General features: G+C 63.1%; 103 protein-coding genes and 2 pseudogenes (1 of these 105 cut by a window edge). 55 read left to right on the top strand and 50 right to left on the bottom strand.

Annotated elements, in window-relative coordinates; genetic code table 11:
• The 7 genes from rseP to lpxB all read left to right on the top strand — a co-directional run.
• Positions 1 to 1,094, top strand: the 3' portion of a protein-coding gene (gene rseP, locus ABLE71_RS12770) for an RIP metalloprotease RseP (RefSeq protein ID WP_348783829.1). The gene continues 46 nt to the left of window position 1, outside the view; only the last 1,094 of its 1,140 coding nucleotides appear in the window; its start codon lies off the left edge, out of view; its stop codon occupies positions 1,092 to 1,094.
• 221 nt (positions 1,095 to 1,315) lie between these two features.
• A complete protein-coding gene (gene bamA / locus ABLE71_RS12765; protein ID WP_348783828.1) occupies positions 1,316 to 3,673 on the top strand; it encodes an outer membrane protein assembly factor BamA in 2,358 nt (785 codons plus the stop codon).
• Between the two features lie 60 nt (positions 3,674 to 3,733).
• Positions 3,734 to 4,792 carry a UDP-3-O-(3-hydroxymyristoyl)glucosamine N-acyltransferase gene (lpxD, locus tag ABLE71_RS12760; protein ID WP_348783827.1) on the top strand — a complete coding sequence of 353 codons (1,059 nt, stop codon included), beginning with the start codon at positions 3,734 to 3,736 and terminating at the stop codon, positions 4,790 to 4,792.
• Entirely contained in the window at positions 4,785 to 5,246 is a 462-nt protein-coding gene (fabZ, locus tag ABLE71_RS12755; RefSeq protein ID WP_348783826.1) for a 3-hydroxyacyl-ACP dehydratase FabZ, read from the top strand. The genes lpxD and fabZ overlap by 8 nt, the downstream gene beginning before the upstream one ends.
• A 12-nt stretch (positions 5,247 to 5,258) precedes the next feature.
• On the top strand, positions 5,259 to 6,089 hold the full coding sequence (lpxA, locus tag ABLE71_RS12750; RefSeq protein WP_348783825.1) for an acyl-ACP--UDP-N-acetylglucosamine O-acyltransferase: 831 nt from the start codon (positions 5,259 to 5,261) through the stop codon (positions 6,087 to 6,089).
• Positions 6,076 to 6,960: a UDP-2,3-diacylglucosamine diphosphatase LpxI gene (lpxI, locus tag ABLE71_RS12745; RefSeq protein WP_348783824.1), complete on the top strand. Its 885-nt coding sequence runs from the start codon at positions 6,076 to 6,078 to the stop codon at positions 6,958 to 6,960. The genes lpxA and lpxI overlap by 14 nt, the downstream gene beginning before the upstream one ends.
• Positions 6,957 to 8,141, top strand: coding sequence for a lipid-A-disaccharide synthase (lpxB, locus tag ABLE71_RS12740; RefSeq protein ID WP_348783823.1), 1,185 nt, complete (start codon positions 6,957 to 6,959; stop codon positions 8,139 to 8,141). The genes lpxI and lpxB overlap by 4 nt, the downstream gene beginning before the upstream one ends.
• A gap of 49 nt (positions 8,142 to 8,190) precedes the next feature.
• On the opposite strand, the gene gltA is transcribed toward lpxB, so the two are convergent.
• The gene (gltA, locus tag ABLE71_RS12735; protein ID WP_348783822.1) at positions 8,191 to 9,474 is read right to left on the bottom strand and encodes a citrate synthase; all 1,284 of its coding nucleotides are present in this window, start codon (positions 9,472 to 9,474) and stop codon (positions 8,191 to 8,193) included.
• 167 nt (positions 9,475 to 9,641) lie between these two features.
• The gene (gltX, locus tag ABLE71_RS12730; protein WP_348783821.1) at positions 9,642 to 11,066 is read right to left on the bottom strand and encodes a glutamate--tRNA ligase; all 1,425 of its coding nucleotides are present in this window, start codon (positions 11,064 to 11,066) and stop codon (positions 9,642 to 9,644) included.
• Positions 11,067 to 11,519: 453 nt separating this feature from the next.
• Between gltX and ABLE71_RS12725 the strand changes: the two genes are divergently transcribed.
• A complete protein-coding gene (locus ABLE71_RS12725; protein WP_348783820.1) occupies positions 11,520 to 14,051 on the top strand; it encodes a ComEC/Rec2 family competence protein in 2,532 nt (843 codons plus the stop codon).
• Here the strand turns inward: ABLE71_RS12725 and lexA are convergent.
• The 6 genes from lexA to ABLE71_RS12695 all read right to left on the bottom strand — a co-directional run bounded on the left by lexA (position 14,045) and on the right by ABLE71_RS12695 (position 20,340).
• Positions 14,045 to 14,761 (bottom strand): transcriptional repressor LexA, encoded by a 717-nt coding sequence (gene lexA, locus ABLE71_RS12720; RefSeq protein WP_348783819.1) that lies wholly within the window; start codon positions 14,759 to 14,761, stop codon positions 14,045 to 14,047. The genes ABLE71_RS12725 and lexA overlap by 7 nt on opposite strands.
• Before the next feature lie 118 nt (positions 14,762 to 14,879).
• Entirely contained in the window at positions 14,880 to 16,088 is a 1,209-nt protein-coding gene (glp, locus tag ABLE71_RS12715; RefSeq protein WP_348783818.1) for a gephyrin-like molybdotransferase Glp, read from the bottom strand.
• Positions 16,085 to 16,600: a cyclic pyranopterin monophosphate synthase MoaC gene (gene moaC / locus ABLE71_RS12710; RefSeq protein ID WP_348783817.1), complete on the bottom strand. Its 516-nt coding sequence runs from the start codon at positions 16,598 to 16,600 to the stop codon at positions 16,085 to 16,087. The genes glp and moaC overlap by 4 nt, the downstream gene beginning before the upstream one ends.
• 3 nt (positions 16,601 to 16,603) lie before the next feature.
• Entirely contained in the window at positions 16,604 to 17,416 is an 813-nt protein-coding gene (trpC, locus tag ABLE71_RS12705; RefSeq protein ID WP_348783816.1) for an indole-3-glycerol phosphate synthase TrpC, read from the bottom strand.
• Between the two features lie 5 nt (positions 17,417 to 17,421).
• A complete protein-coding gene (trpD, locus tag ABLE71_RS12700) occupies positions 17,422 to 18,432 on the bottom strand; it encodes an anthranilate phosphoribosyltransferase (protein ID WP_348783815.1) in 1,011 nt (336 codons plus the stop codon).
• Positions 18,433 to 18,450: 18 nt separating this feature from the next.
• The gene (locus ABLE71_RS12695; protein WP_348783814.1) at positions 18,451 to 20,340 is read right to left on the bottom strand and encodes a SurA N-terminal domain-containing protein; all 1,890 of its coding nucleotides are present in this window, start codon (positions 20,338 to 20,340) and stop codon (positions 18,451 to 18,453) included.
• 153 nt (positions 20,341 to 20,493) lie between these two features.
• Between ABLE71_RS12695 and tpiA the strand changes: the two genes are divergently transcribed.
• Positions 20,494 to 21,258 (top strand): triose-phosphate isomerase, encoded by a 765-nt coding sequence (gene tpiA, locus ABLE71_RS12690; protein ID WP_348783813.1) that lies wholly within the window; start codon positions 20,494 to 20,496, stop codon positions 21,256 to 21,258.
• Positions 21,259 to 21,451: 193 nt separating this feature from the next.
• The gene (locus ABLE71_RS12685; RefSeq protein WP_348784465.1) at positions 21,452 to 22,489 is read left to right on the top strand and encodes a fatty acid desaturase; all 1,038 of its coding nucleotides are present in this window, start codon (positions 21,452 to 21,454) and stop codon (positions 22,487 to 22,489) included.
• Positions 22,490 to 22,503: 14 nt separating this feature from the next.
• On the opposite strand, the gene ABLE71_RS12680 is transcribed toward ABLE71_RS12685, so the two are convergent.
• Positions 22,504 to 23,748, bottom strand: a complete 1,245-nt coding sequence (locus ABLE71_RS12680; protein WP_348783812.1) for an MFS transporter — start codon at positions 23,746 to 23,748, stop codon at positions 22,504 to 22,506.
• A 124-nt stretch (positions 23,749 to 23,872) separates the two neighbouring features.
• Complete coding sequence (locus tag ABLE71_RS12675; protein WP_348783811.1) at positions 23,873 to 24,760, bottom strand: DMT family transporter; 888 nt, start codon at positions 24,758 to 24,760, stop codon at positions 23,873 to 23,875.
• Between the two features lie 235 nt (positions 24,761 to 24,995).
• Between ABLE71_RS12675 and secG the strand changes: the two genes are divergently transcribed.
• From secG to ABLE71_RS12660, 3 genes are all read left to right on the top strand, one after another.
• Positions 24,996 to 25,469, top strand: a complete 474-nt coding sequence (gene secG / locus ABLE71_RS12670; RefSeq protein ID WP_348783810.1) for a preprotein translocase subunit SecG — start codon at positions 24,996 to 24,998, stop codon at positions 25,467 to 25,469.
• Positions 25,470 to 25,717: 248 nt separating this feature from the next.
• Positions 25,718 to 27,229 carry a L,D-transpeptidase family protein gene (locus tag ABLE71_RS12665; protein WP_348783809.1) on the top strand — a complete coding sequence of 504 codons (1,512 nt, stop codon included), beginning with the start codon at positions 25,718 to 25,720 and terminating at the stop codon, positions 27,227 to 27,229.
• Between the two features lie 142 nt (positions 27,230 to 27,371).
• Positions 27,372 to 29,000: a CTP synthase gene (locus ABLE71_RS12660; protein WP_348783808.1), complete on the top strand. Its 1,629-nt coding sequence runs from the start codon at positions 27,372 to 27,374 to the stop codon at positions 28,998 to 29,000.
• Between the two features lie 5 nt (positions 29,001 to 29,005).
• Here ABLE71_RS12660 and ABLE71_RS12655 read toward each other — a convergent pair whose 3' ends face one another.
• On the bottom strand, positions 29,006 to 30,154 hold the full coding sequence (locus tag ABLE71_RS12655; RefSeq protein WP_348783807.1) for an FAD-dependent oxidoreductase: 1,149 nt from the start codon (positions 30,152 to 30,154) through the stop codon (positions 29,006 to 29,008).
• A gap of 46 nt (positions 30,155 to 30,200) precedes the next feature.
• Between ABLE71_RS12655 and ABLE71_RS12650 the strand changes: the two genes are divergently transcribed.
• Together ABLE71_RS12650 and ABLE71_RS12645 are read left to right on the top strand one after the other, a co-directional pair.
• Complete coding sequence (locus tag ABLE71_RS12650; protein WP_348783806.1) at positions 30,201 to 31,160, top strand: glycosyl transferase family 90; 960 nt, start codon at positions 30,201 to 30,203, stop codon at positions 31,158 to 31,160.
• On the top strand, positions 31,157 to 33,214 hold the full coding sequence (locus tag ABLE71_RS12645; RefSeq protein ID WP_348783805.1) for an adenylate/guanylate cyclase domain-containing protein: 2,058 nt from the start codon (positions 31,157 to 31,159) through the stop codon (positions 33,212 to 33,214). Before ABLE71_RS12650 ends, ABLE71_RS12645 begins: the two co-directional genes overlap by 4 nt.
• A gap of 416 nt (positions 33,215 to 33,630) precedes the next feature.
• On the opposite strand, the gene ABLE71_RS12640 is transcribed toward ABLE71_RS12645, so the two are convergent.
• From ABLE71_RS12640 to ABLE71_RS12630, 3 genes are all read right to left on the bottom strand, one after another.
• Entirely contained in the window at positions 33,631 to 34,239 is a 609-nt protein-coding gene (locus ABLE71_RS12640) for a YitT family protein (protein ID WP_348783804.1), read from the bottom strand.
• Positions 34,240 to 34,338: 99 nt separating this feature from the next.
• A complete protein-coding gene (locus tag ABLE71_RS12635) occupies positions 34,339 to 36,087 on the bottom strand; it encodes a radical SAM protein (RefSeq protein ID WP_348783803.1) in 1,749 nt (582 codons plus the stop codon).
• A 205-nt stretch (positions 36,088 to 36,292) separates the two neighbouring features.
• A complete protein-coding gene (locus tag ABLE71_RS12630) occupies positions 36,293 to 36,595 on the bottom strand; it encodes a hypothetical protein (RefSeq protein ID WP_348783802.1) in 303 nt (100 codons plus the stop codon).
• A gap of 203 nt (positions 36,596 to 36,798) precedes the next feature.
• On the opposite strand from ABLE71_RS12630, the gene kdsA reads away from it, so the two are divergent.
• The 14 genes from kdsA (at position 36,799) to ABLE71_RS12560 (ending at position 48,780) form a co-directional block, all read left to right on the top strand.
• Entirely contained in the window at positions 36,799 to 37,635 is an 837-nt protein-coding gene (kdsA, locus tag ABLE71_RS12625; protein WP_348783801.1) for a 3-deoxy-8-phosphooctulonate synthase, read from the top strand.
• A gap of 173 nt (positions 37,636 to 37,808) precedes the next feature.
• The gene (locus tag ABLE71_RS12620) at positions 37,809 to 38,012 is read left to right on the top strand and encodes a dodecin family protein (RefSeq protein WP_348783800.1); all 204 of its coding nucleotides are present in this window, start codon (positions 37,809 to 37,811) and stop codon (positions 38,010 to 38,012) included.
• A gap of 75 nt (positions 38,013 to 38,087) precedes the next feature.
• Positions 38,088 to 38,456 (top strand): PRC-barrel domain-containing protein, encoded by a 369-nt coding sequence (locus ABLE71_RS12615; protein ID WP_348783799.1) that lies wholly within the window; start codon positions 38,088 to 38,090, stop codon positions 38,454 to 38,456.
• 401 nt (positions 38,457 to 38,857) lie between these two features.
• Positions 38,858 to 40,132, top strand: coding sequence for a phosphopyruvate hydratase (eno, locus tag ABLE71_RS12610; protein ID WP_348783798.1), 1,275 nt, complete (start codon positions 38,858 to 38,860; stop codon positions 40,130 to 40,132).
• A 78-nt stretch (positions 40,133 to 40,210) separates the two neighbouring features.
• Positions 40,211 to 40,537 carry a septum formation initiator family protein gene (locus tag ABLE71_RS12605; protein ID WP_348783797.1) on the top strand — a complete coding sequence of 109 codons (327 nt, stop codon included), beginning with the start codon at positions 40,211 to 40,213 and terminating at the stop codon, positions 40,535 to 40,537.
• 171 nt (positions 40,538 to 40,708) lie between these two features.
• Positions 40,709 to 41,752: a pyruvate dehydrogenase (acetyl-transferring) E1 component subunit alpha gene (gene pdhA / locus ABLE71_RS12600; RefSeq protein WP_348783796.1), complete on the top strand. Its 1,044-nt coding sequence runs from the start codon at positions 40,709 to 40,711 to the stop codon at positions 41,750 to 41,752.
• A 12-nt stretch (positions 41,753 to 41,764) separates the two neighbouring features.
• Positions 41,765 to 43,174 carry a pyruvate dehydrogenase complex E1 component subunit beta gene (locus ABLE71_RS12595; protein WP_348783795.1) on the top strand — a complete coding sequence of 470 codons (1,410 nt, stop codon included), beginning with the start codon at positions 41,765 to 41,767 and terminating at the stop codon, positions 43,172 to 43,174.
• Between the two features lie 3 nt (positions 43,175 to 43,177).
• Positions 43,178 to 43,444: a hypothetical protein gene (locus ABLE71_RS12590; protein ID WP_348783794.1), complete on the top strand. Its 267-nt coding sequence runs from the start codon at positions 43,178 to 43,180 to the stop codon at positions 43,442 to 43,444.
• Positions 43,445 to 43,473: 29 nt separating this feature from the next.
• Positions 43,474 to 44,865, top strand: coding sequence for a pyruvate dehydrogenase complex dihydrolipoamide acetyltransferase (locus ABLE71_RS12585; protein ID WP_348783793.1), 1,392 nt, complete (start codon positions 43,474 to 43,476; stop codon positions 44,863 to 44,865).
• Between the two features lie 4 nt (positions 44,866 to 44,869).
• Positions 44,870 to 45,508 carry an SGNH/GDSL hydrolase family protein gene (locus ABLE71_RS12580; RefSeq protein WP_348783792.1) on the top strand — a complete coding sequence of 213 codons (639 nt, stop codon included), beginning with the start codon at positions 44,870 to 44,872 and terminating at the stop codon, positions 45,506 to 45,508.
• A 12-nt stretch (positions 45,509 to 45,520) separates the two neighbouring features.
• Positions 45,521 to 46,966, top strand: coding sequence for a dihydrolipoyl dehydrogenase (gene lpdA, locus ABLE71_RS12575; protein ID WP_348784464.1), 1,446 nt, complete (start codon positions 45,521 to 45,523; stop codon positions 46,964 to 46,966).
• Positions 46,967 to 47,049: 83 nt separating this feature from the next.
• The gene (locus tag ABLE71_RS12570) at positions 47,050 to 47,334 is read left to right on the top strand and encodes a GlsB/YeaQ/YmgE family stress response membrane protein (protein WP_348783791.1); all 285 of its coding nucleotides are present in this window, start codon (positions 47,050 to 47,052) and stop codon (positions 47,332 to 47,334) included.
• Positions 47,335 to 47,341: 7 nt separating this feature from the next.
• Positions 47,342 to 48,304 (top strand): lipoyl synthase, encoded by a 963-nt coding sequence (gene lipA / locus ABLE71_RS12565; protein ID WP_348783790.1) that lies wholly within the window; start codon positions 47,342 to 47,344, stop codon positions 48,302 to 48,304.
• Positions 48,305 to 48,315: 11 nt separating this feature from the next.
• Positions 48,316 to 48,780 carry a type II toxin-antitoxin system RatA family toxin gene (locus tag ABLE71_RS12560; RefSeq protein WP_348783789.1) on the top strand — a complete coding sequence of 155 codons (465 nt, stop codon included), beginning with the start codon at positions 48,316 to 48,318 and terminating at the stop codon, positions 48,778 to 48,780.
• Here ABLE71_RS12560 and ABLE71_RS12555 read toward each other — a convergent pair.
• Both ABLE71_RS12555 and ABLE71_RS12550 read right to left on the bottom strand, forming a co-directional pair.
• Positions 48,777 to 49,265: a CinA family protein gene (locus ABLE71_RS12555; RefSeq protein ID WP_348783788.1), complete on the bottom strand. Its 489-nt coding sequence runs from the start codon at positions 49,263 to 49,265 to the stop codon at positions 48,777 to 48,779. The genes ABLE71_RS12560 and ABLE71_RS12555 overlap by 4 nt on opposite strands.
• 13 nt (positions 49,266 to 49,278) lie before the next feature.
• Positions 49,279 to 50,496 (bottom strand): bifunctional 2-C-methyl-D-erythritol 4-phosphate cytidylyltransferase/2-C-methyl-D-erythritol 2,4-cyclodiphosphate synthase, encoded by a 1,218-nt coding sequence (locus tag ABLE71_RS12550; protein ID WP_348783787.1) that lies wholly within the window; start codon positions 50,494 to 50,496, stop codon positions 49,279 to 49,281.
• A gap of 140 nt (positions 50,497 to 50,636) precedes the next feature.
• Between ABLE71_RS12550 and dusB the strand changes: the two genes are divergently transcribed.
• From dusB to hflX, 8 genes are all read left to right on the top strand, one after another.
• On the top strand, positions 50,637 to 51,665 hold the full coding sequence (gene dusB / locus ABLE71_RS12545; RefSeq protein WP_348783786.1) for a tRNA dihydrouridine synthase DusB: 1,029 nt from the start codon (positions 50,637 to 50,639) through the stop codon (positions 51,663 to 51,665).
• Positions 51,662 to 52,804 carry a nitrogen regulation protein NR(II) gene (locus tag ABLE71_RS12540; RefSeq protein WP_348783785.1) on the top strand — a complete coding sequence of 381 codons (1,143 nt, stop codon included), beginning with the start codon at positions 51,662 to 51,664 and terminating at the stop codon, positions 52,802 to 52,804. Before dusB ends, ABLE71_RS12540 begins: the two co-directional genes overlap by 4 nt.
• Complete coding sequence (ntrC, locus tag ABLE71_RS12535) at positions 52,801 to 54,258, top strand: nitrogen regulation protein NR(I) (protein WP_348783784.1); 1,458 nt, start codon at positions 52,801 to 52,803, stop codon at positions 54,256 to 54,258. Before ABLE71_RS12540 ends, ntrC begins: the two co-directional genes overlap by 4 nt.
• A 151-nt stretch (positions 54,259 to 54,409) precedes the next feature.
• Entirely contained in the window at positions 54,410 to 56,695 is a 2,286-nt protein-coding gene (locus ABLE71_RS12530) for a PAS domain-containing sensor histidine kinase (protein WP_348783783.1), read from the top strand.
• Positions 56,685 to 58,046 carry a sigma-54 dependent transcriptional regulator gene (locus tag ABLE71_RS12525; protein ID WP_348783782.1) on the top strand — a complete coding sequence of 454 codons (1,362 nt, stop codon included), beginning with the start codon at positions 56,685 to 56,687 and terminating at the stop codon, positions 58,044 to 58,046. Before ABLE71_RS12530 ends, ABLE71_RS12525 begins: the two co-directional genes overlap by 11 nt.
• A gap of 99 nt (positions 58,047 to 58,145) precedes the next feature.
• Positions 58,146 to 59,006 (top strand): D-amino-acid transaminase, encoded by an 861-nt coding sequence (locus tag ABLE71_RS12520; RefSeq protein WP_348783781.1) that lies wholly within the window; start codon positions 58,146 to 58,148, stop codon positions 59,004 to 59,006.
• 142 nt (positions 59,007 to 59,148) lie between these two features.
• Positions 59,149 to 59,397 carry an RNA chaperone Hfq gene (gene hfq, locus ABLE71_RS12515; RefSeq protein WP_121582987.1) on the top strand — a complete coding sequence of 83 codons (249 nt, stop codon included), beginning with the start codon at positions 59,149 to 59,151 and terminating at the stop codon, positions 59,395 to 59,397.
• Positions 59,398 to 60,798 carry a GTPase HflX gene (gene hflX, locus ABLE71_RS12510; RefSeq protein ID WP_348783780.1) on the top strand — a complete coding sequence of 467 codons (1,401 nt, stop codon included), beginning with the start codon at positions 59,398 to 59,400 and terminating at the stop codon, positions 60,796 to 60,798.
• Between the two features lie 6 nt (positions 60,799 to 60,804).
• On the opposite strand, the gene mazG is transcribed toward hflX, so the two are convergent.
• Complete coding sequence (gene mazG, locus ABLE71_RS12505; RefSeq protein ID WP_348783779.1) at positions 60,805 to 61,629, bottom strand: nucleoside triphosphate pyrophosphohydrolase; 825 nt, start codon at positions 61,627 to 61,629, stop codon at positions 60,805 to 60,807.
• A 151-nt stretch (positions 61,630 to 61,780) separates the two neighbouring features.
• Between mazG and ABLE71_RS12500 the strand changes: the two genes are divergently transcribed.
• Positions 61,781 to 62,107 carry a hypothetical protein gene (locus tag ABLE71_RS12500; protein ID WP_348783778.1) on the top strand — a complete coding sequence of 109 codons (327 nt, stop codon included), beginning with the start codon at positions 61,781 to 61,783 and terminating at the stop codon, positions 62,105 to 62,107.
• Positions 62,108 to 62,162: 55 nt separating this feature from the next.
• On the opposite strand, the gene ABLE71_RS12495 is transcribed toward ABLE71_RS12500, so the two are convergent.
• From ABLE71_RS12495 to ABLE71_RS12475, 5 genes are all read right to left on the bottom strand, one after another.
• On the bottom strand, positions 62,163 to 63,260 hold the full coding sequence (locus ABLE71_RS12495; RefSeq protein WP_348783777.1) for a Gfo/Idh/MocA family oxidoreductase: 1,098 nt from the start codon (positions 63,258 to 63,260) through the stop codon (positions 62,163 to 62,165).
• A gap of 21 nt (positions 63,261 to 63,281) precedes the next feature.
• Positions 63,282 to 64,097, bottom strand: coding sequence for an ATP-binding cassette domain-containing protein (locus ABLE71_RS12490; protein WP_348783776.1), 816 nt, complete (start codon positions 64,095 to 64,097; stop codon positions 63,282 to 63,284).
• Complete coding sequence (locus ABLE71_RS12485) at positions 64,094 to 65,275, bottom strand: ABC transporter permease (RefSeq protein ID WP_348783775.1); 1,182 nt, start codon at positions 65,273 to 65,275, stop codon at positions 64,094 to 64,096. Before ABLE71_RS12485 ends, ABLE71_RS12490 begins: the two co-directional genes overlap by 4 nt.
• Before the next feature lie 236 nt (positions 65,276 to 65,511).
• A complete protein-coding gene (locus ABLE71_RS12480; protein ID WP_348783774.1) occupies positions 65,512 to 66,480 on the bottom strand; it encodes a sugar ABC transporter substrate-binding protein in 969 nt (322 codons plus the stop codon).
• Positions 66,481 to 66,563: 83 nt separating this feature from the next.
• A complete protein-coding gene (locus tag ABLE71_RS12475; RefSeq protein WP_348783773.1) occupies positions 66,564 to 67,478 on the bottom strand; it encodes a polysaccharide deacetylase family protein in 915 nt (304 codons plus the stop codon).
• A 360-nt stretch (positions 67,479 to 67,838) separates the two neighbouring features.
• Here ABLE71_RS12475 and ABLE71_RS12470 point away from each other — a divergent pair, with 360 nt between their 5' ends.
• Positions 67,839 to 69,077 (top strand): DegT/DnrJ/EryC1/StrS family aminotransferase, encoded by a 1,239-nt coding sequence (locus tag ABLE71_RS12470; RefSeq protein WP_348783772.1) that lies wholly within the window; start codon positions 67,839 to 67,841, stop codon positions 69,075 to 69,077.
• A gap of 41 nt (positions 69,078 to 69,118) precedes the next feature.
• On the opposite strand, the gene ABLE71_RS12465 is transcribed toward ABLE71_RS12470, so the two are convergent.
• The 5 genes from ABLE71_RS12465 to ABLE71_RS12445 form a co-directional block, all read right to left on the bottom strand.
• Positions 69,119 to 70,576: a PLP-dependent aminotransferase family protein gene (locus tag ABLE71_RS12465; RefSeq protein WP_348783771.1), complete on the bottom strand. Its 1,458-nt coding sequence runs from the start codon at positions 70,574 to 70,576 to the stop codon at positions 69,119 to 69,121.
• Between the two features lie 14 nt (positions 70,577 to 70,590).
• Positions 70,591 to 70,839, bottom strand: coding sequence for a hypothetical protein (locus ABLE71_RS12460; protein ID WP_348783770.1), 249 nt, complete (start codon positions 70,837 to 70,839; stop codon positions 70,591 to 70,593).
• A gap of 11 nt (positions 70,840 to 70,850) precedes the next feature.
• Positions 70,851 to 71,759 (bottom strand): myo-inosose-2 dehydratase, encoded by a 909-nt coding sequence (gene iolE / locus ABLE71_RS12455; RefSeq protein WP_348783769.1) that lies wholly within the window; start codon positions 71,757 to 71,759, stop codon positions 70,851 to 70,853.
• A 156-nt stretch (positions 71,760 to 71,915) separates the two neighbouring features.
• Entirely contained in the window at positions 71,916 to 72,998 is a 1,083-nt protein-coding gene (locus tag ABLE71_RS12450; protein WP_348783768.1) for a PAS domain S-box protein, read from the bottom strand.
• A gap of 83 nt (positions 72,999 to 73,081) precedes the next feature.
• Complete coding sequence (locus ABLE71_RS12445) at positions 73,082 to 73,918, bottom strand: Ku protein (RefSeq protein WP_348783767.1); 837 nt, start codon at positions 73,916 to 73,918, stop codon at positions 73,082 to 73,084.
• Between the two features lie 488 nt (positions 73,919 to 74,406).
• Between ABLE71_RS12445 and ABLE71_RS12440 the strand changes: the two genes are divergently transcribed.
• The 6 genes and pseudogenes from ABLE71_RS12440 to urtE all read left to right on the top strand — a co-directional run bounded on the left by ABLE71_RS12440 (position 74,407) and on the right by urtE (position 80,887).
• A complete protein-coding gene (locus ABLE71_RS12440) occupies positions 74,407 to 74,715 on the top strand; it encodes a hypothetical protein (protein ID WP_348783766.1) in 309 nt (102 codons plus the stop codon).
• Between the two features lie 346 nt (positions 74,716 to 75,061).
• A pseudogene (urtA, locus tag ABLE71_RS12435) lies at positions 75,062 to 76,294 on the top strand (urea ABC transporter substrate-binding protein); the annotation flags it as partial.
• Between the two features lie 91 nt (positions 76,295 to 76,385).
• Positions 76,386 to 78,005, top strand: coding sequence for an urea ABC transporter permease subunit UrtB (urtB, locus tag ABLE71_RS12430; protein WP_348783765.1), 1,620 nt, complete (start codon positions 76,386 to 76,388; stop codon positions 78,003 to 78,005).
• The gene (urtC, locus tag ABLE71_RS12425) at positions 78,002 to 79,252 is read left to right on the top strand and encodes an urea ABC transporter permease subunit UrtC (protein WP_348783764.1); all 1,251 of its coding nucleotides are present in this window, start codon (positions 78,002 to 78,004) and stop codon (positions 79,250 to 79,252) included. Before urtB ends, urtC begins: the two co-directional genes overlap by 4 nt.
• 3 nt (positions 79,253 to 79,255) lie before the next feature.
• A complete protein-coding gene (urtD, locus tag ABLE71_RS12420; RefSeq protein WP_348783763.1) occupies positions 79,256 to 80,002 on the top strand; it encodes an urea ABC transporter ATP-binding protein UrtD in 747 nt (248 codons plus the stop codon).
• Between the two features lie 189 nt (positions 80,003 to 80,191).
• Positions 80,192 to 80,887, top strand: a complete 696-nt coding sequence (gene urtE, locus ABLE71_RS12415) for an urea ABC transporter ATP-binding subunit UrtE (RefSeq protein ID WP_348783762.1) — start codon at positions 80,192 to 80,194, stop codon at positions 80,885 to 80,887.
• Positions 80,888 to 81,354: 467 nt separating this feature from the next.
• Here urtE and ABLE71_RS12410 read toward each other — a convergent pair whose 3' ends face one another.
• Positions 81,355 to 82,071 carry a GntR family transcriptional regulator gene (locus ABLE71_RS12410; protein WP_348783761.1) on the bottom strand — a complete coding sequence of 239 codons (717 nt, stop codon included), beginning with the start codon at positions 82,069 to 82,071 and terminating at the stop codon, positions 81,355 to 81,357.
• Between the two features lie 154 nt (positions 82,072 to 82,225).
• Between ABLE71_RS12410 and ABLE71_RS12405 the strand changes: the two genes are divergently transcribed.
• The 4 genes from ABLE71_RS12405 to ABLE71_RS12390 are packed head-to-tail and all read left to right on the top strand — an operon-like array spanning position 82,226 to position 86,638.
• Entirely contained in the window at positions 82,226 to 83,236 is a 1,011-nt protein-coding gene (locus ABLE71_RS12405; RefSeq protein ID WP_348783760.1) for an ABC transporter substrate-binding protein, read from the top strand.
• Positions 83,237 to 83,280: 44 nt separating this feature from the next.
• The gene (locus tag ABLE71_RS12400; RefSeq protein ID WP_348784463.1) at positions 83,281 to 84,753 is read left to right on the top strand and encodes a sugar ABC transporter ATP-binding protein; all 1,473 of its coding nucleotides are present in this window, start codon (positions 83,281 to 83,283) and stop codon (positions 84,751 to 84,753) included.
• On the top strand, positions 84,753 to 85,694 hold the full coding sequence (locus ABLE71_RS12395; RefSeq protein WP_348783759.1) for an ABC transporter permease: 942 nt from the start codon (positions 84,753 to 84,755) through the stop codon (positions 85,692 to 85,694). Before ABLE71_RS12400 ends, ABLE71_RS12395 begins: the two co-directional genes overlap by 1 nt.
• Entirely contained in the window at positions 85,691 to 86,638 is a 948-nt protein-coding gene (locus tag ABLE71_RS12390) for an ABC transporter permease (RefSeq protein ID WP_348783758.1), read from the top strand. The genes ABLE71_RS12395 and ABLE71_RS12390 overlap by 4 nt, the downstream gene beginning before the upstream one ends.
• 36 nt (positions 86,639 to 86,674) lie before the next feature.
• Here the strand turns inward: ABLE71_RS12390 and ABLE71_RS12385 are convergent, their stop codons facing one another.
• The 16 genes from ABLE71_RS12385 to ABLE71_RS12310 all read right to left on the bottom strand — a co-directional run bounded on the left by ABLE71_RS12385 (position 86,675) and on the right by ABLE71_RS12310 (position 102,853).
• A complete protein-coding gene (locus ABLE71_RS12385) occupies positions 86,675 to 87,076 on the bottom strand; it encodes a hypothetical protein (protein ID WP_348783757.1) in 402 nt (133 codons plus the stop codon).
• Between the two features lie 2,546 nt (positions 87,077 to 89,622).
• Positions 89,623 to 89,760 (bottom strand): hypothetical protein, encoded by a 138-nt coding sequence (locus ABLE71_RS12380; RefSeq protein WP_348784508.1) that lies wholly within the window; start codon positions 89,758 to 89,760, stop codon positions 89,623 to 89,625.
• A gap of 80 nt (positions 89,761 to 89,840) precedes the next feature.
• On the bottom strand, positions 89,841 to 91,313 hold the full coding sequence (locus ABLE71_RS12375) for a hypothetical protein (RefSeq protein WP_348783756.1): 1,473 nt from the start codon (positions 91,311 to 91,313) through the stop codon (positions 89,841 to 89,843).
• Between the two features lie 58 nt (positions 91,314 to 91,371).
• Complete coding sequence (locus ABLE71_RS12370) at positions 91,372 to 92,073, bottom strand: class I SAM-dependent methyltransferase (protein WP_348783755.1); 702 nt, start codon at positions 92,071 to 92,073, stop codon at positions 91,372 to 91,374.
• Positions 92,066 to 93,082 (bottom strand): glycosyltransferase family 2 protein, encoded by a 1,017-nt coding sequence (locus tag ABLE71_RS12365; RefSeq protein ID WP_348783754.1) that lies wholly within the window; start codon positions 93,080 to 93,082, stop codon positions 92,066 to 92,068. The genes ABLE71_RS12370 and ABLE71_RS12365 overlap by 8 nt, the downstream gene beginning before the upstream one ends.
• Positions 93,083 to 93,595: 513 nt before the next feature.
• Positions 93,596 to 94,144, bottom strand: coding sequence for a hypothetical protein (locus tag ABLE71_RS12360; protein ID WP_348783753.1), 549 nt, complete (start codon positions 94,142 to 94,144; stop codon positions 93,596 to 93,598).
• A complete protein-coding gene (locus tag ABLE71_RS12355; RefSeq protein ID WP_348783752.1) occupies positions 94,141 to 94,734 on the bottom strand; it encodes a L,D-transpeptidase in 594 nt (197 codons plus the stop codon). Before ABLE71_RS12355 ends, ABLE71_RS12360 begins: the two co-directional genes overlap by 4 nt.
• Complete coding sequence (locus ABLE71_RS12350; protein WP_348783751.1) at positions 94,715 to 95,881, bottom strand: pilus assembly protein; 1,167 nt, start codon at positions 95,879 to 95,881, stop codon at positions 94,715 to 94,717. The genes ABLE71_RS12355 and ABLE71_RS12350 overlap by 20 nt, the downstream gene beginning before the upstream one ends.
• Positions 95,878 to 96,501: a TadE/TadG family type IV pilus assembly protein gene (locus ABLE71_RS12345; RefSeq protein ID WP_348783750.1), complete on the bottom strand. Its 624-nt coding sequence runs from the start codon at positions 96,499 to 96,501 to the stop codon at positions 95,878 to 95,880. The genes ABLE71_RS12350 and ABLE71_RS12345 overlap by 4 nt, the downstream gene beginning before the upstream one ends.
• 2 nt (positions 96,502 to 96,503) lie before the next feature.
• A complete protein-coding gene (locus ABLE71_RS12340; RefSeq protein ID WP_348783749.1) occupies positions 96,504 to 97,013 on the bottom strand; it encodes a TadE/TadG family type IV pilus assembly protein in 510 nt (169 codons plus the stop codon).
• 25 nt (positions 97,014 to 97,038) lie between these two features.
• On the bottom strand, positions 97,039 to 98,568 hold the full coding sequence (locus ABLE71_RS12335) for a pilus assembly protein TadG-related protein (protein ID WP_348783748.1): 1,530 nt from the start codon (positions 98,566 to 98,568) through the stop codon (positions 97,039 to 97,041).
• A 48-nt stretch (positions 98,569 to 98,616) separates the two neighbouring features.
• Entirely contained in the window at positions 98,617 to 98,898 is a 282-nt protein-coding gene (locus ABLE71_RS12330) for a hypothetical protein (protein WP_348783747.1), read from the bottom strand.
• A complete protein-coding gene (locus ABLE71_RS12325; RefSeq protein WP_348783746.1) occupies positions 98,885 to 100,342 on the bottom strand; it encodes a type II and III secretion system protein family protein in 1,458 nt (485 codons plus the stop codon). The genes ABLE71_RS12330 and ABLE71_RS12325 overlap by 14 nt, the downstream gene beginning before the upstream one ends.
• Positions 100,343 to 100,371: 29 nt before the next feature.
• Positions 100,372 to 101,268: a Flp pilus assembly protein CpaB gene (cpaB, locus tag ABLE71_RS12320; RefSeq protein WP_348783745.1), complete on the bottom strand. Its 897-nt coding sequence runs from the start codon at positions 101,266 to 101,268 to the stop codon at positions 100,372 to 100,374.
• A gap of 90 nt (positions 101,269 to 101,358) precedes the next feature.
• The gene (locus ABLE71_RS12315; protein WP_348783744.1) at positions 101,359 to 101,523 is read right to left on the bottom strand and encodes a Flp family type IVb pilin; all 165 of its coding nucleotides are present in this window, start codon (positions 101,521 to 101,523) and stop codon (positions 101,359 to 101,361) included.
• Between the two features lie 310 nt (positions 101,524 to 101,833).
• Complete coding sequence (locus tag ABLE71_RS12310) at positions 101,834 to 102,853, bottom strand: phosphatase PAP2 family protein (RefSeq protein ID WP_348783743.1); 1,020 nt, start codon at positions 102,851 to 102,853, stop codon at positions 101,834 to 101,836.
• Between the two features lie 270 nt (positions 102,854 to 103,123).
• Here ABLE71_RS12310 and ABLE71_RS12305 point away from each other — a divergent pair, with 270 nt between their 5' ends.
• The 5 genes from ABLE71_RS12305 (at position 103,124) to ABLE71_RS12285 (ending at position 107,561) form a co-directional block, all read left to right on the top strand.
• The gene (locus ABLE71_RS12305) at positions 103,124 to 104,500 is read left to right on the top strand and encodes a CpaF family protein (RefSeq protein WP_348783742.1); all 1,377 of its coding nucleotides are present in this window, start codon (positions 103,124 to 103,126) and stop codon (positions 104,498 to 104,500) included.
• Positions 104,501 to 104,504: 4 nt separating this feature from the next.
• Positions 104,505 to 105,473 carry a type II secretion system F family protein gene (locus ABLE71_RS12300; RefSeq protein ID WP_348783741.1) on the top strand — a complete coding sequence of 323 codons (969 nt, stop codon included), beginning with the start codon at positions 104,505 to 104,507 and terminating at the stop codon, positions 105,471 to 105,473.
• A 22-nt stretch (positions 105,474 to 105,495) separates the two neighbouring features.
• Positions 105,496 to 106,440: a type II secretion system F family protein gene (locus tag ABLE71_RS12295; RefSeq protein ID WP_348783740.1), complete on the top strand. Its 945-nt coding sequence runs from the start codon at positions 105,496 to 105,498 to the stop codon at positions 106,438 to 106,440.
• A 71-nt stretch (positions 106,441 to 106,511) separates the two neighbouring features.
• Positions 106,512 to 107,048 carry a tetratricopeptide repeat protein gene (locus tag ABLE71_RS12290; RefSeq protein ID WP_348783739.1) on the top strand — a complete coding sequence of 179 codons (537 nt, stop codon included), beginning with the start codon at positions 106,512 to 106,514 and terminating at the stop codon, positions 107,046 to 107,048.
• Positions 107,049 to 107,561, top strand: a complete 513-nt coding sequence (locus ABLE71_RS12285; protein ID WP_348783738.1) for a prepilin peptidase — start codon at positions 107,049 to 107,051, stop codon at positions 107,559 to 107,561.
• Positions 107,562 to 107,583: 22 nt separating this feature from the next.
• Here ABLE71_RS12285 and ABLE71_RS12280 read toward each other — a convergent pair whose 3' ends face one another.
• The 3 genes from ABLE71_RS12280 to ABLE71_RS12270 form a co-directional block, all read right to left on the bottom strand.
• Entirely contained in the window at positions 107,584 to 107,910 is a 327-nt protein-coding gene (locus ABLE71_RS12280) for a cyclic nucleotide-binding domain-containing protein (protein ID WP_348783737.1), read from the bottom strand.
• A 268-nt stretch (positions 107,911 to 108,178) separates the two neighbouring features.
• Positions 108,179 to 108,895, bottom strand: a complete 717-nt coding sequence (locus ABLE71_RS12275) for a recombinase family protein (protein ID WP_348784462.1) — start codon at positions 108,893 to 108,895, stop codon at positions 108,179 to 108,181.
• Positions 108,896 to 109,051: 156 nt separating this feature from the next.
• On the bottom strand, positions 109,052 to 110,287 hold the full coding sequence (locus ABLE71_RS12270; protein WP_348783736.1) for a cation:proton antiporter: 1,236 nt from the start codon (positions 110,285 to 110,287) through the stop codon (positions 109,052 to 109,054).
• Between the two features lie 856 nt (positions 110,288 to 111,143).
• On the opposite strand from ABLE71_RS12270, the gene ABLE71_RS12265 reads away from it, so the two are divergent.
• Positions 111,144 to 111,821, top strand: coding sequence for an adenylate/guanylate cyclase domain-containing protein (locus ABLE71_RS12265; protein WP_348783735.1), 678 nt, complete (start codon positions 111,144 to 111,146; stop codon positions 111,819 to 111,821).
• 71 nt (positions 111,822 to 111,892) lie between these two features.
• Here ABLE71_RS12265 and ABLE71_RS12260 read toward each other — a convergent pair whose 3' ends face one another.
• The 3 genes and pseudogenes from ABLE71_RS12260 to ABLE71_RS12250 all read right to left on the bottom strand — a co-directional run bounded on the left by ABLE71_RS12260 (position 111,893) and on the right by ABLE71_RS12250 (position 114,444).
• Entirely contained in the window at positions 111,893 to 112,102 is a 210-nt protein-coding gene (locus ABLE71_RS12260) for a hypothetical protein (RefSeq protein ID WP_348783734.1), read from the bottom strand.
• Between the two features lie 335 nt (positions 112,103 to 112,437).
• Positions 112,438 to 112,641: pseudogene (locus ABLE71_RS12255) on the bottom strand (hypothetical protein); the annotation flags it as partial.
• A gap of 9 nt (positions 112,642 to 112,650) precedes the next feature.
• Positions 112,651 to 114,444 carry an adenylate/guanylate cyclase domain-containing protein gene (locus tag ABLE71_RS12250; protein WP_348783733.1) on the bottom strand — a complete coding sequence of 598 codons (1,794 nt, stop codon included), beginning with the start codon at positions 114,442 to 114,444 and terminating at the stop codon, positions 112,651 to 112,653.
• Positions 114,445 to 114,571: the final 127 nt, after the last annotated feature.

Here is a 114,571-nt window from a genome sequence, read left to right as displayed (position 1 = left end):
TCGGCACGATCATCCCGTTCCTTTTCGTGCTCACGGTGGTCGTGTTCGTCCATGAGATGGGTCACTATTTGGTCGGGCGCTGGTGCGGCATCGGCGTCAAGGCCTTCTCCATCGGCTTCGGCCCAGAACTGATCGGCTTCAACGACCGCCATGGCACGCGCTGGATGATTTCGGCAATTCCGCTTGGCGGCTACGTGAAATTCGTCGGCGACATGAGCGCGACGAGCGCGCCGGACGCCGGTGAGATCGAGGCGCTCACCGCCGACGAGAAGAAGGTCGCATTCCATACCCAGCCGGTCTGGAAACGCGCCGCCACGGTCTTTGCCGGACCGGCCTTCAACTTCCTGCTCACCATCGCCGTGTTCGCGGTGATGTTTTCGGTCTACGGCAAGTTCGTCTCCGAACCGGTCGTTGCCGAGGTGCGTCCCGACAGCCCGGCCGCGGCCGCCGGTTTCCTGCCAGGCGACCGCTTCGTCAGCGTCGACGGTACGCCTGTCGAATCATTCGCCGACGTGCAGCGCATGGTGACCGGCCGCACCGGCGATCCGATCGTGTTCGTGCTTTCGCGCAATGGCAGCGAGATCACGCTGACGGCGACGCCTGAGATCATGGAGCAGACGGACGCGCTGGGGAACGTGGTCAAGGTCGGCGTCATCGGCGTCGTAAACACGCCCGAATCGGGCCAGCCGCGGCTGATCAGCTTCAGCCCCGGCGGGGCTCTAGTAGAGGCGGTTCGCGAGACCGGCCACATCGTCGTCAGGACCGGGCAGTTCCTGCAGCGTTTCGTGTCCGGGCGCGAGGACAAATGCCAGCTCGGCGGGCCGGTCAAGATCGCCGACATGGCCGGCAAGGCCGCCAGGCTCGGTTTTGAATGGCTGGTGCAGCTGGTCGCGCTGCTTTCGGTGGGCATCGGAATCCTGAACCTCCTGCCGATTCCGCCGCTCGACGGTGGGCACCTCGTCTTCTACGGCCTGGAGGCGCTGAAGGGCCGTCCGGTGTCGGAACGGGCGATGGAAGCGGTCTATCGCGCGGGGCTCCTCCTGGTGCTTGCATTCATGGCTTTCGTTTTCTGGAACGACCTGTTTGGATGTTGAATTCATGAACGAATCTGGCTTGATGGCAGAGAGGGTTGAGGCGCCGTTTACCATGACCGGGGATATGCGTGACGCGAAAGCCACGCGCCTTGGTTAAGTAAACACAAATTAACCAGGAGCCTTGCTTGTGGGGAAAATCCGGTTATTACGGACAGGGAAATGTACCGCGACGTCCGGTTTTCTCGCCGTGGGGACTTCGAGAAAAAAGGTTTAATAGCTTAATGAAGGTAGCATCCGGGTTCTTGAGCGCCGCTTCGGCGGTTGCGTTGTCTGCGGCCATGGCAATGCCGAGTGCGTTCGTGTTGCAGTTTGCGTCGGTGTCCGTGGCGCAGGCCGCCACGGTCTCCTCGATCGATGTTCGCGGCAATCAGCGCGTCGATGCCGAGACCATCCGCAGTTACATCACCATCAAGCCCGGCCAGTCCTTTTCGTCCGCCGATATCGACGAATCCGTGAAGCGCCTCTTCAGCACGGGGCTCTTCTCCAACGTTAGCGTGAACCAGGTTGGCGGCACGCTCGTCGTGCAGGTTTCCGAGTACCAGATCGTCAACCAGGTCCTGTTCCAGGGCAACAAGAAGATCAAGGACGCGCAGCTCACCAGCACGGTGCAGCTGAAGTCGCGCGGCACTTTTTCGCCCGATCAACTGGAAGCTGACGCCGAGGCGATACGCGCGGCCTATGCCCGCGTCGGACGCGACGACGCAACGGTGACAACCAGGACTATCGATCTCGGCGAGAACCGCGTGAACGTGGTTTTCGAGATCAACGAAGGGGGTCGCACTAAGATCGCGGCCATCAATTTCGTCGGCAACGAGGCCTTCGGCGACCGCCGCCTGTCGGATGTGATCGCGACCAAGGAATCGACGCTCCTGTCGTTCGTGCTGCGCGACGACATCTATGACGAGGACAGGCTGCGCGCCGACGAGGAGGCGTTGCGCCGCTTCTATTTCAACCGCGGCTATGCAGACTTCCAGGTGGTCTCGGCCTTCGGCGAACTCGACGAAGCCACCAACGAATACACGGTCACCATCACCGTCGAGGAAGGTGACAAATACACGTTCAGCGAGATCAGCGTCGACAGCACGCTGCCGGACGTTCCGGGCGAGAGCCTGATGCCGCTCGTCGAAACGCAGTCGGGCGATGTCTATAACGCCAAGAACATCGAAGACACGATCATCGCGCTGACCGAGCACCTCGCCGGTCTTGGCTACGCCTTCGCGCAGGTCACCCCGCGCGGCGACCGCAACTTCGAGAACCGTACCATCTCGGTCGTCTACACGATCGACCAGGGCGCCAAGACCTATGTCGAGCGCATCGAGATCCGCGGCAACACGCGTACGCGCGACTATGTCATCCGCCGCGAATTCGAGGTGAGTGAAGGCGACGCCTTCAACCAGGTTCTGATCCAGCGCGCGAAGAGACGCCTCGAAGCGCTTGGCTTCTTTGAGACCGTCGAGGTCGCGACAGCGCCGGGCTCCGAGGCCGACCAGGTCGTTCTGGTCGTCGATGTCGTCGACAAGTCGACTGGTGAGTTCTCGGTCGGCGCCGGCTACACGACGGGCGGCGATTCTCCGGGTCCCTCAATCGAAGGCGCGATCACCGAACGCAACTTCCTCGGCCGCGGGCAGTTCATCAAGTTCTCGGCAGGCGGCGGCGAAAGCTCGCAGGATTATCAGCTGTCGTTCACCGAACCCTATTTCCTGGGGCGCCGTATCGCAGCGGGATTCGACATCTACCAGCGGCAGCGCGATTACGACGACTATGACAGCGAAACCACAGGCGCGACGATCCGCTTTGGCCTGCCGATTACCGAGACCCTGTCGACGCAAATCGCCTACAACCTCTCGAGCGAAGAGTACAATCTCGAAGACGGTTGTGATGTTGGGAACGATTTTTGCGGCGTGTCGAACGCCATCGTCGATGCCGTGGCAACCAGCCCGTGGATCAAGTCGTCGGTTTCGGGCGCGCTTGTCTACAACACGATCGACGACATGAAGAGCCCGCATGCTGGCATCTACGCCAATGTAACCACTGAAGTGGCTGGACTTGGCGGTGATGCACAATTCGTCAAGCTCACTGCCCGCGGTTCCTACTATCACACGCTTTCCGAGGAATTCGACGTCGTCGGTATCGTGAGCGCAGGCGGCGGGCACATCGTGGGCTACGGCGACGGCGGGCTTCGTATCTTCGACCAGTTCCAGAGCAATGATCGCATGATCCGCGGCTTCGCATATGGCGGCATCGGTCCGTACGACGCTGCGGGCGACGATGACAAGCTCGGCGGTACGACCTATTTCAATGCCTCTGCCGAAACTCAGTTCCCGCTGCCTCTCCTGCCTGAGAGCTTTGGCATAAGGGGCGCGGTTTTCGCGGACGCGGCGACGCTCTACGGAAGCGATATCAATGTCGTCGGGGTCGACGTCCAAGGAAACGAAATGCAGTGGCGTGCCTCCGTCGGCGCCGGCCTGATCTGGGCGTCTCCGTTCGGCCCTCTGCGCATCGACTACGCCGTGCCGGTGCTCAAGGAAGAAACCGACGAGGTGCAGGAATTCAATTTCGGCGTGTCGACCCGCTTCTGACCGAGGCGGTTCGACTGTCCCGGCCGCTTTGGCCGGGCCGTCCATCTGGATATAGTTCCAATGACCGATCCGGTGTTCTTCGTGCCGACACGTCGGTTTACGGCGCTTGAGGCAGCGAACTTAGCCGGCGCCGGACTCTCGGACCTTTCGCATGCGCACATAGAAATAAGCGGCATCGCCTCCGCCTCGCAAGGCGGCGAGGGCATGCTCGTTTATATCGAGGGCCGCCGCAATGCGGGCCTCGCCGGGGCGCTGGTCGCCGCTGCCGTCTTTTGCACTGCGGACATCGCACCGACGGTGAGCCCGGGCGTCGCCGTTCTGGTCACGAAAAAGCCGCAGGCCGCCTTCGCGACGATCGGCCGGCTGATGTTCCCGGCCGCCGCCTCACCGCACGCGCTGACCGGCGAGACCGGGATCTCGCCCCGCGCCTTCGTCGATCCGACGGCGCGGCTCGAGCCCGGCGTCGTCGTCGAGGCCGGCGCGGTGATCGGGCCGATGGCCGCGATCGGCTCGGGCACGATCGTTGCGCCGAACGCCGTCATCGGCAGGCTCTGCCAGATCGGCCGCGACTGCTATGTCGGTCCAGGCGCAATCGTCCAGGCGACGCTCGCCGGCAACAGGGTGATCATCCACGCCGGCGCCAAGATCGGACAGGACGGTTTCGGCTTCGCTGCCGGCGCGTCCGGCCCGGAGCGTATCCCGCAGATCGGACGCGTGGTCATCCAGGACAATGTCGAGATCGGCGCCAACGCCACCATCGATCGTGGCGCGATGGCGGACACGGTCATCGGCGAAAACACCAAGATCGACAATCTGGTCCAGATCGCGCACAACGTGCGCATCGGCCGGAACTGCCTGATCGCCGCGCTTTCCGGCATTTCCGGCTCGGTTGTGGTGGGGAACAATGTGATCATGGGCGGCGGCGTCGGCATAGCCGATCATCTGACCATCGGTGATGGCGCGCAGCTTGCGGCGGGCAGCGGTTTCATGAACAACGTGCCGGGAGGCGAAGTGTGGGCCGGCTATCCGGCCGAACCCATGGGAAAGATGATGCGCAACGTGGCGACGTTGAGGAAGCTCACTGCGGAGAGGTCGAAGCGGGGAGGCGGCAATGAGTGATAAGTCTCTCGATACGCTCGATATTCTCGGACTGCAGAAGCTGCTGCCACATCGCTATCCGTTCCTGCTCATCGACCGGATCGTCGACATAGACGGCGACAATTCGGCCACGGGCATCAAGAACGTTACTGTCAACGAGCCGCATTTCCAGGGCCATTTCCCCGGCCAGCCGGTCATGCCGGGCGTCCTCATCGTCGAGGCGATGGCGCAGGTGGCCGGCGCGATCTCGCTCAAGGCGGCAGGCAGCGACACGCCCTCGCTCGTCTATTTCCTCACCATCGATGGCGCCAAGTTCCGCAAGCCCGTCGTGCCGGGCGACCGGCTGGAGATCAAGGTCAAGAAGATCAAGAAGCGCGGCAACATCGTGCGTTTCGCCTGCGAGGCCTTCGTCGAGGGGGCGCTTGTCGCGGAAGCCGAGATACAGGCGATGCTTGCGCCGGCCGGCCAAGCGTAACAGACAGGGCCCATGCAGTCACAAACAACGATCCATCCGATGGCCCTGGTCGAACCCGGCGCCGAGCTTGGCGTCGGCGTTGCCGTCGGGCCGTTCTGCCATGTCGAAGCCGGCGCCAGGCTCGGCGACGGCGTCGAACTCGTGAGCCATGTCGTGGTGCACCGCGGTGTTACGGTCGGCGAGGGCTGCAAGGTGTCGTCGATGGCCGTTCTTGGCGGACCACCGCAGAATACCAAGCACAAGGGCGGGCCCACGACGCTGGTAATCGGCAAGAACTGCACGATCCGCGAAGGCGTCACGATGCATCGCGGCACCGATACCAGCCGCGGCGAGACGACGGTCGGCGACAACGGCAATTTCCTCGCCTACGCTCACATCGCGCATGATTGCATCGTCGGCGACAATGTTACCATGGCTAACGTCGCGACGCTGGGCGGCCATGTCGAGGTCGGCAACAACGTTACGCTCGGCGGCCTCGCGGCGGTCCACCAGATGACCCGCATCGGTCACCATGCCTTCGCCGGTGGCGCGGCCATCATCGACGGCGACATCATCCCCTACGGAATGGTGATGGGCAACCGCGCCCGCCTGCGCGGCTTGAACGTCATCGGCATGAAGCGTTCCGGCGTTGCGCGCGCGGAGATCTTCGCGCTGCGCAAGGCCTACAGGATGATCTTCGACCCCTCGCGCTCGGTCGCCGAGAACATTCCCGAGGTCGAACGTCAGTTCGGCCAGTCGCCCATCGTGCGCGACGTGCTCGACTTCATCCAGGCGCGCGGCAAGCGCCACTTCACCGTGCCGCCGCTGCGCGCAGGCGCAGACAGCGACGATGACGACGGCTGAACGGGCCGGCCGGCTTCAGCTCCAGTCCGGCGACAGGATGGCCATCGTCGCGGGAAGCGGCAGGCTGCCGGTCGACCTCGCCGAAAACCTCGCAGCGCGTGGTCACAAGCCCTTCGTGGTGCTGGTCAGGGGCGAGGCAAATTCGGAGCTCGCTTCCTACGATCATGAAGAGCTGACCGTCGAGAATTTCGCCGGGCTGGCGCCGCTGCTGAAGCGACAGCGCATCACTCATGCCGTCTTTGCCGGAGGCATATCCCGGCGGCCGAAGCTCAGTGCGCTGAAGCCCAGCATGGCGCTGCTGAGGTTTCTACCTCGGGCGCTCGCCGCTCTGGCCAAGGGCGACAACGGCATGTTGCGAGCGCTTGCCGCAGCGGTCGAAACCTATGGCGTCAAGGTGGTGGGCGCTCACGAAATCGCCCCCGACCTGCTGGCGTCCGAAGGTTCCATGACCTCGATTGCGCCGCGGAAATCCGATTGGCCCGACATAGAGGCGGCGGCGGAAGCGGCACGCGCGATCGGCGCGCTGGACATCGGCCAGGCTGCGATCGCCATCGGCGGCCGCGTCATCGCGCTCGAAGGCGTCGAAGGGACCGATGGCCTGCTGGAGCGGGTGAAGGGGCTGCGCTTGCATGGACGGCTCGCCGGCAAGAAGCGCGGTGTGCTCGTCAAATGCGCCAAGCCCGGCCAGGAGCTTCGCATGGATATGCCATCGATCGGACCTGGCACCGTCACCGCCGCCCATGCCGCCGGGCTCGCCGGGATCGCCGTCGAGGCGGACCGTTCGCTGGTGCTCGAAGTGGCAAACGTGATCGGCGAGGCGGACAGGCTCGGCCTGTTCGTGGTCGGCCTGCCGCCGGAAAGGTCCCCATGAGCGCGGCGCGGCCGCTCAAGATCGCCGTGGTGGCCGGCGAGGAATCCGGCGATCTGCTCGGCGCCGACCTCGTCGCCGCGCTGAAGGCTGCGACCGGCCGTGAGGTGACGCTCGTTGGCGTAGGCGGGCGTCACCTGCAGGCACACGGCCTCGTGTCTCTTTTCGATGCGGGCGATATCGCGCTGATGGGTTTTTCCGCCGTGCTGCGCGATCTGCCGCGCCTGTTCAAGCGCATCGGCCAGACTGCCCGCGCAATCATTGCCGAGATGCCGGACTGCCTGATCACCATCGACAATCCCGACTTCACGCTGCGCGTCGCCAAGAAGGTGAGGGCCGCCAATCCGGCTATTCCGATCGTCCACTATATCTGCCCCAGCGTCTGGGCGTGGCGGCCGGGCAGGGCGCTTGCGATGAAGCCCCATGTCGACCACATCCTCTGCATCCTGCCCTTCGAACCGGCCGAGCTTGACCGACTCGGCGGACCGCCCGGCACTTTCGTTGGCCACAGGCTTACCGTTGATCCGGGCGTGATCACTGCAGGCAGGGCGCAGGCCGCGAAGCGCGACCTTTCTGCCGACCGCGAAAAGACGCTGCTGCTGCTTCCGGGCTCGCGCAGCGGGGAAGTCAGCCGGTTGATCGGCTCGTTCGGCGAAACCGCGGCCGCCCTCAGGTCGCGGGGGCACAAGTTGCGGCTTGTCCTGCCGACGGTTCCCCAAGTCGAGGATCTCGTGGCGTCATCGGTTTCCGGCTGGGACCAGAAACCCGAGATCGTGCTTGACGCGGCAGGCAAGTGGCAGGCCTTCGGTGAGGCTGACGGCGCGCTGGCAGCGTCGGGAACCGTGTCGCTGGAACTTGCGCTCGCCGGCGTGCCGCTCGTCTCCTGTTACAAGCTCGATCCGGTCGCGCGCGTGGCGCAGCGATTCATCACGACCTGGAGCGCGTCGCTGCCCAACCTCATCGCCGACCGCACGGTCGTCATCGAGGTGTACAACCAGTATATGCGGCCGCAATGGCTCGCACGGCACCTGGAGGGCCTGTTTTGCGACACCGGGTTCAGGCGCTGGCAGAAGGACGGTTTTCTCGACGTCTCACGCCGCATGGCGACGGATCGCCCCTCGGGCGAGATCGCGGCGGAGATCGTGATGCAGTACGTGAAGGGGGGCAGAGGGGCAGGGGAGTAAGCTGGACGCCACTTACTCTTACTCGCCTTTTCCCTTGTCTCCCAACCACCTATCTCTTCGCAATAGGCACGTAGTCGCGCTCGGCAGAACCCGTATAGAGCTGGCGGGGGCGACCGATCTTCTGCTGCGGATCCTCGATCATCTCTTTCCACTGCGCGACCCAGCCGACGGTTCGCGCCACCGCGAACAGCACGGTGAACATAGAGGTGGGGAAGCCGAGCGCCTTGAGCGTGATGCCCGAATAGAAATCGACGTTCGGATAGAGCTTCTTCTCGATGAAATATTCGTCGGTGAGCGCGATCTTCTCGAGTTCCATGGCGATGTCGAGCAGCGGATCGTCCTTAATGCCGAGTTCGCCCAGCACTTCATGCGCGGTCTTCTGCATGATCTTGGCGCGCGGATCGTAGTTCTTGTAGACGCGGTGGCCAAAGCCCATCAGGCGGAACGGGTCGTTCTTGTCCTTGGCGCGGGCGATGAATTCCGGGATGTGATCGACGGTACCGATCTCGCCCAGCATGTTCAGCGCCGCCTCGTTGGCGCCGCCATGCGCGGGACCCCAGAGCGAAGCGATGCCGGCGGCGATGCAGGCGAACGGGTTGGCGCCCGAGGAGCCGGCAAGCCGCACCGTCGAGGTCGATGCGTTCTGCTCGTGGTCGGCATGCAGGATGAAGATGCGCTCCATCGCGCGCGCCAGCACCGGGTTGATCTTGTACTCCTCGCACGGCACCGCGAAACACATGTGCAGGAAGTTTGCGGCGTAGTTCAGGTCGTTCTTCGGGTAAACGAAGGGCTGGCCGATATGGTATTTGTAGGCCATCGCGGCGATCGTCGGCATCTTGGCGATGAGGCGCATCGAGGCGATCATGCGCTGCTGCGGATCCGAGATATCGGTCGAGTCGTGGTAGAAGGCCGACAGCGCGCCGACCACACCGCACATGACCGCCATCGGGTGCGCGTCGCGGCGGAAGCCGGTGAAGAAGCGGCTCATCTGCTCGTGCACCATGGTGTGGCGGGTCACACGAAAGTCAAAATCGTCCTTCTGCGCCTTGGTCGGCAACTCGCCGTAGAGCAGCAGGTAGCAGACCTCTAGGAAGTCGCCGTGCTCGGCGAGCTGGTCGATCGGGTAGCCACGGTGCAGCAGGATGCCCTGGTCGCCGTCGATGAAGGTGATCGCCGATTCGCAGCTTGCGGTCGAGGTGAAGCCCGGGTCGTAGGTGAAGGCGCCCGTCGTGGCGTAGAGCGAGCCTATGTCGACGACGTCCGGACCGACGGTTCCACTGCGGACCTTGAGCTCATGGGTCTTGCCGGCGAATTCCAGTTTAGCAGTTGTCATCGCAACCTCCTTCAGCCTGCCCATTTGTTTTCTTGGAATGCTTGTCCGGTCTAGGCCCGCCGACGTTGCGTCGGGTAGCGCAAACAAGGTCCCAGCCCCCTGTCATCGCAGACAATGTTGCATCGCAACAGACCCGTTTCAATGCTAAAAATGGCAGGGTCGTTGTCCTAATCGATTTGATCCGCGATCCTCTCCAAGCTTTCGTGCCGGCCAAGAACGGCGAGCACGTCGAACACGCCGGGCGAGGTCGTCTTTCCCGTAAGGGCAGCGCGTAACGGCTGCGCGACAGCGCCGAGCTTCAGACTCTTCTCTTCGGCGAAGGTTCGGATCTCGGCCTCGGTCGAGGCTGCGGTCCATTCGCCCTGCAGGTTTCTCAACGTCGCCAGCGCGCCGCGCAACACCTCGCGCTGCGGGTCGCCGAGCAGCACCTTCGCTTTCTCGTCGATCGTCAGCGGCCGTTCGGCGAAGAGGAAGCCAGCGCCGTCGGCAAGCTCCACCAACGTCTTGGCGCGCTCCTTGAGGCCCGGCATGGCGGCCAGCAACTGAGCCTTGCGCGTGTCGTCCAGGCGGTCGGCGATCGTCTTGCCATTTTCCAGATAGGGCAGGGTGCGGATGAAGATGTCGAGCAGCTCGGCATCGTCCATCTTGCGCATGTGCACCCCGTTCAGCGCCTCGAGCTTGGCGAAGTCGAAACGCGCCGCGCCCTTGTTCACGTCCTCGATCTCGAACCAGCGGATCATATCGTCAAGGTTCATCACCTCGTCGTCGCCGTGACTCCAGCCGAGCCGCGCCAGATAGTTGCGAAGCGCTGCCGGCAGGTAGCCCATCGCGCGATAGGCATCGACGCCGAGCGCGCCATGACGTTTGGACAGCTTGGCGCCGTCCGCGCCGTGGATCAGCGGGATATGCGCCATCACCGGGATGTCCCAGCTCATGGCGTCATAGATGATCTGCTGTCGCGCCGCGTTGGTCAGGTGATCGTCGCCGCGGATGATGTGGGTTACGCCCATGTCGTGGTCGTCCACCACCACCGCATGCATGTAGGTCGGAACGCCGTCCGAGCGCAGGATGATGAAGTCGTCGAGGTCCTTGTTCGGGAACTTCACGTCGCCCTGCACACGGTCGCGTACCGTGGTTTCGCCGTCGCGCGGCGCCTTGATGCGGATGACCGGCTTGACGCCCACCGGCGCCTCGGAAGCATCGCGGTCGCGCCAGCGGCCGTCATAACGCGGCGGGCGGCCCTCGGCGCGTGCCTTCTCGCGCATCTCGGCCAACTCCTCCTGCGAGGCATAGCAGTAATAGGCCTTGCCGAGGCGAACGAGTTCCTCGGCCACCTCGCGGTGGCGCTCGCCGCGCGCGAATTGGGAGACCGGCTCGCCTTCCCAGTGCAGCCCGAGCCAGGACAACCCGTCGAGGATCGCGGCTGTCGCAGCCTCGGTCGAGCGCTCGCGGTCGGTGTCCTCGATGCGGAGCAGCATCGTGCCCTTGGTGTGGCGCGCATAAAGCCAGTTGAACAGGGCGGTTCGTGCCCCGCCGATGTGCAGATATCCGGTGGGCGAGGGGGCAAAGCGGGTGACGACGGTCTCGGACATTTTTTTCTCGGAAGGCGGCGGAACCGTGGCCGCAACAGGCCCCAGGCCAAACCCGGGACCGATGGATAAAAGTCGGCGTTCATGTAGCATAGGTCGCCTGCCGTGCAAGTGGCAGGTGGGGCGGGGACGGGAATGGCGAAACCACAATCGCCTGAAAGTGTTGGCGAACGCGCATTGTTCGCGCCCGACGACGCGCCCTTCATGCTGCCTTCCGCGCTCCCTCAGTCGACATCAACGGACTCGTTGGCAAAGTCGGCTCCTGCGGCTGACGGCGGCATCTCTTCTGGTGCAGATCCTCAATCCGCAATGCTGGCTCCGCGCCGACTTCGCGAGATAAGCCACCTGTTGCCCAGCCTGCCAGGCCGACCGCGAAAGCCATTCCTTTCGCGCATAGCCGCCGCAGGTCCGCTTGTCCCGTCGCGCGCCGCCTTTGCCGGGGCCGTCGGCTCCGCCGTGTCCATCGAACTCGACCGAGGCGTTGGCTTCATTGTCTTGCCGGTGCTTCTTGCGGTCGGTGCGCTGATCTATTTTTCGCTCGGCCATGAGCCCGGATTCTTGCCGCTTGCCGCCGGCACGGTCGGCCTTGGCGTCCTCGCCTTCGCCAGCCGTGTGCGGCCGGCCCTGCACATGGCGCTGGTCGCGGCGCTGCTTTGCGTTCTTGGCGCGTTCGTCGCCAAAGCGGAAACCTGGCGAGCAGGCACGAAAATGCTCGGCGGCGAGGTGACGACGCGGCTTTCGGGCCGGGTCGTCGAGGCCGAGCATCTCGCCAACGGCCGCGTCAGGCTCACCATCGACGTCACCGGCACCGAGCGCCCCGTTCTTCGCTACGCGCCCGACCGGGTGCGCGTCTCGGCGCGCCGCGTTCCCGAAGGCGTCACGGCGGGATCGGCGGTCACCGGCCTCGTCCGCCTCATGCCGCCCTCCGGACCGGTCAGACCGGGCAGCTACGATTTTTCGTTCGAGAGCTATTTCGACGGCATCGGCGCCAGCGGGTTTTTCCTGCGCGGGCCGGAACTCACGGAAGCGTCCGGAACGATGCCGCCGCTAGCGGCGTTCCAGGCGGCGGTCGAGCGGTTCCGCCATGATGTCGCCCGGCGCATCAGCGGGCGGATCGGCGGACCCGAAGGCGAAATCGCGGCGGCGCTGGTCGTCGGTGTCCGCGCCGGCATCCCGGAGGACGTCAAAGATGCACTGCGGCGCAGCGGCATCTACCACGTCATCTCGATCTCGGGGCTGCATATGGCGCTGGTCGCCGGCACGATCATGGGGCTGCTGCGCGCCGGCTTCGCGCTGTTTCCGGATTTCTCGTCTCGCCGGTCGGTGAAGAAATATGCCGCGGCGCTCGCCATCGTTGGTCTCGCCGGATACCTGTTCATCTCCGGCGCCGAGGTCGCCGCCCAGCGCAGCTTCATCATGCTTGCCATCATGCTGACAGCCGTGCTGTTCGACCGTGCCGCGCTGACGCTGCGCAATCTGGCCATTGCGGCGATCGTGGTCATCTTGCTCTCTCCGCACGAGGTCGTCGGACCGAGTTTCCAGATGTCCTTCGCGGCGACAGCGGCACTCGTCGGCGCCTATGCCGCATGGTCCGACTGGCGCGCCGACCATCCGGGCCAGGCACAAGCCAACCGCTCGCTGGCTCGCAGAGCCGTCCGCTACCTCTTGCTTGCGGCCGCCGGGCTTGCCGTGACCTCGATCGTGGCGGGCGGGGCAACCGCCATCTACGCGGCCTGGCATTTCCAGCAGATGCCTTCGCTCGGCCTCTTCACCAACCTCGCGGCCATGCCGATCGTCTCGGCGGTGGTGATGCCCTTCGCGGTGCTCGGCGCGCTCGCCATGCCGTTCGGGCTCGACGGTCCGTTCTTCGACGTGATGGGGCTCGGCCTCGGCGCGACGATCGCAATTGCGCGCTGGTTTTCCGAGCGCTCGCCCACCGACATGGTCGGCCTCGTCCCACCGGCCTCGGTGGCTATCCTTACGATCGCCCTATTAATTGCCACGATCTGCTCGACCTGGCTGCGCATCGCGGCAGTGCCGGTGGCGCTCGCGGGTCTACTGCTGCTTTTCGACCAGCCTCGGCCTGATCTTTTCATCGCCGAGGACGGTCGCCTGGTCGGGCTTGGCCTTGGCCACGGACGCATCGCCGTCAATCGCTCGAGGCCCAACGAATTCACCATCGACAACTGGAAACGCGCCTTGCGTGCGAGCGAGGTCGTGCGGCCGGAAGGGAAACAGGAGCGGGTGGCGGCGGCCAAGCCGAGCGAAACTGCTGATGGCAAATTGGCAGCTGAACAGCAGCACCCCCTCACCGTCTCGGTCCTTCGGACCTCGCCACCTCTCCCCCTGCCCGGGGGAGAGGAGCCGCCAATAGCCGGCGTCGCGACTTCTCAGAAACTGGGTTCCTCGCCCCCACAAAGTGGGCGAGAGGTGGCTCGGGCGAAGCCCGAGACGGTGAGGGAGGATTTCGCCTTGTGTGATGATCCCGTCAACTGCCCGGAAAGCGCCAGCCTATTGCAACGGCCAACCACCGACGGCTTCGTCTGCGCCGATGCGCTTTGCCTGGCCCGTCATCCCTCCGGAGCGATCGTCGCTCATGCGCTCGACGCCGAAGCAGCAATGGACGTCTGCGCCACTGCGAGCGTCATCGTCATCGATGATGCGGCGGCGAAGGGCGTCTGCCGCTGGAAGGATGTTCTGGTCGTCACCAAGCGCGACCTCGCGCTCAACAGCAGCGCCGCGATCACGTTTTCAGGTGAGGCCATCGGCGAAGCACCGCGCGTCGCCGCCACGATCGAATATGCAATCAGCCGGCCGTTCCGGCCCTGGCACGAGCAGCGCCGTTTCTCACGCGAGGCGCGGGGCCTCGCGCCCTATCGGCGACCGGACAAGCCAGCGACGCCGACCAAAGGCGCACCGGATTCGCCCTCCCTGGGGCCGGATCCTGCTTCACCGACCGAATCCGCTGATCCGAAAGATGCTCAGTAGCGACGGATCAGCCCGACCAGCTTGCCCTGCACCTTGACCCGGTCGGGTCCGAAGATGCGCGTCTCGTAGGCCGGATTGGCGGCCTCGAGCGCGATCGACGCGCCCTTGCGGCGAAAACGCTTCAGCGTCGCTTCCTCCTCGTCGACCAGCGCCACCACGATCTCGCCGGGGTTGGCCGTCGAGGCGTTCTTGATGATGACCGTATCGCCATCGAAGATGCCGGCCTCGATCATCGAGTCGCCCTTCACCTCCAGCGCGTAATGCTCGCCCGACGAAAGCATCTCCGGCGGCACCATGATCGCATGGGTCTTGTGCTGGATCGCGTCGATCGGCACGCCCGCCGCGATACGGCCCATAACCGGGACGGAGACCGCGGCACTCGCGTCATCGTCGTTGCTGGCGGAGCGCGCACGCGGCGCTTCATGATTTCGCCCATGGCCACCCTGGATGACGCTCGGCGAGAATTTCCTGGCCCCGTTGAGGCCCGGCGCGATCGAATCGGGCAGCCGCAGCACCTCCAGCGCGCGCGCCCGGTTGGGCAGGCGGCGAATGAAGCCGCGCTCCTCGAGCGCGGTGATCAGCCTATGGATGCCCGACTTCGACGCTAGGTCGAGCGCATCCTTCATCTCGTCGAAGGAAGGCGGAATGCCCTGCTCCTTCAACCGCTCGTGGATGAAGAGGAGAAGTTCATGTTGCTTGCGTGTCAGCATAGGAATTTCCCCCGGAATCAAACAGGAATCGAACGTCAAACAAAACCAGAACAAACACTATCTGTTCCAGTTGTGTTCCGCAACTGTTTAAATTTTAATGAATTCGTTGACGATTTGTTCAGCGTAACAGCAGCAGGAGGCAGGCATCGCCCGCCTTGGCGGCCGGCGCGTGGGGCGCTCGAACGACCAGCCCGCCAGCGTCGGCGAGAAGCTTCAGCATCGAAGAATCCTGCACCCCGAAGGGTGTGGCGAGGTATCCGCTTTTTGTTCGCGAGACGGCGGCGCGCACATAATCCTGGCGCGTGTCGTTGGCGGGCATCGGCGCGCCGAGCACGGCCTCGACGATACGGTCCTCGTGCGTGCGTCCGCCGAGTTCTGCCAGCAGCGGCTTGAGGAAGAGATGCGAGCAGACCAGGCTCGCCACGGGGTTACCCGGCAATCCGACGCAACGGGTATCTCCTAGCCGCCCGAACATCAGCGGTTTTCCGGGGCGCATGGCGATCTTCCAGAAGTCGAGCTCCATGCCGAGGCCGGTCAGCGCCTCCTGCACGAGGTCGTGGTCGCCGACCGAGGCGCCGCCGAGCGTCACGATCACGTCGGCGCCGGCGTCCATCGCTTGTCTCACCAGCGCCGAGATCGCCTCGACCTTGTCCGGCGCGATGCCGAGGTCGAGCACGCGCGCCCCGGCTTCGCTTGCGATCGCCGCCACGCCGTAGGCGTTCGACGCGATGATCTGGTCCGGTCCCGGCTTGCTGCCGGGCGCCAGCAGCTCGTCGCCGGTGGCGATGATCGCGACCAGCGGTTTTTTCACCACGGACACGGCAGGGTGGTTCGCCGCCGCCGCGAGCGACAGGGCGGCCGCGTCGAGCACGCGGCCTGTTTCCAGCAGCTTCTGCCCCTCCGCGAAGTCGAGACCGACCGCGCGGATGTGCCTGTTGGCCGCGACAGTCTCGAAGACCTCTATCGCGTCGCCGCCGAGCTTTCTGACATTCTCCTGGATGGCGATGGTATCGGCGCCCTCGGGCACCGGCGCGCCGGTGAAGATGCGCACCGCTTCGCCCTTGCTCACCCTGCCGGGAAACAGCTTTCCCGCCGCCGCCATGCCGATGACGGTCAGCCTTGCGGCAACCTGCGCCACGTCCTCCGCGCGCACCGCATAGCCGTCCATTGCCGAGGCGGGGAAGGGCGGCTGGGTCCTGAGCGCCGCGACGGGTTGCGCCAGCACCCTGCCTGCGGCCTCGGCCAGCGGCACGGTCTCTGCCGCAAGCGGTCCGGCGCCGGCGAGCAGGCGCGCAATCGCCTCGTCGACCAGCAGCAGTCCGGTCATTTTTTTGCCCGAAGTCCGGACCGGGAATCGGCCCTGTAGTCGCCCGACTTGCCGCCGGTCTTTTCGACCAGCCTGATGCCGGAGATCACCATGGCGCGGTCGATCGCCTTGGCCATATCGTAGATGGTGAGGCAGGCGACGGAGGCGGCCGTCAGCGCCTCCATCTCGACGCCGGTCTTTCCGGTCACGCGCGCCAGCGCGGTGACGCGCAGGCCGGGCAGCGCCTCGTCGGGCTCGATGTCGACCGCTACCTTGGTCAGCAGCAGCGGGTGGCAGAGCGGAATCAGCTCATGCGTCCGCTTGGCGGCCATGATGCCGGCGATGCGCGCCGCGCCCAGCACGTCGCCCTTTTTCGCATTGCCTTCGAGGATCGTCTTCAGCGTTTCCGTCCGCATCGTGATCGTGCCTTCGGCGACCGCTGTGCGCGTCGTTTCGGCCTTGGCGCCGACATCGACCATGTCGGCCTTGCCGTCCGCGCGGAGATGAGTGAGGCCGGCCGCTTTCTTCGCCATCGGTCAGGCCCGCATGGCGGTCGGCGCGCGCTCCAGCAGCGCCCGCGTCACGGCGGTCACGTCGGCATGCCGCATCAGGCTCTCGCCGACGAGGAAGACGCCGATGCCGGCGCGATCGAGCCTCAGGCAGTCGTCATGGGTGAAGATGCCGCTCTCGCCGACCAGCAGCCGGTTATCAGGCACCAGCCTGGCCAGCCGCTCCGAGGTTTCGAGACTTGTCTCGAAAGTCCTGAGGTTGCGGTTGTTGATGCCGATCAGTTTTGACGAAAGCTTCAGCGCGCGTTCGGTCTCGGCCTCGTCGTGGACTTCGACAAGTGCGTCCATACCGAGTTCCAGCGCTGTCTCTTCCAGCGCCTTAGCGGCGTCGTCATCGACGCTCGCCATGATGATCAGGATGGCGTCGGCGCCCCACGCGCGGGCTTCAAACACCTGGTAGGGCTCGAACATGAAATCCTTGCGCAGCGCCGGCAGCTTCGTCGCGGCCCGCGCCGCGGTCAGGAATTCAGGCGCGCCCTGGAAGGACGGCTTGTCGGTCAGCACGGAGAGGCACGCCGCGCCGCCCTTCTCATAGGCGTGCGCCAGCGCCGGCGGATCGAAATCCGCGCGGATCAGCCCCTTCGACGGGCTTGCCTTTTTGATCTCGGCGATGAGCGCGAAATCACCGGCCTTGCGCTTCGCCTCAAGTGCAGCGAGGAAACCACGCGGGCTTTCGGTGTCACGTGCTTTCGCCTTGATTTCCGCCAGCGGAACGCGCGACTTGGCCGCGGCGATCTCCTCGCGCTTGTAGGCCTCGATCTTCTGCAGGATGTCGGCCACGCTCGTCACCCGTTCGATACGGCGACGAGCCGGTCGAGGACTTTCGCCGCCTTGCCGCTGTCGATCGCCTGGGCGGCCTGCGCGACGCCTTCCTGGATTGTCGCCGCCTTGCCGGCCACCACCAGCCCGGCGCCGACGTTCATCAGCACCGTGTCGCGGTAGGCGCCGGGGGCGCCGTTGAGCAGGAGCCTGAGTGCGGCCGCATTGAAGGCAGCGTCGCCGCCGCGCAGATCCTCCTTGCGGTGGCGCTTCAGCCCGACCTCCTCCGGCGTCAGCGTGAAGCTGCGCAACTTGCCGTCGGCAAGCTCGACCACCTGCGTCTCGCCGGTCGCGGTGATTTCGTCATAGCCGTCGCCATGCGCCACCCAGGCGCGCTCGGCGCCTAGCGTCTTCAGTGCCTCGGCCACCGGCCTGATCCACTCCGGCGCGAAGACGCCGACCATCTGCCGCTTCACGCTGGCCGGATTGGACAGCGGCCCGAGCAGGTTGAAGATGGTGCGCGTCCCAAGTTCGGCGCGCGTCGGTCCGACATGGCGCATCGCCGGATGGTGCGCCGGCGCGAACATGAAGCCGACGCCCGCCTCCACGACGCAGAAGCCGATGGCTTCGGGAGAGAGGTCGATCTTGACGCCGAGCGCGCCGAGCACGTCGGCCGCGCCGGTCTGCGAGGAGAGCCCGCGGTTGCCGTGCTTGGCGACCGGCACGCCGGCGCCCGCGATGACAAAGGCGGAGGCCGTCGATATGTTGACGCTGTGCGAACCGTCGCCGCCGGTGCCGACGATGTCGATCGCGCCCTCGGGCGCCTCGACGCGCAGCATCTTGTCGCGCATCGTCGCCACCGCGCCGGAAATCTCGTCGACGGTCTCGCCGCGCACGCGCAGCGCCATCAGGAAGCCGCCGATCTGGCCCGGCGTCGCCTCACCGGACATGATGATCTCGAACGCTTCGCGAGCCTCCTCGAAGGAGAGCGCCTTGCCGCCCGCAACCTTCGCGATGTGTTCCTTGAGTGTCGCCATCCCCCGACCCGTGCTTCCCTAGAAGGCCAGCGCCTGTTCGATCGCCGCTCGGTTGACCGTCACGCTATATTCGCCCTGTAGCTTGGCGACGAGCTGGTCGAGCAGGTCGTCGGCCATGCCCGAGGCGAAGGATTTTTGCGCGTCCTCCGGGATGGAGTTGGCGTCCGCGCCCGCGGGCTCGAACACTTCCGTCACCTTGAACACGATCTGCGCGTCGCCGGTCGGCGCCGGCACGAGACCCGAGCCGCCTTCGGCCACGCCGAAAATCGCCGTGACGCCGGCGCGGCCGAAGTCGGCATCGTCGGATTCGCGCTTCAGGCCGCGCTTGATCTGCTTCTCGAGGCCGAATTCAGCCGCCAGCGCGTCGATCTGCGCCCCGTCCTTCAGGCGCTTCTCGATGTCGGCCGCTTTGATCCCCACGCGCTTCTCCGTCTCGGCTTGCTTCCAGTCGGCGACCACCTTGGCCTTTACCTCGTCCAGCGTGCGGTCGCGGGCAGGGGTGATGCCTTCGATTTCGTAGAAGACATAGCCCGTGCTGCCGATGTTAACCGGCGGGTTCTCTATGTTTGCCTCGGTCGCGAAAGCGGCATCCAGCAGTTCCTTTGACTGCGGCAGATCGTTGGCGACCGAGCCGTCCGGACGCTGGGCGGCGCGGTCGATCGCCTCGACGGTCACCACGTCGAGGCCGAGCTTGGCTGCCGCCTCGCGCAGGGAATCACCCGCCGCGCGACTGTCCTCGTAGTTGTCGTGAACGTCGAGCAGGATGCGGTTCGCTTCGGCGATCGCGAGATCCTTGCGGATTTCCGGCGTCGCCTCGGCTAGCGACTTCACCACTTCCGGCGTGATCGCCGTGACGCGCACCAGCACCGGACCGAAGGCCCCGTCGACGATCGGGCTGACCTCGTTCGCCTGCAGCGCGAAGGCCGTCTCGGCGACCGCCGGGTCCGGAACCTTGTCCTTGGCGAAGGTGCCGAGCAGGGTGTCGGCCGCGGTCTTGCCCTGCGCCGTCACGATCGAATCGAAGGTCGCGCCGGCACTGATCGAATCGAGCGCCGTCTGGGCCGCGTCTTTGGTGGGGAACACGAGCTGCTCGATCGTGCGTGTCTCCGGCGTCGTAAAACGGGCGATGTTCCTGTCGTAGTCCTCCTTCACCTGCGCGTCGCTGATCGCGGATTCGTCGGTGATGTTTTCTGGAACCAGCTCGACATAAGCGATCTTGCGGTATTCAGGCGCCGCGTAGCTCTGCTTGTTCTCCTCGAAATATGTGGACAACACGGCGTCCGTCGGCTCCTCCACCGGCTCGACCAGCGACTTTGGCAGTGCGATGTATTCCGCCGTGCGATCCTCGCCACGGTAGAGCGCCACCGCGCGCAGGAAGGTGTCCGGCGCTTTCAGACCGTCCGAGACAGCCTCGACGATCTGCTGGCGGATCGCCACCTGGCCGCGGTTCTGCAGATAGTCCTCGGGCCGCATGCCGATCTGGCGCAGCACATATTCGAACTGCTGGCGGTCGAACTGCCCGTTCGCTCCTTTGAAAGCCGGATCGTCCATGGTGAGTTGCGCCAGCTTGTCCTGCGACAGGCCGAGCCCGAGCTCGCTCGCCTGCTCGTCGAGCACCGCGCCGGCGACGAGCTGCGCCAGCACCTGGTCCTCGATGCCCAGCGCCTTCGCCTGCTCGCGCGTGAGCCGCGCGCCGAACTGCTGCGACATCACCGCGATCTGGCGGTCGTAGGCGAGACGGTATTCAATCGGCGACACGGTGGTGCCGCCGGCGGCCACGACCGAATTGCCGCCGAATCCGGTCACCAGCGAGCCGGAGATGCCCCAGACCGCGAAGCTCACCACGAGCAGCACGAGAAGCAGTTTGGCCACCCAGGTTCCGGCGGCGTTTCTGAGCGCAGAAAGCATGAATAGTCCCGGTTTGGCGCATCCGTGCGGACGCGCGTTCAGTCGCAACGAAGCGCAATAGCGCCCTTCCGCGATACTGTCGATTGCTTTGTGTCCTGATTTTGGTAGGGAAAGCGTCCGGCGGCCGCCACGATCTGCAGAGGAGCTTCGTCCATGACCCCAGGAATTCGCCCTCTGGTCGCCGGCAACTGGAAGATGAACGGCACGGGCGCCTCGCTCAACGAGCTGCGCGCCATCGGCCATGGCTTCATGTCCGGGCTCGATGCCGAGACGGACGCGCTGATCTGCCCGCCCGCCACCTTGCTCACGCGCGCCGTCGAAGTGCTGAAGACCACGCCGGTCAAGGTCGGCGGCCAGGACTGCCACGCCAAGGAGAGCGGTGCGCATACCGGCGACATCTCCGCCGAGATGTTGAAGGAAGCTGGCGCATCGCATGTCATCGTTGGCCATTCCGAACGCCGCACCGACCATGGCGAGACGGACGCCATCGTGCGGGCCAAGGCCGAAGCCGCCTGGCGCGCCGGCATCGTCGCCATCATCTGCATCGGCGAGACCAGGGCAGAACGCGAGCTGGGCGCGACGCTCGACATTCTTTCCCGTCAGATCGCCGGCTCGGTGCCGGCCACCGCGACCGGACACAACACCGTGATCGCGTATGAGCCGGTCTGGGCGATCGGCACCGGCCTCACGCCGACGACGGCCGACGTCGCCGCGGCGCACGCGCATATCCGCGCCGAACTGAAGGAACTGCTGAGCGCGGAATCGGCCGGGATCCGCATCCTCTACGGCGGCTCCGTGAAGCCCACCAACGCCGTGGAACTGCTGGCGGTGAACAATGTTGACGGCGCGCTGGTCGGTGGCGCCAGCCTCAAGTCCGCCGATTTCCTCGGCATCGCGGAAGCATACCAGTCGATCTGAACGGGGCTTCGCGGTCGACGGTCCATCACACGACGACTGCGTCTCAACGCCGCCGCTGCTATTTGTTGTGTCAAAAGGACCGTCGATCTGCCATACAGCGTTTTGTCCTCGCGTGGTGACGCGATATGGACGGTTGGGAGATTTTGTGAACAGTTCTGCCGCGGCTGGCTTGGCCGCCACGCTGGCCCCGGAGATGACGCCGGAGACAGGCCTCGATAAAGACCCTCGCTCGTGGACCAAGATTCTCGGCCGATATCGTCGCCCCAACACGGCCCGCAGTACGCTTGAGATCGTCGCGACCGTGCTCCCGTTCGCGCTGCTCTGGGCGGTGTCTTCCCTTGCCGTCGTCAACGGCTATTGGTGGGGGCTTTTGCTGACGGTCCCGGCGGCCGGGTTTCTGGTCCGTCTTTTTGCCTTGCAGCACGATTGCGGGCACGGCGCGCTCTTCTCTCGGCGCGCCGCCAATGACTGGACCGGCCGCACGCTCGGCATCCTGACGTTTACGCCATACGACTACTGGCGCCGCACCCATGCCATCCATCACGCGTCCGCCGGCAATCTCGACGAACGCGGCGTAGGCGATATCCATACGCTGACCGTCCGCGAGTATCGCGCGCTGCCGTGGCGGGGCCGTGCGCAGTATTGGCTCTACCGTCATCCGGTGGTGATGTTCGGCATCGGTCCCGCCTGGGTCTTCCTTTGCCAGTACCGTTTGCCGCTCGGCCTCATGCGCGCCGGCCTGCAGCCCTGGGTCTCTACCATCGCGACCAATCTCGGCATCGCCGTGCCGGCGATTCTGCTGATCTGGCTGCTCGGGTTCTGGCCCTTCCTCATGGTTCAACTGCCGATCACCCTTCTGGCGGCCACCGCCGGGGTCTGGCTGTTCTTCGTCCAGCACCAGTTCGAGGATACCCACTGGTCGCAGGCGGAGGACTGGAATTTCCAGCATGCAGCCCTTCACGGCAGTTCCCACTACGAGCTTCCCGCGGTGCTCAGGTGGTTCACCGGAAACATCGGCATCCACCATGTGCACCATCTGTCGAGCACGGTGCCTTTCTACCGGTTGCCGCAGGTACTGCGCGATTATCCCGAACTGCGGGACGTCGGCCGCATCGGGCTTGTCGAGAGCCTGCGCTGCGTCAAGCTGGTGCTATGGGACGAAAGCGCCCGCCGCCTGATCTCATTCCGTGAGGCGAGGGCAGGCAATCGGCTTGTCCCACAATCGATCTGAGGCGCGACGCCCGCCTACGACGTTGGGTGGGGCGAGCCCTCCCGCATCAGCAACGCCACAACCGTTCCCGAGGCGAAGGTCAGCGCGCCGATCGTGCCGATTGCCCATGCGAGGCCGAAGAAGTCGGCGATGAGGCCGGCCGAGAGCGCGCCGATCGCATAGCCGAGGTCGCGCCAGAAGCGGTAGACGCTGAGCGAGCGCGCCCGCCATGACGGATGCGATGCGTCGGAGACGGCCGCGATCAGGCTCGGATAGACCATCGCCGTGCCGAGGCCGAGAAAGACGCTCGCAACCAGCCACCAGCCGAAGTCGCGGGTTAGGGCGGTGAGCAAGAGCGCCGCCGCCTGCACCCACATGCCGCCGACGATCAGGCCTTTGCGGCCCCAGCGGTCACTGAGCGGCCCGGTTACCACTTGAAGCAGGCCCCATACGACTGGATAGGCGGCCTTCAGGACGCCGATGCGTTCGACACCGAGACCGTTGGCGGCGAAGAACAACGGAAAGATGCCCCAGCTCATGCCGTCATTGAGGTTGTTGACGAGCCCCGCCTGCGAAGCGGCGAACAGATTGCGGTCACGGAAGGAGGTCAGCGCAAACACCTCGCGAAAAGTCAGCGGCGAAGCCTCCTTCGTATGGCTCGCCATCTCCAGCTGCACGTGGCCACGGGTGTCGCGCACCAGCAGGATCGACAGCGCCGTGCCGAGGACTGCGTAACCGACGCCCAGGTAAATCGGCACCGGGCGCAGGCCGTACTTGGCGGCGAGGTACCCTGTCAGGAAGGCGGTGACGCCGACCGCGAGATAACCGGCGAACTCGTTCAGGCCGACCGCCAGGCCGCGGCCCTTCGGCCCAACGAGGTCGATTTTCATGATCACTGTCATCGACCAGGCAAACCCCTGGCTGACGCCGAGCAGCGCATTTGCTGCGATCACCCAGCCCCAGCTCGGCGCCCAAAGGATCATGAACGGCACGGGAAGCCCGAACAGCCAGCCGAGCACAAGCACGCGCTTGCGTCCCCATTTGTCCGCGAGTTGGCCTGAGACGAGGTTGGCGAGGGCCTTCACCACGCCGAAACTGACGATGAAGGAGACGATCAGCGTTGTCGACGCGATCCCAAATTCTTCCGTGCCGATCAGCGGCACCACCGTGCGCTCGATGCCGACCATGCCGCCGACGAAGGCGTTGATCAGCACCAGGAGCGAAAACTGCCGCCAGTTGGCTTTGAGGCCGAGCGCGATTTCACGTGGTGGCTGCCGCAATGGCGTCATCTTGGCGCCGGCCACACGTCCAGATCGGCATGAAGGAGCTGTCTGAGGATCATGGGCCTTCCGTCGGTTGCCCTCTGCATCCTATCCTGGCGTGACCACCTGGTGAAGCCGGCCGCTAAGCCACCACCGTGAGCCGGCGTCGGCGCTCGTCGAGCAGCACGACAGCGAGGCCGCTGGCGACGACCAGCGCGATACCCGCCAGCGCCAGCTTGTTCGGCAGTTCGCCAAACACGATCAGCCCGGAGATCACCGCCCACAACGTGAAGCTGTAGTAGAACGGCGCGACCACGCCGGTCGGCCCGATACGGTAGGCCATGAAGATGAAGAAGTGGCCGAAGATCAGGAACAGCCCGGCGCCGGCGAGCAGCGTCAGATGGCGGGTGCCGGGCGTCACCCATTCCTCCGACACCAGATGCGCCACGCCCGCGCCGGCCAGCACCACGACGACCGCCGAAATCGCCACGATCATGCCGGGCACGTGGCCGGCGACGCGCCGGCCGGCGATGTCGCGGGCCGCCGAGAACACCGCGTTGGCGAGCGCCAGCAGGGCATAGACCGAAATCCCCTGCATGGTTGGTTGCGCCACCATCAGCGCGCCGGCGAAGCCGAGCGAGATCAGCGCCATGCGAACGCCGCCGATCTTCTCGCGGAAGAGGAACGAAACGCCGAGCAGGATCAACAGCGGCGTGATCTGGCCGAGCGCCACCACATCGGCGATCGGCATGTTGGCGAGCGCCACCACATAAGAGAGAATCGCAACCAGTTCGAGCACGTTCCTGGTCAGCACACGCGGCTCGAACATCAAATGCATCTCGCGGCGGTAGCCGAGCAGGAAGAGCATCGGCATGCCCCATAGGAAGGCCGCAACGCCGCGCAGGAACAGCACCTCGTAGGGCGGCAGGCCGACGGTCGCCATCTTCATCATCGTGTCGTTGACCACGTAGAAGCCGGTCGAGACGAGCATGAAGAGCGGGCCGCGGATCGCGGTCGGGATGAAATGCATGGTGATAGGCGAGGGGTTGGTGTGCCGGACGTAACGGCAAGATGAGTAGAAGATTGCGCGGCTTTGACAAGGGGCAAGCGCTTTTTGCCCGGTCCTGCGGATTGCAACGGCGGCCTCCGCCCCCATATTCCGGCACGGGCTTGGAAATGCCACGAAAGCATTGTATTGAGCCGCCTTCTTTCAAGGGCCCGCTACCGCGCGCCCGCCCGATCTGCTTCGACCACCTGGTGAATTCATGGAAACCGTCATTATCGTTATTCATCTAATGGTCGTGCTTGCGCTCGTCGGCGTGGTGCTTCTGCAGCGCTCCGAGGGCGGCGGGCTCGGCATCGGCGGCGGTTCCGGCTTCATGACCGCGCGGGGCGCGGCCAACGCGCTGACGCGGGCGACCGCGATCCTGGCGGTGGCCTTCTTCGCCACATCGCTCGGCCTTTCGATCATCGCCCGCTATAGCGCCCAGCCCATCGACATTCTCGACCGGGTTCCACCGGCCGGCCAGGGCCAGAGCGGCGTGCTCGACCAGCTCGGCGGCTCCGACGTTCCCGCGCCGCCGGCTTCCGGCGATACGCCGGCGCCCCCGGCCGATGCGGCAGCGCCTGAGGCTCCCGGCGCCGTCCCGGCCAGTCCGCCGGCGGCCTCCGCTCCGCCGGCAGCCGAAGCTCCGGCAGCCCCCGCTTCGCCGTCCGAGCCGCAGGTTCCCAACCAGTAGACACGCGGGCCGGCCGGTTCGGCCGGCAATCTGCCCTCATTTCGCCGCGATCTGTGTTCCTTTGAACACAGTGGGGGCAAATGCGCATTCATCACGAAGATTCGAACGGCGGAGCGCCTCGGCCACGCTTGAGAGGCGTCACATTAATGCCTTATAAAGCGGCCCGCGGCACTCTCCGCTGGTTGCGGGAGCGGCAGCTTTCGCCCGTCACGATCGGTTCGGGCACATCATATTCGGGATCGTCAAACATGCAGTTTCGCAGCCTTCTTCTCATGGGCTTCGGCGCCACTCTTGCCATGGCCACCCTTGCCTTGAATGTGTCGGCATTCGCCGCGCCTCCGGTTCCGGCATCTCCGGCGCCGGCCGCGACCGATGTCGTGCAGGTCGCTACAAAGGCCGAGGAAGAGGCGCTGAAGAAAAAGAAGAAAGCCGCCGCGGACGCCAAAGCGAAAGCGAAGACGACCACCGCAAAGGGAAAAACCGACAAGACCAAGCAGGTTGCCACCTCCAAGGCCGACAAGGCGAAGGCCGACAAAGAGGCGGCCGACAAGAAAAAACTGCTCGCAAAGGCGAAGGCCGAGAAGGAAAAGCTCGCCGCCGCCGCCAAGGCAAAGGCCGACGAGAAGGCGAAGCTCGCAGCGAAGGCGAAAGCTGACAAGGACAAGCAGCTTGCCAAGGCGAAAGCCGAAAGGGACAAGCAACTGGCTGCCGCCAAGGCCGAGCGGGAGAAGAAACTAGCCGCCGCCAAGGTCGAGAAGGAAAAGCTGGCCGCTGCCGCCAAAATAGAGCGCGAGAAAAAGCTGGCTGCCGCCAAGGTCGAGCGCGACAAGCTGATGGCCGAGCGTGCGAAGGCCGCGGAGGCGCGCAAGATCCTGCTCGCTCAGCAGGCCGAAGAGCGCAAGATCGCCCGTGAAAAGGCCGCCGAGGAGCGCAAGATCGCGCAGGCACAAGCCGCCGAGCAGAGGCGTCTGGTCGCCGAGGCGAAGGTCAAGGCCGCCGAGGAGAAGCGGCTTGCCAAGCTGCGCGCCGAGGAAGAGCGCCGTCAGCAGATCGCCGCTGCCGCAGAGGCTGCGCGCCAGGCCGAGATCGCACGGCTGGTGTCGATGGAGGTCGTGCAGACCGGCAACAATGGCGAGCTTCGCAGCGAAGCTGCGGTTCAGGCCGCCCCGAAGCAGACGGGTCTTTTCGCGGGCCTCTTTGGCGGCCAGCAGGTGCAAAAGCAGTCCATGCTGCCGGAAACGCGAGCTCTCGACGCCGCGCTCGAGCTGAGGGAAGCCAATAAGAAATTCCAGGTCCGGCCCGAATTCGAGCCGCAGATCGTGCAGTTCTCAGGCTATCCGCGTGGCACGATCGTCATCGATACTGCTTCACACTACCTCTACCTGATGGAGGGGTCTAATAAGGCGCGCCGCTACGCGATCGCGGTCGGCAAGGAGGGCCTGCAATACAAGGGCGCGGTCAAGGTCGGCGACAAGCAGGAGTGGCCGCGTTGGATCCCCACCAAGGAGATGCAGCTGCGCGACCCGGCCAAGTACGGCCAGTACGCAGAGGGCATGCCCGGCGGCGGCCAGAACCCGCTCGGCGCCCGCGCCATCTATCTCTACCAGAATGGCAAGGACACGCATCTGCGCATCCACGGCACGATCGCGCCGGAGACGATCGGCACCGATTCGTCGAACGGCTGCTTCCGGATGATCAACGAACACGTCATGGATCTCTATCGCCGCGTTCCGGTCGGCACCGAGGTCGTCGTGCTCTGACCAGCCCGAAACCAATCGTCCGAAAGGCCGGCTTCGCGCCGGCCTTTTCTTTTTGCGCGTCGCCTCGCGCGGCGTGGAAAAGCGAAAGTCGTCAAAGTTTTCTCTGGCGGAATCAGGCGGGCGGCGCTAAGCACCGACTCCCATGGCGCGATATGTATTCATCACCGGCGGCGTGGTTTCTTCCCTTGGCAAAGGCATAGCGGCGGCGGCTCTCGGAGCGCTGCTTCAGGCGCGCGGCTACCGCGCGCGCATCAAGAAGCTCGACCCCTATCTCAATGTCGATCCGGGCACGATGAGCCCGTACCAGCATGGCGAGGTCTTCGTCACCGACGACGGGGCTGAGACCGACCTCGATCTCGGCCACTACGAGCGGTTCACCAACCGCTCGGCCAACCAAGCCGACAACATCACCACCGGGCGCATCTACAAGAACATCATCGAGCGCGAGCGTCGCGGCGACTATCTCGGCGCGACGGTGCAGGTCATCCCGCACGTCACCGACGAGATCAAGAATTTCGTCCTCGACGGCAACGACGACTACGACTTCGTGCTCTGCGAGATCGGCGGCACGGTCGGCGACATCGAGGCGATGCCTTTCCTCGAAGCCATCCGCCAGCTCGGCAACGATCTGCCGCGCAACAATGCGGTCTACGTGCATCTGACGCTGATGCCCTACATCCCGACGGCCGGCGAGTTGAAGACCAAGCCGACGCAGCATTCAGTCAAGGAACTGCGCTCGATCGGCATCGCGCCCGACATCCTGCTCGTGCGCGCCGATCGCGCTATCCCAAAGGAAGAGCGCCGGAAACTTTCGCTGTTTTGCAACGTGCGAGAATCCGCCGTCATCCAGGCGCTCGACGTGCCGCACATCTACGACGTGCCGCTCGCCTATCACAAGGAAGGCCTGGATTCGGAAGTGCTGGCCGCCTTCGGCATCGATCCGGCGCCCAAGCCGCGCATGGAGGCCTGGCAGAACGTCTCCTCGCTCATCCACAATCCGGAAGGCGAGGTGACGATCGCCATCGTCGGCAAATATACCGGGCTCAAAGACGCCTACAAATCGCTGATCGAGGCGCTGTCGCATGGCGGCATGGCGAACCGCGTGAAGGTGAAGCTCGATTGGATCGAGAGCGAGATATTCGAGAAGGAAGACCCGTCGCCCTGGCTGGAGAAGGTGCACGGCATCCTGGTTCCCGGCGGCTTCGGCGAACGCGGCTCCGAGGGGAAAATCCTCGCCGCGAAATTCGCCAGGGAGAGAAAAGTGCCGTATTTCGGCATCTGCTTCGGCATGCAGATGGCCTGCATCGAGGCGGCGCGCTCGCTCGCCGGCATTGAACACGCCTCCTCCACCGAGTTCGGCAAGACCGACCAGCCCGTGGTCGGACTGATGACCGAATGGCTGAAGGGCAACATGCTGGAGAAGCGCCGGGTATCAGGCGATCTCGGCGGCACGATGCGGCTCGGCGCCTACGAGGCCCACCTGGCGAAGGATTCAAAGATCGCCAAAATCTACGGCGATACGACCATCTCCGAGCGCCACCGCCACCGCTACGAAGTCAACATCGACTACAAGGAGCGGCTGGAGGATTGCGGCCTGGTCTTCGCGGGCATGTCGCCGGATGGCGTTCTGCCCGAGACGGTGGAATACCCCGATCATCCGTGGTTCATCGGCGTGCAGTACCACCCGGAGCTGAAGAGTCGCCCGCTTGACCCGCACCCACTCTTCGCCTCCTTCATCGGCGCTGCCGTGGAGCAAAGCCGGCTGGTCTGACGCTGCTACGTTGGCACTCCGTCGAAGAATGCTGGGATCGGCGCTGCCGATTGCAACCGCTCAAGGCTGACGCTGACCGCTGCCATCGCCTCGCCGATGGCTACGTCCATGTCGAGGTAGCGAAATGTAGCGAGGCGGCCGACGAAGCTGACTCCCACGGTCCTTGCCGCCTCGGCTCTGTAGCGATCCAGCAGCGGCGAACCTCCCGCAAGATTGACTGGATAGAAGGGTGTGTCCTGTGGCCCGCATTCGAAGCTGTACTCGCGGGAGCAGATGCTGCGCTCAAATGTTTCCCACGGCGCAAACTTCTTGTGCTCGGTTATGCGTGTAAAGGGCACCTCCGTGCCGGGGTAGTTCACGATAGCGGTCTTCTGGAAGTCACCGTTGACGCGGAAATCCTCGAAGCGCAGCGAACGATACGGCAGTCGGCCGAATGCGTGACCGAAATAGCCGTCGAGGCTCCCGGTGTAGAATATATGCTTGTACTCGCCTGACGGGCTGCTCCGCTCGAACCTCGTTCCCATACGCAGCGAGATCGCCGGATGGTCGAGCATGTTCTCGACCATCGATGTGTAGCCGTCACGCGGAATTCCAACTCGGGAATGGTGAAAATACGTCCGGTCCGCGTTAAAGCGCAGCGGCAGGCGCTTGAAGATCGCGGCGGGCAGATCCGCTGGCTTGCGTCCCCACTGCTTTTGCGTGTAGCCGCTGAAGAATGCCTGGTAGAGATCGCGGCCGATCATGGACAGCGCCTGTTCCTCGAAGTTCCGGGGTTCGTGTTCTGGATGAATGGCGCATTCCGCTATGAAAGCCTGGGCTTGCGCGGGCGTGAAATCCCTTCCAAAAAAGGAGCGGAGGGTGTCCAGGTTGATTGGCAAAGGGAACAAGCGGTGGCCCACGCGGGCGTCGATCCTGAGGTCGAACGGCTCGAACTCGGCAAAGCGCGAAACGAACCGCCACACTTCGGCGGCATCTGAGTGGAAGATATGCGGCCCGTGGACATGCCGCATGATGCCCGTATCGGGATCGCGCTCCGTGTGGCAATGGCCTCCCACATGATCGGCGGCCTCGACGACCAGCACCGATCGCCCGGCGTCCGCGAGGCACCGCGCGATGGTCGCGCCTGAAATGCCCGCACCGACGACAAGCAGCATTGAGGGTTCCTCGGTTGAGTTTGCAACAAGGATCGCGGCCAGTCTCATGGCCGCGATGCCGATTCGCGTCGAGATCACGGCCAGGAAGAAATTTTCGCTGGCGCATGTACGTCCGAAGAACGAAGAACTCTATTGTTCGGTGCGAAAAGGCAAGCTTCGGATCATCTATCATCGCCCCTGGAAGATCAGGCACATCCAGGTCGCGTCGTTGCTGGCCAATGCCATCGCGCTCCTGGGGGCTCGCCAATTGCCGCCCTTCTGCGTCAACATCGCCGACAAGCCGTCCGACAAGATTACTCGATCCATGACCAGGTTCGCCGCGTGCGCGGTGGATGGCTTCGCCGACGTTGCCGCGCCCGACTTCGTCTTCGAAGGCTGGCCGGAAGCGAGTTTCGAAAATTACGACGCCAAGATCGCCGAGATAGTGGCCGCCTCGGATGCCGTGCCCCGGCACGACCGCGCGATCTGGTTGGGACGCGTGATGGCCAGGGCCCGGTCCGCGCTCATGGCGGCTTCCGCCAGGGATCCCGATGCGATCGAGGCGATCGGTACGGATGTGACCTACGACCCATCCTCGCACATGTACCGAAGCCACATGATGACCATGGAGGAGCAGGTCCGGCTCTATCGATACCTGATCGATGTCGAAGGGTACGGCTACAGCGGCCGGCTCAAGATGCTGCTTCATTCCGGCCGCGTCGTCCTGGTGCAGGACCGCCCGTACCGGGACTTCTTCTTCGATGGCATAGAGCCGTACCGGCACTATGTTCCGGTGGCGCGCGATTGCTCGGACCTCGCCGAGCGGATTGAATGGCTGCGCGCCAACCCCTCGCGCGCGGCCGAGATCGCGGCCGAGGCGCGGCGCTTCGCGGCGGCGAGGCTCACGCGAAAGGCCGCCATCGAATCTTGGGCTGCTTTGCTCGAGAGGCACGCTGCCGCCGGGGGCAATCTCCGCTCCGGAAACGAGCATCTTCCGCGACCCGTCTTGTGGAGCCCCGCGACGTGAGCCGGCCGGCCAGCCCTTCCAGCGGCAATCCATCGGGGCAATCCTCGCCCGGCTGGGCAAAGCCGTTGCGCGTGCATCTCAGCGTCATCATCGTGCTTCTGCTTGTGGCGATCTCCGTCCCGCTGATGTGGCTGACCTTCCTGGAAGGCAAGCAATCGGCGATCGCCGCGGCGGAACAGCAGATGGGGCTTCTCTCCCGCAACACGATCGACCTCTACGAGAGCGTCTTTCGCGACGGCCACGCGGTCGTCATGCTCGGCTCGGTCCTGCCGTCGCTGGAGGCCGAGCCGCCGGCCTGGCTCGACGCCAAGCGGGAGTTCATGGTTCGCGCGCTGATAGGCTCGCCGCACATTGACGGGGTCTATGTCGGCTATGGCAGCGGCGCTTTCTTCCAGGTCGTCAGGGCGGCTGCCAATCCGCGCTGGCGAGCGGCCATATCTGCCCCCGAAGCCGCCGTATTCGCAATGCGCGTCGTGACCCGTGCCGCCGGCGGACCGCCGCTGTCGGCCTGGCGCTTTCTCGACGCGAGCGGCCGCCTGATAGGCGAGGGGCCGGAGCGCGAGGTGACCTTCGACCCGCGCCGCCGGCCGTGGTACCGGGCGGCGACCGTTGCCGACGGGCCGGTGTCGGTCGGGCCGTACGAGTCTGCCACCACCAGAGCCCTCACCCTTACGCTTGCCTCGACCATGTCGGCCGACAAGGCAGTGGTGATCTGCGCCGACGTCACGCTCGAGACGATCAGCCATATGCTGGTCGAGCAGGCGGTGTCGGAGCATTCGGTCGGCTATGTTTTCGACGGCGAGGACAAGCTCATCGTCCACTCCGATCCCGTGGTCATGGCCCGGATCATCGGCGAATTTTCCGACGGCCCGGCCCGCGGCCGAGCGCTCGCCGCCAACGACAGCGAAGCCAGGGTCGCCGAGGAACTCGTGGCCCGCCTAACTCAGACCAGCTCGCCGGCAGCCGACGATCCGGTTCTCGCGGCAGTCCGGCAATTGCTTGCCGCGCCGGGGGACACGCCCCTAGACACGCTCGGCCGTCCGTCGATCGAGTTCCGCGTCGGCGGCAAGCTGTGGCTGGCCACCGTCGCCCCGCTAGGCGCCATGCATCTGCTCGGCGGCCACCGCATCGTGATCGCTGCCCCGATCGCGGATTTCACCGCCGCCAGCGCCGCGCTGCTGAAGAAGACGCTCGCGATCGCCGCCGCGCTGGTCATCATCGGCATCGTCGTCGCGCTCCTCATCTCGCGCCGCATCAGCCGCGCGCTGGTCGCGCTCACCGCCGACGCCAACCAGATCGGCAACCTCGATTTCCAGGGTGGCGGCCTTACCCATTCCTGGATCAGCGAGATCAACTCGCTCGCCCGCGCGCTTGCCTCGGCCCGCGACGCGATCAGGACCTTTGCCGTCTATGTGCCGCGCGAGCTCGTCCGCCAGATCGTCGCCTCGGGGCGCGACGCCGCCGACCGCGCCCAGCGGCGCGAGGTTACAATTCTCTTCACCGACATCCGCGACTTCACCACCATCTCCGAGCAGGCCTCGCCCGAGGCGGTTGTCGACATGCTGTCGGTCTATTTCGAGGCCATGAACGCTGTCGTGCAGCGCCACAACGGGGTCATCGTGCAGTATCTAGGCGATTCTATCTACGCGATGTGGAACGCGCCGACCGAAAACCCGAACCATGTCGCGGACGGCTGCCGCTGCACGCTGGAGCTCAAGGCCACGATCGACCGCCTCAACGCGGAAAGCGCCGGGGCAGGGCGTCCGGAGCTCATCACCCGCTTCGGGCTGCACACCGGCGTCGCAGTGGTCGGCAGCGTTGGCGCCGCCGAGCGCCGTCAATACACCGCGATGGGAGACACGGTGAACGTCGCGTCGCGGCTGGAAGGCATGAACAAGCAGTTCGGCACGACAATCCTGGCCAGCGCCGCCGTCAGGGACCGGGCCGGAAATCTCGCCGGCGTGGGGTTTCGCCCGCTTGGCGCGGCAAGCGCCAAGGGCCGCCACGAGCAGATCGAGGTCTTTGAGATGGTCGACGTACCGCAGGACGTCTGAAGCCCACAATCGCTGCCGGACTGTTGCGGTTGCGCAACAGTGACGGGCTGCAAAGCCTGTTAGCCTTATGATAGCCAAGTTCGGCTCGGGGTACTGGATATGAAGAAGACTTACACGAAGCCGGCGCTCGTGCGCCGCGAAGCGTTGAGCCAGGTGACGGCGCAGGAATTCTCGTCGCCATCGGCCGACATGTGACGCTGATCCATAGCTTCTGGCGGCTCTGGTAAGCGGCGGTCGTTTCGCCTTGGGCGGTTCAAGCATTGGGAATTGGGAGCATGAAGAAGATCTACACGAAGCCGGCGCTCGCGCGCCGCGAAGTGCTGAGCAAAGTGACTGCGTTTGCCAACGGGTCCGAGGTCGAGCGCTGAAACGCAAAGCGGCCGTCCGCTTCGTGCCTCGCGCGCAGAGCCGCTGTCTCAGCTCATTCCCACGTAGCGCCCCGGCCGATGGTTGATCGCCAGGGTTAGATTGAGCGTGACTGCGCCTAGCACCGAGAGTGCCGCACTCTGCCATGGAATGAAGAACAGCGCTGCAGCGAGGATCGCGAGATCGACGGCGAGTTGGAACCAGCCGGCGCGGATGCCGTGGTTGTCCTGCAGATAGAGGCCTAGGATCGAGAAGCCCCCGAGTCCGGCACGGTGGCGGAACAGGATCAGCAGCCCGACGCCCATCAGCGCGCCCCCCGCGATCGCCGCAAAGAGTGGGTCGATGCGGTCGATGGCGATGACCTCCGGCGCGAGCCGCGTCATGGCCGAGAGCAGGCCGATAGCCGCGAAAGTCCGCAGCGTGAAGGGCCAGCCCATGCGCCGCACGGCGAGCCAGAAGAATGGCAGGTTGATCAACACGAATGCCGCGCCGAAGGGCAGGCCGGTCGCATACTGAACCAGAAGCGCGATGCCGGCCGCACTTCCGGTCACCAGCGAAACCTTCGTGTAGAGCACGATCCCCAGCGCCACGAACAGCGTGCCATTGAACAGCGCCAGAGCGTCCTCGTAGATGCCGTGCCTGATTCCGTTGTCCGCCAAGCGCCGCTCCCTTGTGCGGTGCACTATAGCCGGACGTGGTGCGCAAGCCAGATGCCTTTCGCACCCGGCTTGCCCGGCAAGCGAAAGGGTTCCGGGAAGTTACACGGCCCGAGCGTGAGTCAGTTCTGCCACTTTCTTGATGTGAGCCACGGCGGCGCGCGCGCCGGTGGTCTTCGTCATCAGGTCGAGCGTCTCGTCGTCGTCGTCGCCGACCGGCGTCAGCGCCTGGTCCATGTAACGGTCGGCCTCACGCTTGACTGCCGCCTGCCAGATCGCCAGCCGGGCGGCCGCGCCGACCAGAATCGCGTGCTTGGCGAGGGTCTGCCAGCCGAAGCGCGACCAGAACAGCCAGGGGTTCTCGCGAGGCAGGCCGGGCCGGCGCTCGGAAGGATGCTTGAGCCGCAGAATGCCGCCCTGCAGAGGGTGCACGTTTTCGAGGCGGTCGGTCGTCGAGAAGGTCAGCAGGTACTTCGCCAGGTTGCCGAGCGGTACGCCGGTCGCCGCGGCGCGCCGCAGCAGCGTCTTCATGTGCGCGGGCGTGTAGTAGAGCGACCACGCCTCGTGGTAGATATCCTGCCATTCAGTCGCGCTCATCCTGGAATGGGCCGTGCAGACGTGCTCGACGTCGTATTTGTTCAGGTCCGGGTCCATCGCGACGCCGTTCTTCCACAGCGTCTGGTGGTCCTCGGAGCCCGGCAGCGGCGTCAGGCAGAAGAACTCGAGCAGGTCGATCGGCAGCTCTTCTTTGATGATCTCGATGTCGCGCCGGATCGTCTCGCGCGTGTCGGCCGGGAAGCCCAGTATGTAGCCGGCGATGGTCAGGATGCCCTGTTCCTTCCAAGCAAGCAGCATCTTGCGGTATTCGGTGATCTTGTTCTGCCGCTTCTTGGCCGCCGCGAGGTTGTCCGGGTTGATGTTTTCCAGCCCGATGAAGACCTTGTTGACGCCGGCCCTTTTGGCCTTCTCCATGAAGTGCGGGATCTTGTGGCAAAGCGTGTCGACCTGGATCATCAGGCCGAGCGGGATGCCGTCCTTCTCGCGCAGCTCGATCAGCCGGTCGAACGTCGCCTCCCACTCCCTGTTGCGGGCGAAATTGTCGTCTGTGATGAAAAACTTGCGGATGCCCTGCGCCCAGTTGAGGCGCACGATACGCTCGACATCGTCGGCCGAGCGGTAGCGCGACTTGCGGCCCTGCACGTTGATGATGGTGCAGAAGGAGCATTGGTAGGGGCAGCCGCGGCCGGCGTCGAAGCTGGAACTCGCGCCGAGCGTGCGCTCGACATGTTTCCTGGGAAGGAACGGCACCGGCGTGCCTTGCATGCCGGGCAGGTCGTTCATGTAGTTGTAGACCGGCGCAAGGCGCCCTGCGGCGGCGTCGGCGATCACCCCGTCCATCCGCCCCTCGGCTTCGCCCGCGAAGATCGCGATGCCCATGTCGCGGCATGCATCGAGGTCGACCGCGTGGCCGTCGAGCATCGACAGGCACCCCGAGACGTGGAAGCCGCCGATCGCCACCGCGATTCCCGCCGCGCGGAACGGACGCGCGATGTCGAGCGCTCGCGGATACTGGTTCGACTGGACGCCGACAAGCGCGACGCAGCCGAAATTGCCGTTGCGGCCGAAGCGGGCGATCAGCGCCGGTACGTCGACGCGTGTGTTGGTCTCGTCGATGACAGTGATCTCGATGGCCACGTCCGGCCCCAGCACCTGCCGCTCGGCGCAGTCGGCCGCGATGCCGTAGACGGCGGCAAGCGAATTCGACGGCGTCATGGCTCGCCACCACCGGATCACGTAGCCGTCGTCGTCGTAATGCGACGGCTTGATCAGTACCAACTGGAAGGCTTTCATGCATTCCCTTCGCGCGGCCTTCTTGCCACGGCGTCAGATGAGCCTAGCACGTTTGCGTCCAGTGGGCAGGACTTTGTCGCTGCCAGTGGGAGCCGCGACCTACCGCCGCGCCCACTGGCAGGGCGGCGGGCTCGCCGCTGGACGACTGGAAGAGGCCAACCCCGGCGCATGCCGGGGTCGGATTGCCGTGTTGCCCCGGAAAGCATCAGCCTTCGACATGTCCGCAGGTGTAGCGCACCGTGACGAGGATGTTGGCTGGGTGGTGGTTGGCGGAGACGGCCGGCCCGTAGTTCCAGTAGGAATCGACCTGGCACTGGGCGGTCTGGGCCTGGGTCAGGGCGACGCCCTTCTGGGCCATGGGCACGGTCTTCCTGCACTTGAGAATGGAGGCCTGCTTCTGCACCGTCTGGAAACCGGGTGCGCAGACAGGCGCGGCGAGCGTGGCGGTCGTGGTGAGGCCGATCAGAGCGGCGGCGCCGGCGAACGCTGCGAGGGTGAGGGTATTCATGTGGTTCTTCCTTCCATTGAGTTGACGTTTCTGGAGGTCGTCGCATCGACGACTGCGCTCACCATCGCCTGTCCATGCTTCCGGCGTGTTTTCGCCGAACCGGGCAAGTGTTTCATTTGTTTCAGCAGCGCCGCGGCCCCGCCGAGCTTGAACCGCCGCCCGGATTGGGGCACATGCCCGGCAAGAACCCGAAGGGAAGCCGCATGACCCCCAACAAGAGCGTAACCGTCGGCCAGGCCGTCTTTTCCAATCACGCGCCGCTGACGCTGATCGCCGGGCCGTGCCAGCTCGAATCGCGGAGTCACGCGTTCGACATGGCTGGCGCCTTGAAAGAACTGACGCAGAAGCTCGGCATCGGCTTCGTCTACAAGACGAGCTACGACAAGGCGAACCGCACGTCGCTGGGGAGCACGCGCGGGGCGGGGCTGGAGGCAGCACTTCCCGTCTTCGCCGACCTCAGGAAGGAACTCGGCGTGCCTGTCCTGACCGACGTTCACACCGAGGAGCAGTGCGCCATCGTTGCCGAGGTCGTCGACGTGCTGCAGATTCCCGCTTTCCTGTCGCGCCAGACCGATCTTCTGATCGCCGCGGCCAGGACCGGCAAGGTCGTCAACGTCAAGAAGGGCCAGTTCCTGGCGCCCTGGGACATGAAGAACGTCGTCGCCAAGGTCACCGGCTCGGGCAATGCCAATGTGCTCGTCACCGAGCGCGGCGCCTCCTTCGGCTACAACACGCTGGTCTCCGACATGCGCGCGCTGCCAATCATGGCCGAGATCGGCGCGCCAGTGATCTTCGACGCCACCCATTCGGTGCAGCAGCCGGGCGGGCAGGGTGCCACCTCGGGCGGCGAGCGGCGCTTCGTCGCCACGCTGGCGCGGGCCGCCGTGGCGGTCGGCGTCGCCGGCGTCTTCATCGAGACGCATGAGGATCCCGACAACTCGACCTCGTCGGACGGGCCGAACATGATGCCGCTGAAGGATATGCCGGCACTGCTCGAGACACTGATGGCGCTCGACAGGATCGCCAAAGGCGCAGCTTGAGAACGGCTGGCCGCAGGCGTACGCTTCCGCGCGTCAACTGAGCATCGGACCGAAAAAAGGAATCCGGTTCTCGGAATACTCCGATGTTCAATCAAAGCATCGGACCGAAAAGTGGAATCCGGTTTTCGGAATATTCCGATGCTCAATCAAAGCGCGTTCCCAGGGAGGAAGCCATGTCTGTCGCCCGTGTCACCGAAATCACCTCATCGTCGAAGAAGAGCTTTCAGGACGCCATCGAGAAGGGGATAGCCCGGGCCTCAAAGACCCTCAAGAACGTCGAGGGCGCCTGGATTCAGGACCAGAAGATCGTCGTCGAGAACGGCCAGATCGCGGCCTACCGGGTCAACATGAAGGTGACCTTCATTCTCGCCGACTGACGCTGTGCCGCGTCGGAACCTTTGTCGACGGCGTTCATTCTCCTCGTATCCTGTCACTTCACGAGGAGCTTCCGCATGAACACCCACACCCCCAGCGGACACACCAACGCCATCACCGCGTCGCGCGTCATCGGCACCGCCGTCTACAATACGGCGGGCGACCATATCGGCGACATCGAGGACGTGATGCTGGAGAAGATGTCGAACGGCATCATGTTCGCCGTCATCGGCTTCGGCGGCTTCCTCGGCATCGGCGAGAAATACCATGCCATCCCGTGGTCGACGCTCGACTACGACGAGGACAAGGGCGGCTATGTCGTGCCCTTCACCAAGGAGCAACTCGAGGCGGCGCCAGCCTATTCGATCAACGACCTGGCCAAGGGCGACGGCACGGCCGCGCGCGACGCCTCCTACGAGTATTACAAGGTCGATCCCTACTGGTAGGCAACCCTCGCCTTCACGCAAAAGCCCCGCCGGCGAGAACCGGCGGGGCTTTTTTGTGGGCCGTCGTCACTGCGAGGAAAGCGGCGCGATCGGCTTTGTGTCGCCTTGCGTCGGCAGCGGATTGCACGACGTCATGAACGCTGCGACGATGAGGAACAAACTCACGATACCGGGGAACTCGGACATGGCGAAACTCCCTCCGTTTCGCCCCGCGCGGCATCAGACTTAGCCGAATTCGCCGGTCGCGACTCCCCCCGAATTCTGACAATTCGTAACAGAGCGTCCGATTTCGTGAATCGGTCGCATTAAACCGATAAATCGGCTCCCCGGATTGAATTTTGCCGGGCTTCGACTAAGACGTGCCCGGCATTTCACACGATCTTTTCTGGGGATTTCCTGACATGACCGCCATTATCGACATCATCGGCCGCGAGATTCTGGACAGCCGGGGCAATCCGACCGTCGAGGTCGATGTGGTTCTGGAGGACGGCTCGATGGGTCGCGCCGCCGTCCCGTCTGGCGCTTCCACCGGCGCGCATGAGGCAGTCGAGTTGCGCGACGGCGGTCCGCGCTATCTCGGCAAGGGCGTCGAACGCGCTGTCGAGGCCGTAAACGGCGAGCTGTTCGAGGCGATCGGCGGTATGGAAGCCGAGAACCAGATCCACATCGACCGCACGATGATCGATCTCGACGGCACGGCGAACAAGTCCCGGCTCGGCGCCAACGCCATCCTCGGCGTCTCGCTCGCCATCGCCAAGGCGGCCGCGGAGGCGTCCGGCCTGCCGCTCTACCGCTACCTCGGCGGTCCCAACGCGCATGTGCTGCCGGTGCCGATGATGAACATCATCAACGGCGGCGCCCATGCCGACAACCCGATCGACTTCCAGGAGTTCATGATCATGCCGGTCGGTGCGCCCAGCTTGCGCGACGCCGTGCGCTGGGGTTCGGAAATCTTCCACACGCTGAAGAAGCGTCTGAAAGACGCCGGCCACAACACCAATGTCGGCGACGAAGGCGGCTTCGCGCCGAACCTGAAGAGCGCTGAGGCCGCGCTCGACTTTGTCATGAACTCGATCGAGAAGGCGGGCTTCAAGCCCGGCGAGGAAGTCGCGATCGCGCTCGACTGCGCCGCGACCGAATTCTTCAAGGACGGCAAATACGTCTACGAGGGCGAGCGCAAGACGCGCGACCCCAAGGCCCAGGCGAAATATCTCGCCAAGCTCGCGGCCGACTATCCGATCATCTCGATCGAGGACGGCCTGGCCGAGGACGACTGGGACGGCTGGAAGATCCTGACCGACCTTATCGGCAAGAAGGTCCAGCTCGTCGGCGACGATCTGTTTGTCACCAACACGGCGCGGCTTCGCGACGGCATCCGCATGGGCGTCGCCAACTCGATCCTGGTGAAGGTCAACCAGATCGGCTCGCTCACCGAGACGCTCGAGGCCGTCGAGACCGCGCATCGCGCTGGCTACACCGCGGTGATGTCGCATCGTTCGGGCGAGACGGAGGATTCCACCATCGCCGATCTCGCGGTCGCGACCAATTGCGGGCAGATCAAGACCGGCTCGCTCGCGCGCTCCGACCGGACCGCGAAATACAACCAGCTGATCCGCATCGAGGAAGAGCTCGGCAAGCAGGCGCGCTACGCCGGCGTGTCCATCCTCAAGACCTGACGGCGGCCTTCGCGGCTCCCGCTAACCGTCCATTAAGCACAATCGGGCGAGATAGGCGGGCGAAACGGGAGCCGCCGCATGTGGACGCGCCAGCACAAGCAGAGGAATACGGGCCGGCTGATCGTGCCGGCCGTCTCGGCGCTCTTCCTCGCCTATTTCGGCTTCCACGCCTATCACGGCGAGTTCGGCATCTATTCCAAATATCTCTACGAGGCGCAGGCGGTCGAACTGCAGGCCAGGCTTGATTCGATGACCGCGCGGCGGGTCGAGATGGAGCGCCGCGTCCAGCTGCTGCATGACGGGACGCTGGAGAAGGACATGCTCGACGAGCAGGCGCGCCGCGCGCTCAATCTTTCGCAGGCCGACGAGATCGTCATCATGCGGACTTCAGGGCCTGCTAATTAACTGAAATTCAGTTATTTCCAAAGTTTTCCAACGATTCTGAAGGTTTACGCCGCATGCCTGCCATGCGTTTTTCCGCATGGCCCGATGCCGGCGGGCGTGCTAGCGTTTTCGTAAATTTGAGGGTGCGTGCCCTCGACATGTCCGCAAAGAGACAGCAACAGGGAGTGATGAATGGCCGTTGCCGCCAAGAAGGCGTCCGCTAAATCTAAAGCGGATGCGAAATCCCTTCAGGGACCAGCCGCGCCGAAACCGGCGAATTTCACCAAGGAACAGGAACTTGCAGCCTATCGCGGCATGCTCCTCATCCGCCGCTTCGAGGAAAAGGCCGGCCAGCTTTACGGCATGGGCTTCATCGGCGGCTTCTGCCACCTCTATATCGGCCAGGAGGCCGTCGTCACCGGCATGAAGATGGCGCTGATAGACGGCGACCAGATGATCACCGCCTATCGCGATCATGGCCACATGCTGGCGATGGACATGGAGCCGCGTGGCGTCATGGCCGAGCTGACCGGTCGCCGCGGAGGGTACTCCCGGGGCAAGGGCGGCTCGATGCACATGTTCTCCAAGGAGAAGAATTTCTACGGCGGCCACGGCATCGTCGGCGCGCAGGTGTCGCTCGGCACGGGGCTCGCCTTCGCCAATCGTTATCGCGGCAACAAGAACGTGTCGCTGACCTATTTCGGCGATGGCGCGGCAAACCAGGGCCAGGTCTACGAGAGCTTCAACATGGCCTCGCTGTGGAAGCTGCCGGTGATCTACATCATCGAAAACAACCGTTATGCGATGGGCACTTCGGTGTCGCGGTCGTCGGCCGAAACCGATTTCTCCCATCGCGGCGCGTCCTTCCGCATTCCGGGCATGCAGGTCGACGGCATGGACGTCCGCGCGGTCAAGTCCGCGGCCGAGGTCGCCGTGGAGTGGTGCCGGACCGGCAAGGGCCCGATCATCCTTGAGATGCAGACCTACCGCTATCGCGGACATTCGATGTCCGATCCGGCGAAATACCGTTCGAAGGACGAAGTGCAGAAGATGCGCTCCGAGCACGATCCGATCGAGCAGGTGAAGGCCCGTCTGATCGAGAAGAAGTGGGCCAGCGAGGACGAACTCAAGGCCGTCGACAAGGAAGTCCGCGACATCGTCGCCGACGCAGCCGAATTCGCGCAAACCGATCCCGAGCCGGACGCGTCCGAGCTCTGGACCGACATCGTACATTAAGGGAGCGCGAAGATGCCGATCGAAATCCTTATGCCCGCGCTTTCCCCGACGATGGAGGAAGGCAACGTCTCCAAATGGCTGAAGAAGGAAGGCGACAAGATCTCCGCCGGCGACGTGATCGCCGAGATCGAAACCGACAAGGCGACCATGGAGGTCGAGGCGGTCGATGAAGGCGTGCTTGGCAAGATACTTGTCGCCGCTGGAACGGAAGGCGTGAAGGTCAACACGCCGATCGCCATTCTCGCCGTCGAGGGCGAGGACATCGACAAGGCAGGCGAAGGCATCGGCGAGCAAGAGCCGACGCCCGAGAAATCAGCGAAGGATGACACGGCGGTCGAGGCGCCTGCCGCCGCACAGCCGGCCAAGGAGGCCGAGAAGGCTCCCGCCGCGCCGAAGGCCGAGATCGCCGCCGATCCCGGCATCCCCGCCGGCACCGAGATGGTGTCGATGACGGTGCGCGAGGCGCTGCGCGATGCGATGGCCGAGGAGATGCGCCGCGACGAGGACGTCTTCGTCATGGGCGAGGAGGTCGCCGAATACCAGGGCGCCTACAAGATCACGCAAGGGTTGCTGCAGGAATTCGGCCCACGCCGGGTGGTCGACACGCCGATAACCGAGCACGGTTTCGCCGGCGTCGGCGTCGGCGCTGCGATGGCCGGCCTGAGGCCCATCGTAGAGTTCATGACCTTCAACTTCGCCATGCAGGCGATCGACCAGATCATCAACTCGGCGGCGAAGACGCTCTATATGTCGGGCGGCCAGATGGGCGCGCCGATCGTCTTCCGCGGACCCAACGGCGCGGCGGCGCGCGTCGCCGCCCAACACAGCCAGGACTACGCGGCGTGGTACAGCCATGTCCCTGGTCTCAGGGTAATCCAGCCCTACACGGCGGCTGACGCGAAGGGGCTTCTCAAGGCCGCCATCCGCGATCCGAACCCGGTGATCTTCCTCGAGAACGAGATCCTCTACGGCCAGCATTTCGACGTGCCGAAGCTCGACGATTTTGTGCTGCCGATCGGCAAGGCGCGCATCCACAAGTCGGGCAGGGACGTGACCATCGTCTCCTGGGGCATCGGCATGACCTATGCCGTAAAGGCCGAGGCCGAATTGCGGGGCCTCGGCATCGACGCCGAGATCATCGACCTCAGGACGATCCGCCCGATGGATCTCGATACAGTCATCGCCTCGGTGCGCAAGACCAACCGGCTGGTCGTCGTGGAGGAAGGCTTCCCGCAGTCGTCGGTCGGCGATTTCATCGCCAACCAGGTTTCGCAGCGCGCCTTCGACTATCTCGACGCGCCTGTCATCACCATTGCCGGCAAGGACGTGCCGATGCCTTATGCGGCGAACCTCGAGAAGCTGGCATTGCCGAATGTCGGCGAGGTCGTCGAGGCGGTCAAAGCTGTCACGTATCGAGGCTAATCGATGAACGGGATAGCCGTCACAGTTGCCATCGGTCTTGCAGTCGTGTCTTGGCTTGTGGGCAGCTACGCTATCCTCAGAATGGTCCTCGACACCGTGCGAGAACAGAAGCCCAATGCTGCCATCGTCAAGGTTCTGGAATTCGTTCCACGTACCAAGACGATGCACCCGTCGAAAGCCAACCCGTTCGCCAAGCTATTTCTTTTTGCGTTCGTATCATTCGGGTTCTGCGGCCTTCTTCTAAAATATTTGACCGAAAACCAGCCGTGACGACTGTGCACTTTGGGGAGGTTCAATGAATGCCGATTAATATCACGATGCCCGCCCTCTCGCCCACAATGGAGGAGGGGAACCTCGCCAAGTGGCTGGTCAAGGAAGGCGACAAGGTTTCGCCGGGCGATGTGATCGCCGAGATCGAGACCGACAAGGCGACGATGGAAGTCGAGGCGGTCGACGAGGGCACGGTGGCGAAGATCGTCGTGCCGGCCGGTACAGAAGGCGTGAAGGTCAACGCGCTGATCGCGGTGCTGGCGGGCGAGGGCGAGGATGCCGGCGCGGCCGCAAAGTCCAGTGGTGCCGAGAAGAAGGCCGACGCGCCGAAGACCGCCGAAGCACCGAAGCAGGAAGCAAAGATCGAAGCACCGAAGGCTTCGCCGGCGAAGGTTGAAAGCACCACAACCGGTGTAGGTGGTGGTGCTCCCGCAGCCGCGCCGGTCGCCAACGGCCATGCAGGTGGCGCGCGCACGTTCGCCTCGCCGCTGGCACGCCGCGTCGCGAAGGACGCCGGCATCGATATCGGCGCGGTGAAGGGCTCGGGCCCGCACGGGCGTGTCGTCCGGGCTGACGTGGATGCCGCGGTTGCTGGCGGCGGTAAAGCCGCGCCAACGCCCAAGCCGGCGCCCGGCGCTTCACCGGCTACAGGCGCTCCCGCCGTCAAGCCGATGTCGGACGAGGCGGTGCTGAAGCTGTTCGAGGAAGGCTCCTACGAACTCGTCCCGCACGACAACATGCGCAAGACCATCGCGCGCAGGCTGGTCGAGGCTAAGTCGACCATCCCGCATTTCTATCTCACCCTCGACTGCGAGATCGACGCGCTGTTGAAGCTGCGCGCCGAGATCAATGCGGCAGCCCCGGTGAAGAAGACCGACAAGGGCGAGGAGCCGGCCTACAAGGTCTCGGTCAACGACATGGTGATCAAGGCGATGGCGCTGGCGCTGCGCGACGTGCCTTCCGCCAACGTGTCGTGGACCGAAAGCGCGATGGTGCAGCACAGGCATGCCGACGTCGGCGTCGCCGTCTCCATCCCCGGCGGGCTGATCACGCCGATCATCCGCCGCGCCGAGGAAAAGACGCTGTCGGTCATCGCCAACGAGATGAAGGACCTTGCGGGCCGCGCCCGCAACAAGAAGCTGAAGCCGGAGGAATATCAGGGCGGCACGACGGCCGTCTCCAACCTCGGCATGTTCGGCATCAAGGATTTTTCGGCCGTCATCAACCCGCCGCATGCGACGATCCTTGCGGTTGGCGCGGGCGAGGAACGTGCCGTCGTGAAGAAAGGGCAGGTCGTTGCCGCCACCATCATGTCGGTGACGCTGTCGACCGACCACCGCGCCGTCGACGGCGCGCTCGGGGCCGAACTGCTCGCCGCCTTCAAGCGCCGCATCGAGAACCCGCTGGGCATGCTGGTGTAGCGGGATGAAAACCATTCTTGCCTACGGCGACTCGCTGACCTGGGGCTACAGCGCCGAGGGCCCGTCGCGCCACGCCTATGAGGACCGCTGGCCGAGCGTGCTGCAGGCCGAACTGGGCGGCACAGCGCGGGTCATCCCCGACGGGCTGAACGGGCGCACGACGGCTTTCGACGATCATCTCGCCGGAGCCGACCGCAACGGCGCGCGCATCCTGCCGACGGTACTGACGACGCACGCGCCGCTCGACCTGATCATCATCATGCTCGGCGCCAACGACATGAAGCCTTGGATTCACGGAAACCCGGTCGCGGCCAAGCAGGGCATGGAGCGTCTGATCGACATCGTGCGCGGCCACGACTATCCGTTCGACGGGCCGCCGCCTAAAATCCTGCTGGTCTCGCCGCCGGCCGTCAGCCGCACCGACAACGCCGAGTTCAAGGAGATGTTCGCGGGCGGCGATGCAGCCTCGCAACGCCTGCCACGGCTTTATGCCGAACTTGCCGGGCTGACCGGCTGCGGTTTCTTCGATGCCGGCAGCGTGGCGAAAACCACGCCGCTCGACGGCGTCCATCTCGACGCCGAAAACACGCGCGCCGTCGGCCGCGCGCTCGCGCCGGTCGTGCGCAAGATGCTCGAACTCTGAGGAGACATGACCGTGGCCAACGCCTACGACGTCATCATCATCGGCTCCGGTCCCGGCGGCTACATCGCCGCCATCCGCGCCGCGCAGCTCGGGCTGAAGACGGCGGTCGTCGAGCGCGAGCATCTGGCCGGCATCTGCTCCAACTGGGGCTGCATCCCGACCAAGGCGCTGCTGCGCACGGCGGAGGTCTTCCACTACGCCGAGCACGCCAAGAACTACGGCTTCAAGATCGAGGGCAAGGTGACGCCGGACGTCAAGGCGATCGTCGACCGCTCGCGCGGCATCGCGCAGCGCATGAACAACGGCGTCGGCTTCCTGATGAAAAAGAACAAGGTCGACGTGATCTGGGGCGAGGCGAAGCTCACGAAGGCCAATGAGATCATGGTCTCCAAGACCAGTAAGAAGCCCATGGAGCCGATGGGGCCTGTGCCCAAGAACACGCTGGGCGAGGGGACATACACCGCCAAGCATATCATCGTGGCGACGGGCGCTCGCCCGCGCGCGTTGCCCGGCATCGAGCCGGACGGCAAGCTGATCTGGACCTATTTCGAGGCGATGGTGCCGAAGGAAATGCCGAAGTCGCTGCTGGTCATGGGTTCTGGCGCGATCGGCATCGAGTTCGCCTCCTTCTACCGCACGATGGGCGTCGATGTGACGGTGGTCGAGATCATGCCGCAAGTCATGCCCGTGGAAGACGCGGAGATTTCCGCCTTCGCCAAGAAACAGTTCGACAAGCAGGGTATGAAGATCCTGCTGGAGGCCAAGGTGGCCAAGGTCGAGAAGGGCAAGGACTCGATCACCGCGCATGTCGAACTGAAGGACGGCAAGGTCGAGAAGATCACCGCCGACCGGATGATCTCGGCCGTCGGCGTGCAGGGCAATGTCGAGAATCTCGGCCTTGAAGCGCTCGGCGTGAAGATCGACCGCGGCACCATCGTCATCGACGGCTACGGCAAGACGAACGTGCCTGGCATCTACGCCATCGGCGACGTCGCCGGCCCGCCGATGCTCGCGCACAAGGCCGAGCACGAGGCGGTCATCTGCGTCGAAAAAATCGCGGGCCTGCCCAACGTGCATCCGATGGACAAGCTGAAAATCCCCGGCTGCACCTATTGCAGCCCGCAGGTGGCGTCGGTCGGCCTTACCGAGGCGAAGGCCAAGGCGGAAGGCAAGGACATCCGCGTTGGCCGTTTCCCCTTCGTGGCCAACGGCAAGGCGATCGCGCTCGGCGAGGATCAGGGCATGGTCAAGACGATCTTCGACAAGAAGACCGGCCAGCTGCTCGGCGCGCATATGGTCGGCGCCGAGGTCACCGAACTGATCCAGGGATTCGTCGTCGCCATGAACCTCGAGACCACCGAGGAAGAATTGATACACACGATCTTCCCGCATCCAACGCTGTCGGAAACGATGAAGGAAAGCGTGCTCGACGCCTATGGCCGCGTGCTCAACGCATAGGGGCCGTGCGCGCCTGTCTCTGTTTCAGTGGCGCGTTCGGGCCTATATGACGGTCTGCAGGTAACCTCGGAGAGGAACAGGCAATGGAACAGAGCGTTGGAATCATGGGGATGCCGGGCGTCGGCTTCTTCGGCATGCTGATCATTGGATTCCTGGCGGGCTATGTCGCCGAGAAGGCCATGAACCGCGAGCACGGCCTGTTCACCAACATCCTCGTCGGCATCGCCGGTTCGTTCATCGGCGGCACTCTGGCCGGCGTGCTCGGGCTGAATTATCAAGGTTTTGCGGGCAACCTGATCGTCGCAATTGCCGGCGCCGTGATCCTGCTGTGGATTTTTGGCCGCGCCAAAGCGAGCGGAGTGAACTGAAGCAATCATGGTCACCGTCCTCGATCGCATCGCCAACGCCCCGCGCGTCCGGCATCCCGAGAAGGCCCACCGGCCCGACCAGGAGGTGCTCCGAAAGCCCGACTGGATTCGCGTCAAGGCGCCGACCTCCAAAGGTTATGCCGACACGCGCGAGATCGTGAAGACGCACAAGCTCGTCACGGTTTGCGAGGAGGCCGGCTGCCCCAACATCGGCGAGTGCTGGGACAAGAAGCACGCCACCTTCATGATCATGGGCGAGATCTGCACGCGCGCCTGCGCCTTCTGCAACGTCGCCACCGGCATTCCGACGGCGCTCGACCATGACGAGCCGGCGCGTGTCGCCGATGCCGTCAAGCAGATGGGGCTGACCCACGTCGTCATCACCTCGGTCGACCGGGACGATCTCGATGACGGCGGCGCCGAGCATTTTGCTGAGGTCATCCGCGCGATCCGCGCGGTCACGCCGAACACGACGATCGAAATCCTGACGCCGGACTTTTTGCGCAAGGACGGCGCTCTTGAGATCGTGGTTGCGGCTAAGCCCGACGTGTTCAACCACAATCTCGAAACCGTGCCGTCGAACTATCTCACCGTTCGGCCCGGTGCGCGCTACTTCCATTCGATCCGGCTGCTGCAGCGCGTGAAGGAACTCGATCCCCAGATCTTCACCAAGTCGGGCATCATGGTCGGACTGGGCGAGGAGCGGAACGAGATCCTGCAGCTCATGGACGATCTTCGCTCCGCCAATGTCGACTTCATGACCATCGGCCAGTACCTGCAGCCGTCGAAGAAGCATCATCCGGTGAAGCGCTTCGTCACGCCGGAAGAATTCAAGTCCTACGAGACGATCGGCAGGACAAAGGGTTTCCTGCTCGTCGCATCGAGCCCGCTGACCCGCTCGTCGCATCACGCCGGCGAGGATTTCGCCCGGCTGCGCGCGGCGCGCGAGGCCCAGCTCGCGAAATCGTAAGCCGGCGCTCCATGCCGCAATTCGAGACGATCAAGCATGTCGGCCACCCGCCGGACGAAATGTTCGCGCTGGTCGCCGACGTGGAAAAATATCCGGAATTCCTGCCGCTGTGCGAGGCGCTGAGCGTGCGGTCGCGTAAGGAGCGCGACGGCCGCACCGTGCTCGTCGCCGACATGACCGTGGGGTACAAGGCAATCCGCGAGACATTCACCAGCCAAGTGCATCTAAAGCCCGATCAGATGGCGATCGACGTCAAGTATCTCGATGGCCCGTTCCGCTACCTGAGCAACATCTGGCGATTCGATCCGGCGCCGGACGGCGGAACGGATATCCACTTCTTCATCGACTACGAGTTCAAGAGCCGCATCCTCGGCGCCATGATGGGCGCCATGTTCGACCGCGCCTTTCGCATGTTCACGAATGCTTTCGAGAAACGGGCCGACGCGATTTATGGCCCACGGGAAGCTACCGGTTAGTCGCCCAGCGCCAGCAGGCCCATCTCGAGTGCGTGTTTGGTGGTCTGCCTGCGGATGTAGTCGCGGCCGAGATTCTGGAAGATGCGCTTCTCCGTGACGACTGGCTTTCCCGAAAGCGCCAGCCCGAACCAGACCAGCCCCACCGGCTTTTCAGTTGATCCGCCATCCGGTCCGGCGATGCCGGTGACGGCGAGCGCGATGCCGGCGCGCGAATTCTTCAGCGCGCCGTCCGCCATCTCGTAAGCCGTTTCGGCGGACACCGCGCCATGCCTGTCGAGCGTTTCCTCGGACACGCCGAGCATCTCGGTCTTGGCCTCGTTCGAATAGGTGACGAAACCGCGGTCAACCATCGAAGACGATCCCGGAATGTCGGTGAGCAGCGAAATGATCATGCCGCCGGTGCAGGATTCCGCGGTCGCCACTAGGATCTTGCGGCGCGCGCAGGCTTTTAGGAACCTGTCGGCCAGATCGCCCCAGTCATTCATGCGAACGTCCCGTTCATTCGGGAACGTCTCCAGGGAAGACGACGCTGGCTGTGGCAATGGCGGCGATCCCTTCCTCCCTGCCCACGAAACCCAACCGCTCGTTCGTGGTTGCCTTGATCGAAATCCGATCGGTGGAAATGTTCAGCATCGCAGCCATTGCCTCGACCATCTTCTCGCGGTGCGTGCCGATGCGCGGAGCCTCGCAGATCAGCGTGATGTCGGCATTGGCGATACGGCCGCCGTTCGAACGCACGATCGCGGCTGCGTGTTCCACGAAAAGATGCGACGCCGCACCCTTCCATTTCGGATCCGATGGCGGGAAATGCGTGCCGATGTCGCCGGCGCCGCACGTGGCGAGCAGCGCGTCCGTGAGAGCGTGCAGGCCGACATCCGCGTCGGAGTGGCCTGAAAGCTTCTTGCCGTGCGGGATTTTTACGCCGCAGAGCGTTACGTGGTCCCCCGGCTCGAAGGCGTGCACGTCATAGCCGTTGCCGGTGCGAACATCCGGAAAAACGAGCCTGCCGCCGAGTCGCTGGTCGGCCACGACCATGTCCCTTGCCCAGGTCAGTTTCATGTTGTCCGGCGAACCGGTGACGATACGCACGGGAATCTTGGCCCATTCGGCGACCGCCGCATCGTCGGTGAAATCCTGCTTGCCGAGTTGGAAAGCCTTTTCGTGAGCCGCCAGTATCGGCCAGTACGGGAAGCCCTGCGGCGTTTGCGCGGCATGCAGGCCGGCGCGCGGCACCGTCTCGCCGACATTGCCGTCGCCGTTCATGCGCTTCAGCGTATCGGCCACCTGCATCGCCGGCAGCGCTCCCTGGCGCTCGTCGATGGCGTCGATCGTGCGGTCGATCAGCGCTGCGTCGACGAAAGGGCGCACGCCGTCGTGGATCAGCACCATGCTCGGCGCGTGGTCGCGCAGCGCGCGCAACGCAAGCCGCGTCGATTCCTGCCTCGTCGCGCCGCCGTGAATGGCCTCCAGCCTCTCGTCCTCCAAGCCCGAGATGCAGGAACGGAAAAGTTCGTCGTCGTCCGGATGGATGGCGACGACGATCCGTCCGATCCGCGGGTGGCCGAGAAAGGCCTGGATCGTGTGGGAGACCACCGGATGTCCCCCGATCATGCGGTATTGTTTGGGGCCGTCAGCCTTGCCGGCCCGCTCGCCGCGGCCGGCTGCCACGATGACGACGGCCGCTTTTTCGGGCTCTGTGTCTGAACCATTCTGCATCGCGTGACGCATAGTCGCGCTGCTGCCTGAAAACCAGAGGAATCCCGAAAGCGACACAATTTCGCGCCAGTTGCAGGTTGCACACCCGCAGGAAACTGTCTATTCCTTGGGCAAACAGGGAATGTGCTTGGTTTTTATGCATGGCTGAATTTGATAAGCTCGCCGAGCCTATCGCTGTTGGCGGCGTGTCGATACGCAATCGCGTATTCTTGGCGCCGATGTCCGGCGTCACCGACGAGGCCTTCCGCCGTCGCGCCTATTGGCACGGAGCCGGGCTTGTCGTGTCCGAGATGGTGGCGAGCGGAGAACTCGCCCGAGGCCGTCCCAACACCGGACGCCGTGTACGCCATTCCGGCCTGCCGGTCCATATGGTGCAGCTTGCCGGACGCGAAGCGCACCACATGGCCGAGGCGGCCCGGATTAGCGAAGCCGAGGGCGCCGACATCATCGACATCAACATGGGCTGCCCGGCGAAGAAGGTTACGGGCGGATACTCCGGCTCGGCGCTGATGCGCGATCTTGACCACGCGCTGACGCTTATCGACGCGGTGGTGGCCGCGGTCGGCGTGCCCGTCACGGTGAAGATGAGGCTGGGCTGGGACGACACCGCGCTGAACGCTCCAGTTCTAGCGCGCCGCGCCGAGCAGGCCGGCGTGAAGATGGTCACGATCCATGGCCGGACACGCTGCCAGTTCTACCAGGGAAAGGCGGACTGGCGGGCCATAGCGCGGGTCAAGGAAGCGGTCTCGATTCCGGTCGTGGCGAACGGCGACGTCGGTTCGGCGGCCGACGCCAGGGCCATTCTGCGGCTTTCCGGCGCCGATGCCGTCATGGTCGGTCGCGCCAGCTACGGCGCGCCGTGGATCGTTGGGGAAATTACGAGCGCGGCTCGCGGAGACACCTCCGGCAGTGCCCCCGCCAACGGCGAAGCGATGGCCGAGTATGTCGTCGAGCATTATGAGGACATGCTCTCCCTGTATGGCGTCGAGAGCGGGCTGCGGCAGGCGCGCAAGCATCTCGGCTGGTACCTGGATCGTCACGCTCCCGGCTTGGCAACCGAGCTGCGTGGCAGGATCATGACGTCCTTGGACCCGGTCGAAGTCATCGGGGCATTGCGCACTGCGTTCATCATTGCGGAGCAGTTCGAGTCGGTTAGGACGGCGGCATGACCGTGGCAACGCACCCCGGCGCCGCGGAGGCCGACGCCGCCCAGATCGTGCTGAACACGATCAGGCGGCCGGTCATCATGATTGGGCCGGAAGGCAACATCACGTTTGCTAACGCCGACGCGGAAGACTTCTTCCGATCGAGCGCCGCTGGCCTCTCCCGCAAGACGCTGGCGCACTTCATGCCCTTCGGCAGCCCCATCCTGGCGTTGGTCGACCAGGTTCGGGCGCGCAAGGCGCCGGTGAACGAGTACCGCGTCGACGTCTCGTCCCCCCGCATCGGCATCGAGAAGGTCGTCGACCTCTATGTCGCGCCGGTTCCGGAGTTTCCCGGTTCCGTGGTCGTGATGTTCCAGGAACGGTCGATGGCCGACAAGATCGACCGACAGATGACGCACCGTAGCGCCGCGCGTTCGGTTACCGGACTGGCGGCGATGCTCGCGCACGAGATCAAGAATCCGCTCTCCGGCATTCGCGGCGCGGCACAGCTCCTTGAAACCGCGGTTTCGGATGAGGACAGGGCGCTGACGCGCCTGATCACCGATGAGACCGACCGTATCGTGTCACTCGTCGACCGCATGGAGATCTTTTCGGACGAGCGTCCCATCGACCGCTATCCAGTCAACATCCACGTCGTCCTCGACCATGTGAAGGCGATCGCCAAGAACGGGTTCGCAAGCCAGATCAAGATCCTCGAGGACTACGACCCGTCGCTGCCTCCGGTCTATGCGAACCGCGATCAGCTCATTCAGGTTTTCCTCAATCTGGTGAAGAACGCGGCCGAAGCGGTCGGCAACGTTCCGGGCGGAGAAATCACGCTTTCGACCGCTTTCCGTCCGGGCATTCGCGTTTCTTTTCCAGGCACGCAGGACCGCGTCTCTCTGCCGCTCGAATTCTGCGTCAAGGACAACGGGCCCGGCGTGTCCGAGGACATCCTGCCCATCCTTTTCGATCCATTCATAACAACCAAGCCGAACGGTTCGGGCCTGGGGCTTGCCCTGGTCGCCAAGATCGTCGGCGACCATGGCGGCATCATCGAGTGCGACTCGACGCCGCGCGGGACGACGTTCCGCGTGCTGATGCCCGCCTGGAGAAATGTCTCGGCCGCCCCTGAGGGCGAGGCCAAAGGAGACCACTCGTGACCGTTCAAGGCAATATTCTGGTCGCCGACGATGATGCGGCGATCCGTACCGTGCTCAACCAGGCGCTTTCCCGCGTCGGCCACGAAGTCCGGGTCACGTCGAACGCGGCCACGCTCTGGCGGTGGATTTCGGCGGGTGAGGGTGATCTGGTCATCACCGATGTCGTCATGCCGGACGAAAACGCATTCGACATGCTTCCGCGCATCAAGAAGGCGCGGCCCGAACTGCCCGTCATCGTGATGAGCGCGCAGAACACGTTCATGACGGCAATCCGCGCTTCGGAAACGGGCGCCTACGAATATCTGCCGAAGCCTTTCGACCTCAACGAACTGCTCAGCATCGTCAACCGCGCCCTTTCTGAGCCGCGGCGTCCCAAGCTCGACAATCGGGCCGAGGAACAGGCGGAGGCGATGCCGCTGGTCGGCCGATCCGCCGCGATGCAAGACATCTACCGCATGCTTGCCCGCATGATGCAGACCGACCTCACGGTCATGATCAGCGGCGAGTCCGGCACCGGCAAGGAACTCGTCGCGCGTGCGCTGCACGAATATGGCCGCCGCCGCAGCGGGCCGTTCGTTGCGATCAACATGGCCGCGATCCCGCGCGACCTGATCGAGTCGGAGCTCTTCGGCCATGAGAAGGGAGCCTTCACCGGCGCGCAGAACCGGTCGACGGGACGCTTCGAGCAGGCCGAAGGCGGCACGCTGTTCCTCGACGAGATTGGCGACATGCCTATGGAGGCACAGACACGTTTGCTCCGGGTGTTGCAGCAGGGCGAATATACGACAGTCGGCGGCCGCACGCCCATCAAGACGGACGTCCGCATCGTCGCCGCCACCAACAAGGATCTGCGCACGCTGATCAGTCAGGGACTGTTCCGCGAGGATCTGTTCTACCGGCTAAACGTGGTGCCGCTCAGGCTGCCGCCGTTGCGCGAGCGCGCCGAGGACGTTCCCGATCTCGTGCGGCATTTCTTCAAGGAGGGGGAGAGCGAAGGGCTGCGCACGAAGCGCATATCGAGCGGCGGCATCGAATTGATGAAGCGTTATCCCTGGCCGGGCAACGTGCGCGAGCTCGAGAATCTCGTGCGCAGGCTGGCCGCGCTCTATCCGCAGGACGAGATCTCCGCCGAGGTCATCGAGGCGGAGTTGAAGACCGGCGAGCAGCCGGCCGCTTCCGGCGTCGCGATGGTTGCGGAGAATCTCACCATCGGGCAGGCCGCCGAACACTATCTGCAGCGCTATTTTTCGAGCTTCGGAGGCGATCTCCCGCCGCCGGGTCTCTACCAGCGCATCCTGACGGAAGTCGAGTATCCACTTGTTCTCGCGTCGATGACGGCGACCAGAGGCAACCAGATCAAGGCCGCGGAGTTGCTGGGCCTCAACCGCAACACGCTCCGGAAAAAGATTCGGGACCTCGGCGTGAACGTCTACCGGGCCTCCAAGTCGAATTGACGCGCCTCGCGAGACCGGTCTGTTATTCCGCCTTCACCAAGATGTGTTGCCGGAAAAACACGTTCTCCGTGGCAGGAATGCCACTCCTTGTTGCACAATCGCCACAATGCGTTGCATAGATCGCCACAATTGACGCGCATCGAAGCGGACGATGGCAGTTCAGGCACCGGCGATTCCAGATAGGTATTTCGAAAACACGGCTGTGGCCGACAGCCGTCGGCTGCTGGCCTTGCCGGGTGTCGTGGCGGTTGTTGGCGCGCTGGTCACCGCTGCAATCTCCTTCGCGATTCTGGTGGGCGCCACGCCCATCACCCCGGACGAAACGACGACGATCGCCCTGATCGTCATCAACGCGCTTTTCGTCGTGGTGCTGATCGCGCTGATCGGGCGGGAGGTCCACCGCATCGCCATGGCCCGGCGTCGGGGCAAGGCGGCGTCCAGGCTCCATGTGCGCATCGTCGCCATGTTCTCGCTCATCGCCGTGCTGCCGGCCTTGCTTGTCGCCATCATTGCATCGATCACGCTCGATATCGGCCTCGACCGCTGGTTCGAAATCCGCACCAAGACGATCATCAACTCGTCGCTGTCGATCGCGGAAGCCTATGTGCGCGAGAATGCGCGCAACCTGCAGGGCACGACGCTGTCGATGGCCAACGACCTCGACAACGCGCGGCCCCTTTATGGCCTCGACCGGACCGGGTTCCGCGAGTTCCTCAGCCGGCAGGCCGTTGGGCGCGCGCTGGCTCACGCCGCGCTGGTGCGCGTCGACGGCTCCTTCATCATGAATGCCGATACGCGGTCGGATTTCGACATGCCGCCGCCGCCAGCGGAGGCGCTGGAGAAAGCCGTCGTCGGACAGCCCGTGCTGATCGAGCCGCGGACCAGCAACATCGTCGGCGCCATCCTCAAGCTGCGACAGATCGAGGACGCCTATCTCTACACGATCCGCCTCGTCGATCCGGAAGTCATAAGGGCGCGCCAGATCGTGACGGCCAACAGCAACGAATATCGCGGGCTGGAGGCAAACCGCCGCACCACCCAGATCGCGTTCGGCCTGCTCTACCTCGGTCTGACGCTGATCATCGTTCTGTCGGCGATATGGACCGGCATCGCCGTGGCCGACCGGCTCGTGCGGCCGATTCGGCAGTTGATCGGCGCGGCCGACGAGGTGGCGACCGGCAACCTCGACGTCTCGGTGCCCGTGCGCCTGTCCGACGGAGACGTCGCTTCGCTTGGCGATACCTTCAACAAGATGCTCCTGGAGCTCAAGTCGCAGCGCAACGAGATCCTGCACGCGAAGGACCTTGTCGACGAGCGCCGCCGTTTCTCCGAGGCGGTGCTGGCGGGCGTCACGGCCGGCGTCATCGGCGTCGATCCGTACGGAACGATCACCATCGTCAACCGTTCTGCCGAGACGATGCTCGCCATCTCGGCGGATGCGTCTCTGGGAAAGAATCTGTCGACCATTCTGCCGCATGTCGGTCGCGTCTTCGAGATCGGCCGCAAGTCCGGACGCCCGGTCTATCGTGAGCAGGTGACGTTCTATCGAACCGGCGCGGAGCGCACGTTCAATGTGCAGGTCACCATCGAAGGCGGCGACTATCAGCAGGACGACAAGTCCTATGTCGTCACGATCGACGACATCACCGATCTCGTGCAGGCGCAGCGCTCCTCGGCCTGGGCCGACGTTGCGCGGCGCATCGCGCATGAGATCAAGAACCCGCTGACGCCGATCCAGCTCTCGGCCGAGCGCATCCGGCGACGCTACGGCAAGGTGATCACGGAGGACCGCGAGGTTTTCGACCAGTGCACCGACACGATCATCCGCCAGGTCGAGGATATCGGCCGCATGGTCGACGAGTTCTCCGCCTTCGCGCGCATGCCCAAGCCCGAGATGAAGGCGATCGACGTCCGCGACGCGCTGCGCGAAGCCTCGTTTCTGGTCGAGGTCAGCCGCTCCGACATCAAGTTCGAGCGCGACTTCGGCGAAGAGCCGCTCAAAGGCACCTTCGACAGCCGGCTGATGGCACAGGCGTTCGGCAACATCATCAAGAACGCAGCCGAGGCGATCGAAGCCGTCAACAAGGAGATCGGCGACACGGGCGCGATCCGCATCCGCGCCGGCATGGTCGACGGGATGATCCGCGTCGACGTGATGGACAATGGAAAAGGCCTGCCGCGCGAGAACCGGCAGAGGCTGCTCGAACCTTATATGACGACGCGCGAGAAGGGGACCGGGCTGGGCCTCGCCATCGTCAAGAAAATCGTCGAAGACCATGGCGGCCGATTGGAACTCCATGACGCCCCGACGGATTTCTATGGCGGGCGCGGTGCGATGATCACGATGATCCTGCCTGCCGCTTCCGCCTCAGGCATCCCGGACGGCGCTTCGACGGCGTTTGAAATAGCAATCGAAAAGGTAAGTGATGGCGTCTGACATTCTCATCGTCGACGACGAACAGGACATACGTGAACTGGTCGCGGGCCTCCTGAGCGACGAGGGCCACGAGACGCGGACTGCGCATGATGCCGACAGCGCCATGGCGGCGATTGCCGACCGTGTGCCCAGGCTGGTCTTCCTTGACATCTGGCTGCAGGGCTCGCGCCTCGACGGCCTTGCGCTGCTCGACCAGATCAAGACGATGCACCCGTCCCTGCCGGTGGTGATGATCTCCGGACACGGTAACATCGAGACCGCCGTGTCGGCCATTCGCCGCGGCGCCTACGATTTCATCGAGAAGCCGTTCAAGGCCGACCGACTGATACTGATCGCCGAACGGGCGCTGGAGACGTCGAAACTCCGGCGCGAGGTGTCCGATCTCAAGTTGCGCAGCGGCGAGACGTTCGACCTTATCGGCATGTCGCCGGCGATGAGCCAGTTGCGCCAGACCATCGAGCGGGTGGCGCCCACCAACAGCCGCATCATGATCGTCGGCCCGTCGGGATCGGGCAAGGAACTTGCCGCGCGTGCTATCCATGCGCTGTCCTCGCGCAAGGGCGGACCTTTCGTCAGCGTCAATTCGGCCACGATCACGCCGGAACGCATGGAGATCGAACTCTTCGGCACGGAATCGAATGGCGGCGAACGCAAGGTAGGCGCGCTGGAGGAGGCTCATCGCGGCATTCTCTATCTCGATGAGGTCGCGGACATGCCGCGCGAGACGCAGAGCAAGATCTTGCGCGTTCTGGTCGACCAGCAGTTCGAACGGGTAGGGGGAACCAAGCGGGTCAAGGTCGATGTCCGCATTCTCTCTTCCACTGCCCAGAATCTCGAGGCGATGATTGCGGACGGACGTTTCCGCGAGGATCTCTACCATCGGCTTGCCGTGGTTCCGGTCGTGGTGCCCGGGCTCGCCGAGCGCCGCGAGGATATTCCCTATCTTGTCGATCACTTCATGAAGCAGGTGGCGCGGCAGGCGGGCATAAGGCCAAGGCGGATCGGCGACGATGCCCTTGCTGTCCTGCAGGCGCACAACTGGCCGGGCAACGTGCGGCAGCTTCGCAACAACATCGAGCGGCTGATGATCCTGGTTCGCGGCGACGACGTCGAAGCGCCGATTACCGCGGACCTGCTTCCGGCCGAGATCGGCGACGTGATGCCGAGGGCGCCGAACCAGTCGGACCAGCACATCATGGCTCTGCCGCTGCGCGAGGCGCGCGAGATGTTCGAGAAGGAATATCTGATCGCGCAGATCAACCGGTTCGGCGGCAATATCTCGCGCACCGCGGAGTTCATCGGCATGGAGCGCTCGGCCCTGCATCGCAAACTGAAATCACTCGGGGTGTGAGGGCCTGCCCTCGGGGTAAATCATCGCTGGACCAAGGACTTGCGGTTGCGGCAGCGTCGGAATCGCATAACAAAGATTCATTTCGGGGCCACGTAAATCATGCCGCGCATTGCCTATGTTAACGGACGCTACGTCGCGCACGCCGACGCGTGTGTGCACATCGAAGACAGGGGCTATCAGTTCGCCGACGGCGTCTATGAAGTGTGCGAGGTGGCGCGCGGCTACATCGTTGACGCCGAGCGCCATCTCGACCGTCTCGCGCGTTCGTTGAGCGAGTTGCAGATGGCATGGCCGATGCATCGCTCGACGCTCGAGATCGTCATGGCAGAGGTGGTCAGACGTAACGGCGTGAAAAACGGGCTTATCTATCTTCAGGTGACCCGGGGTGTGGCCAGCCGCGACTTCCTGTTCCCGGCGGACACAAAGCCATCGCTCGTGATCACGGCCAAGAAGATTGCCCCGGCGGTCAATGCCAAGAAGGCTGAGCACGGCATCAAGGTCATCACCGTGCCCGAGAATCGCTGGGACCGGGTCGACATCAAGACAGTCGGCCTGCTGCCCAACGTGCTTGCCAAGGAGAAGGCCAAGGCAGCCGGCGCGCAGGAGGCCTGGTTCGTGGATGCGGACGGCAACGTGAAGGAGGGCGGGTCGTCGAACGCCTGGATCGTCACCAAGGACGGGGTTCTGGTCACTCGCCCCGCCGAACACGGCATCTTGCGGGGTATCACGCGCACGACGCTATTCGAAGTTGCGGCGAAGCTGGGCCTTAAGATCGAGGAGCGCGGCTTCTCCGTCGCCGAGGCCAAGGCCGCGCGGGAGGCCTTTATCAGTTCGGCCACGACGATCGCCATGCCGGTGGTGGCAATCGACGGCGCCCCGGTGGCCAACGGCCACCCCGGTTCGGTTGTACTTTCCCTGCGGGAGGCCTTTTTTGACGTTGCGGAAAAAAGGCTGGCCTGATAACCGCAGGCAGAAGAAGTCTTTGATGTCTCGTCTACCTGTCGTTGATAGTGGCAGTGAGACGGTTTTGTGTGCTTGACAGGCGCGGTTAAATTTGGCGCATTGGCATGCGCACTTCGGGGATTGGCGAAAGATAAGAAAAATGGCGGAACGCTCGCAAAATCTACAGGATCTGTTCCTGAATTCGGTCCGAAAGACCAAAAATCCACTTACGATCTTCCTCATCAACGGCGTCAAATTGACGGGCGTGGTCACCTCGTTCGACAATTTCTGCGTGTTGCTGCGTCGCGACGGGCACTCACAGCTTGTCTACAAGCACGCCATTTCCACCATCATGCCGAGCCAGCCGGTTCAGATGTTTGATGGCGAGGAAGCCAGTCAGAGCGCCTGATTGGCACGTCAAAAAAACGCGGGCCAGGGGGCAAGCGGTAATTCGACCAGGCAGACCGGTGTCGACCGCGCCAAGGCGCCGACGCGCGCCGCCGTCATCGTGCCGGTGTTGCCGCGATCCTTTCGCCCTGACGATGAGTCCACGCAGAACCGCCCGAGGCTGACCAGATCACCGGATGCGCGCCACGAAGAGGCCGTGGGACTGGCGCAAGCCATTGATCTCAATATCGTTTACAGCGCGGTCGTGATCGTCAACGAACCGCGGCCGGCGACTCTGCTCGGAAGCGGCAAGGTCGAAGAGATCGCCGGAATCGTGAAGGATGAAAAGATCGAGGTCGTCATCTTCGATCATCCGCTGACGCCGGTGCAGCAGCGCAATCTCGAAAAAGAGTTGAATGCCAAGGTCTTGGACCGCACCGCGCTGATCCTCGAGATATTCGGCGAGCGCGCACGGACCAAGGAAGGCGCGTTGCAGGTCCAGCTTGCGCATCTCAACTACCAGAAGGGGCGGCTGGTCAGGAGTTGGACCCACCTCGAGCGCCAGAGAGGCGGCGGCGGCTTCCTAGGAGGCCCCGGCGAAACGCAGATCGAGGCCGACCGACGCGTGCTGCAGGACAAGATCATCAAGCTGAAGCGCGAGCTGGAGACGGTGCGCCGCACGCGCGATCTGCACCGCGCCAAGCGCAAGAAAGTGCCGTTCCCGGTGGTCGCGATCGTCGGCTATACAAACGCCGGAAAGTCTACCCTTTTCAACAAGTTGACAGGCGCGGGCGTGCTCGCGGAGGACATGCTGTTTGCGACGCTCGACCCGACGCTGCGCCGGGTGCGCCTGCCGCACGGCACGCCGATCATCCTGTCCGATACGGTCGGATTCATCTCCGACCTGCCGACGCACCTAGTCGCTGCCTTCCGGGCCACGCTGGAAGAGGTGGTCGAGGCCGATTTGGTTATCCACCTCAGGGACATAGCCGATCCGGACACGGCCGCGCAGGCCGAGGATGTCGAACGGATCCTCGGCGACCTCGGCGTCGATGCGAGCAATCGGGAGCGCGTGATCGAGGTCTGGAACAAAATCGACCTGCTGGACGACAGCAATCGCTCGCGGTTGCTCGTGGATGGAACCGTGGACAGGCCGGAACCGCCGATCGCGATATCGGCAGTGACCGGCGAGGGGTTGGACGCGCTCGCCGCCATCATCGAGCAGCGCGTTTCGGGTGACCTGAAGGAGATGACCGTCACGCTCCGACCCGATCAGCTCGCGCTGACCGACTGGCTCTACCGCAACGGCGATGTCCTCTCCCGCAAAGACGAGGAGGACGGCAGCGTGTCGATCTCGATCAGGGCCACGGAAGCTGCTCGCGATGAGATCGAAAGCAGATTACATCATAAAAACAGATCTTAAGCAGCCTCAGCTCACCTTCTTAGCCTGCTGCCAAAGCTCTTCCATTTCGTCGAGCGAGGAGGCGTCGAGGGTCCGGCCCGAGGCGTTGAGGGCGCGCTCGACATGATGAAAACGGCTGCGGAATTTTTCGTTGGTGCCGGAGAGCGCCGCCTCGGAATCGATCTTCAAGTGACGGCCAAGATTGACCAGCGCGAACAGCACGTCGCCGAACTCGTCCTTCATGGCGGCGGCGTCGCCGACGGATAGCGCCTCGCGCAACTCGCCGATTTCCTCCTCGATCTTGTCGAGGATCGGGCCCGGCTCGGTCCAGTCGAAGCCAACGCGCGCCGCTTTTTCTTGCAGTTTCAAAGCTCTCGTAAGGGCCGGAAGGGCTACCGGGACGCCGTCAAGGAAGCCCCTTCCATGGTCCTCGGGGTCGAGGCCGCGGGCGAGGCGGGTCTCGCGCTTGAGGGCTTTTTCCTCCGCCTTGATCTTCTCCCACATGCCTTTGGCCATGCCGGCGCTGCGGGCTTTTTCGTCGCCGAAGACATGCGGATGGCGGCGGATCATCTTCTCGGTGATCGCATGAACCACGTCTCCGAAGGCGAATTCATAAGCTTCTTCAGCCATTTGCGCGTGATAGACGACCTGGAGGAGCAGGTCGCCGAGTTCGTCGCGCAAATCGTCCATGTCGTTTCGGGCGATGGCGTCCGCGACCTCGTAGGCTTCTTCGATCGTATAGGGGGCGATGGTCGAGAAGTTCTGCTCGATGTCCCAGGGGCAGCCGGTTTTCGGGTCGCGCAGGGCGGCCATGATCTCGATGAGGCGGGAAACGTCGCGGGAGGGCTTCATCGGGCGATGCTAGCGGTCGGGTTGGGTCGGCGATATGGCCGCCGCGCGTGGATGAAACATTTTCCACAATTCCACGGATGCGTCCTTGCCGGGCCGCGAAACCCTTCCTATTCAATACTGATCCGAGCGCGGCAAGCAGGAACGTTAGCAGATGCTGATGGAAGTGACCCGGCGGTCCGGACCGCTTGCCTTCTTCGTTCGGCGCTGGGGCCGGCGGGTCCCGCTGGGTTTGCTGTTCTGGCGCGACATGATCGTCATCGGTTCGGCCCTGAACCTCGCCGCGGCCTTCGCAGGCCTTATGGCGCTTGGTTTCAAGGCCGATCTCCTCGTCGCCATGCTCATCTTCCACGCGCCGCTGCCCTATAATTTTTTCATCGTAGGGGCGATCTGGCGGACGGCCGATCTGGTCGATGCGGCGAAGGCGTCGTCGGCGCGGTTCGGCGCGGCGCTGTGGCTGGTGGCTGCGACCGTACTCTAGGCTACGGGCGTTGATAGGATTCCACGTTCAGACGGAAGTTATCCAAGTCTTGCGGTCAGATCGTCTCCAGATAGCGGCGGGTCAGGCCGATCAGCAGTTTCTGGTCGCGGGCTGCGTGTTCCGGGAGGTTGACGACCGGCTCCCCGTTGACGATCGAAGCGTGGAAGCCGCGCAATTCCTCGACGAAGGCTTCCTGGTAGCCAGGGCGAATCTCGTCGCTGGAGAGGGTGTAACCATCTGATTTCTTTAGCGTAAGCCGCGTCGGGTGGTGGTTCAGATAAGGCGAGGGGAACTCCAGCTCCAGGATCGCATCGTCGAAATAGAGGGAGATCCGCTCCTTGTAGTCGGCGAGCTTCGGCACGGTCAGGTGGGACATGGTCCAGACCGCTTGGCCATCAAGAAGCCGCACGGTTCCCTGGCCGCCGGCTCCATTGGCGAAAATCTGGCCGCCGACAACCTCGCCATCTGGAACGCCAAGCGCATCGAGCAGCCCGTGCACGGCATTGACGTCGTGGATAAGCGAAGAGCTGTAGGCCGATGTGTATCCAGAAAAGGCGAGCTTGCTCAAAGGCTTGCCGAAAGCTGCCTCTACCTGGGCCCGTTTTTTGTTCACAGCGGCCTGTTTCAACGCGTCCGGCACGTCATTTCCGAATTTCGTACGGGAATGAGCAATGAATGGCCACGCATCGGGGTCGTTGACCTCGACGGAGACGTAGCGGAGCGTTTTTGCCGTACCGGGGAGTACGGTGATGGCGTGACGGTAGGCCGGGTCGAAGCGCTTCATGTAGCCGACCTGGACGACACGACCGGCCTTGTCGCGGGCGGCGATAATGTCCGCGATTTCCTCGGGGGAGTAACACAGCGGCTTCTCGCAGAAGACATGCGACCCACGCGCGAGCGCTGCCATGACCAATTCGTGGTGGAGCGGGTCGGGCGCGGCGATGACGACCGCATCGAGTTTCCGGTCGAGCAGGGCGTCGGGGGTTTTGAAGCAGGGAACGCCCCAGGTGGCGGTCACGAACTGACGGGCGGTGGCCGACGGATCGGCGACGCCGACCAGTTCGAAAAGATCGCCGAGCGCGACAAGGTTCGGGATGTGCTCGACCTGCGAAATGGTGCCGGCACCGATGACGCCGACGCGTAGTCTGGACATGAATTCAAGCTCCGATATGAATCATACCGCCGCGGCCGGGCGGTTGCCGATGGCCGCCAGCAGCACCGCGATCTCGGCCTCGACCGCCTTCAGATCCTCGCCGCCGGACATGATCGAGATGACCTCGTCGCGGGAGATTTCGGATTTGGCGTAGGTACCGCGGTTGCGGCCCCGGTTGAGCAGGGTGAAGGTGTCGCCGACCGGATAGGCATGGTGGATGTTGTGGCTGATGAAGATGACGGCCAGCCCGCGCATGCGCGCCTCGACGATGAACTTCAGCACCATCGCCGCCTGATGCACGCCGAGCGCGGAAGTCGGCTCGTCGAGGATCAGCACCCTGGCGCCGAAATGCACCGCGCGCGCGATCGCCACCGACTGGCGCTCGCCGCCGGACAGAGTGCCGACGGCCTGGGTCGGGTCGCGCACGTCGATGCCGATATCGGCCATCGCCTGCTTGGCGACCGCATTGGCGAGTTCCTTGTCGATGCGGGAGAAGGGCAGGCGGCTCTTCGTCGGCTCGCGCCCCAGGAAGAAGTTGCGCGAGATCGACATCATCGGGATCATACCGAGGTCCTGGAACACGGTCGCCACGCCAAGTTCCTGCGCATCGCGCGGGCTGCGGAAGGTTACCGGCCTGCCGTCGACCAGTATCTCGCCCTTGCTCGGCCGGTGAACGCCCGACAGCACCTTGATCAGCGTCGATTTGCCGGCGCCGTTGTCGCCGAGCAGGCAATGCACCTCGCCCGGATAGACCTTGATGTCGATGTCCTGCAGCGCCTTGACGGAGCCGAAGCTGACGCTGACGCCGCGCAGCTCCATGGCGGGGGTGAGGGTCATCGGCTGCGTCCTCCGCCGAGCGCCTTGGTTCGGATGTAGGTGTTGACCAGCACGGCGGCGAGGATGACGAGGCCGAGGAAGACCTTGAACCAGTCGGTATCGATGCCGGTGTAGAAGATGCCCATCTGGACGAGGCCGAAGATCAGCGAGCCGAACAGCACGCCGTAGACGGTGCCGTAACCGCCGGTCAGAAGCACGCCGCCGATGACTGCCGCGATGATCGCCTCGAATTCCTTGAGCAGGCCGCGCGTGGTGTCGGCGGAGCCCGCTTCCATGACCTGGATGGTGGCAAGCAGCGTGGCGGCGCAGGCGGTGCAGATGAAGAGGCTGATCTTCACGCGCCCGACCGGCACGCCGACATTGCGCGCCACGTCCTGGTCGCCGCCGGTGGCGAAGATCCAGTTGCCGTAGCGTGTCTGGGTGAGCACGTAGCCGGCGATGACGGTGATCCCGATCCACCAGACGATGGACGCCGGGACGCCGGCGACGAAAGGAACGCCGTCGGAGCGCGCGCCAATCCAGCCCTGGTCGGCCATCCACTGGAAGAAGCCGGTGAGGAGATGGCCGTTGAAGAGGCCTGCAGTCCACGGATCGGGCACGTCCTCGAGGATGTAGGGTATCTGCGTGCGGCCGGTGACGGCGCGGGTGATGCCGATCGAAAGGCCACGCAGGATGAAGAGCGACGCCAGCGTGACGATGAAGGACGGCAGCCGCGTCTTCACCACGATCAGGCCGTTCATGTAGCCGAAGAAGATGGCGACGGCGAAAGCCGAGGCGATGCCGCCCCAGAGGGGAAAGCCGAGTTCGCGAACCGTCAGTCCGATGACGACGCCGGCAAAGCCGATCATCGAGCCCACGGACAGGTCGAACTCACCGGCGATGATGAGCAGCGCGGCGGCGGTGGCGATGATGCCAAGCTCCGCCGACAGCGTCAGGAAGGTCATCGCCCCCTGCAGCGAATAAAGATTGGCCGCTCCGGGCAGCAGGGCGAAGATGATGATTGTCGCGAGCAAGCCGCCGGCGGCGCCCGCTTCGGGGCGGCGGAGCAGCTTGGTGAAGGCACCAGCCTGGGCCAGCCGTTCGTCGGCGTCAGCCGACCGCTTCGGCTTGATGCCGAAGCGGTTTTCGGTCGTTGCCGCCACGTCCCCAGATGTGACTTGCTGTTCCACAGCCGCCATTAGGCTCCCCAAATTTTCAGATCACAAGATTGATGATGTGCAAACAGGCTCCGGATGGGGAAGTCCTGTCGACCCCTGCTCCGGTCGCTTCGCGGCCACCTTTCCCCCGATCGACGGGGAGAGGAAATAGCGGCACCGCCGGCTCCCTTCCTCTCCCCCGGGCAGGGGGAGAGGTGGCCGCGAAGCGGCCGGAGTGGGGGTGCTTCAACCGGGCGCGAAGAGCCCAACCGACTACTTTAGCGGATACCGTCCTTGGCGAGGCCGAGCATGGCCTGGGCCTTGGCCGGCGTGTCGATGAAGAGCGGGCCGGTGTAGGAGTCGTTGATCGGCCAGAAGCCGTGGGTGGCGTTCTCGACCATATAGATGACCGGCAGGAAGCCCATGAGGTACTGCTGGGCGTCCATGCCAAAGCCCATCTCGCCGGCGATGACGGAGTCGAGCACCTCGGGGCTGATGTCGAAGGTGTAGAGCTTCAGCTTGCCGAAGAGCTCCTTGTCGCGGAACATCGGGATCAACGGGTTGGCGGCGCCGGCGCCCATGGCGAACACGGCCTGCACGTCCGGATGGGCCGAGAGGTAAGCCTCGGTGCGGCGGGTGATGTCGGCCGGGTCCGGCGTGACGGCGACGACTTCGGTGCCGCCGCCGGAAGGCGACAGGCCGTCGTTCAGCCCGCGGCAGCGGTCGTCGAGGCTGACATTGCCGACTTCGTGGTTGATGCAGACGACCTTCAGGATGCCGTCCTTGGCGAGGCGTTCGCCGGCCTTCTTGCCGGAGTCGTATTCGGACACGGTGCCGACATAGAGCGTGGTGCCCATCGCCTCGCCGGTCAGTTCGCCGGAGTCGACGACGACCACCGGGATGCCGGCGGCAAGTGCTGCCTGCACAGACTTCTTCATGGCGTCGGCGTCAGCGATCGAGACGGCGATGCCGTCCGGCTTGGTGGCGATTGCGGCTTCCATCAGGCGCGCCTGCTCGACCACGTCGAACACTTGCGGCGAATGATATTCGACGGTTGCGCCGGTGAGCGCGGCAGCGTCGTCGACGCCGCGCTTGACAACCGACCAGTAGGGGTCGGAGGCTGAGCCGTGGACGACGAAGGCGATGCGGACGTCCTTTGCTTCCTTCAGGTTGGCGGCCTGAGCCAGTCCGGCGAGAAAACTCGCCGAGACTAGGGTTGCGAAGGCGAGTTTGGCTAAGAGCTTCATATTCTGTCTCCCGTTTGCCGTTAGAGTTGCAGTTCCCTTGGTGCTGCGCGCCGAAAGGCGGGCAAATCGAACGGGTGCGCGTCTTATGCGCGCTTTCCCTGTGCGAGTTCGTTGTTACGGGCAGGCAGCTTGCCGCGCAGTTCGTCGCGCAATGGCTTCATGCCGATGATGTCGAGATCCTGCGCCAGCAGCCAGGAGCCAAAAGCTTCGTTGCGGAAAACGTCGTATTCTTCCGTGCGGATATAGGCGGCGCGCGGCTCGATCAGTTCCAGCTCGCCGGGCGCGTTGAAATGCAGGCAGAGGAAGGTCAGCCCTTCCTTCACGCTTTCGATGATCGCCCGGTATGCAGGCTCGGCCGGTTTCGTGCGCGGCCGGCCCCAAGTCGTCTGCAGCGCGGCGTCGAAGATTTCGAAGCCGGCGGCGCGGGCCTTGCCCACGCCCCGGGCGTGGGCCTCCTCGGTCACGCCAACGAGGTTGTCGTTGGGCGTGTAGGCGGCGATGGTCGAGGTGAGCAGGATCGGCAGGCGGTATTCGAGTCCGAGCCTGATGTAGATATCGCAGAATTCGGGCGACAGCGCGCAGCCCATATGCGCGTCGAGATGGGTGACGTCGATGCCCGCGGCATAGGCGGTTTCGATCTGCGCGCGAAGCTCCGTCTCGACCGCGTCGGGATGTGCCAGCCGCCGGGTCGTGGCGACATCGGGATGGAAATAGCCGAGGTCGTCAACGAGGCCGGAAGCTCGTGACGGAGCGGTGAGCGGACCCCATTTGTAGTGGCGCTTCTCTGCGTTGAGCGTGAGGTGGACGCCGACATCGAGCGCCGGATCGCTGGCAGCGGCTTCCGCGAGTTCCGGGAACCACGGGCAGGGCACCATGACAGCGCCGGAGCTGCAGACGCCGAGTTTCGTGAGCTCGAAGAAGGCGGTGTTGGCGCCGTGGCACATGCCGACGTCGTCCTCATGCAGCACGAGGCGGCGCTTGGAGGCGGACGCGGTCATGCGCGAAACCCGTTTTTGCGGATGCCAGCCTGCGTCGCGGGTCGTCCAAAGTCTGTTCCTGAAGTCATGGAACCAACCGTTTAGCCAAAATGGCGTCTAGCCAAATGGCGTTGCCCAACTGGACTAAAGGGAACCGCGAAACCGGCCGGCGAGACAGAGCCACTTCGGCGGATTCTGATGGATACGCTTGCAACACGCTGGTCCGGGACCGCGCTTGCCGGCGCAAAACAGGCGGGAAAGCGCCGTACGAAGAGCCAGTGGATCGGTCCGATTGGCGTGGAGTGGTTCTTTCGTGCTCCGGCGGGCAGGTGCATCACACGATACCAATTTCATTTTCCCGACAAGCGACCGGAGGCGGCGATGTATCTAGCGGGCGAGGAAGAGATCGAGGCGATCGCCAGGGTGATCCGCTCCGGCAAGCTGTTCCGCTATCGCGACGACAGCGAATGCGAGCGCTTCGAGAAGCGTTACGCCAAACATCTTGATGTCGGCGAATTCGCGCTCGGCGCGAGTGGGACATACGGGCTGGCTGCCGGGCTGGTGGGGCTCGGCATCGGACCCGGAGACGAGGTGCTGGTACCGGCGCACACCTACATGGCGACCGCGACCGCGGTGCTGGCGGTGGGCGCGATCCCGGTCATCGTCGATATCGACGAGACGATCACGATCAGCCCGGATGCGATAAGCGATGCGATCGGACCGCATACGCGCGCCATCATCCCCGTCCATATGTGGGGCGCGGCCTGCAACATGGACGCCATCATGGATATCGCCGACCGGCGCGGGCTCAAGGTGCTGGAGGATGTCTGCCAGGGCATCGGCGGGTCCTACGAGGGTCGCAAGCTCGGTTCGATCGGGCACGCCGGCGCATTCAGCTTCAACTTCTTCAAGAACATGAGCGGCGGCGAGGGCGGCGGTATCGCCACCAGCGATCCCAAGGTCGCGGAACGTGCCCGCTGCTACATCGATCCGTGCCATTTCTACTGGCAGGGCAGGAACGACGAGACGAAGCCTTTCGCCGGCGTCGGCGCGCGCGCATCGGAACTCCTGGGCGCCATGCTCAACGTGCAGCTCGACAGGCTGGACGGGATGATCCGCGCGATGCGGGCGGAGAAGAAGAAGATACTCGCCGGCACGAAACATCTCGACAATCTCGGCCTGAGGGCAAGCCCGATGAACAGCGCCGACCACGATTGCGCGACGCAGGTGATGTACCTGCTGCCGACGGAGGACGCCGCGCAGGCTTTCGTGAAGGCGATGCCAGCCGTGATCGCCGGCAAGACGGGGCGTCATACCTTCACGCAATGGGATCAGGTGCTGATGCATGAGGGCGCGCACCACACGGCGCTGAACCCCTACACGCTGCCCGAGAACAAAGGCCTGCGCCTGGATTACAAGGAGGGCATGTGCAAGGGATCGCTCGAGATCCTCAACTGCACCGTGATGGTGGCGACCAGCCCGATGCACAGCGACGAGGAGGTCGCCGCGATCATCCACAATATCGACCAGGCGGCGCGGGTGGCGCTGGAGGATGCGGCGCTGGACGAGGTGGTTATCCGCAACCAGCCGGCGGTGGATCTGCAGAAGTTCGACGCCTGACTGGAACGCCGATATTCGCTGCGTGCAAATGGCTTCCGGTGCTATTCCCGGTCGAGCCGCATGAAGGCGGCGCGCAGCGCGAGTACGGCGCGCAGGATCTGGCGCTCGTCCATTGCGGCGTAGCCGAGCAGCAGTCCATGCTCGGGCGCGGTCGAGTGGTAGTTGATCGAGATCGCCTGTACGTCGAGCCCCTCCTTGACGGCGGCGGCGACCACGTCGAAGTCGTTCAGCGGCCGCTTGAAGCTGGCGAGCAACTGCATGCCGGAATCGTTCTCCGCCACCGTCACCCAGTCGCCGAGATGCTCGCGGCACAGTTTCACGAAATTCGCCTGCCGGCGCGCGTAGAGCCGGCGCATGCGCTTCAGATGGGTGGCGAAATAGCCCTGCTTGATGAAATCGTTGACGGTGGCCTGAAGGATCAGCGGCGCGAACTGGCCGGTGATCGATACAGCCTTGTCGAAGGACGAGACCAGCTCGGGCGGGACGATCAGGTAGCCAATGCGCAAGGCAGGCAGCAGAGTCTTGCCGAACGAGCCGATGTAGACGACGTGGTTGGCGTGATCGAGGCCGCGCAGCGCCGGCACCGGGCGGCCGCGGAAGCGATATTCGCCGTCGAAATCATCCTCGATGATCCAGGCGCCATGGCGCTCGGCGATGTCGAGTAGCTGCAGCCGCTCCTCGATGCGCATGATGGTGCCGAAGGGCCATTGGCACGAGGGCGTGACATAGATCAGGCGCGGCTGCGGAAGGTCGGGATCGGAGAGGTTCCAGCCTCGGCGGTCGACCTTCAGCGGCGCGAGTTTCGCGCCGGCGGCGAGGAAGGCGCTCTTGGCGCCGAGATAGCCCGGCTCCTCCATCCAGACATGGTCGCCCTCGTCCATCAGCACGCGCGAGACGAGGTCCAGCGCAGCCTGCGCGCCGGTGACGACGATGACCTGCTCTGGCGCGCAGTCGATGCCGCGCGAGACCGAGATGTTGCTGGCGATGGTGGCGCGCAGGCCGGGATGGCCGGCGAAGGAGAGATAGCCGAGCAGGGTCTCGTCGCGCGAGCGCGAATTGCGCACCAGTAGGCTTGACCAGATGGAGAAGGGGAACGATGCGGTCTCGGGCACGCCGGGGTGGAAATTGATGACGCCCGCATTTCGCGGCGGCTGTGGGCCGTTGACGATCGTCTCGCCGCGCGCCGACAGGCGGCGCGGGCTGCCGCCGAGACGGGTGCGCGGGCTGGCGGGCGTGCGGGCCTGCTTGATCTGCGCGACCCAGGTGCCGGAGCCGGCGCGCGCCTCGATGAAGCCCTCGGCGAGCAGCTGGTCGTAGGCGGCGATGACCGTGTTGCGCCCGACCTTGAGGTCCTCGGCGAGCGAACGGGTGGAGGGAAGCAGCGTGTTCGGGGCGATCTGGCCATCGAGGATGAACCGGCGTAGCGCGCCGTAGATCTGCCGGTGCATCGGATCGTCCGAGGCGCGGTCGACCGACAGGATGTCCAGGGACAGGCGCATATGCTCGCCCAACGTCACGCTCCTTGCGCTTGGTCGCCAGGAGACTGCATCTTTTCGGCACGATGCTCCAGCCGTGCGGCGCGCAAGATCTTCTCCTCGTTGAGGATGCGCACCGTATCGAGGACGAGGCGCCGCGTCGCCGTGCTGACCAGCCTGTCGCCCTTGAGAGCGCGATGGACAGTGCCGGCGCCGAGCGCGGATCGCTCCGCGATCTCCTTGATCGTGCAGTGCCTTTCCGAACCGAGCCCGACCTCGTAGGCCATCGTTTCCGCCCTCAGCCCTGTCGCTCCAGCACCGCGAAACCGGCCTCCCTGGCGGTCGCGAGGAGCGAGCGGTAGCCCTTGGTGGCGTAGGTGAGAGGATGTGCCTTGGCCGGATCCTGCTCGGCCTCGACAATCAACCAGCCATCGTAGCCGCGAGTGGCCAGCGGCCTCAGCAGCGACAGGAAGTCGATGGAGCCGTCGCCGGGCACGGTGAAGATGCCTTCCATGACGGCGGCCATGAAGCTCACGTCCCTGGCGCGGGCTCTTTCGAGGACTGGCCCACGCACATCCTTGCAGTGGAAATGCACGATGCGGTCGAGATGTCGGCGCAGCAGGGAGTTCGGGTCGCCGCCGGAGAACAGGCAATGGCCGGTGTCGAAGAGCAGCCCGACGGCTTCGCCGGTGGACGCCATCAGCCTGTCGACCTCGGCGTCGGTCTCGACGATGGTGCCCATATGGTGGTGGAAGGCCATGCCGACGCCGAATTCGGCGAAACGTTCGGAGAGCTCCGTGATCTTCCTGCCGTAGGCCGGCCAGTCGCCGTCGGGCAGGCGAGGACGCTCGGAGATCGGCGCGTGGATGGCGTCGTGGCGGCCGCGCGAGGTGTCGGCATAGACGACACGCTTCGCACCGAGATCGCGCAGCAGGGTCAGGTGCGGGAGGATGGCGTCGAATTCCTCGTCGACCTCGCGGTCGAGGATGCGGCCGTCATACCATCCGGAGGCGAGTTCGAGGCCGTTGGAAGCGAGGATCGGGCCAAGCTCTGCGCTCTTGCGCGGGAATTTGCCGCCGAGCTCGGTGCCGCGGTAGCCTGCCTGAGCCGTCTCGGCGAGGCAGGTCTCCAGCGGCGTGTTGCCGCCGAGTTCCGGCACGTCGTCATTCGTCCAGGTGATGGGATTGATGCCGATCCTGACTGCCATTTAGTGCCGCCTCACTGGACCCGCCCATAATCCTGGGAACGGGCCATTTTGGCAGAACTTGGCAGGTGAGAGGACCCGTCACTAGGTCCAGTTCCGCCGATTTCGGGGGAACCATCAAGCTGCGTCATGAATGATGAGGCGTGGTGCTGCTGCCGCCTAGGCTGGCGCCGGCGCCTCGGCCCTGGCGAGCATCTGGCTGTGTTCGCCGACCGGCAGAACGAGCGTGGTTTCAACCGGGGCGGCCAACGCCCATCTGGTGCGCCCGGGCGAGCGCTCGAGCACCGCAGTGCCGCTCAGCGACTGCGGCGTCACGCGCTGAAGCACGACGCTGCCAAAACCCTTCCTCGGCTCGGCGGGTTCCTTTGCCTCTGCCGGTGCCGCCACGGAAGTCTCGTCCCAAACCAGCTGGAACTCCCGGCGGCCTTCGGCCGAGGTGACGATGTGCCAGTTGATCGCTATCTGGCCTGCACCGGCTGAAAGAGCGCCGTATTTCGACGAGTTGGTTCCAAGCTCGTGGAAAGCCATGCCGAGATGCTGGACGGCGTTCGGCTGCAGCGTGACGAGCGGGCCGGAAAGCGAGATCTGTTCGTCATGGCCAAACGGCTTGAGGTGCTCCTGCAGCAGATCGATCAGGCTGGCGCCGGTCCATTCCGACGTGACGAGCAGATCGTGCGAGCGCGACAGCGCCATGATGCGGTCGCGTATCTGCTCCTCGAACTCGCGTGGATCGGTGGCGCGCCGGCTGGTCTCGCGGACAACGGACAGGATCACCGCGAACTGGTTTTTCACGCGATGGTTGACCTCTCGCATCAGCAAGCGGATGCGGCGTTCATTCTCCTTCGCCAGCGTGATGTCGCGGGCGATCTTGGACGCGCCGACAATCTCGCCGTCGTCGCTCCTGATCGGGGAGACGGTCAGCGAAACGGCAACGAACGTGCCGTCCTTTCGGCGGCGCGTTGTCTCGTAGCTCGCGACCTGATCGCCTGACCGCACGCGGGAGATGATTTCGGCCTCCTCGCTCTGCAGACCCTCGGGAATGAGCATGAGCACCGACTGGCCGATGGCTTCCTCGGCGGTGTAGCCGAAGAGGCGCTCGGCCGCATGGTTCCAGGTCGTGATGATGCTGTTCAGATCTTTGCTGATGATGGCATCGAACGAGGAATCGACAATGGCGGCCAGCCGCGCATTAGCGAGCCGATCGAGGGCGCCATGAGTCGGGAGGTCGCTCTTCGTGGCCACGAGAACACGCTAACCGGGGTGCCGAGTCGGAGCAATTCTTCCACCCGGGAAGGCGCAGTCCTGCGGCAAGTCCACCCGACGTCTCATGCGGCCGATTTTCTTCGTCCGCCGGCGGCCGGCTTCCTGGCCTTGTCGGTCTTGATGCCTTCCTTCTCCAGGCTCTTGCGCAGAACGTCGGCAAGATTGACGACGTTTTCCTTCGGCGGCGCGGCTGGCTTCTGCGGCTTCTTGCCGGCTTTTTTGGCGTTGATCATCTCGATCAGCGCGTTCTCGTAGCGGTCCTCGAATTTCGACGGATCGAATTTGCCGATCTTCTTGTCGATCAGGAGCGTTGCAATCTCGACCATTTCCGGATCGGTCTTCGGTACCTTTATGCCGTCGAAGATCGCCTTCTCGGAGACGACATCCGTGGCGTTGCGCAGCGTCGTCATCATCATGCCGTCGCCGTACGGCCGGATGACGACCTCGCGCCCGCGCTGGTAAAGCACGATGCGGGCGCGGGCGGCAGCCTTCTTCGTCGCCAGCGCCTTGCGGATCACGGCAAAGGGTTCCTTCGACATGGCGTCGGCCGGTACGATGTAATAGGGCTTGTCGAGATAGCGCTGATCGATAGAGGCGAGATCGACGGTCTCTTCCACCTCGAGCATATGCTCGGTGGTGGGCTTCAGCTTCTTGATGTCTTCCGGCTCGATCAGGAGGTACTCGCCTTTGTTCAGCTCGTAGCCTTTGACCTGATCTTCGGCGCCGACGATGTCGCCGGTGACCTCGTCGACATAGGCGGCTTTCACCGGCAGGCGGTCCTTCCGGTTCAGGATGCGGAAATGAATCTTCTCGGATTCGCTTGCAGCGTTGATCAGCTTGATGCCGCACGATACGCCGCCGAATTTCAGAAACCCCTTCCAGACCGCACGCAACGACATGTCGTACTCCTAACTCCGACACCAAGGGCGCCTGATACGCCCTAACCAGTTAAAACAAGCCGAAAGGGCTTTGGTTCCCCAAGTGTCGACCCGGGCGGCGACGCCGTCAAGCATGGCTGGAAAGCCTCTTGACGTCGCGCGTCCGCCGGATGACCTCGTCGGTGCCGATGTGCGTCTTGGCGCGGCCGGCGATAAGGGTCGAGACAACCGACACGGGATCGCTCGCCGGGAAAGTGTCTTCCAGCCCCTCGCTGAGTTGTTCTTCCAGCGTCTCGAAATCTTCAGCGCGGCCAGGTGTGCGCCGCCGGCGCGTGCTTCGGTGGTGGCCATGAATGTCGCTGTCTCCTGCTAGGTGCGCGTGGACACAACTCGATGGGCTGCGACCTTGTTCCAAACGTTAGGCAGTCTGCGCATGTGCCCATCGGCACCGGGCTGTCGAGGGCAAAAACATCTGCTACGATTGGTCCGTACCGGCAGGGGACCGACACGTGAAAAAGCTCGTACTGGCAATCGTCGCGGCTCTGACGCCCGTCGAGGCGTCCGCAATCGTGCGGTATATGGTGCAGGACATGACCTGTGCCGAGGTCCAGGATGCGGTGAACCGCGACGGCGTTGCGATCCTTTACCGGAAATCGGGCAGCAACGGCGTTCCGCTCTACGATCGCTACGTGGCGAACGAATCCTTCTGCCAGGCCGGCCAGGATGCGATCAAGGAAAGCGTGCCGACCGCCGACACGCGCAGCTGCCGTGTCAGCAAATGCATGGACGGGACCCGCTTCGGCGGCAGCGACAGGTAGGCTTCGCGCTTCCCTCGTCCACAATCAACGTCCATAAAATAGGCACGCGTTAACTTCTGCTTAAAACTTAGACATAGTTTTGTGCGCTGCGCAAAATTCCCTCACCGTCCCTTGCGGCAAGGAACCGTCTACTCAGGCAGGATATGTAGCCGGCTTTCCTAGGTCACTGAAATCGCAACACAAACGCCTTGTGGCATAGGCTCTCCGCTGAATTGGCACAGCCATTGCATCGTCTACTGCGGTGCAACGCCCAGTGGGAGATCTCCGTATGAGGGGTAGTTTTTCGACGATAACCAATTTCCTGTCCGCGAGTGCGATCGCGGCAGGCATCGGCCTCGCTTCGCCGGCGATGGCGCAGGAAGAGACAATCAAGGTCGGCGTCCTCCACTCGCTGTCGGGCACGATGGCGATTTCGGAGACGACGCTGAAGGACACGATGCTGTTCCTGATCGACGAGCAGAACAAGAAGGGCGGCCTGCTCGGCAAGAAACTCGAAGCAGTCGTCGTCGACCCGGCGTCCGACTGGCCGCTGTTTGCCGAAAAGGCGCGCGAGCTGCTCGCGGTCAACAAAGTGGCGGCGGTGTTCGGCTGCTGGACCTCGGTGTCGCGCAAGTCCGTGCTGCCGGTGTTCGAAGAGCTCAACGGCCTGCTCTTCTACCCCGTCCAGTACGAGGGCGAGGAAAGCCAGCGCAACGTGTTCTACACGGGTGCTGCGCCGAACCAGCAGGCGATCCCGGCGGTCGACTACCTGATGAGCGAGGACGGCGGTTCGGTGAAGCGCTGGGTGCTCGCCGGCACCGACTACGTCTATCCGCAGACGACCAACAAGATCCTGCAGGCCTACCTTGAATCGAAGGGCGTGGCCAAGGAAGACATCATGATCAACTACACGCCGTTCGGTCATTCCGACTGGCAGACGATCGTGACCGACATCAAGAACTTCGGCTCGGCCGGCAAGAAGACCGCCGTGGTGTCGACCATCAACGGCGACGCCAACGTGCCGTTCTACAAGGAACTCGGCAACCAGGGCATCAAGGCCGAGGACATCCCGGTCGTCGCCTTCTCGGTGGGCGAGGAAGAACTCGCCGGCCTCGACACCGCTCCGCTGGTCGGCCACCTGACCGCGTGGAACTACTTCCAGTCGGTCGACGTGCCGGAGAACGCGGCTTTCATCGACGCCTGGCGCACCTTCATCAAGAACGACAAGCGCGTCACCAACGACCCGATGGAAGCCCATGTGATCGGCTTCAACATGTGGGTCAAGGCGGTCGAGAAGGCCGGCACCACCGATCCGGACGCCGTGATCGACGCCATCATCGGCGTGTCGGTGCCGAACCTCACGGGCGGCTTCTCGTCCATGATGCCGAACCACCACATCACCAAGCCGGTGCTTATCGGCGAGATCCAGGCCGACGGCCAGATGGAGACCGTATGGGAGACCTCCGGCCTCGTGGTCGGCGACGAATGGTCCGACTATCTGCCCGACTCCAAGGACCTGATCTCCGATTGGCGCGCCCCGATGTCGTGCGGCAACTTCAACGTCGCCACCGGCAAATGCGGCGGCAAGGGCACCAACTGACGCGAGAGGCCTGAGGCCATCGCGAACAGCTCCGGGCGGATCCCTCCTCTTCGCCCGGAGCGTCTTGATCACAACAAGGCCCGCTCATTCCGTGACCATCCTCTTCAGACGGCTGCTGCTGACGGTCCTTGTGGCGCTCGCCTTCGTTGCGCCGGCATCCGCGGACGAAGCCGCGCTGCGCACGATCATCGCGAAATTCGCCACGGCAAAGGGGTTCCCGGCCACCGAGGCGATCGTACGCGAACTCGCCGCCACGGGAGACACGTCCGTCGAGCGGCCGCTGGCGGCGCTGGCGGAAGGCAATCTCTATTTCCGCAAAGCCGATAGCGCCGTCTTCATCGGCGCCGAGGCCGGACAGGCGGTCAAGCTTGCCGACCCGCTGACCGGCGCTGAAGCCGGCGAGGAACCCAAGGCGGCAGTCACCAAGGTTCGCGTCAACAACACCTTGCGGCGCGTCATCCGCGACCTGCTCGGCACGCTTACACTGGGATCTGACGATCCTGCCGTCCGCATTGCCGCCGCCGAGACGATGTTCCGCACGCCGGATCCCGCGGCGATACCCGCCCTCGACGCCGCGATTGCCAAGGAGACCGTCTCCAGCGTCAAGACAAGGCTGGAGCAGGCGCGCGCTTCCGCCGTGCTCCTGTCCGACCTGCCCGAGGCGGAAAAGCTCGCGGCGATCGACGTGATCGCGTCCCGCGGCGACCGCGAGGCGCTGTCGCTGCTGACCGCCTATGAGGCAAGCTCGCAAGGCGCGCTGAAGGACGCCGTTTCCGCGGCGGTCACCAGAATGAACGCGACGCTGGCGCTTTGGAACGCCGGGCAGAACATCTGGTACGGCCTGTCGCTCGGCTCGGTGCTGCTGCTCGCCGCGATCGGCCTCGCGATCACCTTCGGCGTCATGGGCGTCATCAACATGGCGCATGGCGAGATGGTGATGCTCGGCGCATACACGACCTTCGTGGTGCAGAACGTCATTCGCACCACATTCCCCGGCCTGTTCGACTGGTCGCTGGCGATCGCCCTGCCGCTTGCGTTCATCGTCGCGGGTGGCGTCGGACTTGCCATCGAGCGCGGCATCATCCGCTTCCTCTACGGCCGGCCGCTGGAGACGCTGCTCGCCACCTGGGGCGTGTCGCTGATCCTGCAGCAGTCGGTGCGCACGATTTTCGGACCGACCAATCAGGAAGTCGGAAACCCGTCCTGGATGTCGGGAGCGTTCGATATCGGCGAACTGTCGATCACCTGGAACCGGCTCTGGATCCTGGTGTTCTCGCTGGCCGTGTTCTTCCTGCTGCTGTTCGTCATGAAGCGCACGCCCTGGGGCCTGCAGATGCGCGCCGTGACGGCCAATCGCCGCATGGCGGCCTCGATGGGCATCAAGACGCCGTGGGTCGACGCGCTGACCTTCGCGCTGGGCTCGGGCATAGCCGGCATCGCGGGCGTGGCACTGTCGCAGATCGACAATGTGTCGCCCAATCTGGGCCAGGGCTACATCATCGACAGCTTCATGGTGGTGGTGTTCGGCGGCGTCGGCAATCTGTGGGGCACGCTGGTCGGCGCCTTCTCGCTCGGCGTGCTCAACAAGTTCCTCGAGCCCTACGCCGGCGCGGTGCTCGGCAAGATCCTGGTGCTGGTGCTGATCATCCTGTTCATCCAGAAACGTCCACGCGGCCTGTTCGCGCTGAAGGGCAGGGCGGTGGAAGCATGATGGCCGCGCGGCTCTTCGGCTCCGACAAGCGCATCGCGATCACCATCGCGATCCTGGTCGCGGCGGCGATCGTCGTGCCTGTCCTCAACCTCGCCGTGCCTGACGGCAGCGCATTCCACGTGCCGCCCTACATGGTGGCGCTGGTCGGCAAATATCTCTGCTACGCGCTGCTGGCGCTGTCGCTCGACCTCGTCTGGGGCTATTGCGGCATCCTCTCGCTCGGACACGGCGCGTTCTTCGCGCTCGGCGGCTATGCCATGGGCATGTACCTGATGCGCCAGATCGGGTCGCGCGGCGTCTACGGCAACCCGGACCTGCCCGACTTCATGGTGTTCCTGAACTGGAAGGAACTGCCCTGGTTCTGGTACGGCTTCGACCAGTTCTGGTTCGCGGCGCTGATGGTGATGGTGGTGCCGGGGCTGCTCGCCTTCGTGTTCGGCTGGTTCGCCTTCAGGAGCCGCGTGACCGGCGTCTACCTGTCGATCATCACGCAGGCGATGACCTATGCGCTGCTGCTCGCATTCTTCCGCAACGACATGGGCTTCGGCGGCAACAACGGCCTGACCGACTTCAAGGACATTCTCGGCTTCAACGTTCAGGCCAACGCGACCCGCTCGGGGCTGTTTGCCGCGAGCGCCATCGCGCTGGCGCTCGGCGTCTTCGTGACGTGGCTGACCGTAACCTCGAAGTACGGCAAGATCCTGATCGCCGTGCGCGACGCCGAAAGCCGCACGCGCTTTCTGGGCTGGCGCGCGGAGAACGTAAAGCTCTTCGCCTTCACCGTGTCGGCCGTGATGGCCGGCATCGCCGGCGCCCTCTACGTGCCGCAGGTCGGCATCATCAATCCCGGCGAGTTCGATCCGGCCAATTCGATCGAGGTGGTGGTGTGGGCCGCCGTCGGCGGGCGCGGCACGATCGTCGGCCCGATCATCGGCGCGCTGCTGGTCAACGCCGGCAAGAGCTGGTTCACCGGCGCCATTCCCGAGCTCTGGCTGTTTGCGCTCGGCGGGCTGTTCGTCGCCGTCACGCTGTTCCTGCCGAAAGGCATTCTGGGCCTGTGGGACCAGTGGCGCGGCAGGGGTGGCGGCAAGGCCGAGCGCGCGGCGTCGGTCGCCGCGGAGAAGGGTATCGACACGGACGAAACACCGCCGAAGATCGTGCGTCCGCAGGCGGGCGAGAAGCCCGGCGCCCAAACCGGCGCCTGGGCGAACCCCAACAGCGGCCCCGAGCCGCAGCCGGCGGAGTAGGCGATGTCGAAATCCGGCACCATCCTCTATCTCGACGGCGTCTCGGTTTCCTTCGACGGTTTTCGCGCCATCAACAATCTCTCGCTCGTGCTCGACAAGGGCGAGATGCGCGCCATCATCGGGCCGAACGGCGCCGGCAAGACGACGATGATGGACATCGTCACGGGCAAGACCCGTCCCGACGAAGGTGAAGTGTTCTTCGACGGGCAGGTTGACCTGACCAAGCATGACGAGGCCGAGATCGCGATGATGGGCATCGGCCGGAAATTCCAGAAGCCGACCGTGTTCGAGAGCCATACGATCGAGGAGAACCTGCTGCTTTCGCTGAGCGGTCCGCGCTCCATATTCCCGGCGCTGTTCTACCGCCGCTCGGTCGCCGACAGCCGCCGCATCGACGACATCCTCGGCATCATACGCCTTGGCGACAAGCGCGACGAACTCGCCGCCAACCTGTCGCACGGCCAGAAGCAGTGGCTGGAGATCGGCATGCTTTTGGCGCAGGACCCGAAGCTGCTGCTCGTCGACGAGCCTGTCGCCGGCATGACCGACGCGGAGACGGAGGAGACCGCGCGGCTGCTCAAGGACATCGCGCGCGAGCATTCGGTCATCGTGGTCGAGCACGACATGCATTTCGTGCGCGAGCTCGGCGTCAAGGTGACGTGCCTGCACGAGGGTTCGGTGCTTTCGGAAGGCTCGCTGGATTTCGTTTCGGCCGACGACCGCGTCGTCGAAGTCTATCTGGGGCGTTGAGGATGTATTGGCGCTTTCCCATCGATCGGCCGGTTTCATCGCCCTCGCGCGCCTCGCAGCGCGTGCGCTCCTGCGGTCTCCTGCGGTCGATAGTTAGTTTCACCAACCCCCTCTGGCGGGCCGGAAGGCCAGCCACCCCCGCTTCGGCGGGGGCGCGGGGGGACCAGGGTGACCACGGGGGCCTTCGCCATGCTTGAGGTAAGAGACGCCACGCTCCACTACGGCGCGGCGCAGGCGCTGCGCGGTGTCTCGCTGACCGCGCTGCCGGCCAGGATCACCTGCGTGCTCGGCCGCAACGGCGTCGGCAAGACCAGCTTGATGAGATCGATCGTCGGCCATCACCGGCTGACATCGGGAAGCGTAGCCTTCGAGGGGAAGGCGCTCGACCGGAGCGCGGCGTATGATCGCGCCCGGTCGGGCATCGCATTCGTGCCGCAAGGGCGGGAGATTTTTCCGCTGCTGACGGTGAAGGAAAATCTCGAATCCGGCTATGCGCCGCTGAAGCGCGCCGAGCGCCATGTACCCGAGCACGTGTTCGAGCTTTTCCCGGTGCTGAAACAGATGCTGTCGCGGCGCGGCGGCGATCTTTCGGGCGGACAGCAACAGCAACTGGCCATCGGCCGCGCGCTGGTGATGCGGCCCAAGCTGCTCGTGCTCGACGAGCCGACCGAAGGCATCCAGCCGTCGATCATCAAGGACATCGGCCGCGCCATCCGCTACCTGCGCGACACCGCCGGCATCGCCATCCTGCTGGTCGAGCAGTATCTCGACTTCTGCCGCGAGCTCGCCGACGAGGTGAACATCATGGACCGCGGCCTGATCGTGCACACCGGCCCCGCCGAGGACCTCGACACGGCCGAGGTGAAGCGCTTCCTGACAGTGTAGGGGCGCTGCTCGCCGATCCCGATAACTTTTTCGTGGCTTGCCCGGAGCGTCTGGCCGTTGTTGATTTGCGGGCAGGGTCGCTGCGGGCAATGGAAAAGGGTTCGCGATGCTCCGAATTCACCGGACGATAATTGCGCTCATTGTCGGGGTCTCCGCGTTCGCGTCGGCGGGGTGCCAGGCAACGTCGACCGCCGGAGGCTATGAGCCCGCCAACTGCGCGATGGTGGGATCGCGTTGTTCTCGCGACCGGTAACGCCATCGCGCGCGTCTTGCAGTTGAGCGGAATCTCGTGGGCCGACGCGGCGTTCTGCGCATCAGCGGCCTGCTCGCGCCGCTATTCGAGCCAGGTGGCGAACTGCTCGACATTCTGCCGATCCTGCACGAGGCGTAACGCCGCTGGAGAGCCAGCTCGACGATCGCGGCCTAGCAAGCGCTGAGATCCAGCCTTCCCCACACGCCCCGGGCGTTCAGTCGCCGTCGAACAGCGCCGGATATTCCCGGGCGAAGTCTTCCAGTTCCCCGATCACCGAATCAAGATGAGCCGACATTGCGTTTCGGGCGGCAAGGGAATCGCCGGCGGCGATCGCCGCGACGATTTTCGCATGCTCCCTGAAGGTCAGGGCGATACGTCTGGGCGTGATCAGCAGCCGGCGGGCGCGATCGAGCGACAATCGAGCGCCCTCCACCATGGCCCGCACGCGCGGATAGCCGACCACCGAAACGAACAGGTCGTGCAACTCCAGGTCGAGCCGGTGGAATCGCGCGCGATCATCCCCGGATATGGCTGCTTTCTGCTCGCGCATGTTGAGCCGCAATGCTGAAAGCAGCTCTTTCGAGCGGTGCTGCGCGTGGTGCGCAACGGCTTCCCCTTCCAGGGCGCGGCGCAGGAACATGTTCTCGCGCGCATCGGCAAGGCGTATGCGCGAAACGATCGATCCGCTTTGCGGGCGGATGTCGACCAGACCCTCCGCCTTGAGGCGGTTCAACGCCTCGGCGACGGGGAAACGCGACACGCCGAACCGCCGCGTCAATTCCGCCTTGTCCAATTTGGTCCCGGGTTCGAATTCAAGGTTGACGATGGCACGGCGCAGGCCTTCGACTACCCGGGCGGTAGCCCCGGATGACCGCGGTGTGGGAACCGCAGGGAAGCCGGCCGTCAGATCATTTTCTTCGGTTGCGCCCATACTGACATGTTAGTAGGTTGATCGCCGGGTGCCAATGGCGGCCTTGTCCGGGCTGAGGAGGAAGGTTCGGACAAATCACGCAATCCGCAAATTGGGCCGCTAACCGGCAGTCGATCGCGCCAAATGGCGACGACGACGCCACAGGGAGGAAGTCATGAACAAAGCTCTGCATCGGGCAATTCTGGCCACGGGGTTCATCCTCGCGGCAACCGCATCCCAAGCCGATACCTCGGGCAAGAAGATCGCGCTTTCCAACAACTATGCCGGCAATTCGTGGCGCCAGGCCATGCTGAAGAGCTGGGACAAGGTCACCAAGCAGGCAGTCGCCGACAAGATCGTCGCCGCGGCCGATCCGTTCACCACGGCCGAAAACCAGGTGACCGAGCAGGCGGCGCAGATTCAGAACATGATCCTCCAGGGTTATGATGCGATCGTCATCAACGCTGCCTCGCCGGACGCGCTAAACGGCGCCGTGAAGGAGGCATGCGACGCCGGCATCACGGTCGTGTCCTTCGACGGCATCGTCACCGAACCCTGCGCCTGGCGGATTGCCGTCAACTTCAAGCAGATGGGCAAGGACGAGGTCCTCTACCTCAAGGACAAGATGCCGGAAGGCGGCAATCTGCTGGAAATCCGCGGCCTCGCCGGTGTCTTCGTCGACGACGAGATCTCGAAGGGCATCCACGAGGGCGTGGCGGAGAATCCGCAGTTCAAGATCGTCGGCTCCGTGCATGGCGACTGGGCGCAGGATGTCGCGCAGAAAGCCGTTGCCGGCATCCTGCCTTCGCTGCCCGAGATCAAGGCGGTCGTGACGCAGGGCGGCGACGGCTATGGTGCGGCGCAGGCCTTCAAGGCCGCCAACCGGCCGACACCGCTGATCATCATGGGCAACCGCCAGGACGAACTCGCCTGGTGGAAGGAGCAGAAGGACGCCAACGGCTACGAGACCATGTCGGTGTCGATCGCTCCCGGCGTCTCGACGCTGGCCTTCTGGGTTGCCCAGCAGATCCTGGACGGCAAGGAGGTACCCAAGGACCTGACCGTGCCATTCCTGCGCATCGACCAGGCGAATCTCGAGGAGAACCTCGCCAACACGGAAGTGGGCGGCGTGGCCAATACCGAATATTCGCTCGAGGACGCGCAGAAGGTCATCGGCGGCATGTGATATTGACCGGGCGGGCAGCCTTCGACAGGTTGTCCGCCTGGCCGATGCAGATGCAGAACGAGCAAAACGTCCTCATTCATCTCGACGGCGTCGAAAAGAGTTTCGGCGCCGTTCGCGCGCTTGCGCGGGTCAGCCTCGATGTGCCGGCCGGCGCGTGCCTCGGCCTTGTCGGGCACAACGGCGCCGGCAAATCGACACTCATGAACATCCTCGCCGGCACGCTCTCTGCGTCGGCCGGCCGCATTCTCGTTTCGGGCCACGACGTTTCCGAGCGTTACGGGGTCGGCGCCGCGAACCGCCTGGGCATACGCTGCGTTTTCCAGGAGCTGTCGCTCTGCCCGAACCTGTCGGTTGCGGAGAACGCCCGGATCATGCATCCGTCGCTGAGAGGCATCGGCTGGCGCCGCCGTGCCGCGACGCTGATCGGCGGCATGCTCGACCAGATCTTTCCCGGCCATGACATCGACCCGTCGCAGCTCGTCGGCGACCTGTCCATCGCGCGGCGGCAGATGGTCGAGATCGCCCGTGCCTTCTCGGCCACCGACACGCGGGTCCGGCTGGTCATCCTCGACGAGCCGACCTCGTCGCTGGACGGCGTGCTGGCCGGCCAATTGCTCGCCTTTGTGCGAACATTCGTGGACCGCGGCGGCGCGGTGATCCTCATCTCGCACCTTCTCAATGAAATCCTGACGACCGCCGACCGCATCGTGGTCATGCGCGACGGCGGCGTTGTCGCGGACCGCGCGGCGCGCGGCTTCACACGTGTCACGCTCGTCGAGAGCATGGGCAGCGTGGCGCAGGAACAGGCCCGGCGCGATCAGCGCTCGGCAACCGCCGCCGTCGAACTCAAGGTTTCGGTGGCGCCCGCCGCGCAGGACAACGCGATCACGCTGGTGGCCAATCGCGGCGAGGTGATCGGCCTTGCCGGTCTCGGCGGCCACGGCCAGACCGACATGCTGGTCCGCATCTTCCAGGGGCAACGCAAAGCGCAGGCCGGCGTCACGGTGTCGGGCAGCACGGCAATGGTTGCCGGCGACCGGCAGACCGACGGACTGTTTCCGCTGTGGTCGATTCGCGACAACGCCACCATCAGTTCCCTGACGCGGCTGACCAAGCGGTGGCTGATCGATCCGAGCGCGGAAGCAAGCATGGGCGAGGAGTGGAAGCAGAAGATCGGCATCCGTACGCCGGACATGGCCAATCCGATCCTCTCCCTGTCCGGCGGCAATCAGCAGAAGGTGCTGTTTGCCCGCGCGCTGGGTTCAGATGCCGACATCATCCTCATGGACGATCCGATGCGCGGCGTCGACATCGGCACGAAGCAGGAAGTTTACGGCATGCTCAGGCAGGAAGCGTCGGCGGGGCGAACGTTCCTCTGGTACACGACCGAGATGGACGAGCTGAAGCATTGCGACCGGGTCTATGTGTTCCGCAACGGGCGCATCGTCGCCGAGCTTTCGGGCGATGCCATCACCGAGGAACGGGTGCTGCATTCCTCTTTCGAAGCGGCCGCCTGATGCCCGTCTCGTTTCTGGCGCGCAACGCCCGCATCCTGCTGCCGATGTTGTCCTTCGGGGCCATCCTGCTGGCGGTGTTCTGGCTGCAGCCGCGCGCCATGAGCTATGTCGGCCTCAACCTTCTGCTCAATCTCGCGCTGCCGATCGCCTTTGCGACAATCGCCCAGATGTTCGTCATCACAGTGAACGATCTCGACCTCTCTCTCGGCGCCTATGTCGGGTTCGTCGCCTGCGTAGGCGCCACCTGGCTCAACGAACAGCCGCTGCTCGGGGCGGCAGCGCTGGCGGGTGGCATTCTGATCTATGCCGCGGTCGGCGCGCTGATCCATCTCAGGAACCTGCCATCCATCGTCGTGACGCTTGGCATGTCCTTCGTCTGGCTCGGCCTGGCGATCCTCGTGCTGCCGACGCCCGGCGGCAAGGCGCCGGACTGGCTGCGGGCGCTGATGACCTGGAAGACGCCGCTGGTGCCCTTCACGATCTACGCCCTGCTCGCCCTGGCGGTTGTCGTGCATTTCGGGCTGATGCGCTCCGCCCATGGCGCGGTGCTGCGCGGCGTGGGCGGCAATCCGCGCTCGGTCGAGCGCGCCGGCTGGTCGCTGCTGAAGGCCAAGGTGATCATGTTTGCTTTTGCCGGGCTGTTCGGCATGTTCGCGGGCCTGTCGCTGGTCGGCCTCACCACCTCCGGCGACGCCAACATCGCCTTGCGCTACACGCTGCTTTCCATCGCCGGCGTCATTCTCGGCGGCGGCGAGTTTACGGGTGGCCGCATCTCGCCGGTCGGCGCGGTTATCGGGGCCATGACGCTGACGCTTGCCGGCTCCTTCCTGTCCTTCCTGCGCCTCAATCCCGACTGGCAGATCGGCGCGCAGGGCGCCATCCTCATCCTGGTGCTGGCGTTGCGCGTGCTCATCAACCGGGCGGAGGCGCGTGGCACATGACGGCGCTGCGCGCGATCCTCCGGAAACCGTGGCTCGGCGCCTATGCCGGGGCGCTGGCGATCTGGCTTGCCACCATCGCCTTCACCGAGGGGCTGGGCGGCGGCGGCGTGCTGACCGCCGCGCTGTCCTTCGCCACCTTCTCGGTGCTGGTGGCCATCGGACAGATGTATGTCATCACGCTCGGCCCGGGCAATGTCGACCTCTCCATTCCCGCCACTATGACGCTCGCCGGAGCTGTCTCCATGAAGATCATGGACGGCAGCGACGCGATGATCGTGCCGGGGCTGGCGATCGCGCTCGGCTGCGGCGCCGGCGTCGGCGTCTTCAACTACGGTCTGATCCGGCTGCTTCGCATTCCGCCGATCATCGCCACGCTGTCGTCCAGCTTCCTGTTCCTGTCCGCCGCCATCTCCTACAGCCGGGGCATTCGCATCAAGCCGCCGCCGCTGCTCGCCGACTTCACCACGTGGATATTGTGGGGCATTCCGGTGCTTGCCGTCGCGGGAATGGCCATCACCTTCGCGATGAGCGTGATACTGCACCGTACGCTGTTCGGGCGGACCGTGACAGCGATCGGCCAGAACGCGCGCGCCGCGCGGCTTGCAGGCCTTCCGGTCGACCGCGTTCGTTTCGCCACCTATGTGATGTGCGGCATGTTCGCCGGCCTGACGGGCTATCTGGTCTCCGGCTTCTCAGGCGGCGCCGCGCTCAACATGGGCGCGGAGTACCTGCTCGCCTCGATTGCCGTCGTGGTGATCGGCGGGACCTCGGTGGCGGGCGGCTTTGCCAATCTGCCGGGCCTGTGGGGTGCGGCGATGCTCTTGTTCCTGCTCGTCACCATGCTCAACACCTACGGCTTTGGAGCCGGCATCCGCATGGTGCTCACCGGTGTCATCATCATTGCGGTCATCACCATCGCCAGCGGCCGCAAACCGGCGGGCTGACGGCACGGACGGCCTTGCGCCTTCAGCGAATAACGGTCAGAGGCGCGCCGATTCAGAGTTGCTTTTCGGCTTGGCCATCGGGTCTGCCTGAAGCTCTTTCGGCAATGGCTGACTTGAGCATTTCATGTGCATTTCGCGAGCGAGTTGGCGACGTTTCTTTTCATGGTGCTCTTTGACTGCCGCTGCCATTGCTAGCCCATAAGGGCCGAACAAGACGCCGGACGCAAAGCTGACCTTTTGCTCTTTGTAGTTTGCCGCCTCGGCGCGAATCTCCTGACACTGCGGCGATCGCCATTTTGGATCTGTCATCGAGAGGGTGGCTGCATGATCGGCGGGCAGCGAGGTACACCCGGCTGCCATCCCCGCGACAGCGCCCAGCGCGATCCAACTTCTTGCAGCTTGCGTCCCTGGTCGGCCGGCCCCTGCTTTCGACGACATCATGCCCTCCCTTTCTCGTAAATGCCGAGTGTCCTAGGAAACCGTTAAGAAACGCGAAAGCACTCGCCGACCAACGTGAAGGCAAGGCTTCCCTCTTTGAAGCAAACTCTCGTTTGTGAGAGCTCGACCGACTGAAAAGCTTGAGAGCAGGGCGATGAAAGCAGTACGAAACGCCGGCGCTCGTTCGGCGGGACTAGGCACAGGCCTGCTGCCGCCGCGGCAGCCTGCTCTGCGGGCGTCATGCCGGCGTAGACACGGCGCCTTAACCCCTGCTAGGCAATGATCCCCTGAGGGAATGCGACACATGAAACGATACGAGAAGCCACAGCTGGACAAGCGCGCCATTCTTCCGGCCGTTACGGCCCAGCCCGCCTCGTCCAATGCAAGCAGTCCACCACCATTGCCGGATGATGATAATTCGGATGGCAATGACGAAGGCGGGGGCCTCGGCTAGTCTGGGCAAGATCGTAACGCAGCCGAATCGAAAGCCCGGCCGTGATTCCTTGTCTTTTGTCGGTTTCCACATTGGGAATCGCGTTAGGGGCAGAAAAACACCGGAATATCTTATCATTAAATCACAACAACTTAGGTTGTTGTGGCGGAGGGAACGGGTCTGAGTTCCAACCTTCTCTACTGCATCGCTCTATTGAAGGAGGCTGGAATTGAAGGGTTTATAGCAGCCGACCGCACAAATTCTTTCGGCCGCGACGTATAAGGCTCCGTTTGCCTCGCGGGAGGCGCCACAACGGACCGGATGGCCGGCTCATTTATCTCAACCGTTTTACAGCTTGGTCTCGGGTTCAGCGTAAGGAACTCGAGCATGGTTGCTGGTTGCGAAATGCGTAGCTGATGTCGGGCCGTAGCTTACCTTGCGCTACGCGGAACGCGGTAAGTTGACACAACGGCTTTGCCGTTTTCGATCCTGGTAACTCGCACCGTGGCGAGGCCCGGTTCAACAGCACCGGTCACAATCGGGTCAACGCCGGCATCGCCTTCATGCGAAACGCAACGTCCGATCGCAGGCTGACCTTCGTGGCGCATCCTCCGCAACCTGTCCGGCAAGGCCGCACGACAGGCTTCAATCGTGGCATGAGCTTCGGGGAGCCGCATCTCATGGCATTGACGCGCATCCGGGGAGCAAGCCAACAGCACCAGCACGGCGGGAGTAATCGGGTCCAACATGGGCCGGCAACAGCGGGCGACCGGAAGAGGTTCCCACGCGCCGTGCGCTACCCAAAACCTCTCGCATTTAGGAGAGTGGTGGTAGCCCGAGCCGTAAGGCTTGCGAATGGGTTACGGCCCGGGCCATGCCGGATGCCTCGTCTCCCCCGGCCTAGGTCAGCATCATCTCATTTGTCGAAAATGCAATGCAGAACCGGCTATGTCGTGCAGGAACAAAACTCAGCGGGCGATGTTCCTCTATGCCACGGGCGATCTGTAAATATCCCCCGTTTGGAAGTAGCGAGCCCTCCGCAGATAACTCAGCCTGCAGCGGGCTTTTCATTTTCTGAAATTAAGCAGATGTTTATAGGTGGCCGGTCTTCGAACCACCGGCTAGACTCGGCTGCTCACGCTCCTACCCGTAGGCCGAGCAGCCGGGCCGCTTTCTTCGGAGTTGTGATCCTAGAATAGAACGGACGTAACTCTCATCCGTGAGACTTTCAAACCAACGGTTATGGGATTGACCATGAAAAAGCAGTACGAGAAGCCGACGCTGGTTCGCCGTGAAGTGCTGGTTCATATTGCAGCCGGCGGGCCAAATGGCGGCGGTTCAGGGCAAGTAAACTCGTAGGCCCGCAGAGGGGAGTCGGGGGCATGAAAAAGACCTATCAGAAGCCGACGCTAGTCCGTCGCGAGCGGCTGGAGAAGATCGCCGCCACGCTGGTAATTATCTCAGACAGGCGGGGCTCCGCTGAAGACTAGACCAGCCACATAATCAGTCCTACCACCACGGCTGCGGCGAAGGCGCCGGAGCATCCATGCGTATGGCCCAGGGATGCATCAGGTCAGTCAACTCACTCGGAAACCGGAATCGGCGAACCGCCGCCATTGAAGGCTGTGACCTTGCTCACCTTATCGCGGGCGACAAACACCGGCTTTTTGTAGGGTTTCCTCATTAGCCATCCTCCAAAGATACCCAAGCGTGAGGCGGCGGCCCAGCCGGGCACTCTTGGGCGGGTAGGAGGGGCGCCTAGCCGGGCCTAGCCGGTTGGTACGACCCCCGGCTAACAAATTAGCATCTGCTGTTTTTCGAGAAATTCAAGGCATAGCCTGATATAGGCCAGGCAGATAGCGATCCAAAAGCCTGCGCAAACGGCAACAATTAGTAGTGGGCCGTAGGGCCAGCGAGGTTCAGCACTTTGACAGAAGATGCGTCCCTCCCTTGTTGAAGAGCCCGCCGCTGCTGAGTTGGAATGCGGCGGGCTCCTATTCAGCGCTCGGCGAATGCCCCAGCCCCCGTGCCAGTGCGCTACGTCCGGGGAGCCGCATCTCGCGGCAGTGATGCTCATCCGGGGAGCAAGCCAACAGAACCAGCACGGCGGGTGTCACAGGGTCAAACATGGGCGAGCAACGTCGGCAACCAGAAGAGGTTCCCATACGGCCAGGTCGCCCGCCTTCGCGCGCGCCTCGTGCTCGCGCAGAACCGCGATGATCTGCTGTTCCGTGAAGCGCTTCCGCTTCATCTGTCCGTCCTTCAATCGAGGCCGGACTCTAACTCCAGGTGGAGGAAAAACTCAGTGGCAGGTCACATGGTCACCGCGAGTTATTGCCGGGCAGCGTGAACTGTTCTGCAGGACGTTGGCGTCGGAGATTTCGACTTCGTTTGTCTTACAAAAGCAGTCAGGTTCTTTCTTTTGCCAATTGGCTTGTATGACTGGAAGGCCTCTTCGAAGGGCTCGTACTGTCTGAAGAACCTTAGTGCGTCATAGCCGTTCGCATTTGAACGGCGAAGGTCGTCGACCAGAATAATCGCGGGCTCATAACACCTCATGTCCTCAGACGTCTGCATCCTTATTTCATCCGCGAGAAGCTGCATTCGAGGGCTTAACGAACCCTGTTGCTGTTGCTGCTGTGCGATGGCCGCGAGCATCCAGAATGTCATATGGCGCGATGGCCAAACCAACCCTGCTTCTTCGATCATTGGCCAGATTGTGCTAGGATTTGCCGATATCATCAGAACGGCTTCGCCGGGCTGAACACCGTTCAGAAAATGTTCCGCTATCGTCCGCTTCGAATTCTCGTAAGGCCCGCTAATCGCTACAACTACAAGCATCAAGCCCAATGCACTGGCAACGGAGATCGACCTAAGAGCGTGCCCTAGCGACGGCGTCCCAATCTGTAAGGTCGCCGCCAACCCAATGAACAGCAAGCCAGTGGCGGGCAATGAATGATAGTCGAAACCCCTTTGTTGGATAAAATAGATCGCTACGAACCCAGCAGATGTCCAAAATGCGACCGAAGCCAGATTTGATCTGCCGGTCCAAAACAGCAAGGGGAAACCGATCAGCCAAATGCCGACGAAAAATCTTACAAGTTGTCTCAGGTAGGATGCGTTATAGCCGTCGTAGGCCAGCGTCAGCATTGGGACGATATTGTCGAAATAGGGATGCGCGTAGAGCAGGACTGATGCTGCATAGACTATCCCGCAAATAGCCAAGGTCGTCGTCTCTGGACGCACAGGACGCCACATCCGACGAAGCCGCAAGCGCAGCCAGACCTCAAGCAGGATAGGTATCAGAACAAAGTAATGTTTCAATGCAAGACCGATTGCGGCGACCAGACCAACAAGGACAGCGTTAACGAACGGCGTGCTCAGGCGGTCCGCCCGGCGAGCAGCAAGAATGACGTAAGGCACTGCACCAATCAGGGTGAGGTGTTCCCTTTGTGCGAAAAAGGGGATCGGCAAACAGATCGTCGCGAAACCAACAGATGCAAGCAACTGGAAGCGATGCCAGCGATCGAGGTCGGAGCAAATTCTGGCAACTAGAAGCAGCGAGACTGTAGCGTAGACAAAGACTGCGCCAACGATCGCTTCTCCTGGGGTCAGCGCTATGATTTGGGCAACCCACTCGACTGGGACCGCCAGCCAAAACCATAGCGGAGGGTTAAGTTCCAATATCTCTACATAGAGCTGAGCGCCGCCGATCAATTGGCGGGCGACCCACATCTGCCAAATCACGTCATGAGAAACAGGAATGTGACGCATGAGTATCCAGGCAATCGCGACCATGGCCATCGAAACAAGTTCTGGCCACCGCGCGGCCGCGGCGCCCCGCATGCCGGTGCTGAATTGATCAGCTATTTGGCTTGCTTGCGTGGACAAAATATTGCCCGCCTAAAGGCAACCAGCACAGCAGCTTTTCAAGTGGTCGCAACGATCGAAGGAAGTGAGGAAGAAAGATGCGATAGCAAATTCGGGACTGACCGAAACCGGCTGCCGCCATGCGGCTGCGCATTTCAGAGGCCGATATCAATACGGCACCTTTGTCAAAGACACAGTCCGCCACTGCCTTCACCGTAAGTGGGTTAAACGGATTGTGCTCGAAGACGAAAACGCTGCCGCCACTCCTAAGCACTCGATTGATTTCGCCAAGGGTAGGAACTTGATCCCGTTCAGGGATGTGATGGAAAACGCACGCCACGAACACGAGGTCAAAGTAGGCGTCTGCAAAGGGAATAGTCACGCCATCGAAGGCCGTTATGCGCGCCTGTCCCGAGTGACGCTTTTCCGCGACAGCCAATGATTTCTCGGACGGGTCTAGCAGAACGAGCTCTGCATCGGGAAATGCGCTGCGGAGAAATGTGATCGAGTTACCGATCCCTCCACCGAAGTCCAGTATGCGCTCTGGGAGCACGCCAAGGTCCGCTAGGCGCTCGGCGACGTCATCGACCTTGTAGCTAGCGAAATAGTCGGGAGACTCGCCGCTCAGGCGTATGCTATCCGCATGCAGCGAACGATAGTCCTCGGCATATTGATCGAACTCGGCTTCACGCATCGGCGACGACTCTATGATGCTGAAGCTTTACCCGTTTCTCGTTTTGCGACGATCGCCCCACTATCCGACTGACCACGTAGAGCGGCCTGCGTTTGGTCTCCATATACATACGGCCGAGATATTCACCAAAGATGCCGAGGACGAGCAATTGGACGCTGCCTAGGATAAGTATGATCGAGGCGATGCTTGTCCAGCCGGGAAGGACCTCGCCTCGGAACCAAGCCAAAAGCGTGTACGCCAGTGTGCCGATGCCAAGTAAACCGAACAAGAGGCCTAGATGAGACGCCAATCTTAATGGCAACACGGAGAAACTAGTGATTGCGTCAAAAGCGAGCATGATCATTTTTTTGATGGAATAGTGGGTTTTGCCAGCATGTCGTCTGTCTCTATCGTACGGAAAAGCCTGCTGCTTCAATCCTATCCAGCTAACCATTCCTCTAATAAAACGATATCGCTCGGGCATTGCGTTCAAATGGTCCACGGCTCGGCGACTCATCAGTCTGAAATCGCCGCTATCAAGCGAAATACAAGTGTCTGAAAGTTTGTTGAGGACGCGGTAGAACGCTGCAGCGGTCGATCGCTTGAACCACCCTTCGCCGTCTCTCGTTGAACGTTGGCCGAACACAACGTCGCAGCCGTCGTTCATAGCATCCATCATGGGACCCAGAAGCTCAGGTGGATCCTGAAGATCCGCGTCGAGAATGAGAACACGTTGCCCACAACACAGCTCCAGCCCTGCGCTCAGTGCAATCTGATGTCCGTAGTTACGCGCCAGGTCTATTCCGACCACATGCGTGTCTGCATCAGCCAACTGCGCAATGAGTGCACCAGTAGCGTCTGATGAGCCGTCGTTGACGAGCACAAGTTCGTAAGAATTGCCGACTACGGCTATGCAGGCATCGGCGACTCTTCGGTGCAGTTCTAAGAGGCCGTCGGCTTCATTGAAGCACGGCACAACTATGGATAAGATGGGCGGATTTGCCTCCCTGAGCGTCCGAACATTACCCACACGCCACCCCCACAATTCCAGATAATGTTAACACTTTGTTCATCCAAAAAGAACTGGCATGTTCTGACAGGGTAAACGCGCCAGTCGCTGCTTTGCCATGCCGCTTTCTCTTCTCAGCAGGAGGAAGAGGACTGCGGCTATTAGTCCGCGTATCAAGGAGCCCCGGCAAAACCTTTTGGGCACGTTGCCTCAGCCACGAAATATGCCTTGACGAACCCGGATATGCGCACGGTTGGGAGCGGGAAATAGTCCACCGGACACCATTGGCGTTTGGTGGACTGTCCGGATGGCTTGCAGGCCCCCTTTAGTTGCAGGATGCCGTCATGATCAGGCGCTATGGCGCCGACGGCCTTGGCCCGGTGCGTCTCGCTTGCTCGAATGTAGAGCACGTCCCAGAAGTCAACGTTGACAACGCGCAGGCAACGAACGTCCGCTGCCCCGCGAGTAGCCGAGGTCGCCAACATTGCGCACAGTATCGCGCCTGGAATTATGCGCATGGGCCGCCCATGCAGGTTAGCGCACCTTGCGATAGTAAACCTTACCGTCCGCTGACTGGATCCTCTCATAGGCAGAGGACTTCTGCCTTGGCACAACATTGGCGCTGCTGGTGGTGGACGCCACCGGGGCTTCCTTGAGAGGCTCCGGCTCCAGGTCGGCAACCGGATCGGCTGCGGGCTCAAGGGCGGGCTCCAGGGAGGGCAGCGCGACGATCTCGTCGGCAGCGGCCGGCTGCCCCTGAGTGCCTAGTCGGGTTATCCCGTCATTCAGCTGTCCAATTTGACTTTGGAAATCACTCTGCAGCGCCTCCAGCCTCCCCTGCACTCCGTTGTTCATCATGTCGAGCTGGTTCGATATGCGCTGCTCGAATGCCTTCAGGTTGGCCAGGCGCCCATCGATCTCGATCAGGCTGCTCGTTGAGCGATAGATGTAGACGGCCACGGCCAGGTTGAGAATGGTGAGCGCCATAGCAAGCGTCAGTGTCGGCGTGAAGACGCCAACTTTCGGCTGGATCGTGTGTTTTTCGTCGATGCTGGGGGCCGAGCCATTCGAAATGGTAGTCATTCCACCACCACCTTGGTGCCGATCTCGACACGCTTATAGAGATCCACAACGTCGGTGTTGGTTAAGCGGAAGCATCCCGACGTTCCGTCAAAGCCGACACCGGACGGGTCATTCGTGCCATGGATGCGATAGAGTGTGTCCCTGCCTTCGCGGTGCAGGTAGATCGCTCGCGCGCCGAGTGGATTGTAGGGGCCGGAGGGAACCATCTTCGGAAGCTCCGGCTGCCGTTTTCGCATGTCGGCAGGTGGACGCCATTCAGGCCATTCCTGCTTGGCTCCGACGCGTACGGTCCCGGTCCACTGGAAGCCGTCGCGCCCGACGCTGATCCGGTAACGCAATGCCTGGTTGGGTCCGGTGACCAAATAGAGAGCGTTGATGTTTTTTCGGATGATGACGGTTCCGGCTGCCTCGCTGGTCGCAAGCCTGACCGTCTGGCGAAAGCTCGGGCCCATTGCGGGCAGCGGCGGCCTCGACGTGCTTGCAGCGAAAATCACAGGCTGGAGTTCTTCCGCGGCGGCAGGAACTGCAAATAGCACCATAGCCGACAACAGGACTCCCGCCCTGCGTGCGTCAGGCGGGCGGGACTGCATCGATGCGCTCCTGAAAGATCCGCTTGAGGTCCCGGTTAAACCTTGCGCGCCCGTCTATCTCCGCAGGCAGCATGGCCCTGTTGAGGGCGTCGGCCATCAGCGTGCGGTCGAACGTGACCGCCTTGATGTGGGGTGCCTTGAATATCTTCTCCAGCTCTCCGCGGGAGAAATGGTTCCCGAACAGCTTGCGCTTGTGTTTGTTGATGACGAGGGTCACGCTGGCTGCGTTTCCCTTCAGCTCCCTGATGCGGGTATACAGACGCTTGGCTTGGCGCAGCGAAGCGACATTGAGTTCGAACACGACGAAGATCTCGTCACTCGTCGAGAGGACTGAGTTCTGCCACGGCGTCTCCAAGTTCGGCAGGTCGACGATGACATGCTCGAAACGGTAGGCAATCAGATCGAGCAGCCTGAGCACAAATTCCCGCCCTTTCGCGTCGAAGGGAAGGCTTGGCCGCTCGAACGAATACATGGTGAAGCCGGGTGCGCGGGTGAGCTTGATGACGTCCATCAACTCGACGTCCAGCCGTTCGGGCTGGCTGACGATCCCTTCGATGTCGAAATGATTGAACAGATTGAGATAGGCTCCGCAGTTCGCGCTTTGAAAATCGAGATCGACCAGACATGTCCCGGCCGCGCTCTCCGCAGACTTGTCTGCAAGATATTTAGCGGCCGAAAGGGCAAGCGTGGTGGCGCCGGCACCGCCGCTCGCCGAGATAAAGGTGAGCACCCTGCTTCTCGAAGCGTGGCTACCGCTGTCGTGAAACGTCACGGCGTTGAGCAGGTCCTTACCGTCGAGCGGCTTGCGCAGCCAGTCGGACGCGTTGATCCGCACCAAGCTGCGGATGCGGTCGGGCGCTAGCTCGGCCGAAATGGCGATAACGGGAATGGGGGACCAACTCGCCCGTGCAGCGGCGATGGCAGGTTCCAGGAGGATGTCACCGTCATCGACGTCGAGAATGATCACAGACGGTCGGGATTCAGAGGCGGCGCCCTGGAGGAACGCAGCGGCATCAGCAACCTGGACGTCATAGATCGCCAATGACTCGAGACGCGCGGCGACCTCGCGACGGAACTGCATGTCCGACGAGTAGAGCGCTATCCTCTTTCGGTGCATGGGCAGGACTTTTTGGCTGATGGCGTTCATGGAGCGGTGCTTTTCATGTCTTCGCCGGTTACGGTGCTGAGCATGGATGGCATGGCGATGTTGTTGAACCCCAACAGCCCGCCGAGAAAGAAAAAACGGAAACTCACGTTTTGCAGGCTGACCGTGATCGTCGGCACCGGACCGTCAGGCCGCGTCTGATAGCCCAGGCCGGAAGCCGAATAGGTGATCCTCACGCTGGCGCGGCGAAGGCCCGGGAAGAAGTGGCACATGCCCGGCCGCTGGCTTCCTTGGATGTCAGGACAGGCATCGTCATTGGTGAAAGCCGTGTCGCCTCGGAAAATCCGACTGAAGTTGGCCGCGCTAAATCCCCCGCACGTGCCGCCGCCGGCGGACGTGCATACAAATGCCGCGAAATCTCCCGCCTCTACCGGAGCGCCGGGCGTATCGGTTGGCCCGGCTCCGGTTAAATTTGTTGCCACCGGATCTGATATCGAGGCCAGCCGGGCGCCAACCTGGACGGCCTTGGCCGCAGCATTCCACTGGTAATAGGCATGACCGAAATCCACGAACCCCAAAGTAAGCATCAGAAGCAAGACAATGGAGATCGTCATTTCGACCATCACCGAGCCATTCTCATCTTTTCGGAATCGGCGGATCATGGTCAGAACCTGATATACCTTTCCTCATGCACGCCGTTGAGCGTGATGGGGTTGAGGCCAAGATAGGCGAGCAGCGCCGTGCCGTTGTACTGGAACGTGCTGGCGGCCCTGACGATGCAGACCTTTTCCGTCGCCGACCGGTATTGGGTGACGCCGCCAGCCACGGCGTCCCTGCAGTCGGCGAGATTGGCGATATCGATGGTGACATTCGTTGCCGACCACCCCGCAACTCTGGCTGTTCCCGTACCGGCGACGTTGCCGTAGAGGGCAATGTTCTCCGCGTTCGTCGCGCAGTTGATCGCAGCCAAGCCGTAATCCGTGTACAATTGACTGTTGCAGCGGGCAGCGTAGCGGGCGGCATCTCGCAGGCCCGCCTCGATCAAAAGCTTCTGGTGAATAAGATTGCCGAACTCGAAAACGCCGGCGGACAGCGCAATCATCAGCGGGGTGATCAGCGTCATCTCGACAAGAATCGCTCCCCGCTCTTCTTTCCAGAAGCGATCCGTCAGCATGAGGAGCATCCGACGCATTGCACACCTACCGATACAGCTGTGCTTCGTCGCGCACGAAGTTGTCGAGCGTGCCCCGCCCGCCAACCGAAACATCAACCAATTCCACCATCACGGAGGCGTCGTCCGAAGGCGACGACACCGGCTCGGCCAGAAAGAAGCTGCCGAAAGCCTCGACCGGCAGATTCTCGCTGTGACCGGATAGGTCGTTGCCGGCCGCGGTCAGTGCCGTGCAATTGACGATGGCGCCATACACGAGCCTGCGATCGATGGTCTCTACCGAGATGGGCGGCTGGCAATCGCTGTCTGGATCGCCGGACTCGCCACCCGGCGACACCGTCCCGGTCAGCTCGGCTTCAATCTCGTAGCGGTAGATGTCGAAACGGGTTGGCGCATCGCTGTCCCAGTCGGTCGGATAGTCGGTCGAACCGCCGAAATTTGTTTCCCAGTAGGGGGTGAAATCCCAGCTCCCGCTCCCCATCCGTCCGCCCATATAGGGCCACGACGTATCTCGCGGAAAGCCCGCGTTGCCTGCAAGGCCGAACTCGATCTGATTGTAGGCGGGACACTGATTGGCGGAACCTTTGGTCTGGATCGCGCCCTTGCGCACATTCTCGGCGGGGCCATAGATCGCTGAGTCGAAGTGGTTTCCGCTCGCCTTTATGCCGAAGCGCACGTTGAAGGCGTCTTGTACGGGTCCGGCGTTCTGGCCGGTCTTCGTAGTCACTTTACCGCTGGAGTAGCAGCCCGATGGCTGCGATGTGGCTATGGTCTCGGCGAGCGCCTGCGCACCGTTTCCGACACCCTCCGGGGGTTCGAGAAAGCCGAAGTTTCCAGGTCCGGCAGCGGCGCCGTTGCCCACCTTGCGCAGCTCAATGAGCCTGCGGCGGTATTGGCGGCTGGCCGCAGCCTGTTGCAGCGTGATGCCCCCGGCGTCGTTTACTCCGCCCACCATCTCATAGGGGTTGCAGATGAACACGGGCGTGAAGTCGCAGACCCCGCTTCTGAAGCCCGCGACCGCTTCGGCTCCGATATTCATGGCGTTGTCTGCGGTGCTTCCGGTGAGGAAAGAGGCAGGGAAAATCGTGGCGAATGCGGTTGGCTGCACGTTCACCCTAATAAAAGCGGTCTCCGCTCTGCCGACTGCCGGATCGGCGTCTGCGTAGTTGGCCGACGTGATTGCCGTGCTGTCACTGGCGGGAATGTCTTTGAGGAAGCACCAGGAGATGCTGCCTGCCGAATTGCAGCGCGCCGCGCCTCCGGGCTGGCCGGCATTCAGCGTCGTGGACCCCGCCGTCGAGAACGTTGAAATATTGTCCACCAGCGTCGCCATCGCCCGTTCGGCCCTGGCCCAGGAATCCGGTCCGCCATCCAGTTCCGCCGCCGCGGCTAGTGCAAAACTGTCGGCTGCCTTCTGCAGGTCGTTGTGAAGGTTGTTCGCGCGGCTCATGTCGATCGCCAGCAGCGCGAAGCCAATGATCGCCGGCAGCATGATACTGACCAAGATCAGCGCGATCCCGCGCTCGTCCTTCCAGAACGCTCTTGCTAGCCTCAACATACTCGCCACCCACTACCCGGCAGGCCGTTCCCGCCACCCAGATGCCTTTCAATTCGTGCCTATGTTGATCGTGACGGGGGGCGGTGCCGCGCCCGGCAGCATGACCCTCTTGTGTTTGTGAACGACGGCGTCGCTTGCGCGCCCTCCGTCAGTCGTTATCGCCGTGTTGTCCGACGCCGGATTGAACGGGTCCTTGGTCTGCAGCATGGCGTTGTATTTCTGCGCATCGCCCGCCGCCAACGTGACCGTGTCGTAGCGGTTGAGATAGTCGGCGCAGCCTGCCAATGCGCTTGCCGCGAAGACGAGAAGGATGGCGCTATTTCTTGACATAGGTCATCTGGTCCTTCGAGCGCACGTCGAGCATGTGGCCATAGGGTCCGATCACGCCGCTGCCCTGCTCGTAGGCGCGGACCATATCCTTGGTCACTTCGAGCTGGCCGAGCAGGAAATATTCCGGATCGTTCGTCGGCCTTGTCTTGTCGAGCGGCGTCGCCAGTTGCTCGCCGGGGGCGGCCGGGCGCACCAGGCGCGGCGTCACGATGATGACGAGGTCGGTCTCGTTCTTGATGTAGCTTGACGAGCGGAACAGCGCGCCCAGCACCGGCAGTTGGCTGAGCCAAGGGATCTGGCTCTGCAGCTTGCGGTTATGCGCCTGCAGCAGGCCGGCGATGGCGAAGCTCTGGCCGTCGCGCAGTTCGACCACGGTCGACGCCTTGCGCGTCGTGAAGGCTGGAAGCTCCAGATCGTCCACACGGATACTTTGCGTTGGATCTACCTCGCTCACTTCCGGATTGAGCCGCAGATTGATCTTGCTGTCGTCGAGCACGATCGGTGTGAAGTTGAGCTTCACGCCATATTCCTTGTATTCCACGGTGATCGTGTTGTCGTCCTGGCTCACCGGGACCGGCACCTCGCCACCGGCGAGGAAGCTCGCCGTCTCGCCCGACAGCGCGGTCAGATTGGGTTCCGCCAGACGTCGGGCAAGCCGCTTGTCTTCAAGCGCGCGAATGATCACGTCGACGTCGACGCCCTTGTCGAGCACATTGGCGATAACAGTCGCGAAGGGCGCGTTGCCGGTGGCGAAGATTCCTCCGGCGGTCACAATGCCGTCAGTAATGTTCACGCCGTCGCCGATGATGCCCGCCCCGCTGCCGCTATGATTTCGATACGCCCAACTCACGCCGACCTCGCGCCCCGCATTGCGGGAGACTTCCAGAACGCGTACCTCAAGGTTCACCTGCTGGCTGTCTTCGACCTCGACCGAATTGATAACCGCATCCGGGCCGTATTGCTGGGCGACTTCGAGGATCGCGGCCAGCGTCGCGCCGTCCTTGACGCGCCCGCCGAGCCTCACCTTGCCGTTGACCGAACCGATGGTGACGCGCGATTTCGGCGCCACCTGTCTAATCGCCTGCGCCATGTCGTCGACGTCGACGCCGACCTCGATCTCGAGCACTCCGAGCGAGCGCTTGTCCTCCGAGAAGAGGTTGACGGTAGTTGTGCCGCCAGCCTTGCCGATGACGTAGAGCACGCGGTCGGTCATCGGCTGCGCGTCGGCGATCTTGGCGTCCGCCACAACCATGTCGCCAAGATTGCGGTTGAGCTCCACCGTTACCGACTGCGAGACCGGGATGAACAGCCGGTGCACCTTCGGCGAGGACACATCGATCCGCCTGTCGGCCGCAACGGCGCTCGCCGCGAAAGCGACAAGCGCTAGCAGAAAAGTCAGCGCCGCAGCGCTTCTGGAAACCCTGAACCCCGCACCTGCGTTCATGCCCGCCCCATCTGCCGTGTTTCGGCCCGTTACCTGCTCCGCGGCACCTCGTAGACTTGCCGCTGCATTCCCCTGTAGACGCCAATTCTGGCGTGCGTCGGTCCTTCCACCTTGACGACCTTCACCGGCTCTTCCTTCACCGGCTCGGCTATCGCCGCCTCCGCGGCTTCCACCGCCTGGTCCGCGATTGCCTGGGCAGCGCCGACGAGGTCCGCCGCGGTGACGCGGCCGGTCACTTCTCCTTCGGCCGAGGCGACCTCGCGCAGCGCCAGCGACAGCTGTCCGATGCCGGCGGCAAGCGTCAGCTTCTGCGCGTCCTTGGTCGTTACCTCCAGTGTGACGGCCTTGACGACCGTCGCGTTCTCCTTGCTCTCGTCGGCCACCTGGTCGATCGCCAGCACCTTCACGCTCTGCAGCAGCACGTCAACGAAGGCTTCCTGGCCGCCGCTCGCCCTGCGGATGTTGCGGGTGAGCAGGATGTCGACGCGGTCGCCGGGCAAAACGAAGCCGGCGACGCCAAGCACGTCGTTGACGCGTATGGAGACGGCCTTCATGCCTTCCGTCAGCACAGCAGAAAGCGTTGCGCGCTGGCCGGGACCCGTAATCTTGGAAGTTAGGACCGGCTCGTTGACGCCGATCGGCATCAGCACCTGGCGTTGCCCTTCGCCCGCAAGCGCTTCCGTGCGGGTCTTGAAGGCGCCGACCGGCAGCGATGCCGCGGGCCAGGCGATCTCGCGGAGATTGTCTGATGTCAGCGTATCACCGAATTTCAATGGAACTGCGGCCACCACGATCGTGTCGCCGGCAGTTTCCTCGACGCTTGCCATGGCGCTGCGCTGGTCGGCCAGCCACATATTCGCAAGCACGACTGCCGCTATGCCGAATACGGCGGCGAGTATGACCATGACGATGGTGTTGGCACGCATAGCTCAACTTTCGCGCGGTGCGCGCTCAAGAAGCGTCGGAGCATTGAGAGGCCCGGACATTGACGTCCCGGGCCCCGCTCCATGTAGAGTTTAGGACGGCAACTGTCCCTCGAGGCTTACCCACTGGCCGGAAACCCAGATGCCGACGAGGATGATTGTCGCGATCACTGCGGCAGTGATGATGCCCAGAAGCACCGTGTATTCGATCATCGCAGCGCCGTCTTCGTCGTCGCGAAACCGTCTTGCGAATGTCATGATTTTACGCATATGCCCATTCCCCTTTACCCGGAACAAGACGAGGCCCCACCTCGTCGCAGCACAGATCGTGTTCAACCTTTTACACGCAAGTCAATAAATTAACGACTTCTTAAGTTGTGTGTGCCCGGGACGGCGGTTGTCGAGCCACCTAATAGTGGCGCGTCAACTCATTGATTATGCTGCGCTATGGCCCAATTTTAACCAAAATGTCACAATTAAGGGAACCGTTTTAAGATGACAAAAGTTATCATCTTTTAACAGATATAACCCATTATGGGATTTATACTTGAACAATTTAAGCGGTAATTCAGTTTAGGGTGTCGGGGATACTGATGTTGGGATTGGCGGAAGGGCGGAGAACGCGGCCGACTGCCAGCCAGATCAACGACACGGCGGCAATCGAGGCGTAGCCGTCGACTGCATAGTGCCAGCCGAGATGTACCGACCCCACCAAGATAGCGGCGACGAACAGGATGCCCGCGGCCTTCCAGAACGGTCCGAAATTCCAAGCGAACAGGCAGACCAGCATGGCACTGGCGACGTGCAGGGAAGGAAACGCCGAAATTCCGGTGCCAAGTCCGGGTTCGGCTGTCTGATAGGCATTGTACAGATATTCCTGCGTGGAGCGGGTCAGCAGCGGCAGGGTTCGGTCGATTCCATCGAGAGCGGCCATAAGCGGCGCAAAACGCGGGTCGCCGAAGAACCGCTCATTGTAGCATGGTCCGACCGATGAAAAGACGATCGCCGAAAATGAACCGAGGAGGCTCCAGGTCAGGAGAAAAGAAATGACGAACCGGCCGCGCAGGTGGTTGTTGTTCAAGACGAACAACACGAACGCCAGCGTTCCGAAGACAACCGGGACCCACAAATTGTAAAGAACTCCGATGGTCCATGTCGAAATTTCACCGCCGAAAACGGCATGGAGCGGCCGCCACGGATCAACCCCGTGCAGCATGCCGTCCAAGTTTGCCGCATAACTGTCGAAGTAGAATGGCTGAATGTTCGAGATGGCGCTCTTGATGCTTGAATAGAAAGAAAAGAAGACGACTATCAAAACAAAATGTGGAAAGCCGTAAACTATCTTCTCCGAAACCACCCAGTCGTCTATTATCTTCTTCTTGAGATGATTGAACGGCCGGTCAGGCCGCTCCCGCGCCAGCGTATACAGCATGCCGAGGAGAAGCGTCATGATCGGGAATATTATCCCTACGTACGAGACCCGATTGTAGAGATCATACTTGATTTGAAAGTTGTATATCCCCGCAAGTATATAAGCAGAAGAGCAATAGAGAGCGAACAGGCCTGCCGCGACGGTCGCGCCCCTCATGTCGCCGCGCTCCTGTATGCGGAACGCTCTTTCGAGTTTCCCCGCCACCCGTTTGCCCCCCTTGGCCGGCACAGTTTCGCACCGCCGGCGGGCTCCGACAATACCCCACACGCATCACGGTCCGGTTAACTGCGTTGAGGGGCCGCTAGGCCGGCTGGCAGTGGCTAGAAATGCGGCGTTAACTTTAAGGTTAATGAATTCTTGCAGTTGATCGCAAAATGCGTGAGGCTGATCGATCAGAGGGCAAGTGCGTCTGGGTGGGCGTCGCACATGTTTGGACGGTTTACCAAGAGCCAGGTGGAGGTGGGGGTCGAGCCGCCCGTGGAGCCTGCGCCCGTCCTGCCCGTTTCCGACGATCTCAGGGAAGACCTCCCCGGAGATCCGTTGCTCCACCTCAAGGTGGAACTGCACAGGCACCTGATCGACAGGTTCAATCTCGCCGTGCTGGAAACGGCCTCACGCGACGAAATACTGAACGAGATACGGCCTATCGTCCGGGAATTCGTCAGGACCGCCAACGTTGCGCTCAACGCACGCGAGCTCGATCAGCTCACCAACGACACCGCCGACGAGATGCTCGGCCTCGGCCCGATCGAGCCGCTGCTCAAGGACGATTCCATCGCCGATATCCTGATCAACACGCATCGGCGTGTATTTGTCGAGCGGCGCGGCGTGCTGGAGGAAACCGGCATCCGCTTCCGCGACGAGGCGCATTTGCTGCGGGTGGTCAACAAGATCGTCGCCGCCATCGGGCGCCGCGTCGACGAGTCGTCTCCCATGGTGGATGCACGTCTCGCCGACGGTTCACGCGTCAACATTGCTGTGCGCCCGGTTTCGATCGATGGGCCGCTCGTCTCGATCCGCAAGTTTTCCCGCCGGCCTTACTCGCTCGAACGCCTAATCGAATTCAATTCGATCCGTCCGCCGATGATCGAAACACTCCGCATCGCGGTGCAGGCCAAGAAGTCCATTCTCGTCTCGGGCGGCACCGGCAGCGGAAAGACCACGCTTCTCAATGCTTTGTCCCACTACATCTCGCCCAGAGAGCGCCTGATCACCATAGAGGACGCGGCCGAACTGCAGTTGCAGCAGCCTCATGTCGGGCGTCTGGAAACACGTCCACCCAACGTGGAGGGCAAGGGCGAAGTGCGCCAGCGTGAACTGGTTAAGAATGCGCTTCGTATGCGTCCCGACCGCATCATCGTGGGCGAGGTCCGCGGCGAGGAGGCTTTCGATATGCTGCAGGCCATGAACACTGGCCACGAAGGCTCCATGACCACCATTCACGCCAACACGCCCCGCGATGCGCTGGCGCGGCTGGAGCAGATGGTGGGGATGGCGGGAACGGCGATGACGCAGGAATCGATCAGGGCGCAGATCGCATCTGCCATCGACGTCATCGTCCAGACGCAACGGCTTTCCGATGGCGGCCGCAAGGTGGTGTCGATCTGTGAACTGACAGGAATGGAAGGGTCGGTCATCCAGTTGCAGGAAATCTTCCATTTCATCCGTCGCGACGTGACATCGGACGGAATTGTGGTGGGCGAATTCCGGGCAACCGGCGTCCGGCCGCGCTTTGCGCAGGAAGCGGCAACTTTGGGCCATCATTTCCCCAAGGACGCGTTCAACCCGCAGGTCGTCCTCTGAGATGATGTCGAGCCAGCTCATCTTCTATCTGGTTCTTGCGCTGGCGGCTGCTTCCGCAATCCTCGGCATCGAAGCTGCCTACCTGTCCTTCGCCGGACGCCGGGCTAAGGTAGGGACTATTAATCGAAGGCTGAAGCGGCTTGCGGACGACGCGCCGGCTGAGCAGACTCTTCAGAACCTGCTGCGCGAGCGTGGGCTGACCGAAGAAGGCAACTTCGCCTTTGGCGCCATCTGGCTGAATCAGCTCTACACGCAATCGGGAATCACAGGCAGTCCGGTAGCATTCGGCTTGACCTTCTTGTCCGCGGGGACCGTGCTGGCGCTGGCACTGCGGACATTGTTGAGCGTTTCCCTCCTCGTTTCCCTCCTGGTCTTTGTGGCCGTGGCGTTGATCCTGCCAGTGCTGGTGCTGCGCCGAGCCCGCAGGAGGCGGATTGCGAAGTTTGAGGGCCAGCTGCCTGATGCACTCGACATGATCGTTCGATCGCTGCGCGCGGGCCATCCGGCAAGTGTGACAGTGGCCATGGTCGCACGCGAAATGCCGGATCCAATCGGCACCGAGTTCGGAATAGTGTCGGATGAGGTCACATTCGGCCTAAGCCTTGAGCAGGCTGTGCGCAAACTGTCGGAGCGTGTAGGCTTCGAGGGGCTGCACCTGCTTTCGGTGTCGCTCTCCATTCAGGCCAAGACCGGTGGAAACCTGACGGACATCCTCGCCAATCTTTCGAAGGTGCTTCGCGAGCGGCGGAAGCTGCGGATGAAGATCCGGTCGCTTTCGGCGGAAGGGCGGCTTTCCGCGATCATGATTTCTCTGTTTCCTCTGGTCATGTTCGGCATTCTCGCGCTGATCGCACCGAGCTACTACGGCGACGTGTGGGGAAAACCTGTCATCGTGCCGACTTTCACGATCTTCGGAGCGTGGGCGCTGCTCGGCGACTACATCATGTATCGCATGGTCAACTTCGATTTCTGAGGGGGCAGCCATCGACACCCTTATGTCGCTTTTGGGTCCTGGATTTCTGCTCTCGGCCGCCGTCTTCGCGACGGCCGTGCTTCTGTTCCTCGTTGCGGGCTTTCTGCTCACACCGGTGTTGCAGACGAGGCGCCAAATAACGGAGCAATTGCTGGCCCAAGGGATCAAGAGTCGCCGGTCGCTCGAAGCACAGACGGAACTGACTAGGATTGCGGCGCGCCGGCCGGTCGAGGCTTACTTCAAAGCAATCGAGAAGGAGAACAGCCAGCCTGACGCTCTCGAGGCGAAACTCTTTCGAGCGGGATTTCACCAGCCAAGCGCACCGGTGGTCTATATCGCGCTTCGCATCGGATTCGTGGTCATCGGCTTTCTCGCCGCGTACGTCGTGCTTTCGAATCTGCTGCCGCCGCGGCTTCCAGCCTTCCTGACGTTTGGCGGTTCGTTCCTGCTCGGCCTTGGCTGCATCGTCATTCCCAGCATAGCCCTGGATCGATTTGAAAATGCGCAAAAGCAGAAATATCGCCGAGGGTTTCCGGACTTCATGGATATGATGCTGACCTGCGCCGACGCCGGCATGAGCCTGGAGGCAGCGGTCGAGCGGGTCAGCAGCGAACTCGCCGGAACGCACAAGGCTTTGGGTGTTCAACTAGCGATCATGACCTTGCAGATGCGCGCCGGAAAGCCGCTGCGTGACGCTCTGCGCGAACTTGCCGACCGCATCGGCATCGAGGAAGCTCGCTCGCTCGCCGTGCTGTTCCGTCAGTCCGAGGAACTCGGCACCAGCCTGACCGAAGCTCTACGCGTATACTCTGACGAAATGCGCACTCAGCGCATACTGCGTGCGGAAGAGAAAGCAAATGCGCTTCCTGTGAAAATGGTTCTGCCGCTTGGGCTATGCGTGTTTCCAGTCGTTCTGATGATCGTGATGTTGCCTGTGATTATCCGCATGAAGGGTATTTTCTTCTAGACAGTCACAGGAGGGTGTGGCGGAATGATGCGGGAAATGGGGGATGGCTTGGGGAATCCGGGCCGGTGCTAATGCGCCAGTGGTTACCACTATTGATCTTGGTATTGGCCGTTGTCGGCTGTCAGTCGGCCGGCTCGCAGGACGGCATTGTGCGAACCAATGAGCCGAGCCCGTCGGAACTCACGTCGTTCGGGGATACGTTCAAGGGGCTGCAAACGGTTTCGCCCGTCGAATACTACGCGTCGGATCTGGCTGTAGCAGAGGCCAAAAACCAGTTCCGCTCGGAAAATTACGGCAACTCCGGTGCGCTTTTCTACAAGGCCGTGCAACTGGCACCGAACGACGGCGTGGCCTGGCTGGGGCTGGCGGCCTCCTGCGACCGAATCGGCCGATTTGATCTGTCCGACAAGGCCTACCGACAGGCATTCCGTTATCTCGGCGCAACGCCCGAATACTACAATAACGTTGGCTACTCTTATCTATTGCGCGGCAAGTTGCAGGAAGCGAGGCGCAATTTCCTGAAAGCTTACGAGATCGCCCCCAACGACCCGACGGTGAAGAACAATCTGGAGCTGTTGGCCTCCAGCGTCGACAACATAGAGCGCTAGATGTTGCTGGCGCTGTCGATCGGCCTGAAGCTGGTGCTGATCGCAGCTCTCGGCAAAATCGGATTCCTGGATTTCACCCTGCAGAAGATTAGAAACAACGATGTCCTCGCCGTCGTGGCTCTTAGCGCTGCGGTGATGATTGTCGGCTGGCTCGCAGGCGAAGAACCCTGGCGCATCGGGCTCGGGATAGTCGCCGCGCTGGTGCTGTTTTGTCTCCTCATTCCATTCTGGATCATGGGCAAGGTCGGCGCGGGGGACGTGAAGTTCATGGCGGCCGCACCGCTTGTGACCGGCGGCGGTGACCTTTTGCTGTTTTCAATTGTGCTGCTGATCGCGGCCATCTTGACGGCGTTCGTCGTCAAGAATCCGCTGCTCCTTGCCGAGGGTATGTTCCGCGGTTATATCCAGCACCTGGGTCGAAAACAGGTGGTGCCTTTTGGCGTGCCGATTTCCGCCGGCCTCATCGTGGTTCTGCTGCTTCAGCTAGTTCGGGCAGGATCGGCGATGGTGTAGCGATCGGCAGGTAACCACTCCGCTAATGGCCTTCGTTGGCGTCACGTAGCCGCGCGATCAATGCACGAATGAAGGCAACTGCCTCGTCTGGATGCGTGCGAATAGCCTGCAGTAGCTCGGTTTCCGAGTAGGTCGCGCAAACGGTGTAGTCCATAGCGACAATCGTTGCGGAGCGAGGCCGGCTGTCGATCAGGCCCATCTCACCGAAGATCTCTCCGGGGCCCAAGCGCTTATGCCGTCCGTTGGGCAGCCGCGCTTCGACGGTTCCGACAACAATCAGGAACGCGCAGTCGCTCTGATCCCCCGCCTGGAAAATCGTTTCCCCTGCGTTGAAAGTTCTCCGATCCATATGGTCAGTCCAACGACATTAGCCAAAATCAGCAAGACCGACGAGACGGGCCGTATGTAAGACTGGCCTCATAATGAGGCGGCCCGGCTGCATGCGATTGGGTCTCAGGGGCGGGCAGCCGGGCCATGCCGGTTAGGGTGTTCCTCCCGGCGTCAATTAGCATCTGCTAATTTCGTGAGAATTCAATGCATAGCCGGCTATTCGGCAAAGGCGACAGTTAAGCCTCTCCCCTGGGTCGCCATTTCGGCCCCTTGCGCGACATTCAAGTCTACAGGCAGCGCAAAGGGTGCGTAATTCCCGCCTCTAAAACGGCACCAGCCCTTCGGATGATATTGCGTACGTTGGACACCTGCCACGTGCCGCCGCGGGCCGTCCGGACGCCCCGGGCTTCCAGGGCCGCTGCAATTCCCCGCAGGCTCGTAATGCCTGCTCGCTGGATGGTGCGAATGATTGGAATGATCTCACCGGCAAAGCGATCTGCCTGTCCCAGACTTGCCGCGCGTCCCTTTGCTGCGGCCAGCGCTGGCGACCGACGGTTGCCCAACCGCGCACCCTGTGCCTTCCGGGCAGCAAGTGCCGCCTTCGTCCGTTGCGATATAAGCTGGCGCTCCTTCTCGGCGAGCGCGGCGTAGAGATGGAGCATGAATGGGTCCGCATCGGCGCCAAGCTCCGCGACGATGAAGGGGACGCGGCTGGCCATCAGGCCGGAGATGAAGGCCACGTCGCGCGACAGGCGATCGAGTTTGGCTACTATCACCGGACATCGCGCCTGTCGAGCCGCAGCCAAGGCCCGGGCGAGGTGAGGGCGCCTGTCCAGCGCATCGTAGCCCTTGCCTGTCTCGACCTCGACATACTCCCCGATCAGCTGAAAGCCTTCGGCGTTGGCGAAGTGCTCCACACACGCCCGCTGCGCCTCGATGCCAAGTCCCGATCGACCCTGCCTCTGGGTGGACACGCGATAGTAGGCGATTGCGCACTGCGACATGGAAATCCCGCGGGTGTTCAGACTGCAAACCACCGTTTGCAGTTTGCTCACAAGCCGGCACAAGCCAACCGAATAGCGCATACTGCGGGATGTCCGCAGTCTCGAGCGTCGCCTGGCAGGATGAGGCTAGCGGCCGATTCCAAGCGACCGCCGCGCCTACCCCGATCTGTAGTGGTCAAGGCGCCTCATCACCGGCGTAACGAGAACGCCATGGATGATAATGGAGACGAGGACCACGCTGCAAACTGTGACCCAAATGACTGGAGCCCCCTCGAAGTCCGCCTGTCCAACGGCATAGGCAACGTAGTAGAATGAGCCGAGTCCTCGGATGCCGAAGAAGGATATTGCCGCCTTGTCACGCAAGGTCACTGGAGACCCGGCCAGACTGATCCAACCCGATAGCGGCCGAACAACAAACAAGACCAGTGCAGCTACCGCAATGATTGGCCAACTGAGCGCTGAAAAGATCGAGCCTTCCGCAATGGCAGCACCGAAGGAGACGAGCAGGAACATCATGAGCAGGCGCTCGATTTGCTCGGCAAAGATGTGAAGGCTTTCGTGATAATGATGGCGGCGCTCGACAGACCGAAGCGCAAGGGCTGACACGAACACCGCCAGGAAGCCGTAGCCGTTGGCCAGTTCGGCTGTACCGTAAGCAAGGCAAGTGATACCGAGCACGGCGAAGCCATCGCGTGTTTCCGAAAGGCCGACACGATTGGGCATTTGAAAAACGAAGAAGCCCATGGCTTTCCCGCCGATCCAGCCAATCGCCAGTCCCGCGGCGATCTTCCAAAGAACGTCGACGAGAAGCCAGTCGGCGAGGAACGGCTGCGGCGAAGCCTGAGATAGAGCAACTGCAATTGCGAGATAGACAAACGGAAAGGCCGCTCCGTCGTTCAAGCCGGCCTCAGAGGTGAGGGCGAAGCGTACTTCATCTTCCTCGCCTGATTGCGGTGGGCCGACTTGCACGTCGCTCGCCAGGACGGGGTCGGTGGGAGCCAGAGCCGCCCCCAGGAGCAGCGCAGCGGCGAGTCCGAGTCCAAGTGCCGCCCAACCAAGGATAGCGATCCCCGCGATAGTCAGCGGCATGGCGATGCCGAGCAGGCGCCAAGTGGATCCCCACTTTCGCCAACCGATCGGCCTGTCCAGTTTCAGTCCGGCCCCCATCAGCGAAACTATCACCACGAACTCTGTCAGCCGCTCGGTGAGATATCGGTTCTCCAAAGGGTTTACGCCGACGATTGATGAGAAGGGTGACAGGACGAGCAAGACGCCGATGCCAATGCATACCATGGGGAGTGAAAGCGGCAGATTCTTGAGGATGAGAGGCAGCCATGCAGTCAGGAGAATGACCGCGCCGAAGACCGCCAGAAGCAGGAAATAGGGATCCAATGTCGCCCAGGCCTTTCGCGGCAGCCGATGTGTCAGGTCTGTCCTATACGCAAGTCGATCAGCATAGTTCGGCATCCTCATTCAGAGCACAAGGGAGGCGCAGCAGCGGTATTCGCGCCGAGGCAACGTAGCGACCTGGCCGCGATCGGCCTTAGATGACCCACTCATGCCGCGCTGGCTGGGCGGCCAGCCTTCAGGGCGTCGAGCGGTGGGATGATTGATCAGCTTCCGCCTTACCGATCCCCCGTTCTACGAAGCGTCCTTGCCTTGAGCCAGAAGATTTGCCGCGGTTTACGCTCCGTCGCACGGCGTCCGCGAACCAGGCGATGAAAATCTGTGGGGAAAAAGAAGGCGTGTGTAGACGACAGCTGAAAGCGGACCGCATCATGGAGCGAATTTTTCTCCCGGTAACGTACATGGCCCACTGGACAATCCAGCTGTTGATTGACTGCGACATCGTCGTCTCTGCGCGTTGTGGCGAGGGATCATGCGACAATCAGCACGAACTCAACCTTCTGCGAATGAAAGCAAAGCTTGGACCCGAGGCTAGTGCCATGCACAAAGACCTGGCTCGTAAAATGCGCTGTTCGAAGTGCGGGAATGACAAAATTCGGTTGAGCTATTCCCCTAGAGATCAAGGGATCGCCGGCTCCCGGATCGCCTCTCGATACGATCCGTTGGCGGTGTTTAGACCTGCAGTAGTCCAGTAGCCTCGCACGCAATGTCGGGTCTGCCTGGCTATCAGGAAAGTTATGACTACACCCCACCGCATCGCGGCCATCGCCAGGGCCTTGCGGTAGAGCTTTCCGCCACCCGTGCGCTTTAATGCGTAAGGCCTTTAGGATAAGTCTTCTCTATGATCGCAGATCTGCGCATCGTCCAAGATTCCGCCAATGCGTCGGCTACCATCGCGTTCGTCGATCTCGCAGGATTCAGTGCAATTGCGGATGTCCATGGGGATGCCTCCGCGATTGCTGTCCTGGAGGTTTTTGAGGCGATGGTCCGTGAGTCTCTCAGCGGTTATGAACCCCCGATCAAGTGGATCGGTGACGAGGCAATGCTCGCCTTTCCCGAGCCGGAAATTGCGATCCAGGCACTCGGCAGGCTCTTGCCTGCATGCCGAACAGAACCTCGACTGCCGCTAACGCGGGCGGGGGTTCACCACGGCCCAGTCATTCGTAGGGGAGGCGATCTTTTTGGATCAACCGTCAACATTGCAGCGCGCATCACGGCGCTTGCATCCCCTGGTCAACTACTTGCCACTCAATCTGTTGCCGGAACAGCTGCTGCGGACGGCATACTCGTGCGGAACCTCGGAATGACGGCGCTGCGATCGGTGGCTGATCAAATCTCTCTCTACGCAATCGAGCTTGCGCCGGTGGCGGACCCAACGTGGATCGATCCAGTCTGCAAAATGCATGCGCCCTATGCGCCCTACCAAAGGGCGAGCATTGAAGGCCCCTGGTTTTGTTCCCCGCGTTGCGAAGAAGCATATCGAAAGTCTCCGCAAACCTATTCCCTGGCCAAGCAATAGCATTCCGGCTTACGGGCCTCGTCTTGCTGCTCGCTGCATGGCCTGATCTCTTCTTTCGACTCCCCGGTCGCTCAAAGTACCATGATGATAACCACTACTTCACCCAGGAGCAGAACGGTGCACACCGCGCCGCCGATGGCGTATCCGCGCCAGAAGCCTTGAACGTCTTCGCTGGTTTTGATCGTCTCCACCCACAATTCGGTTGGAGGTCCCATGCATACCGGGAGCGGAACCGCTGGCGGCTCGGGCGAGATGTCTTTGACAGGCAGGGTAGTCGGCATCGAGCAGCCCCCCCACCTATTTAAATTAGCAGATACTAAAGCAGGCGTATAGGGGGTTGGTAGTGGGTCAGTTTGAAATTTAGCGCGCTGCCACTGCCTGCACTTTGATCCGGCCACCAAAGGGGAGCTTTGCTGCCTGATAGATCGTTCTTGCCGGTAGCGGCGGATGTTTGGCGCGCCGACGCTATTCGAACAGCGTGAGTCTGAATGTCCGTTTTTGCCGCGATCCGAACCCTTGAACTACGAATCGTGCGACGTCAGCCTTGGGTTAACTCACGACATCAAACCTTGGAGGTTGAACGTCCGCTATCGTTCTTCCCTGCACAAAAGCGGACCTACTGGTTCCGGCCCGAAGCCACCCTTGATTGAACCACCCAAGTCATATCGCGTTTGGGAAAAACGAGCGGCCTTTTGTGCGGCTCCTCATAGACGACGCACATCAATCCGAACGCATCGGCGCCGTGTGACGACCAGTCATGTCCGGGCCCAGGCCGGCGTTGCGGGCTTCGTCGTGAATTCCCATCGAGAGCGCGCCGACCTAGCTAAGCTCATTCCGGAAGCCCGGCTTTCAGCAAACCTTCGCGCAGGTGCTCGGCGTCGGCGGGATATCTGTAGTGAGGCATCTCTGCCCGCACGCTGAACCCCGGTTGGCGCCGAAGCACTTCTGCTGCTTTTGAACGGGCTTCATCAAGGCGCCCGAGTTGAGCCAGACAGGCCGCTTCCCGCGCCATAGCCCAAATCGATATCTCAGGTCCGATTCTCCGGCTTGCCGACAAGGCTTCATCGTAGCGTTTCATGGCGTAAAGACAGAAGGCGAGCGTGCCCCAGGCGAACTTTACATGAGGATCGAGTCTGAGGGCTTGGCGGGCAAGGTCAACGCCCTCTTCGGGACGGCCTGCGACACCAAGTGCCGAGCTCAAATGGACAATGCCGACGGCATCGTTCGGGTTAAGCGCCACACCATTCTCGAGGTGCAAGATCGCCAGATCGTACTCATCGCGGAATCGGTGGACCTGCCCGAGGAACGTGTGACATCGACTTTCGCGCGGGTCCAACCGGACTGCAGTCTTGGCTAGGTCCAACGCCCGATTTTGGGTCAAATCCGACGCCGCGCCGTAATTGCCCTCGACCATAAGCGACAACGCCAGATAGGCATAGGCGAGAGCGTATTGCGGATCGAGGGAGACAGCCTGCTCGAACAACTCGCGAGCCCGACGGTTGTTCTCGGGGCCGAAGCCTCGCAAATGCTGGACGCCCCGCAGCAGGCAGTCATAGGCCGGCAGGCTGTCCGTCCGCCTACTCGAGGCCATCCGAATTTCAGCGTCCTCCACCCGACCAGCCACAGTCGCGACGATCGTGCGTGTTACTTCGTCCTGGACCTCGAAGAGCTCTTCGACGTTCCGGTCGAACCGTTCGCTCCACACGTGGCTGCCTGAAACCCCGTCGATCAGCTGCGCCGTAATGCGTATCCGGCTCCCCAGCTTGCGGACACTTCCCTCGACGACGTAGTGCACGCCGAGTTCGCGCGCAATCCGGCGCACATCGACGCTCTTGTCGCGGTACTGGAACGATGAATTCCGCGCGGTGACTGACAGCGCGCGGGCGCGTGACAGGTCGGTGATGATATCCTCACTGATGCCGTCGGAAAAATATTGCTGTTCGGAATCCCCGCTCATGTTGATGAATGGAAGGACGGCAATCGTCGGTTTGTCGGGAAGGGGCGGCGAGGGCCCGACGGATGCAGGCACCAGACGATGCGCGATCCTGAACACGCGCACAGGATTGGCGATGTTCTTGAGCTCGACCTCTCCCATGTCCTCAAAGACCCGAGAGCTCTTGCCTCGCAATTCGTCACGCACTTTGGCGGAGATGCAGATCCCGCCTGGTTCAGCCAACGCTTCGAGCCGCGCGGCTATGTTGACGCCGTCGCCGTAGACATCCGACCCCTCGCCAACGATGTCACCGAGATTGATGCCGATACGCAGAAGGATGCGTCTATCCTCGTTCAAACCCATGTTGGCTTTGGCCATTTCGTGCTGCAACTCCAGCGCCGCTTCTACGGCGTTCACCGCGCTGGCGAATTCCATCAGCACTCCGTCTCCCATGACCTTTACGATCCGCCCCTCGTGACTACGCACTAATGGCTCCAAGATGGTCTTCCGGCGCTCCTTCAGCGCTGCAAGCGTGCCCGTTTCGTCGGCTTCCATGAGACGCGAATATCCCACGACATCTGCGACGGCGATGGCGGCGAGGCGACGCTTTACGCGTTGATGATCTGCCATTTGGGTGACGCCTTGGAGGCAGGTTCGCCGATGGTATTTGTGCCACGCGGCGATGTCCATTGGCTGTCCGGGATCAGCGCCTATGGCACAGAAATGAGGGTGTGATTTAAGGAGTGTTCGTTCTCGTCGGAGACGAAGGAACGAACATGAATTCGAAGTCGACTGGCGGCAAACGCTCCGCCGAACA

It is taken from the genome of Mesorhizobium sp. KR9-304, assembly GCF_040049215.1.
In the GTDB taxonomy this organism is placed as follows: Bacteria; Pseudomonadota; Alphaproteobacteria; order Rhizobiales; family Rhizobiaceae; genus Mesorhizobium_K.
Note: the sequence above shows the minus strand (reverse complement) of the source record. Positions and strands in the feature narration are given on the sequence as shown.

Coding starts and splice junctions, on each gene's coding strand:
- bamA (WP_348783828.1), top strand. CDS start 1,316: ATGAAGGTAGCATCCGGGTTCTTGAGCGCCGCTTCGGCGGTTGCGTTG.
- lpxD (WP_348783827.1), top strand. CDS start 3,734: ATGACCGATCCGGTGTTCTTCGTGCCGACACGTCGGTTTACGGCGCTT.
- fabZ (WP_348783826.1), top strand. CDS start 4,785: ATGAGTGATAAGTCTCTCGATACGCTCGATATTCTCGGACTGCAGAAG.
- lpxA (WP_348783825.1), top strand. CDS start 5,259: ATGCAGTCACAAACAACGATCCATCCGATGGCCCTGGTCGAACCCGGC.
- lpxI (WP_348783824.1), top strand. CDS start 6,076: ATGACGACGGCTGAACGGGCCGGCCGGCTTCAGCTCCAGTCCGGCGAC.
- lpxB (WP_348783823.1), top strand. CDS start 6,957: ATGAGCGCGGCGCGGCCGCTCAAGATCGCCGTGGTGGCCGGCGAGGAA.
- gltA (WP_348783822.1), bottom strand. CDS start 9,474: ATGACAACTGCTAAACTGGAATTCGCCGGCAAGACCCATGAGCTCAAG.
- gltX (WP_348783821.1), bottom strand. CDS start 11,066: ATGTCCGAGACCGTCGTCACCCGCTTTGCCCCCTCGCCCACCGGATAT.
- lexA (WP_348783819.1), bottom strand. CDS start 14,761: ATGCTGACACGCAAGCAACATGAACTTCTCCTCTTCATCCACGAGCGG.
- glp (WP_348783818.1), bottom strand. CDS start 16,088: ATGACCGGACTGCTGCTGGTCGACGAGGCGATTGCGCGCCTGCTCGCC.
- moaC (WP_348783817.1), bottom strand. CDS start 16,600: ATGGCGAAGAAAGCGGCCGGCCTCACTCATCTCCGCGCGGACGGCAAG.
- trpD (WP_348783815.1), bottom strand. CDS start 18,432: ATGGCGACACTCAAGGAACACATCGCGAAGGTTGCGGGCGGCAAGGCG.
- ABLE71_RS12695 (WP_348783814.1), bottom strand. CDS start 20,340: ATGCTTTCTGCGCTCAGAAACGCCGCCGGAACCTGGGTGGCCAAACTG.
- tpiA (WP_348783813.1), top strand. CDS start 20,494: ATGACCCCAGGAATTCGCCCTCTGGTCGCCGGCAACTGGAAGATGAAC.
- ABLE71_RS12685 (WP_348784465.1), top strand. CDS start 21,452: ATGACGCCGGAGACAGGCCTCGATAAAGACCCTCGCTCGTGGACCAAG.
- ABLE71_RS12675 (WP_348783811.1), bottom strand. CDS start 24,760: ATGCATTTCATCCCGACCGCGATCCGCGGCCCGCTCTTCATGCTCGTC.
- secG (WP_348783810.1), top strand. CDS start 24,996: ATGGAAACCGTCATTATCGTTATTCATCTAATGGTCGTGCTTGCGCTC.
- ABLE71_RS12665 (WP_348783809.1), top strand. CDS start 25,718: ATGCAGTTTCGCAGCCTTCTTCTCATGGGCTTCGGCGCCACTCTTGCC.
- ABLE71_RS12660 (WP_348783808.1), top strand. CDS start 27,372: ATGGCGCGATATGTATTCATCACCGGCGGCGTGGTTTCTTCCCTTGGC.
- ABLE71_RS12655 (WP_348783807.1), bottom strand. CDS start 30,154: ATGCTGCTTGTCGTCGGTGCGGGCATTTCAGGCGCGACCATCGCGCGG.
- ABLE71_RS12650 (WP_348783806.1), top strand. CDS start 30,201: ATGGCCGCGATGCCGATTCGCGTCGAGATCACGGCCAGGAAGAAATTT.
- ABLE71_RS12635 (WP_348783803.1), bottom strand. CDS start 36,087: ATGAAAGCCTTCCAGTTGGTACTGATCAAGCCGTCGCATTACGACGAC.
- ABLE71_RS12630 (WP_348783802.1), bottom strand. CDS start 36,595: ATGAATACCCTCACCCTCGCAGCGTTCGCCGGCGCCGCCGCTCTGATC.
- kdsA (WP_348783801.1), top strand. CDS start 36,799: ATGACCCCCAACAAGAGCGTAACCGTCGGCCAGGCCGTCTTTTCCAAT.
- ABLE71_RS12620 (WP_348783800.1), top strand. CDS start 37,809: ATGTCTGTCGCCCGTGTCACCGAAATCACCTCATCGTCGAAGAAGAGC.
- ABLE71_RS12615 (WP_348783799.1), top strand. CDS start 38,088: ATGAACACCCACACCCCCAGCGGACACACCAACGCCATCACCGCGTCG.
- eno (WP_348783798.1), top strand. CDS start 38,858: ATGACCGCCATTATCGACATCATCGGCCGCGAGATTCTGGACAGCCGG.
- ABLE71_RS12605 (WP_348783797.1), top strand. CDS start 40,211: ATGTGGACGCGCCAGCACAAGCAGAGGAATACGGGCCGGCTGATCGTG.
- pdhA (WP_348783796.1), top strand. CDS start 40,709: ATGGCCGTTGCCGCCAAGAAGGCGTCCGCTAAATCTAAAGCGGATGCG.
- ABLE71_RS12595 (WP_348783795.1), top strand. CDS start 41,765: ATGCCGATCGAAATCCTTATGCCCGCGCTTTCCCCGACGATGGAGGAA.
- ABLE71_RS12590 (WP_348783794.1), top strand. CDS start 43,178: ATGAACGGGATAGCCGTCACAGTTGCCATCGGTCTTGCAGTCGTGTCT.
- ABLE71_RS12585 (WP_348783793.1), top strand. CDS start 43,474: ATGCCGATTAATATCACGATGCCCGCCCTCTCGCCCACAATGGAGGAG.
- ABLE71_RS12580 (WP_348783792.1), top strand. CDS start 44,870: ATGAAAACCATTCTTGCCTACGGCGACTCGCTGACCTGGGGCTACAGC.
- ABLE71_RS12570 (WP_348783791.1), top strand. CDS start 47,050: ATGGAACAGAGCGTTGGAATCATGGGGATGCCGGGCGTCGGCTTCTTC.
- lipA (WP_348783790.1), top strand. CDS start 47,342: ATGGTCACCGTCCTCGATCGCATCGCCAACGCCCCGCGCGTCCGGCAT.
- ABLE71_RS12560 (WP_348783789.1), top strand. CDS start 48,316: ATGCCGCAATTCGAGACGATCAAGCATGTCGGCCACCCGCCGGACGAA.
- ABLE71_RS12555 (WP_348783788.1), bottom strand. CDS start 49,265: ATGAATGACTGGGGCGATCTGGCCGACAGGTTCCTAAAAGCCTGCGCG.
- ABLE71_RS12550 (WP_348783787.1), bottom strand. CDS start 50,496: ATGCAGAATGGTTCAGACACAGAGCCCGAAAAAGCGGCCGTCGTCATC.
- dusB (WP_348783786.1), top strand. CDS start 50,637: ATGGCTGAATTTGATAAGCTCGCCGAGCCTATCGCTGTTGGCGGCGTG.
- ABLE71_RS12540 (WP_348783785.1), top strand. CDS start 51,662: ATGACCGTGGCAACGCACCCCGGCGCCGCGGAGGCCGACGCCGCCCAG.
- ABLE71_RS12530 (WP_348783783.1), top strand. CDS start 54,410: ATGGCAGTTCAGGCACCGGCGATTCCAGATAGGTATTTCGAAAACACG.
- ABLE71_RS12525 (WP_348783782.1), top strand. CDS start 56,685: ATGGCGTCTGACATTCTCATCGTCGACGACGAACAGGACATACGTGAA.
- ABLE71_RS12520 (WP_348783781.1), top strand. CDS start 58,146: ATGCCGCGCATTGCCTATGTTAACGGACGCTACGTCGCGCACGCCGAC.
- hfq (WP_121582987.1), top strand. CDS start 59,149: ATGGCGGAACGCTCGCAAAATCTACAGGATCTGTTCCTGAATTCGGTC.
- mazG (WP_348783779.1), bottom strand. CDS start 61,629: ATGAAGCCCTCCCGCGACGTTTCCCGCCTCATCGAGATCATGGCCGCC.
- ABLE71_RS12500 (WP_348783778.1), top strand. CDS start 61,781: ATGCTGATGGAAGTGACCCGGCGGTCCGGACCGCTTGCCTTCTTCGTT.
- ABLE71_RS12495 (WP_348783777.1), bottom strand. CDS start 63,260: ATGTCCAGACTACGCGTCGGCGTCATCGGTGCCGGCACCATTTCGCAG.
- ABLE71_RS12490 (WP_348783776.1), bottom strand. CDS start 64,097: ATGACCCTCACCCCCGCCATGGAGCTGCGCGGCGTCAGCGTCAGCTTC.
- ABLE71_RS12485 (WP_348783775.1), bottom strand. CDS start 65,275: ATGGCGGCTGTGGAACAGCAAGTCACATCTGGGGACGTGGCGGCAACG.
- ABLE71_RS12480 (WP_348783774.1), bottom strand. CDS start 66,480: ATGAAGCTCTTAGCCAAACTCGCCTTCGCAACCCTAGTCTCGGCGAGT.
- ABLE71_RS12475 (WP_348783773.1), bottom strand. CDS start 67,478: ATGACCGCGTCCGCCTCCAAGCGCCGCCTCGTGCTGCATGAGGACGAC.
- ABLE71_RS12470 (WP_348783772.1), top strand. CDS start 67,839: ATGTATCTAGCGGGCGAGGAAGAGATCGAGGCGATCGCCAGGGTGATC.
- ABLE71_RS12465 (WP_348783771.1), bottom strand. CDS start 70,576: ATGCGCCTGTCCCTGGACATCCTGTCGGTCGACCGCGCCTCGGACGAT.
- ABLE71_RS12460 (WP_348783770.1), bottom strand. CDS start 70,839: ATGGCCTACGAGGTCGGGCTCGGTTCGGAAAGGCACTGCACGATCAAG.
- iolE (WP_348783769.1), bottom strand. CDS start 71,759: ATGGCAGTCAGGATCGGCATCAATCCCATCACCTGGACGAATGACGAC.
- ABLE71_RS12445 (WP_348783767.1), bottom strand. CDS start 73,918: ATGTCGTTGCGTGCGGTCTGGAAGGGGTTTCTGAAATTCGGCGGCGTA.
- urtC (WP_348783764.1), top strand. CDS start 78,002: ATGATGGCCGCGCGGCTCTTCGGCTCCGACAAGCGCATCGCGATCACC.
- urtD (WP_348783763.1), top strand. CDS start 79,256: ATGTCGAAATCCGGCACCATCCTCTATCTCGACGGCGTCTCGGTTTCC.
- urtE (WP_348783762.1), top strand. CDS start 80,192: ATGCTTGAGGTAAGAGACGCCACGCTCCACTACGGCGCGGCGCAGGCG.
- ABLE71_RS12410 (WP_348783761.1), bottom strand. CDS start 82,071: ATGGGCGCAACCGAAGAAAATGATCTGACGGCCGGCTTCCCTGCGGTT.
- ABLE71_RS12405 (WP_348783760.1), top strand. CDS start 82,226: ATGAACAAAGCTCTGCATCGGGCAATTCTGGCCACGGGGTTCATCCTC.
- ABLE71_RS12400 (WP_348784463.1), top strand. CDS start 83,281: ATGCAGATGCAGAACGAGCAAAACGTCCTCATTCATCTCGACGGCGTC.
- ABLE71_RS12395 (WP_348783759.1), top strand. CDS start 84,753: ATGCCCGTCTCGTTTCTGGCGCGCAACGCCCGCATCCTGCTGCCGATG.
- ABLE71_RS12390 (WP_348783758.1), top strand. CDS start 85,691: ATGACGGCGCTGCGCGCGATCCTCCGGAAACCGTGGCTCGGCGCCTAT.
- ABLE71_RS12385 (WP_348783757.1), bottom strand. CDS start 87,076: ATGTCGTCGAAAGCAGGGGCCGGCCGACCAGGGACGCAAGCTGCAAGA.
- ABLE71_RS12380 (WP_348784508.1), bottom strand. CDS start 89,760: ATGAAGCGGAAGCGCTTCACGGAACAGCAGATCATCGCGGTTCTGCGC.
- ABLE71_RS12375 (WP_348783756.1), bottom strand. CDS start 91,313: ATGGCCATGGTCGCGATTGCCTGGATACTCATGCGTCACATTCCTGTT.
- ABLE71_RS12370 (WP_348783755.1), bottom strand. CDS start 92,073: ATGCGTGAAGCCGAGTTCGATCAATATGCCGAGGACTATCGTTCGCTG.
- ABLE71_RS12360 (WP_348783753.1), bottom strand. CDS start 94,144: ATGACTACCATTTCGAATGGCTCGGCCCCCAGCATCGACGAAAAACAC.
- ABLE71_RS12355 (WP_348783752.1), bottom strand. CDS start 94,734: ATGCAGTCCCGCCCGCCTGACGCACGCAGGGCGGGAGTCCTGTTGTCG.
- ABLE71_RS12350 (WP_348783751.1), bottom strand. CDS start 95,881: ATGAACGCCATCAGCCAAAAAGTCCTGCCCATGCACCGAAAGAGGATA.
- ABLE71_RS12345 (WP_348783750.1), bottom strand. CDS start 96,501: ATGATCCGCCGATTCCGAAAAGATGAGAATGGCTCGGTGATGGTCGAA.
- ABLE71_RS12340 (WP_348783749.1), bottom strand. CDS start 97,013: ATGCTGACGGATCGCTTCTGGAAAGAAGAGCGGGGAGCGATTCTTGTC.
- ABLE71_RS12335 (WP_348783748.1), bottom strand. CDS start 98,568: ATGTTGAGGCTAGCAAGAGCGTTCTGGAAGGACGAGCGCGGGATCGCG.
- ABLE71_RS12330 (WP_348783747.1), bottom strand. CDS start 98,898: ATGTCAAGAAATAGCGCCATCCTTCTCGTCTTCGCGGCAAGCGCATTG.
- ABLE71_RS12325 (WP_348783746.1), bottom strand. CDS start 100,342: ATGAACGCAGGTGCGGGGTTCAGGGTTTCCAGAAGCGCTGCGGCGCTG.
- cpaB (WP_348783745.1), bottom strand. CDS start 101,268: ATGCGTGCCAACACCATCGTCATGGTCATACTCGCCGCCGTATTCGGC.
- ABLE71_RS12315 (WP_348783744.1), bottom strand. CDS start 101,523: ATGACATTCGCAAGACGGTTTCGCGACGACGAAGACGGCGCTGCGATG.
- ABLE71_RS12310 (WP_348783743.1), bottom strand. CDS start 102,853: ATGAGGGGCGCGACCGTCGCGGCAGGCCTGTTCGCTCTCTATTGCTCT.
- ABLE71_RS12305 (WP_348783742.1), top strand. CDS start 103,124: ATGTTTGGACGGTTTACCAAGAGCCAGGTGGAGGTGGGGGTCGAGCCG.
- ABLE71_RS12300 (WP_348783741.1), top strand. CDS start 104,505: ATGTCGAGCCAGCTCATCTTCTATCTGGTTCTTGCGCTGGCGGCTGCT.
- ABLE71_RS12295 (WP_348783740.1), top strand. CDS start 105,496: ATGTCGCTTTTGGGTCCTGGATTTCTGCTCTCGGCCGCCGTCTTCGCG.
- ABLE71_RS12290 (WP_348783739.1), top strand. CDS start 106,512: ATGCGCCAGTGGTTACCACTATTGATCTTGGTATTGGCCGTTGTCGGC.
- ABLE71_RS12285 (WP_348783738.1), top strand. CDS start 107,049: ATGTTGCTGGCGCTGTCGATCGGCCTGAAGCTGGTGCTGATCGCAGCT.
- ABLE71_RS12280 (WP_348783737.1), bottom strand. CDS start 107,910: ATGGATCGGAGAACTTTCAACGCAGGGGAAACGATTTTCCAGGCGGGG.
- ABLE71_RS12275 (WP_348784462.1), bottom strand. CDS start 108,895: ATGTCGCAGTGCGCAATCGCCTACTATCGCGTGTCCACCCAGAGGCAG.
- ABLE71_RS12265 (WP_348783735.1), top strand. CDS start 111,144: ATGATCGCAGATCTGCGCATCGTCCAAGATTCCGCCAATGCGTCGGCT.
- ABLE71_RS12260 (WP_348783734.1), bottom strand. CDS start 112,102: ATGCCGACTACCCTGCCTGTCAAAGACATCTCGCCCGAGCCGCCAGCG.
- ABLE71_RS12250 (WP_348783733.1), bottom strand. CDS start 114,444: ATGGACATCGCCGCGTGGCACAAATACCATCGGCGAACCTGCCTCCAA.